At 57.9% G+C, this 115,343-nt stretch carries 74 protein-coding genes, 2 tRNA genes, 1 other RNA gene and 1 pseudogene (2 of these 78 running past the window's edge); 48 read left to right on the top strand and 30 right to left on the bottom strand.

Going from position 1 to position 115,343, the window contains the following annotated elements:
* A protein-coding gene (locus HFP54_RS15210; protein WP_168565970.1) for a sigma-54-dependent transcriptional regulator crosses the window boundary here: on the bottom strand, positions 1–1,351 show its 5' portion. It extends 8 nt beyond the left edge of the window; only the first 1,351 of its 1,359 coding nucleotides appear in the window; it begins with the start codon at positions 1,349–1,351; the stop codon falls past the left edge of the window.
* A 5-nt stretch (positions 1,352–1,356) separates the two neighbouring features.
* A complete protein-coding gene (locus HFP54_RS15205; protein WP_168565776.1) occupies positions 1,357–2,724 on the bottom strand; it encodes a two-component system sensor histidine kinase NtrB in 1,368 nt (455 codons plus the stop codon).
* Between the two features lie 590 nt (positions 2,725–3,314).
* Between HFP54_RS15205 and HFP54_RS15200 the strand changes: the two genes are divergently transcribed.
* The 14 genes from HFP54_RS15200 to HFP54_RS15130 all read left to right on the top strand — a co-directional run bounded on the left by HFP54_RS15200 (position 3,315) and on the right by HFP54_RS15130 (position 30,495).
* Positions 3,315–6,431 (top strand): DUF2309 domain-containing protein, encoded by a 3,117-nt coding sequence (locus HFP54_RS15200; protein ID WP_168565775.1) that lies wholly within the window; start codon positions 3,315–3,317, stop codon positions 6,429–6,431.
* Positions 6,428–7,819 (top strand): proton-conducting transporter transmembrane domain-containing protein, encoded by a 1,392-nt coding sequence (locus HFP54_RS15195; protein WP_168565774.1) that lies wholly within the window; start codon positions 6,428–6,430, stop codon positions 7,817–7,819. The genes HFP54_RS15200 and HFP54_RS15195 overlap by 4 nt, the downstream gene beginning before the upstream one ends.
* Complete coding sequence (locus tag HFP54_RS15190; protein WP_168565773.1) at positions 7,819–9,348, top strand: proton-conducting transporter transmembrane domain-containing protein; 1,530 nt, start codon at positions 7,819–7,821, stop codon at positions 9,346–9,348. Before HFP54_RS15195 ends, HFP54_RS15190 begins: the two co-directional genes overlap by 1 nt.
* Positions 9,345–11,360, top strand: coding sequence for a SulP family inorganic anion transporter (locus tag HFP54_RS15185; protein WP_168565772.1), 2,016 nt, complete (start codon positions 9,345–9,347; stop codon positions 11,358–11,360). The genes HFP54_RS15190 and HFP54_RS15185 overlap by 4 nt, the downstream gene beginning before the upstream one ends.
* Before the next feature lie 79 nt (positions 11,361–11,439).
* Positions 11,440–12,234, top strand: coding sequence for a leucine-rich repeat domain-containing protein (locus HFP54_RS15180; RefSeq protein ID WP_168565771.1), 795 nt, complete (start codon positions 11,440–11,442; stop codon positions 12,232–12,234).
* Positions 12,235–12,700: 466 nt separating this feature from the next.
* Complete coding sequence (locus HFP54_RS15170) at positions 12,701–15,805, top strand: GH116 family glycosyl hydrolase (protein WP_235951847.1); 3,105 nt, start codon at positions 12,701–12,703, stop codon at positions 15,803–15,805.
* A gap of 154 nt (positions 15,806–15,959) precedes the next feature.
* Positions 15,960–18,140: a glycoside hydrolase family 172 protein gene (locus HFP54_RS15165; RefSeq protein ID WP_235951845.1), complete on the top strand. Its 2,181-nt coding sequence runs from the start codon at positions 15,960–15,962 to the stop codon at positions 18,138–18,140.
* 47 nt (positions 18,141–18,187) lie between these two features.
* Positions 18,188–19,648 (top strand): sulfatase-like hydrolase/transferase, encoded by a 1,461-nt coding sequence (locus tag HFP54_RS15160; protein WP_168565770.1) that lies wholly within the window; start codon positions 18,188–18,190, stop codon positions 19,646–19,648.
* A gap of 83 nt (positions 19,649–19,731) precedes the next feature.
* Positions 19,732–22,617 (top strand): GH116 family glycosyl-hydrolase, encoded by a 2,886-nt coding sequence (locus HFP54_RS15155; RefSeq protein ID WP_168565769.1) that lies wholly within the window; start codon positions 19,732–19,734, stop codon positions 22,615–22,617.
* A 109-nt stretch (positions 22,618–22,726) separates the two neighbouring features.
* Positions 22,727–24,853, top strand: a complete 2,127-nt coding sequence (locus HFP54_RS15150; RefSeq protein WP_315853904.1) for a sulfatase family protein — start codon at positions 22,727–22,729, stop codon at positions 24,851–24,853.
* Between the two features lie 66 nt (positions 24,854–24,919).
* Positions 24,920–26,449 carry a sulfatase family protein gene (locus HFP54_RS15145; protein ID WP_235951843.1) on the top strand — a complete coding sequence of 510 codons (1,530 nt, stop codon included), beginning with the start codon at positions 24,920–24,922 and terminating at the stop codon, positions 26,447–26,449.
* Positions 26,450–26,451: 2 nt separating this feature from the next.
* On the top strand, positions 26,452–27,864 hold the full coding sequence (locus HFP54_RS15140; protein WP_168565767.1) for a sulfatase family protein: 1,413 nt from the start codon (positions 26,452–26,454) through the stop codon (positions 27,862–27,864).
* Positions 27,865–28,223: 359 nt separating this feature from the next.
* A complete protein-coding gene (locus HFP54_RS15135; RefSeq protein ID WP_235951841.1) occupies positions 28,224–29,261 on the top strand; it encodes a DUF2891 domain-containing protein in 1,038 nt (345 codons plus the stop codon).
* The gene (locus tag HFP54_RS15130) at positions 29,248–30,495 is read left to right on the top strand and encodes an Nramp family divalent metal transporter (protein WP_315853903.1); all 1,248 of its coding nucleotides are present in this window, start codon (positions 29,248–29,250) and stop codon (positions 30,493–30,495) included. Before HFP54_RS15135 ends, HFP54_RS15130 begins: the two co-directional genes overlap by 14 nt.
* 586 nt (positions 30,496–31,081) lie before the next feature.
* Here the strand turns inward: HFP54_RS15130 and HFP54_RS15125 are convergent.
* The 3 genes from HFP54_RS15125 to HFP54_RS15110 form a co-directional block, all read right to left on the bottom strand.
* Positions 31,082–31,155, bottom strand: a tRNA-Met gene (locus HFP54_RS15125).
* 157 nt (positions 31,156–31,312) lie between these two features.
* Positions 31,313–31,744 (bottom strand): hypothetical protein, encoded by a 432-nt coding sequence (locus HFP54_RS15120; protein WP_168565765.1) that lies wholly within the window; start codon positions 31,742–31,744, stop codon positions 31,313–31,315.
* A 581-nt stretch (positions 31,745–32,325) separates the two neighbouring features.
* Positions 32,326–33,540 (bottom strand): AI-2E family transporter, encoded by a 1,215-nt coding sequence (locus tag HFP54_RS15110; protein ID WP_168565763.1) that lies wholly within the window; start codon positions 33,538–33,540, stop codon positions 32,326–32,328.
* Positions 33,541–33,992: 452 nt separating this feature from the next.
* Here HFP54_RS15110 and HFP54_RS15105 point away from each other — a divergent pair, with 452 nt between their 5' ends.
* Positions 33,993–34,160 (top strand): hypothetical protein, encoded by a 168-nt coding sequence (locus HFP54_RS15105; RefSeq protein ID WP_168565762.1) that lies wholly within the window; start codon positions 33,993–33,995, stop codon positions 34,158–34,160.
* A 204-nt stretch (positions 34,161–34,364) separates the two neighbouring features.
* On the opposite strand, the gene HFP54_RS15100 is transcribed toward HFP54_RS15105, so the two are convergent.
* Both HFP54_RS15100 and HFP54_RS15095 read right to left on the bottom strand, forming a co-directional pair.
* Complete coding sequence (locus tag HFP54_RS15100; protein ID WP_168565761.1) at positions 34,365–34,850, bottom strand: pyridoxamine 5'-phosphate oxidase family protein; 486 nt, start codon at positions 34,848–34,850, stop codon at positions 34,365–34,367.
* A gap of 79 nt (positions 34,851–34,929) precedes the next feature.
* Complete coding sequence (locus HFP54_RS15095) at positions 34,930–35,190, bottom strand: GlsB/YeaQ/YmgE family stress response membrane protein (RefSeq protein ID WP_168565760.1); 261 nt, start codon at positions 35,188–35,190, stop codon at positions 34,930–34,932.
* Between the two features lie 271 nt (positions 35,191–35,461).
* Between HFP54_RS15095 and HFP54_RS15090 the strand changes: the two genes are divergently transcribed.
* Positions 35,462–36,847: a phospholipase D-like domain-containing protein gene (locus HFP54_RS15090; RefSeq protein WP_146413205.1), complete on the top strand. Its 1,386-nt coding sequence runs from the start codon at positions 35,462–35,464 to the stop codon at positions 36,845–36,847.
* Between the two features lie 156 nt (positions 36,848–37,003).
* On the opposite strand, the gene HFP54_RS15085 is transcribed toward HFP54_RS15090, so the two are convergent.
* Together HFP54_RS15085 and HFP54_RS15080 are read right to left on the bottom strand one after the other, a co-directional pair.
* Positions 37,004–37,495, bottom strand: a complete 492-nt coding sequence (locus HFP54_RS15085; protein WP_146413204.1) for a Dps family protein — start codon at positions 37,493–37,495, stop codon at positions 37,004–37,006.
* Positions 37,496–37,575: 80 nt separating this feature from the next.
* Positions 37,576–38,388: an SDR family oxidoreductase gene (locus HFP54_RS15080; protein ID WP_168565759.1), complete on the bottom strand. Its 813-nt coding sequence runs from the start codon at positions 38,386–38,388 to the stop codon at positions 37,576–37,578.
* Positions 38,389–38,609: 221 nt separating this feature from the next.
* Here HFP54_RS15080 and HFP54_RS15075 point away from each other — a divergent pair, with 221 nt between their 5' ends.
* Positions 38,610–38,810, top strand: coding sequence for a zinc ribbon domain-containing protein (locus HFP54_RS15075; RefSeq protein WP_146413202.1), 201 nt, complete (start codon positions 38,610–38,612; stop codon positions 38,808–38,810).
* Between the two features lie 129 nt (positions 38,811–38,939).
* Positions 38,940–39,476, top strand: coding sequence for a DUF1269 domain-containing protein (locus HFP54_RS15070; RefSeq protein ID WP_168565758.1), 537 nt, complete (start codon positions 38,940–38,942; stop codon positions 39,474–39,476).
* 105 nt (positions 39,477–39,581) lie between these two features.
* Here the strand turns inward: HFP54_RS15070 and HFP54_RS15065 are convergent, their stop codons facing one another.
* The gene (locus HFP54_RS15065; protein ID WP_168565757.1) at positions 39,582–39,944 is read right to left on the bottom strand and encodes a hypothetical protein; all 363 of its coding nucleotides are present in this window, start codon (positions 39,942–39,944) and stop codon (positions 39,582–39,584) included.
* Between the two features lie 257 nt (positions 39,945–40,201).
* Here HFP54_RS15065 and HFP54_RS15060 point away from each other — a divergent pair, with 257 nt between their 5' ends.
* The 4 genes from HFP54_RS15060 to HFP54_RS15045 all read left to right on the top strand — a co-directional run bounded on the left by HFP54_RS15060 (position 40,202) and on the right by HFP54_RS15045 (position 43,603).
* Positions 40,202–41,260: a sodium:calcium antiporter gene (locus tag HFP54_RS15060; protein ID WP_168565756.1), complete on the top strand. Its 1,059-nt coding sequence runs from the start codon at positions 40,202–40,204 to the stop codon at positions 41,258–41,260.
* Between the two features lie 286 nt (positions 41,261–41,546).
* Complete coding sequence (locus tag HFP54_RS15055; RefSeq protein WP_168565755.1) at positions 41,547–42,614, top strand: NAD-dependent epimerase/dehydratase family protein; 1,068 nt, start codon at positions 41,547–41,549, stop codon at positions 42,612–42,614.
* A gap of 2 nt (positions 42,615–42,616) precedes the next feature.
* The gene (locus HFP54_RS15050; RefSeq protein ID WP_168565754.1) at positions 42,617–43,249 is read left to right on the top strand and encodes a vitamin K epoxide reductase family protein; all 633 of its coding nucleotides are present in this window, start codon (positions 42,617–42,619) and stop codon (positions 43,247–43,249) included.
* Positions 43,250–43,252: 3 nt separating this feature from the next.
* On the top strand, positions 43,253–43,603 hold the full coding sequence (locus HFP54_RS15045; protein ID WP_168565753.1) for an SPW repeat protein: 351 nt from the start codon (positions 43,253–43,255) through the stop codon (positions 43,601–43,603).
* Between the two features lie 15 nt (positions 43,604–43,618).
* Here the strand turns inward: HFP54_RS15045 and HFP54_RS15040 are convergent, their stop codons facing one another.
* Together HFP54_RS15040 and HFP54_RS25660 are read right to left on the bottom strand one after the other, a co-directional pair.
* A complete protein-coding gene (locus HFP54_RS15040; protein WP_315853914.1) occupies positions 43,619–44,527 on the bottom strand; it encodes an SHD1 domain-containing protein in 909 nt (302 codons plus the stop codon).
* 135 nt (positions 44,528–44,662) lie between these two features.
* The gene (locus tag HFP54_RS25660; protein WP_235951839.1) at positions 44,663–46,219 is read right to left on the bottom strand and encodes an AI-2E family transporter; all 1,557 of its coding nucleotides are present in this window, start codon (positions 46,217–46,219) and stop codon (positions 44,663–44,665) included.
* Between the two features lie 664 nt (positions 46,220–46,883).
* Here HFP54_RS25660 and HFP54_RS15025 point away from each other — a divergent pair.
* Positions 46,884–48,470, top strand: a complete 1,587-nt coding sequence (locus tag HFP54_RS15025; RefSeq protein WP_168565751.1) for a hypothetical protein — start codon at positions 46,884–46,886, stop codon at positions 48,468–48,470.
* Between the two features lie 87 nt (positions 48,471–48,557).
* Here HFP54_RS15025 and HFP54_RS15020 read toward each other — a convergent pair whose 3' ends face one another.
* Together HFP54_RS15020 and HFP54_RS15015 are read right to left on the bottom strand one after the other, a co-directional pair.
* The gene (locus tag HFP54_RS15020) at positions 48,558–48,806 is read right to left on the bottom strand and encodes a hypothetical protein (RefSeq protein WP_146413193.1); all 249 of its coding nucleotides are present in this window, start codon (positions 48,804–48,806) and stop codon (positions 48,558–48,560) included.
* 72 nt (positions 48,807–48,878) lie between these two features.
* Entirely contained in the window at positions 48,879–50,039 is a 1,161-nt protein-coding gene (locus HFP54_RS15015; protein WP_168565750.1) for an FAD:protein FMN transferase, read from the bottom strand.
* A gap of 187 nt (positions 50,040–50,226) precedes the next feature.
* Here HFP54_RS15015 and HFP54_RS15010 point away from each other — a divergent pair.
* Both HFP54_RS15010 and HFP54_RS15005 read left to right on the top strand, forming a co-directional pair.
* Positions 50,227–50,315: transfer RNA gene (locus HFP54_RS15010), tRNA-Ser, on the top strand.
* 363 nt (positions 50,316–50,678) lie between these two features.
* A complete protein-coding gene (locus HFP54_RS15005) occupies positions 50,679–52,649 on the top strand; it encodes an esterase/lipase family protein (RefSeq protein ID WP_168565749.1) in 1,971 nt (656 codons plus the stop codon).
* Here the strand turns inward: HFP54_RS15005 and HFP54_RS15000 are convergent.
* Positions 52,541–54,514 carry an endo-1,4-beta-xylanase gene (locus HFP54_RS15000; RefSeq protein WP_168565748.1) on the bottom strand — a complete coding sequence of 658 codons (1,974 nt, stop codon included), beginning with the start codon at positions 54,512–54,514 and terminating at the stop codon, positions 52,541–52,543. The two genes, HFP54_RS15005 and HFP54_RS15000, sit on opposite strands and share 109 nt — an antisense overlap.
* A 387-nt stretch (positions 54,515–54,901) precedes the next feature.
* Here HFP54_RS15000 and HFP54_RS14995 point away from each other — a divergent pair, with 387 nt between their 5' ends.
* The 3 genes from HFP54_RS14995 (at position 54,902) to HFP54_RS14985 (ending at position 68,078) form a co-directional block, all read left to right on the top strand.
* Positions 54,902–63,871, top strand: a complete 8,970-nt coding sequence (locus HFP54_RS14995; RefSeq protein WP_168565747.1) for a cadherin domain-containing protein — start codon at positions 54,902–54,904, stop codon at positions 63,869–63,871.
* A gap of 124 nt (positions 63,872–63,995) precedes the next feature.
* Positions 63,996–66,683 (top strand): hybrid sensor histidine kinase/response regulator, encoded by a 2,688-nt coding sequence (locus HFP54_RS14990; RefSeq protein WP_168565746.1) that lies wholly within the window; start codon positions 63,996–63,998, stop codon positions 66,681–66,683.
* 177 nt (positions 66,684–66,860) lie between these two features.
* Positions 66,861–68,078: an HD domain-containing phosphohydrolase gene (locus tag HFP54_RS14985; protein WP_146413187.1), complete on the top strand. Its 1,218-nt coding sequence runs from the start codon at positions 66,861–66,863 to the stop codon at positions 68,076–68,078.
* Positions 68,079–68,160: 82 nt separating this feature from the next.
* Here HFP54_RS14985 and nusB read toward each other — a convergent pair.
* The 6 genes and pseudogenes from nusB to HFP54_RS14955 form a co-directional block, all read right to left on the bottom strand.
* Positions 68,161–68,559, bottom strand: a pseudogene (gene nusB / locus HFP54_RS14980) (transcription antitermination factor NusB); the annotation flags it as partial.
* A 162-nt stretch (positions 68,560–68,721) separates the two neighbouring features.
* Positions 68,722–69,201, bottom strand: coding sequence for a 6,7-dimethyl-8-ribityllumazine synthase (ribH, locus tag HFP54_RS14975; RefSeq protein WP_146413185.1), 480 nt, complete (start codon positions 69,199–69,201; stop codon positions 68,722–68,724).
* Between the two features lies 1 nt (position 69,202).
* On the bottom strand, positions 69,203–70,723 hold the full coding sequence (rho, locus tag HFP54_RS14970) for a transcription termination factor Rho (RefSeq protein ID WP_146413184.1): 1,521 nt from the start codon (positions 70,721–70,723) through the stop codon (positions 69,203–69,205).
* 301 nt (positions 70,724–71,024) lie between these two features.
* Entirely contained in the window at positions 71,025–71,708 is a 684-nt protein-coding gene (gene coaE / locus HFP54_RS14965; protein WP_168565744.1) for a dephospho-CoA kinase, read from the bottom strand.
* Positions 71,709–71,710: 2 nt separating this feature from the next.
* Positions 71,711–72,445, bottom strand: a complete 735-nt coding sequence (locus HFP54_RS14960; RefSeq protein WP_168565743.1) for a zinc ribbon domain-containing protein — start codon at positions 72,443–72,445, stop codon at positions 71,711–71,713.
* A gap of 108 nt (positions 72,446–72,553) precedes the next feature.
* On the bottom strand, positions 72,554–73,666 hold the full coding sequence (locus tag HFP54_RS14955; RefSeq protein ID WP_168565742.1) for a 3-oxoacyl-ACP synthase III: 1,113 nt from the start codon (positions 73,664–73,666) through the stop codon (positions 72,554–72,556).
* A gap of 313 nt (positions 73,667–73,979) precedes the next feature.
* On the opposite strand from HFP54_RS14955, the gene HFP54_RS14950 reads away from it, so the two are divergent.
* The 4 genes from HFP54_RS14950 to dnaX all read left to right on the top strand — a co-directional run bounded on the left by HFP54_RS14950 (position 73,980) and on the right by dnaX (position 79,694).
* The gene (locus HFP54_RS14950; protein ID WP_146413180.1) at positions 73,980–74,729 is read left to right on the top strand and encodes a gamma-glutamyl-gamma-aminobutyrate hydrolase family protein; all 750 of its coding nucleotides are present in this window, start codon (positions 73,980–73,982) and stop codon (positions 74,727–74,729) included.
* Between the two features lie 993 nt (positions 74,730–75,722).
* On the top strand, positions 75,723–77,450 hold the full coding sequence (locus tag HFP54_RS14945; protein ID WP_168565741.1) for a hypothetical protein: 1,728 nt from the start codon (positions 75,723–75,725) through the stop codon (positions 77,448–77,450).
* A 222-nt stretch (positions 77,451–77,672) separates the two neighbouring features.
* Positions 77,673–77,767, top strand: an RNA gene (gene ffs / locus HFP54_RS14940) — signal recognition particle sRNA small type.
* Between the two features lie 55 nt (positions 77,768–77,822).
* A complete protein-coding gene (gene dnaX / locus HFP54_RS14935; RefSeq protein ID WP_168565740.1) occupies positions 77,823–79,694 on the top strand; it encodes a DNA polymerase III subunit gamma/tau in 1,872 nt (623 codons plus the stop codon).
* Between the two features lie 153 nt (positions 79,695–79,847).
* Here dnaX and HFP54_RS14930 read toward each other — a convergent pair whose 3' ends face one another.
* Both HFP54_RS14930 and HFP54_RS14925 read right to left on the bottom strand, forming a co-directional pair.
* Positions 79,848–81,902 (bottom strand): redoxin family protein, encoded by a 2,055-nt coding sequence (locus tag HFP54_RS14930; RefSeq protein ID WP_168565739.1) that lies wholly within the window; start codon positions 81,900–81,902, stop codon positions 79,848–79,850.
* A 208-nt stretch (positions 81,903–82,110) separates the two neighbouring features.
* Positions 82,111–83,832, bottom strand: coding sequence for an ABC1 kinase family protein (locus HFP54_RS14925; RefSeq protein ID WP_168565738.1), 1,722 nt, complete (start codon positions 83,830–83,832; stop codon positions 82,111–82,113).
* Positions 83,833–83,883: 51 nt separating this feature from the next.
* On the opposite strand from HFP54_RS14925, the gene HFP54_RS14920 reads away from it, so the two are divergent.
* Both HFP54_RS14920 and HFP54_RS14915 read left to right on the top strand, forming a co-directional pair.
* Positions 83,884–85,506, top strand: coding sequence for an ABC transporter permease (locus HFP54_RS14920; protein ID WP_168565737.1), 1,623 nt, complete (start codon positions 83,884–83,886; stop codon positions 85,504–85,506).
* Positions 85,507–85,595: 89 nt separating this feature from the next.
* Positions 85,596–86,702 carry a DUF1570 domain-containing protein gene (locus HFP54_RS14915; RefSeq protein ID WP_168565736.1) on the top strand — a complete coding sequence of 369 codons (1,107 nt, stop codon included), beginning with the start codon at positions 85,596–85,598 and terminating at the stop codon, positions 86,700–86,702.
* Positions 86,703–86,731: 29 nt separating this feature from the next.
* On the opposite strand, the gene HFP54_RS14910 is transcribed toward HFP54_RS14915, so the two are convergent.
* Both HFP54_RS14910 and HFP54_RS14905 read right to left on the bottom strand, forming a co-directional pair.
* Positions 86,732–89,290: a PAS domain-containing hybrid sensor histidine kinase/response regulator gene (locus HFP54_RS14910; protein ID WP_168565735.1), complete on the bottom strand. Its 2,559-nt coding sequence runs from the start codon at positions 89,288–89,290 to the stop codon at positions 86,732–86,734.
* A gap of 228 nt (positions 89,291–89,518) precedes the next feature.
* Positions 89,519–90,667, bottom strand: a complete 1,149-nt coding sequence (locus tag HFP54_RS14905) for a M42 family metallopeptidase (protein ID WP_168565734.1) — start codon at positions 90,665–90,667, stop codon at positions 89,519–89,521.
* Between the two features lie 910 nt (positions 90,668–91,577).
* On the opposite strand from HFP54_RS14905, the gene HFP54_RS14900 reads away from it, so the two are divergent.
* The 6 genes from HFP54_RS14900 (at position 91,578) to HFP54_RS14875 (ending at position 99,003) form a co-directional block, all read left to right on the top strand.
* Entirely contained in the window at positions 91,578–92,150 is a 573-nt protein-coding gene (locus tag HFP54_RS14900; RefSeq protein ID WP_145299405.1) for a helix-turn-helix domain-containing protein, read from the top strand.
* 203 nt (positions 92,151–92,353) lie between these two features.
* Positions 92,354–92,893: a cyclic pyranopterin monophosphate synthase MoaC gene (moaC, locus tag HFP54_RS14895; RefSeq protein WP_168565733.1), complete on the top strand. Its 540-nt coding sequence runs from the start codon at positions 92,354–92,356 to the stop codon at positions 92,891–92,893.
* A gap of 107 nt (positions 92,894–93,000) precedes the next feature.
* Positions 93,001–94,926 carry a S1C family serine protease gene (locus HFP54_RS14890; protein ID WP_315853902.1) on the top strand — a complete coding sequence of 642 codons (1,926 nt, stop codon included), beginning with the start codon at positions 93,001–93,003 and terminating at the stop codon, positions 94,924–94,926.
* Entirely contained in the window at positions 94,923–96,026 is a 1,104-nt protein-coding gene (locus HFP54_RS14885; RefSeq protein ID WP_315853901.1) for a S1C family serine protease, read from the top strand. The genes HFP54_RS14890 and HFP54_RS14885 overlap by 4 nt, the downstream gene beginning before the upstream one ends.
* A 19-nt stretch (positions 96,027–96,045) precedes the next feature.
* Positions 96,046–98,094 carry a trypsin-like peptidase domain-containing protein gene (locus tag HFP54_RS14880; RefSeq protein WP_168565731.1) on the top strand — a complete coding sequence of 683 codons (2,049 nt, stop codon included), beginning with the start codon at positions 96,046–96,048 and terminating at the stop codon, positions 98,092–98,094.
* 210 nt (positions 98,095–98,304) lie between these two features.
* Positions 98,305–99,003, top strand: coding sequence for a hypothetical protein (locus tag HFP54_RS14875; RefSeq protein WP_197136740.1), 699 nt, complete (start codon positions 98,305–98,307; stop codon positions 99,001–99,003).
* A gap of 42 nt (positions 99,004–99,045) precedes the next feature.
* Here the strand turns inward: HFP54_RS14875 and HFP54_RS14870 are convergent, their stop codons facing one another.
* From HFP54_RS14870 to HFP54_RS14855, 4 genes are all read right to left on the bottom strand, one after another.
* Positions 99,046–100,545 carry a serine/threonine-protein kinase gene (locus tag HFP54_RS14870; RefSeq protein ID WP_146413168.1) on the bottom strand — a complete coding sequence of 500 codons (1,500 nt, stop codon included), beginning with the start codon at positions 100,543–100,545 and terminating at the stop codon, positions 99,046–99,048.
* Positions 100,546–100,778: 233 nt separating this feature from the next.
* Positions 100,779–103,049, bottom strand: coding sequence for a PAS domain-containing sensor histidine kinase (locus HFP54_RS14865; protein ID WP_168565730.1), 2,271 nt, complete (start codon positions 103,047–103,049; stop codon positions 100,779–100,781).
* A 131-nt stretch (positions 103,050–103,180) separates the two neighbouring features.
* Positions 103,181–103,600 (bottom strand): response regulator, encoded by a 420-nt coding sequence (locus tag HFP54_RS14860; RefSeq protein WP_168565729.1) that lies wholly within the window; start codon positions 103,598–103,600, stop codon positions 103,181–103,183.
* A 112-nt stretch (positions 103,601–103,712) separates the two neighbouring features.
* Positions 103,713–104,336, bottom strand: a complete 624-nt coding sequence (locus HFP54_RS14855; protein WP_168565728.1) for a metallophosphoesterase family protein — start codon at positions 104,334–104,336, stop codon at positions 103,713–103,715.
* A gap of 225 nt (positions 104,337–104,561) precedes the next feature.
* Here HFP54_RS14855 and HFP54_RS14850 point away from each other — a divergent pair, with 225 nt between their 5' ends.
* From HFP54_RS14850 to HFP54_RS14815, 8 genes are all read left to right on the top strand, one after another.
* Positions 104,562–105,887, top strand: coding sequence for an adenylosuccinate synthase (locus tag HFP54_RS14850; protein ID WP_146413164.1), 1,326 nt, complete (start codon positions 104,562–104,564; stop codon positions 105,885–105,887).
* Between the two features lie 89 nt (positions 105,888–105,976).
* Complete coding sequence (gene uppS, locus HFP54_RS14845; RefSeq protein ID WP_235951920.1) at positions 105,977–106,681, top strand: polyprenyl diphosphate synthase; 705 nt, start codon at positions 105,977–105,979, stop codon at positions 106,679–106,681.
* A gap of 2 nt (positions 106,682–106,683) precedes the next feature.
* Complete coding sequence (locus tag HFP54_RS14840) at positions 106,684–107,622, top strand: phosphatidate cytidylyltransferase (RefSeq protein WP_146413162.1); 939 nt, start codon at positions 106,684–106,686, stop codon at positions 107,620–107,622.
* Between the two features lie 142 nt (positions 107,623–107,764).
* Positions 107,765–108,859 carry a PhoH family protein gene (locus HFP54_RS14835; RefSeq protein ID WP_146413161.1) on the top strand — a complete coding sequence of 365 codons (1,095 nt, stop codon included), beginning with the start codon at positions 107,765–107,767 and terminating at the stop codon, positions 108,857–108,859.
* A gap of 70 nt (positions 108,860–108,929) precedes the next feature.
* Positions 108,930–111,338: an HD family phosphohydrolase gene (locus tag HFP54_RS14830; protein WP_146413160.1), complete on the top strand. Its 2,409-nt coding sequence runs from the start codon at positions 108,930–108,932 to the stop codon at positions 111,336–111,338.
* 60 nt (positions 111,339–111,398) lie between these two features.
* The gene (ybeY, locus tag HFP54_RS14825) at positions 111,399–111,995 is read left to right on the top strand and encodes an rRNA maturation RNase YbeY (protein ID WP_146413159.1); all 597 of its coding nucleotides are present in this window, start codon (positions 111,399–111,401) and stop codon (positions 111,993–111,995) included.
* The gene (locus HFP54_RS26210) at positions 111,992–113,296 is read left to right on the top strand and encodes a hemolysin family protein (RefSeq protein WP_315853900.1); all 1,305 of its coding nucleotides are present in this window, start codon (positions 111,992–111,994) and stop codon (positions 113,294–113,296) included. The genes ybeY and HFP54_RS26210 overlap by 4 nt, the downstream gene beginning before the upstream one ends.
* A 296-nt stretch (positions 113,297–113,592) precedes the next feature.
* Positions 113,593–114,909, top strand: a complete 1,317-nt coding sequence (locus tag HFP54_RS14815) for a citrate synthase (RefSeq protein WP_145299444.1) — start codon at positions 113,593–113,595, stop codon at positions 114,907–114,909.
* 49 nt (positions 114,910–114,958) lie between these two features.
* Here HFP54_RS14815 and HFP54_RS14810 read toward each other — a convergent pair whose 3' ends face one another.
* Positions 114,959–115,343, bottom strand: partial view of a fumarylacetoacetate hydrolase family protein gene (locus tag HFP54_RS14810; RefSeq protein ID WP_168565727.1) — the 3' end only. Its footprint extends 434 nt past the window's final position; the window shows 385 of its 819 coding nt (coding positions 435–819); the start codon falls outside the window, past its right edge — the gene reads right to left on this strand; it ends in the stop codon at positions 114,959–114,961.

The raw sequence follows: 115,343 nt of genomic DNA, 5'->3' as shown, positions 1-115,343 counted from the left end.
GCCCGTAGCGGTTCATCTTGTAGTGAAGCGTTCGCACGCTGACCCCAAGCGACTTTGCCGTTCTTTCGCGATGAAAATCATTTGCCGAAAGCGCGGATTGGATCGCCGATTTCTCAGCCGCCTCGGTCACTTCGGCCAACGTGGCCTCTTGGGATGGTCCCGATGTCGACGATCCTTGCAGATCCGACGGCAGATGACGAGTTTCGATCGTGTCATCGCCGACGGTCACAACCAATCGTTCGATCACATTACGCAGCTGCCGAACATTGCCCGGCCAACTGGATCCGACCAGTTGCGTCATTGCCGCATCGTGAATCGTTTTGGCGGGACGATGATGGCGGATGCAAAAGTGTTCCAGGAAGTGGTCGACCAACAAGGGAATGTCCTCACGACGCTGACGTAGCGGCGGGACTTCGATCGGAACAATGTTCAGACGATAAAACAAGTCTTCACGAAATTCGCCATCATCGACCATCTGTTGAATATCACGATTGGTTGCTGAAAGGATCCGAGCATCCGATTCCAACACTTCTTCGCCACCGACGCGTACAAAGTGTCCGGTTTCCAGAACACGCAACAAATCGACTTGGCTTTTCGACGGGATCTCGGTGATTTCATCTAGGAACAACGTGCCACCGTTGGCCTGTTCGAAACACCCGGGTTTCTGACGCGACGCGCCTGTGAAGGATCCCTGTTCATGCCCGAACAATTCGCTTTCCAATAATGTCTCTGGCAAAGCCCCCAAGTTGACGGCAATGAATCGTCCGCCGGCCCGGTTGCTAAGATCGTGAACGGCCCGAGCGATCAACTCCTTACCGGTGCCGCTTTCACCACGAATCAAGACGGTTGCATCGGTGTCGGCCACCTGCCGAATCTGTGTCAGCACGTCTTGCAGAGCTCGACAGTTTCCTACGATCCCCGACACCTCACCCGCCTCGGCCAATCGGTCGCGCAATTCCCGGTTCTCGGATTGCAACCGGTGGTGTTCGCGTGCCTTGGCGATCTGTTGGCGGATCAGGTTCAGATCGACCGGCTTGGTAATGAAATCGAATGCCCCACGCCGCATCGCATCGACCGCAGTTTCCACCGTTCCATGGGCGGTGATCACGATGGCCGTCGTGCCAGGCTTTCGTTGCTGGACCAACGAGATCAGTTCCAGCCCGTCACGATCGCCCGGCAGTCGGATATCGGCAATGACCAGTTGGAAATCGCCGGCATCGAACTTATCCAGCGCCTCGTTGACCGTCCCCGCGGTTTCGATATGGGTGGCTTCCTTTTCCAATCCTCGCGCCAAGCCCGATCGGATGTTCGGTTCGTCGTCGACAATCAATACCTGAAACTCCTCGTCCATGACGCTCACTCACTGGTTTCGAATTCAGAACCGATCGGCAATGTGATTTCAAAGGTGGTTCCCCCTGTGCCGGAATGGAAATGCAGGCTGCCTTCATGCTGTCGAATGATCTTGTCGCAAAACGCCAAGCCCAAACCGTTGCCCGAGCCCTTGGTTGTGAAGTACGCATCGAAAATCTTGTCGCTTAGTTCGGCAGGAATGCCCGATCCCGAGTCGACCACACTGATTTTGACCGTCTCTTCGATCACTTCGGCTTCGACACAAAGACTGCCACCACCGGCCATTGCTTCCAACGCGTTCACCAACAAGTTCAGCAGCACTTGTTCCAAACGGACCGGGTCCGCCATCACTTCGGGCAAAACGTCCCGTGGACATCGCACCTGCACGGCCACACTTTGTTTTTTGGCCGTCGGACGAATCAAGTCGACTTGGCGGTGGATCAAGTGGTCCAGATTCACCGGTTGTAGATTCAACCGGTCGATGGATGCGAAATCGCGAAATACTTCCAACACACCACCGATGCGAACCACTTCGCTGCGGATTACACGCAGCATTTGCCGCACATCATCCGTTTCGTCTTTCCCATCCAATTGTTCTTCCAACAGTTGGACATGCAACGATAACGCCGCCAATGGATTTTTGATCTCGTGATGCAAGCCAGCGGCCAGTGAGCCCAACCCCATGTATCTTTCCATTCGTCGCACCCGTTCCTCGATCATGATGCGATCGGTCACGTCGCGCAACTGGATCACATAACCGATTTCTTGATCATCGATATCGCACAATGTTTGACAGAACCCCTGAAGCACCAAATCGCTATCACGGATCATCGTTTCAAAATCGTCCGACTGTTTGCCGCCTTCTCGGTCCTTTTGTCCTTGTCGAAACTCGTCCAACGGTACCCATGGCGCCAAGTCATGCAAGGACCGTCCGACCGGTTCACTGGGAGGGTCCAGCAATTCCAATCCACGACGATTCATACTGGTGACTCGGCCGTCACGGTCCGTCGTGATCACCGCCTGATCAATGCTGCTTAGAATGTCGCCGGCCAGCGCTTTAAGGTCACGCAGACTTCGCAGCGACGAACGATACGCCCGTGACAGCAACACCACGGCGATCCCGGTCACGACAAGGTTCAACACGACCAAGATGGTCAATCGAAATTGCCAGCGTAGTTCCCCGGCCAAAACTTGCGCCGATTCGCGGCCGTCGCGTGGCAATTGGCCGATCAAGTCTTCGACAATTTGCTGTTCACGCAGAAAGTCCACCATCACCCAAATGGTGATCGCCAGCGCAGCGGCACTGCCCAGCAGCAGACCAATCACGGCCAGCCGGTACGTTTTCTCGTTCTCTTCGGATCGTGCGCGAAACATCGGGTGGATTTGTATCGTTACCGCGGCCCATTGGGTCTCAACGTCCGCGGCGCAGTAACGGGGAAACATTCAATCGATGGCCATCACAGCGTCGCTGTCCAGCGTCCGCTGTGCCTGCCGTTGATCACGGACGATAAGGCGAACCCGGGACGACGGCCAGACCGAGCAAGCCGGCGATGGCGGTGGCCGCCAACCAATCGAGGCCGACAAACGTCCGGGTCCCTTCGACGCTAACGCACCCCATCCGTGCGAACGCCGCACCAGTCGGTGAAATCAGCCGACTTCGCCGCTTTGGCTGGCATCATCGTGCAAGCCGGTGCAGACGACCTGCAAAGTCTTGCACAGCCCCGGTGTTGTAGTCAGCCGTGCTAGCCAGCTTCATTGCGCTGTTCGCAACCATCTTCGATGACCTTGCAGATGCATTTTCCCGGTGAACCAGGGAAGTCCATCGCACATTGCCGCCGTTCAATCTGCGGCGTGATCCGCCGATGGCACGACGGTTGCGTTTGGGCGGGGCCATCGGTCCGCGACGTCGTAGGGTCGCCGGTATGGATCGCCATTCCTTTAGATGTCTGTCGTTGCCAATGAACATGCCCGCTTTGGAAATGGACGCCGCGATTGGTCGTTCCACACCATCGCATGATCCGTTGACATCACTACGTCACCAGATCGAACACGCCGCCCATTTGCTGCCATCGCAAGGCCCGATCACGGTCTTCGTTCACCATAATACGCTGCACGCCTTTGAGGACGTCGATTTCGACAGCGGTGTCCAAGCCGGCGGTCGCACCTTTGGATGCCACGCGTATCTGCCCGAAGACCGATATCGAAAGATGTTGGAAGAAGGACGGATCCGCGTCGAAGACCTTGAAGCGGTCTTGCACGAAGACCTGGAAGACGAAGCGGACCGATTGGTTTCGGTATTCTGCACCCGATATGCGTTGCGTTTGTCGATGATGAAATTTTCGCTGCGCACCGGGTCCACCCATGAATTGCGATGGGTCGTCGCGGAAACTGATGCACTACGATGCTTTCGTGATGAAGTGCCCGCCACGGTCCGTCAAGAAATGTTGGCCGACACTCGCGCGGCCGTCCAGCGTCGCCGGCAACAACCATCGCCCATCGGCGACACCATGGACGAGGTTTTGAAGCAGTTCAAGTCTGCCAAGGGACAATCGTGGAGCGACCGGCGCTGGGAAGCATTCGTTCTGAACTACCTTTGGCGTGTCTGCTGCGAAGGCGTTCGCATCGCCGGTCCCTCCGCGGTAACAACGGACGCGAGCCCCGGGCCAAGTGACCCACCGCTGCGACACCGCGACATTCTGTTGCAAGCCGGTGCCGGCGATGCCGATGTTCCGGTCCACGAAACGTTGATTCGATTCTGCGCCGCATTCTTGGACCAAGGCTTTGCTGCATGGAATCTGCCGTATCGCAACCAAGGATTTTACCGCTCGTTCTTGGCCCGGCACATCGACGGACCTGCACCGACGCGTTGGCTGCGATCGGTTCGAAATGAATGTCAGCGGCTGTCCGATCACCAAGTGACGCCCCTGCAATCGATCCGCGAATCCTTGCAGTTGCTTGGGGTCGATGAGAGCGAACAGGAACGATTCATCACACAAACCCAGTTGGCGTTGCGTGGTTGGACGGGCATGATTTGGCAGATGGAAACCAACGCGGAATGGGCCCCGCATCCCGCACCATCCGGCAGCCTGGTGGAATTTCTGGCCGTCCGTTTGATGCTCGATCGCATCGCACTTGAACAGGTTGTCAACGAATTTTCTGATCAGCAGGTCCCGCTACACAAACTGCGCCAGACCTTTCAACGTCACGATACGATCGGACCGAACAACCATTTCGAACAGCGTGCCTACACCGTCTTTCAACTGGCCCAAATCTTGGGTTGGCGTCCCCGCAATCTTGAAAACCTGGCACCACAGCAGTGGAGTGCGTTGCTGAGAGAAATCGAGTCCTTTCCTGCATTGGAGCGACGTCGGATCTATCATCGCGCCTTTGAACGCAAGTATCGCAATGAAACACTGGATGCTGTGATCGCCCACGGTCGGCGGCCCAAACGCCGGCCCCAACAGCGCCCGGCTTTTCAAATTGTTTGTTGCCTGGACGAACGCGAAGAATCATTTCGGCGTCACCTGGAAGAGATTCAACCAGATTGCGAAACCTTCGGAATCGCTGGCTTCTTTGGTGTTGCCATGTACTACCGCGGTGCAGCGGACGCGCACTACACGCCGCTGTGCCCGGTGAACGTCAAACCCGATCACTTTGTCGTCGAAACACCGGTCTATTCGGCGGTCGAAGGCGAACGTCGTCGCGCCGGTGCACGTCGCACCTTGGGCCACGCCACCCATCAAGCGCATTTGGGATCACGTTCCTTCCTGGGCGGCGCATTAACGGGCATCTTCGGATCCATCGCAGCCGTCCCGTTGGTCGCTCGGATCATGTTCCCCAGAACCACGGCCCAAATCCGGCGGTGGTTCGGGTCCATCGTTCGCACGCAATCGACCGAGTTATGCTTGGAAAGACTGAAACCAGACCCCGGATCGGACAACGGGAATATCGGATATTGCGTCGATGAAATGTGCAACATCGTCGAAGGTGGCCTGAGAGCCCTCGGGCTTGCCAACCCTGACTTGTTGTCCGAGTTAGTGGTCATCTGTGGCCACGGATCGGCCAGCCTGAACAACCCACACGAAGCCGCACATGATTGCGGCGCATGCGGCGGCGGTCGTGGCGGCCCCAACGCCCGCGCGTTCGCCCAAATGGCCAACGATCCACGCGTCCGATCGCAATTGGCCGATCGCGGATTGACGATTCCTGACTCGACCTTCTTCCTCGGTGGATACCACAACACGTGTGATGACACGATGTCTTGGTATGACTTGGACCGCGTGCCTTTGCGGCACCGTCAGCGATTCGAGGCGGCCAAGGCGGATATCGACGAAGCGCGAAAACGCAGTGCCCACGAACGATGCCGGCGTTTCGAATCGGCCGGTGATTCGGTCGACTTTGACGAAGCCCTGCGACACGTCGAAGGACGGGCTGAAGACCTCTCCCAAACACGGCCGGAATACGGCCATGCCACCAATGCCCTGTGTTTCGTCGGCCGACGTGAATGGAGTCGCGGATTGTTTTTGGATCGCCGCGCGTTCCTGACATCCTATGACCCGACGCAAGACGACGATCGCAGTTCCATTCTGGAACAGATGCTGCAAGCGGTCATTCCGGTGTGTGCCGGGATCAACTTGGAATACTACTTTTCCTATGTCGATCCCATCGGATACGGATGCGGGACCAAGCTTCCGCACAACATCACATCCCTGCTGGGTGTGATGGACGGTGCCGAAAGCGACCTGCGTCCGGGCTTGCCTTGGCAGATGGTTGAAATCCATGAACCGGTCCGGTTGTTGTTCGTGATCGAATCCACGCCGCAGGCGATGAAACGCATCATCGACGACAACGATGCAATTGCCCGACTGGTCAAAGGCGGATGGGTGCAACTGGCGGTCTTCGATCCGGAATCCGGACGCGTCCATCGCTGGGTCAAGGATGATTTTCTGATGTACGCGCCGCATGAACGAGAAATTCCGGCGGTCAATTCGTCGCCGGATTGGTACGCCGGACATCGCGAACACTTGGGATTCGCATCCATCCTGTCGGCCAACACCCCGCAACAAGGAGACCCGGCATGACGTTGGATCAATGCTATTTCGCGCTCGGCCTGGTCGTGGTGATCAGCCCCGCGGTGCTGTTGGCGGTCTTGGCGGTGACGTCACTGCTGGATCAAAAGATTAGCGAGCGAACCTCCGCACGCTTGACCGAAACTTCGGTCGTCGTTGGATTGGTCGCGATTATTGCGATCTTAGGATTGATGTTGGTGACCGATCGGCGATTTGTCCCCATTGAATTGGGCAATTGGGTCGTCATTCCCCAACAACACTTCCACTTTCATTTGAAATTCGTTTTCGATCGGCTTTCGGTACCCTTCACAATTCTGTCCTTCGTTCTTTGCGGAACGGTCAGTGCATTTGCCAGCCGGTATCTGCACCGTGAACCGGGTTACAACCGATTCTTTGTCCTGTTCAGCGTCTTTCTGTTGGGCATGATTGTGTCATCGCTGGCCGGCACGATTGAAACACTGTTTTTTGGATGGGAACTGGTGGGCCTGTCATCGGCGTTGCTGGTGGCGTATTTTCACGAACGCACCAACCCGGTTCGAAATGGCCAACGCGTTTGGAGCATTTATCGCGTTTCTGACGCGGCATTCTTGATCGCCGCCTTGACGCTGCACCACTTGACCGGGGCCGGCGATTTCGACGCCCTGATGGGGACGGGCGTTTGGCCCGAAGGCCACGTTGCGATCACGCAGTCGCATGCGTTATTCGTCGGTGCATTGTTATTGCTGGCGGCGATGGGCAAATCCGCTTTGGTACCGTTTTCCGGCTGGCTTCCTCGGGCGATGGAAGGCCCCACACCGTCCAGTGCGATCTTTTACGGCGCATTGTCGGTGCACTTGGGTGCGTACCTTTTGCTTCGCGTCGGCCCGCTATTAGATGCGTCCCCACTTTTGCGTGCCGCTGTTATTTCGGTGGGCCTGATCTCCGCCGTCTTTGGCACCCTGACCGCACGCGTGCAGACCGATATCAAGAGCGCCCTAGCGTTCGCCTCGCTGACCCAGGTCGGGATCATCGTGGTCGAAATTGGTTGTGGGCTGCGTTACCTGGCATTGATCCACATTATCGGACATGCCTGCCTGCGGACGCTGCAATTGCTGCGTGCCCCCACACTGCTGCACGACTACCACACGCTGGAAAACGCCATCGGTGGTCACCTTCAACGCAACGGAACGATTTGGGCACGTTGGCTGCCAACGCGATTCCGAGCACGGTTGTATTCCACCGCGATTGAACGCGGTTTCCTGGACGCATTGTTGGATGACTACATCGTGCGTCCTTTCACCCGCCTGTTTCGATGGTGTGACAACATGGAAAGACGCTGGACCAATCTTCTATCCGGCGGTCAATCACGTGAATCCGATGACGTCCGTCCGCACGTCGAATCGTTGGAGGAATTCGTTTGATGCAGGAATTGCATTTGCCATGGATGGAGCTTTCCATCTTGATTCCGATCATCGCATCGGTGGTTGTCACACGACTGGAAAACTCCGCGACCGCCCGGATCGTCAGTTTGGTTGCATGCGGCCTGACGTTGGCGTGTGCCACCGGGGAATGGATCGATTTTTCACGGTTGCAAACCTTCGAAGCCCACGACCACTGGGATGTCATCGGCTGGATCTTTCATCACGATGTCTTTGTCATCGATGAACTGAACGCGCCGTTGTTGCCGCTGGCAGCACTGTTGTGTTTGTTGACCGCGTTATCAACATTGCGTACCAAAGCCAACCGCTTTTCCTTCAACGCGATGTTAGTCTCCGAAGCCGTTTTGATCGCAACGCTCAGTTGCCGAAACGCCTGGGTCATCATCGGGTTGTTGTTGGCTGCGACGATTCCCGTTTGGATGGAATTGCGAAGTCGTCAACGTTGCACGCGAGTGTTCACCATTCACATGACCGTATTCGCGGCCCTGTTGGTGGTCGGCCAAGTGCTGGTCGAATTCGGCGCGGTGTTTGTTGGCGGCGCTCTTCTGACGGTTGCCGCGTTGCTGCGAACCGGCATCGTTCCGCTGCATTGCTGGATGACCGATCTGTTTGAAAAGGCGACCTTTGGCACCGCACTACTGTTTGTCGCTCCCATGACCGGCGCGTACGCGGTGATGCGGTTGGTTCTACCGATCGCACCGGACTGGGCCTTGCAAAGTATCGCGGTCGTGTCTTTGATCACCGCCGTCTATGCCGGATGCATGGCGCTGGTCCAGCATGAAGCCCGACGATTCTTTTGTTACCTATTGCTAAGCCAATCTTCGTTGGTCTTGATCGGCCTGGAACTGGCCACACCCATCGGTTTGACCGGTGCGTTGTGCGTCTGGATTTCCGTCGGACTGTCCCTGGGCGGTTTCGGATTGACCTTGCGAAGCGTCGAAGCCCGAGTGGGCCGCATCTCTATGTTGGAATTCCATGGTCTGTACGAACACATGCCCACCCTTGCGGCACTGTTTCTTTTGACGGGGCTGGCTTCGATCGGATTCCCGGGCACCATCGGATTCATCGGGATCGAACTGTTGGTCGAAAGCGCGGTCGATGTGTATCCGTGGATCGGAATGGCGGTGGTGGTCGCAGCGGCACTGAACGGCATTGCAATCTTACAAGCCTATTTCCGCATCTTCACTGGCCATCGTCATCTGGCCACGTTCTCACTGCGTGCCCGCCGATCCGAAAAGATTGCCGTTTTGATGCTGTCGACCTTGATCATCTTTGGCGGACTGTATCCCCAGTGGAGCGTCGCATCACGCTATCACGCTGCAATTGAACTGATCCGTCACCGCAAGGCCGCCTCCAGCCCCGATTCCGACTTTCACACCACCGACGGTCCAGGCACATCTCACGCGTTGATCGCCCCGCCCGTCTCTCTCCCCACGTCATCCACCGAAAAGCCTCAGATTCAAGCGATCGCTGTGTCCACGGCGCAGGATCCAATCGGAGACCGAAAATGAGTGATAACGCAGTCCCCGCCGCCATCACAAAACAAAACGAAACGCCTCGCGGAAACGCGTCAGGGTTTGTGCAGTACTTCAAGCACGATTTTCTGTCCGGCTTGTTGGTCTTTCTGATCGCGTTGCCGCTGTGCTTAGGTATCTCGCTGGCTTGTGGCTATCCGCCCATCGCCGGGATCTTCACCGCCATCATCGGTTCCATTCTGACGACCTTTATCAGCAATAGTGAACTGACCATCAAAGGTCCCGCGGCTGGTTTGATCGTGATTGCGATCGGCTGTATCGAAGATTTCGGTGGCGATGGGATGACCGGGGGATGGACCGACGCTGACTTCACCGCCTATCAAGCCGCCCTTGCCGTCGGCGTGGCCGCCGCCGTCATCCAAATCCTGTTCGGACTGTTCCGTGGCGGAATCTTGGGCGAATTTTTCCCCATTTCTGCGGTGCACGGGATGTTGGCGGCGATCGGCGTCATCATCATCATCAAACAGTTCCCCGTGGCGTTGGGTGTCTCCGCCGGCGGTGAACCCCTGGAAATGCTACGCGAGATTCCGCACTACATTGCCGAAGCCAACCCGGCGATCGCTGCCATCGGGATGACCAGCATTCTGATCATGTTCTTATGGCCATTGGCAGGCCAAAAGGTCGGGCTGCTAAAGAAGATTCCCTCGCCAATGATCGTTCTGTTGGTCACCGTTCCCATGGGACTGATGTTCGACCTACTGCACGAGCACTCTTATACGCTGCAAGGACATCAGTACCAGTTGGGTGAACAATACCTGGTCAAGATGCCCGAACGCGTCTTTGGCATGTTTGACGACGTGACCACACCCGACTTCACGGCACTTGCACAGGGTAAAGCGTGGAAATGGGTGATGATGTTTTTCATCATCGGCAGCCTGGAATCGCTGCTCAGCGCCAAAGCGATCGACTTGTTGGATCCTTGGAAACGCAAAACCAACATGAACCGTGACCTTGTCGCCGTTGGGATCGGAAACTTGTGTGCGTCGATGGTCGGCGGACTTCCGATGATCTCCGAAATCGTGCGGTCCAAAGCGAACATCGACAACGGTGCTCGCACGCGATTTGCCGATATGTGGCATGGGATCTTTCTGCTCGCCTGTGTCGCAATGATCCCCATGGTGCTGCACGAGATTCCTCTCGCAGCCCTTGCGGGCATGCTGGTTTACACCGGATACCGACTGGCACATCCGGCCGAGTTTGTGCACGTCTGGCGAATCGGAAAAGAACAGCTCGCGATCTTTGTCACCACGCTGATCGTCGTCTTGGCGACCGATTTGCTGATCGGCGTCGCTGCTGGAATCCTGTTGAAACTGATCATCCACGTTGCCAATGGCGTTCCACTGAAAAGTCTGTTCAAGCCGTTCATTGAGGTCCAGGAAATCGATGACAACACCAGCCTGATCGTGGCCAAAGAGTCCGCCGTCTTCAGTAACTGGATTCCGTTCCGTCGCCAAATCGAACAGATCGGGCTGATTCAAAAACGAAATCTGATCATTGACGTGTCCGACACCAAGCTGGTCGACCACAGCGTGATGGAAAAGCTCGAAGAGATGGAACGCGATTTCCAACAGGAAGGCCTGCAATTCCATATCCGTGGTTTGTCGCAGATGAAGCCGCTAGCAGCCAGCCCGCAATCGGCACGTAAAGGTGGCCTTTCCACAATGCGAAGGGTGACCGTGGTCGCCGACCATGATCTGGAGTCGCGACTGGTCGATCGTTTCGTCGAATTGGGTGCCACCGGTTACACGTCAACACCTTGCAGCGGAGCCGGACGCCATCGGCTGCGATGTGGGGACCGGCCGTCAGAATCACAGGTCCGCATCGAAGTGGTTGTGACTCCGGAAACTGGTGACGACGTCCTTCGGTATCTGCGAACCGATGTGTTCCCCAACCACAGCGTTGCTGTTTGGTGCGAAGACGTCGATGTGGTTCGTCGCGACCATTTTGATTCCTCCATCACCGCTGCTGTGTGCGCCACGCCTGTTTAAAAGGCACGTTTTCACCACCACTGATTCCTTGATTCGTATCGCCAACGCTGTACCGCCTTCGTTCGGTTCCGGAGACACCATGAAACCTTTGCGTCTGATTTGCTTTTCATCCCTGGTGACAGCGGCGATGGCTTGGTTTCCAAAAATTCCTGCGGACGACACCATCGGCCGGTCCAACAACCGCCAGTCGATTAGCCAGCAGTTGATTGACCTGGGGGCTGGCAACGTACGCCAGATCAACGGCCAACTTTCCTACGTGCACTTGAAGGGTTCGCGATTCACCGACGATGCTGCCGATTTGCTTGCCGGCCAACGTTCCCTGGTTTTTCTTTCACTGGCACAGACACCGATCACCGACGCAACCCTGCGGATCGTCTGTGACCTCGGCCAACTGAAATGGCTGTTTCTAGACCACACGAAAATCACCGACCAAGCCGCCGTGGGGTTGGGGAAGCTCTCGAATCTCCGCACCTTGTCACTTGCGGGATGCGAGTTGACCGACAAAACGTTTAGCCATGTTTCTTGGCCTCGCCTGCACACGCTGGATCTGTCGGAATCCCGCATCAGCGACACCACCGTCGGACGTCTCTCTGGACACCAAACGATTCAGAATTTGAACTTAAGCCAGACCGGGGTAACCGATCGTTGCATGAACGACCTTGTCACCATGCCGAAAATCACCCGTTTGAATCTAGCCGGGACCAAGATCACCGACGCAGGATTCGCTAAGCTGAAATCGCTCGGCAACCTTCGTGAATTGGACGTGACGGGAACACAGGTGACCGCGTCGGCAATCCTGGGTTTCAGTGCCCAGCATCCCGAATGCCTCATTCATGGACCAAAGCTGGCAATCGACAGCCTTGCGCATCATTAGCAAATTTGGTGACCAAGCCGGGACGCCCCGACAGGCGTTGTCCATTGGTCGCCCCATCTTGGGCGTCGCAAAACGTTAACAGCGTGTCGTCCCGAAGTCTCGACACCGCTGTCGGCACGAGGGACATTCAAGGCACGCCCCACATCAAAGCGAAGCACGTCATCGGCGTGACCATTGGTCCTTTCCCCCGACCAATGTCATCGGATTGGTCGTTTTCTCGTTTTTCTGGCTCGCGAACGAGCATCCGTTGATGTCCGACCCTCCGCCGTCCGGTGGACCGGATAACGCTGTCTGTGGCGGTGTCGGATTCCTTGGTGCCAACGCCCGAAGACGAAGAAAGGCGATTCACGCGATGACCAAAAATCTTCAGCACTCGTCGGACAACACAACGCACTGTGGCTGCGCATCTTCCGCGGACTGCGGTCCGACACCCTTACCCCGCCGTCGCCTGATCCAAGCCGCCGGCTTGAACGCCGCACTCTTGCTTTCCGGGCGTTCGAAAGTCATGGCGGGACCCTTCGATGGGAATGATTTTGATCCGATCATTCCCGCGGATAAGAAGCTCAGCAAGGAATGGATCGCCAGCCTGTACGACCGCGGCAATCCGTTATCCGCATCCGGCGAAAATCTTCGGTTCATCGGAATGCCGATCAACGGCATCTGCACCGGACAAGTCTACTTGGGCGGCGACGGGAGGTTGTGGTACTGGAATTTGGACGGCCATCGCGACCGTAAACAGATTGGCGCCGGGCCACGCTTTACCGAACCGGACACGTTCCAATCGCCGATGGACCAAGGGTTTGCCATCGAAGTTCGCTCCGACAATTCAGCGACAACGTTCACGTTGGATTCCAATGGTTTCGAAGACGTGGTCTTCACCAACCGCTATCCGATGGCCAACGTCACCTATGCCGACAACGCATGTCCGATCAAAGTCGAATTGGACGCGTACACGCCATACATTCCGTTGAATCGCGATGATTCCAGCTTTCCCGTCATCGTGATGCGGTACTCGCTAAGCAATCTGTCCGGAACAGATCAAGAAGTCTCCATCGCCGGCTGGATCGAAAACCTCTCGAACTTTCGCAGCGGAAAAGGACGTCAAGGACGCCGGTTCAGTCGGTTCACTGAGCGAGACGGTTTGTCAGCAGTCGAATGCTGGGCCGGTTCCATTTCAGATGATGGAGCCGAAGAACAAGCTGACGTCTTCGCTGATTTTGAAGGCGGCGACTATGGCGATTGGAAAGTCGAAGGAGACGCCTTTGGTGACCGCCCGGCAACCGGTCCGCGCACCATTCAAAAATTGTCCGGCTTTGACGGAAAGGGCTTGGTGAATTCGTGGACCGGATCAGACAAACCGCAAGGAAAACTGACGTCACCCAATTTCACGATTCAAAAACCGTTTATCAATTTCTTGATCGGCGGCGGCAACAACACCAAGTCTTTGGGAATGCACCTGTGGGTCGACGGACAAAAGGTGCGATCGGCTTCGGGCAATCGATCCGATGCGATGACATGGGCCAGTTGGGACGTGGAAGAATGGGCGGGCAAGACCGCACATCTGGAAATCGTCGATGCGGCATCCGGCGGATGGGGACACATCGACATCGACCAGATCGTCTTTTCGACCAAACCGGCAAGCGGGAACTCCGAGACGCCCTTGGAACGTGCGACCGACTTTGGATCGATCGCACTAGGATTGCTGGGCAACGAACCGGCAGAATTTGTGGACATTCAACGCTCCGCCACCGGCTCGAACGATCTGTTCACTCGGACGAATTCCAAGGTCTCCGATGGCGACACCTTCCAACGCCCGCTGCGTGAACGAGCGTTTGCGTCGCTGGGAAGGACCACGAAGCTTGCCCCCGGCGAACATGCCGTCGTCACCTTCACGGTTTCATGGCGTTTCCCCAATGCGAGGTATGTCACCAAGTTTGGCCGGAGCCCTGGTGAACCTGACATCAACGAGTACTCCACGCGTTGGCCGACACCAGTCGATTCGGCTGCCAGCGTCGCCGTGCGACAGGCGGAATTGACCGACACCTCCCAGACTTGGACGGACACTTGGTACGACTCCACACTGCCCTATTGGTTCTTGGAGCGAACCCTGATCCCACTGAACTGCATGCAGACGCAGGTCGCCGAGCGTCTGGCTTTGCAAGATGGCATGTACAACTTGGACGAAGGGGTCAATTGCTGTCCGGGCAACTGCACCCACGTTTGGCAATACGCGCAAGGATTGGCTCGCATCTTCCCGGTCATTGAACGCGAATGCCGTGAAAAAGTGGAGTACGGAAAAGGATTCCGTGCCAGCGACGGTGCCATCAATTTCCGGCACAGCATCGGAGAGTTTCGTGACGCCATCGATGGCCAGTGCGGCACCATTCTGCGTGTCTTGCGCGAAAGCCAAATGACAACCGACGACCGGTTTTTGGAAAGCATTTGGGACCGCACACGCCAATCCATGGAACATGTGATCCGCAAATGGGACAAGGACGAAACCGGATTGCTGGCAGGCGCCCAACACAACACGTTGGATGAACCCTGGTTCGGCCAAGTCCATTGGTTGATCAATCTGTACCACGCTTCCTTGAAGGCATCCGCGGTCATGGCGCGGCAAATGAACCAGCCCGCCGTCGCCGATCGTTATGAACGAATCGTGGCAAAGGGTGCGCCGGCGATGGTCGACATGCTGTGGAATGAGGACTTCGGGTACTTCGTTCACAATCCGGGCCCCGGCGAAGATGAGAAGCATGGATCGGTCAACGGTTGCCACATCGACCAGGTGCTGGGCGAATTTTGGCTCAGGAACGTTGGCCTTGATCCCGTGCTGCCGCAAGACAAAACGCGTCGCGCCCTGGAATCATTGTGGACGTACAACTTTTCGCCCAACGTCGGCGATTACCGCAAAGTCATGACCGCTGGTCGATGGTACGCCGTCGAAGGCAACGCGGGATTGATCATGTGCTCGTTTCCCTACGGAAAGATCGAAGCCAAAAGCGGCAAGAAAAACTATGCGGGCTACCTCAACGAGTGCATGACGGGCTTCGAATGGCAGGTCGCCGCCCACATGATATGGGAAGGCATGTTGGAAAAGGGTTTAGCCATCGGAAAGGCCATCTACGACCGGTATCAACCCCAAGACCGCAATCCGTACAACGAAATCGAGTGCAGCGACCACTATGCCCGCGCCATGTCCAGTTACAGCGCGTTCATGGCGGTTTGTGGTTACCAATATGATGGACCGTCAGGCCGACTGGCTTTCGGACCGAAAATGCAACATGAAGATTTTCGTGCCGCATTCACCACGGCTGAAGGCTGGGGCCAGTTCACGCAAACCGTCAAAGACGTTCGGCAGGAAAATTCCATCGAACTGCGTTACGGCAAACTCCAGTTGCAACAGCTGACACTCGATCTTGCCCCCGGAACCAAATCGGGCCAGGCAACCGCGACTTTGGACGGGCGAACAATCCCCGCGGTGTTCAAGACCGACGGTAACCGTCTGGTCGCAACGTTTCCCGGCGGCTTGAACATCGACAATGGACAGACTTTGCGAGTGAAACATGCGTAGCTTTTCGACAATGGCTCATCACATGGACGCACCGCGATTCCACAGCCTCCGCCGGCCGAAGACATGGCGATCTCGCCGGTCGCCCTACGGTCCTGCGTTGACGGTGACTTCGCCCGACGATCGTGGCGTCAACCGCAGTGTTTTTTGGACAGCGATGATTTTGTTTTTTGCTGGTGCCATCGTTTCGGAATGCTCCTCGGTATGTGATGCAGCGGACGATTCAATTTCTCAACAGGTTGATCCGCATAGCCCCAAGCAGACGTCAAGCAAACATCGGTCTGCTGATTCGGTCGTCACCATCGAAACCCTGCTCAAGGACATGGTCGATCGCGATGGGATTGCACGGTTCCCGGTCAAGAATTTTCGGCTTCGACAACACAGCAGTTACAACCGAGAATCCATAACACCCGACGATCCCGAGGGCTGGTTCGCCAACGGCGATTTCAACCGTCCTCCCAACGGCAAGAATTTCATTCGCACCGAAGTGATCAATGGCAACAAGGAATGGGTGCTGATGGATCACGATGGCCCCGGTGCGATCGTGCGGACATGGATGCCTTGGCAGAATCAGAAAAACGGTGGCACCGATCTGATCATGCGGATCTATCTGGATGGCGCCGACGAACCAACACTCGAAGGCAACATGCTGGGCATGTTTGACGGCAGTGGAATGTTCCCCTACCCCTTCGCTCATCCGTCGTTGCGTTCGGCCGTGAATTTTTTCCCGATACCGTACGCTAAATCATGCAAAGTCACGGTGTCGGAGATGCCATTCTTCTTCCAATTCACTTTTCGTGAATACGACGAAGACACGCCCGTCAAAACATTCACGATCGACGATTTCCGGGCCGCCGGAAACATCACCCAACACGTCGGTCAATCTTTATTGAATCCGGCGACCACCGGCGCAACGGAACGTCAGCGTTTTCATACGCGATTGGGTGGCGGCGAACAGATGAAGTACGACCTGCCGTCCGGCGCCGCCGCCGTGCGCGAACTTTCCGTCAAACTGGCCGACTTTGGCGACCCCATGGTCACACGCGATGTTGTTCTGAAAATGGATTTCGACGGCAAACAGACCATCTGGTGCCCGATCGGTGAATTCTTTGGTTCGGGCATCGGCTTGAACGCGTTCGATGGTTGGTACCGTACTGTCGCCGAAGATGGAACGATGACGTGTCGTTGGGTGATGCCATATCAAACCAATGGCACAGTTTCCCTGGTCAATCTAGGCAGCAAAGATGTGGTCGCCGATCTGGAGATCAAGACAGGACCGTGGACTTGGGATCAACGATCGATGTATTTCCACGCAAATTGGCGTGGCCAGTATCCGGTGCCCACCCTTCCGCGTTCGGATTGGAACTATATCACGTTGAAGGGTCGCGGCGTTTACGTCGGTGACACACTGACGGTCATGAACCCGGTCGAACGATGGTGGGGCGAAGGCGACGAAAAGATCTTCGTCGATGGCGAATCCTTTCCGTCGATCTTCGGAACCGGGACCGAAGACTATTACGGATATTCGTGGGGTGGACGCAGTACCGATTTTTACGAGCATCCGTTTCATGCCCAACCGTTCTGTCACCAGTACAACAAACAGAACCGTAAGACCAACGCGGACGAAAGAAACACGCTGGGCTATAGTACGGAGACTCGCACACGCGTTCTGGACACGATGCCGTTTTCCGATTTGCTAAAGTTGGATATGGAAGTCTGGTCTTGGTCGGACTGTGACATGGGCTATGCAGCGGGCACGTATTGGTATGGCTTTGCCGACACGACCTGCAATCGCAAACCGACTCCACAAGACGCAACCCAACGCTGGGTGGTTCCGTCAGTTTCCAATGCATCCGCATCACGCCAAACGCCACCGCCGACGTCACATTTTGACCATGCGATCGAATGTGAAACTTTAAAAGCAGTGGCAAACCGCAGCGGTGTGAAGGTGATTCGCAATCAAAACCTGGGACGTTACGGACAGGATCGATGGAGCGGTGGCCGTCACCTTTTCGTCCGCGATACATCAATCGGTGACTATGTCGATTTGCAGGTCCCCACCTCTGGCACAAATCCCGTCACGATCACCGTCCATGCCACGACCAGTTTCGACTATGGGATTTTGGAATTCACCGTCGACGGAAAACCCACCGGGATTTCTTTAGACACCTATTCCGCCGATGTGGGCGTCACCGGACCTGTCACGTTGGGAACGTTCACCCCGCACGATGATCACGTCACCATTCGTATCAAAGTGACGGGATCCAATCCGGATTCCAAGGATCCCGGCACCTTCTTTGGTCTTGATTGCCTCGTCATCGAATCCAATACACCGTAGGAGCAGACGATTTGATCCCGGCCCTAAAACGTTTTCGCTTGCAACGAATGAAATCTTCCCTCGCTCTTGTCGCACTGACGTTGTGGTCGATCTTGGTGATCCGCGGGGCAACAGCGGACGAACCGTCGCCCAACATCTTGCTGATCTATGTGGACGACCTGGGCTACAACGACCTGGAGTGCTACGACGCGCAAGATCCGGGAATCAAAACGCCGAACATCAACCGTTTGGCGGCTGACGGGATTCGTTTCACCAATTATCTTTCCGCTTGCAGCGTTTGTTCGCCAAGTCGTGCTGCCGTCTTGACCGGACGATATCCGCAAAGAAACGGTTTGCCGGTATGCCCCAATGACCGCCCGGAGTATCCCGATTGGTACCAGCATGTGGGCTTGCCACAAAGCGAAATCACCATTGCCGAATTGCTGAAACCGATCGGCTACGCGACCGCTGCGTTTGGGAAATGGCATTTGGGCGACGCGGATGAATTTGCGCCGCGACAGCAGGGCTTCGATCGCTACGTCGGTCGAAAACATAATTTCCATGTGGGCAAAGCCGGCACCTGGTTTGAAAACGAAACCCCGCAAGATGAAATCATGTTTCGCGACGCCCACCAGCGGCTGACCGACGCGACGATCGACTTCATGCAGCGCCAACATGCAGCCGAGAAACCGTTCTTTGTTTACCTGGCACACTACCTGGTTCATGGGCCTTGGTCGCCGAACCAAGAATTCTGCACCGAACAGGAATGGGCGTCAGTTCAGAAGCTGAAGGGCCGCATGAACCCAAAGGCATTGCCCGCCATGGTGCGTGAACTGGACCATCACGTCGGATGCGTGCTTGACCAATTGGCGTCATTGGGCATCGAAGATGACACGCTTGTCATCTTCGCGTCGGACAATGGCCCCTGGCTGCCCGCCGGATCGGCCTACCCATTGTCCGGATGGAAGTACACCACGATGGAAGGCGGACACCGTGTCCCGGCGATCATTCGTTGGCCCAAGACGATCCCCGCCGGACAGGTCTGCGATGCAATGGTAAGTGCTTTGGACGTCATGCCCACCATCGCGGCGGCGACCGGAACCACGTTACCGCGTGATCGCACCTATGACGGATACAGTCTGTTGCCACTGTTGACGGGCCAGACCGACCAAAGCCCCAGAGAAGAATTCCTCTACTACAACGGTTTGACGTTGGAGGCCGTTCGACGCGGACCTTGGAAACTTCATTTGCCACGCACCGCAGACCAGCGTGTCTATTGGGCTCGTCATCCAAGAAAGACCTATTTGAATTTGGACCATCCGGTGCTGAATCATCTGCCCGATGATCTGTCGGAAACCAAGGACGTGGCAGCAAGGTATCCGGACCAGACTAGCAGGCTACAGTCACTGGCTGACGAAGCCCGACAAGAACTTGGGGACTGGAATCGCGACGGTACGGACCGCGCCGACTTTGCCTATCCCGGCGACCTGAACGAGGGAATCAAAAGGTCCCGAAAACAAGCGTTCTGACCGCAGCCCGACGCAGACATCACCTTCGCATAATTGCCCCAACTTTACCGCTATCTGACTCCATTTCCTTTCGCGGCAATCGCATGAACACCGAAGCAAACCCTCACGAAACCAGCCGCTGCGACGACCTTGAATCCGGTTGCTCGTCGGCGTGCGGATGTGGACCGTCAATCGAACGTCGAAGCTTCTTAACGACGCTCGGTGCCGGCGCAGCGGTGCTTTCGGCCGGACACAACACGATGGCCGGTCCATTCACCGAAGCGGATGTTTCCGATGATCGTCATGCATCCGGTCACCTGATTCCCGCCGATAAAAAGCTAACGCCACAGTGGCTGGCTTCATTGACCCGGCGCGACCAGCCGGAGGTCTACACCGGATCACAACTGAAGTACATCGGTATGCCAGTCGGTGGTATCGGGTGTGGACAGATCTACTTGGGTGGTGATGGACGTTTGTGGCTGTGGGACATCTTCAAATGCAACTACACCCGCGAACGCGGCCACGGTCAACGGATCGCTGCCTTCACCTTGGGTGGCCATTACGCGCATCCGGTTCCCGCCGGCGAAACGTACACCAATCGCAATGGTGCGGATGTCTCGCAAGGCTTCTTGATCCGCGCGACCGCTGATGGCAACAGCGAAACTCGCACGCTGGATCAAATCGGCTTTCCCGACGTGAACTTTCGCGGGGAATACCCGATCGGCAAGGTCGGCTACAGCGACCGCGGTTTTCCCGCCAGGATCGATTTGGAAGCGTTCAGCCCCTTCATTCCGCTGAACTCTACGGACTCTGCGTTGCCCGCGACCGTGATGAGCTTCACAGTCACCAACACATCCCAAACACCGATCACCATCGACTTGGGCGGTTGGATGCAGAACGCGACCTGTCCCTACACCACCGAAACCGGCCTGGGTCAGCGGACCAATCGGTGTATGCAGACTGATGGGTGCGTCGAGATTCTAAGTTCGATCAGCGGTGCGGGCGTCGAAACCAAGCACGGCTTCGGATCGATGGCCCTGACAGTTCTGCACGACCGGAAAACAGACGACAGTGTTTCGATCAGCGCTGCGACATCCCTGACCGATCCTGACAGCCCCGATGGATTGTGGGAACAGATCAACGGGCTACAAGTGGATGCCGTCGAAAAGCCATTGGACGAATTGCTGGTCGGCGGACTGGCAACGACGTTTGATCTAGCACCACAGGAATCGCGAACGATCGACTTTGCCATCACTTGGTTCTTCCCCGACTACAACGAAAAGGGCCGTGGTCGAGCGCAGATGCTGGGGATTCGTGATTTCGGAACGTTACGCCGGCATTACGCCGCATGGTTTGATTCGGCCGACGGCGTTGCCAACTACTTGACCGAAAACAAATCGCGTTTGTTGGGTAACACACGATTGTGGAACCAAACTTGGTACGACAGCACACTGCCGCACTGGTTGTTGGATCGCAGTTTCATTCCGATCGACTGCATCGCCACCCAGACATTTCATTGGTTCGACAACGGTCGACCCTACGGTTGGGAAGGCGTCGATTGTTGCCCCGGCACGTGCACCCACGTTTGGCACTACGCACAAGCTTTGGCGCGAATCTTTCCCGACATCGAACGTGCGTTTCGGGAAAAGGTCGACTATCGGGAAGGCATCGGATTCCATTCCGACACTGGCATCATTGGACATCGTGCTGAAAACCATCACACCCCCGCAATCGATGGCCAAGCCGGAACGATTCTGCGTGCTTACCGCGAGCACCAGATCGCACCCGATAACAAATTCCTGAAACGAATCTGGCCGAACGTCAAGAAGTCGATCCAATACCTGATTGCCCAAGATGGTGACGACAACGGACTGTTGGAAGGAAAACAGCCTCATACCCTGGACGCATCCTGGTATGGTCCAATCGCTTGGCTAAGTGGCATGTATTTGGCCGCGCTGGCTGCCGGTCAGGCGATGGCTGCGGAAATGGGCGACGATGTTTTCGCCAACCAATGTCAGACGATCATCGACCGTGGATCCAAAACAATCGTCGATGAACTGTTTGACGGTGAATACTTCATTCATAAACCGGACCCGAACGTCACGGCACTGAACTCCAACAAAGGCTGTCATATCGACCAAGTCTTGGGGCAAGCTTGGATCGGACAAGTGGACCTGGACCGAGTGATCCCCAAACAAGAAACGGTTTCGGCACTGAACAGTCTTTGGAAATACAATTTCGCACCTAATGCGGGACAGTATTCACTGGATCATATCCAGATCGAAAAAGCGTTCCGTTGGTACGCAATGCCGGGCGAAGCCGGCTTGCTGATGTGCACTTGGCCCAAAGGCGGTGCGACCCAGGCCATTCCCGGCAACGGTTTGCGGACAAAAGACAACCCGGAGGTGTACACCGGACCGGGTGGCTACTTCAACGAATGCATGAACGGATTCGAATACCAGGTCGCGGCCCACATGATCTATGAGGGCGAACCCGATAGCCAGCTCGTTCAGCAAGGCCTCGCCATCACCAAGTCGGTACACGAACGATATGCCGCCGACAAACGCAATCCCTACAACGAAATCGAATGCAGCGATCACTACGCGCGATCGATGGCAAGCTACGGTGTTTTCCTAGCGGCGTGTGGTTTTCATTACCATGGGCCCAAAGGTCACCTGGGTTTCGCACCTCGCGTTTCGCCCGATCACTTCAAAGCCGCATTCACGACGGCCGAGGGTTGGGGCACGTTCACCCAGAAAACTGACCAGCAAACATTGTCCGCGTCGGTTGCGTTACGTTACGGAACGCTGCATTTGAATCAGCTGTCGTTACAGGCCGTTGCCGGTGTGTCGGCCACCAGTGCGACCGCGCGGCTGCAAGACCAAGACGTTCCCGTGGTTTTGGAGACCGATGGATCGCAGCACGTCCTTCGTTTCCCCGCCGGCTTGGACATCAATGCCGGACAATCGCTGGACGTTGAACTGTTCTAACATTCCTTACTTTTTGTGCCAGTCCTTCCCATCGCTTACCACGCCCACCGCGTTCGCCTCCTCCCTCGTGGCGACAACTGCCCCGATTCCATCTTTCGAGGTTCCCACCGTGCCAATCCATCTTCGGTTCATCGTTCTGCTTCTGCCCTACTTCGTTGGGACTTTGGCTGTTCCCAACAGTGATGCCGCAGAGGCCCCACCCAATGTGATTTTGATCTTTGCCGATGATCTGGGGTACGGTGACCTGGGTTGCTACGGCGCGACGAAAGTCCAGACACCGAACATCGACAAACTGGCGGCCGAAGGTCGACGTTTCACCGATGCCCATTCGGTATCCGCCGTTTGTACGCCGTCGCGATATGCGCTATTGACGGGCCAATACCCGGTTCGTGCCAACAACGGCCAGGGTGTGTGGGGCCCTGCACCGATCACTTCGCCGTTGATTGTCGACACCGAAAAGACCACGATCGCCGATGTCTTCAAGACCAGCGGATACAAAACCGCGGTCTTGGGAAAATGGCATTTGGGTTTCAAATCGGGGACCAACGACTGGCAGCCACCCCTGCGTCCGGGTCCCCAGGACTTGGGCTTCGATTACTACTTTGGCATGCCGGTCGTCAACAGCGCGCCGCCCTATGTCTATGTCGAAAACGATCGCATCGTTGGCAGTGATCCCGACGACCCGCTGGTTTATGTCGGACGCAATGCGAAGAACGCCACACCGATCACGCCCATTCCACCGGAAGCCGCCCAGCGCAGTGCCAACGCTTTCACCGGAGCCATCGAAGCACACAAGCAGTTCAACGACTATGAACTGGGCACCAAGTTTGCCGAAAAATCGGTTCAATGGATCGAGCAGAACAAGGACCATCCGTTCTTTTTGTATCTGGCAACCACCAATATCCATCACCCTTTCACTCCGGCAGAGCGATTTCAGGGTACCAGCCAATGCGGCTTGTACGGCGATTCCATTCACGAACTGGACTGGATGGTCGGCCGGGTTTTGCAGTGTCTGGATGACAACCAGTTGACCGACAACACCCTGGTGATCTTCACCAGTGACAACGGCGGCATGTTCAACTTTGGTGGTCAGGCCGCCTTTGAAGCAGGGCACCGTCAGAACGGCGAATTGCTTGGCTTCAAATTCGGCGTCTGGGAAGGTGGCCACCGTGTTCCGATGATCATTCGTTGGCCTGGCAAAGTGAAAGCCGGCACGACGTCGGACCAATTGATCGGCCATGTCGACATGCTGGCGACCTTCGCAGCACTGACGGGCCAATCACTGACCAAAGAACAACAGGCCGACAGCTTGAACATGCTGTCGGCATGGATCGATCAACCTGCCGAACCGATTCGCGAACAATTGGTCCTGGCACCCCACAAAGGCACCCACCTGTCGCTTCGAAAAGGCAAATGGAAATACATTCCCGCCAAAGGCAGCGGTGGATTTGGGGGCCGAAAACCCAGCGACCACACGTTCGCCGGTCCGCCGGCGGTCACCTTTGTGGGTTCGGTCAACAGCGATATCGAAGACGGAAAGATCCGCAAGGATGCGCCTCCCGCACAGCTATACGATCTGGAATTTGATGTTCGGGAAACCCAAAACCTGTATCAGGATTATCCGCAAGTCGTCAAAGAAATGAGCGAGATCCTGAAGGACTACGCTCCTGCCAAACCGACGCCGTCGCGACAAGGCAGGCAAAAGCCAAAGGGATCGCCAGCGAAAAAGATTCCCGCCACTCCCAGTGATCGCAGTGCGTCGTTCGATTTTGAGTCTGGCACGCTGCAGCCTTGGCGAATCGTCGACGGTCGCTTTGGCCACATCATCGGAAGTCGTGCGAAATTCTTCCACAACGGTCATGACTACAACAAGCAGGGTCAGTATTACCTTTCGACACTGGAAACGTCTGCCGGTGCCGAAAAGGGCGACGACAAGCAAACCGGCGTGATCATGTCACCATTGTTTGTCCCCCAAGGCGACACCATGACCTTTCGTGTCGGTGGCGGCGGGGGCCCAAAGACTTACGTCGCACTGTGCACCGCCGATGGCGAAGAAGTCAGCCGGGCTCATGGCATCAACGATCAAACCATGCAAAACGCGACCTTCGATCTGCGGCCTTTTGTTGGCAAACAGATGTTCTTGAAGATTGTCGACCATTCGAAGACCGGATGGGGGCACGTGACCGCTGACAACTTTCAAATGGATGCTCAGATCTTGAACCAGTATCCCGAATAAAGGGGCCAATTCATGATCGCTTCATCGCATCACACAAACCGCACCTCACCGAGATCCACGCATTCCATGACTTCCGCATTTCGCATGCATCTTGCACCTTGGGCCGCGCGCATCGGCGTGCTGGCGTGTCTTTTATGCTGCGTCATCGCCGTCCGCGCCGACGAAACGCCCCAGCCCAATTTCGTGGTCATCTTCACCGATGACCAGGGATATCAGGATGTCGGCTGTTTTGGGTCGCCCGACATACGCACGCCACGTTTGGATGCGATGGCGTCGCAGGGGATGAAGTTCACCAGTTTTTATGCACAACCGATCTGTGGACCATCACGAGCCGCGTTGATGACCGGTTGTTATCCAATGCGAGTCGCCGAACGAGGAAACACCAAGCAAGTTCACCCGATTCTGCATCAGGATGAAATCACCGTGGCCGAAGTCTTGAAAACACAAGGCTATGCCACCGCATGCTTTGGAAAATGGGACTTGGCCAAGCATTCGCAAACGGATTTCTTTTTGGATCTGTTTCCGACACGTCAGGGGTTCGACTATTTCTACGGCACCCCCACCAGCAACGATCGCATTGCCAATCTGTACCGCAACGAAACTCTGATCGACCCCAAAACCGACATGTCAACGGTGACGCGGCGTTACACCGATCAAGCGATCGAATTCATGAAGCGTCACCAGGACGAGCCGTTTTTCGTCTATTTGCCTCACACCATGCCACACACTCGCCTTGCGGCATCGGAAGATTTCAAAGGATCCAGTCCGCGTGGTTTGTATGGAGATGTGATCGAAGAGATCGATTTCAATGTGGGGCGAATCCTTGATGCGGTTGAATCGCTGAAACTTCATGATCGCACCTACGTGTTGTTCACCAGCGACAACGGCCCTTGGCTGAACAAAAACAAGAACTTTGCCGATGGGCATTTACCAAAAGATCATGGTGGTTCGGCCGGACCACTTCGCAGCGGAAAGGTGTCCGTCTTCGAAGGCGGCGTTCGCGTTCCCGCCATCCTGTGGGGACCGGGTCGCGTGCCTGCCGGAACCACGTGCGAATCGATTGCAACAACGATGGATGTGCTACCGACCTTTGCCGCATTGGCCGGCGCTGAGGTTCCCTCGGACCGAGTGATCGACGGCCAAGACATTCGCCATCTATTCCACGGTGACTTTGCCTCGGCCGATCCCGACCGAGCGTACTTTTACTACTTGCGTGTTCATTTGCAGGCGGTCCGCCAAGGCAAATGGAAACTTCACTTGCCGCGGGAAAAGGAACCGATCGGCGCCGCCCCGTTCGGTCGCAACATGCACATCGCTCCGGCGGATCGCGTGGGCTTTGCACAGCCCTTCCTGGTCGACCTGGAAAACGATCTTGGCGAAACCACCGATGTTTCCGACCAGAATCCCCAAGTCGTCCGGCGGCTGGTCGCCCTGGCCGAAGACATGCGAAAGGACTTGGGTGACTTCGACCGTGTCGGGGAAAACATGCGATTCTTTGATCTAACGGGTCCTCGTCCAACACGACCTCCGGTTCCCGCCCCGCGCAAACCCGCGGCAAAACAATCGAAGCATTTATCCACTGACAAGGCAAAATAGCCATGAGTCGAATCAAGACGACCTCTTTGGGATCGATCACGCTGCTCCTGCTGTGTTTGCAAGGTGTTCCAGTCGAATCCAGACAGCCCAACTTTGTTGTGATCTTTACCGACGATCAGGGCTACGGTGACCTCAGCTGTTTCGGCGGCGACCACATCGACACGCCAAACATCGACCGAATGGCGGCCGAGGGGATGAAGCTGACCGGCTTCTACGTTGCCGCCCCCGTTTGCACACCGTCACGCGCGGCATTGATGACCGGGTGTTACCCCAAGCGAATCGACATGGCGACCGGATCGAATTTCGGTGTCTTGCTTGCGGGCGATCGAAAAGGATTGCATCCCCGCGAGATCACGATCGCCGAAGTATTGCAGACCGCCGGATACAGCACGGGGATCTTTGGCAAGTGGCACCTGGGTGACCAACCGGAATTCTTGCCCACCAAGCAAGGCTTTGACGAATACTTTGGAATCCCTTACAGCCACGACATCCATCCGTTCCACCCTCGACAAAGCCATTACAAGTTTCCACCGCTGCCGCTGCTGGAAAACGACACGGTGGTGGAAATGGAACCCGACGCCGACTTCCTGACAAAGCGTGTGACCGAAGCCGCGGTCTCGTTCATCGAACGACATCAAGATGCACCGTTCTTTCTGTACGTCCCTCACCCGATTCCCCACGCACCGCTGCACGCATCACCCCCGTTCATGAAAGGCGTCGCCCAGGAAACGCTCGACGCAATTAACGCAGAAGACGGCAACATCGACTATCGCACGCGAGACAAGATTTACCGTCAAGCGATCGCAGAGATCGATTGGTCCGTCGGACAGATCCTTAGCACGTTGAACGCCAACGGATTGGACGAAAACACGTTCGTCCTGTTCACCTCCGACAACGGACCGCCGAAAAACTCGTTGTTCGCCAGTGCGGGCCCGCTACGCGGCAACAAGGGAACCACGTTCGAAGGCGGAATGCGAGAGCCCACGGTGGTTCGGTGGCCTGGCAAGATCCCGGCAGGCCAGACCAACGACGAACTGATGACGACGATGGATTTGCTGCCCACCTTTGCGAAGCTTGCCGGAGCATCCGTTCCCAGCGATCGCGTGATCGATGGCAAAGACATTTGGCCCACGCTGATCGGCAAGTCTGCAACACCGCACGAGTGTTTCTTTTACCACCGCGGCAACACGCTTGCGGCGGTTCGGTGCGGCAATTGGAAACTGCACATCAATCGTGGCAAGCCCGCACAGTTGTACGATTTGTCAACCGACATCGGCGAAACGAAGAACGTGATCGAATCGCACCCCGACGTTGTCGCTCGTCTGCAACAGCATCTTGCCACCTTCGCCCGCGACATCGCCGAAAACAGTCGTCCCGCCGCGTTCGTCGACGACCCCAGACCGCTGTCGAAGTAGGCTTCAATCAACGAAGGCATCGAAAGGTCAAATCTTCGTCGCAAACACGATTCCACCCGAGATCGGTTGCCGTCAAGAACGACGCCGCCGATCGAAAGGTCCTTCTTTCAATTCGTCGATACCGGTAATGGTTTCGGTTGCGAGTTCCGCTTCAAAGTGGCGACTTCGCATTGCCAAAGTCTTCTCCGTTGGTTGAAATCATCGATTCCTGTTGAATTCTATCGATGAGCCCGTGAATGGATTGGAAGCAGATGATCAGACGGCAACCGCGTCGAAACTCAATTTCCTATGCCATTTTGTCGCTAGCGATCATGGCAATAGCGGTCTCCACCACTTCGGTGCAATCCATCGAGCCGACGATGTCTGACTTGGATGCATCGGTCGCAAACGAATGGGGAAAGCTTGTCTTGAAGGGAGTCGATACCGAATTTCCGAACAAGCTTTCGTTGGTCTATTCGAGCGAAGAACAGATCAAGACACCACGACAACATTTCCCCGCCTTCTACGGTTGCTTCGATTGGCACAGCAGCGTCCACGGACATTGGTTACTCGTTCGGCTTTTGAAGGATCATCCCTCGATCGAATCAGCACCACGAATACGGCAGGTTCTCGGTCGACACCTCTCTGCGGCCAACCTGAAGAAGGAAGCAGACTTCTTTACCAAGGACGAGCAGAAGACGTTCGAACGAATGTACGGTTGGGCGTGGTTCCTGCGTCTGGTCATGGAAGTCGACACTTGGGACGACCCCGATGCGGAACAATGGCGTGAAAACCTTCGTCCTTTGGAAATCGTCTTGGTCGATCGGATCAAAGATTACCTGCCGCTTCTGACCTATCCCATTCGAATCGGGCAACACACCGACACCGGGTTCGCCCTTGGACAGATCCTGGACTACGCCCGCCAGATGAACCACGCAGAACTGGAATCGCTGGTCGTAAATCGAACCAAGTCATTCTACGAAGACGATGTGGATTACCCCGTAAACTATGAACCTTCGGGGCACGATTTCTTTTCATCGTGTTGGAACGAGGCGGACTTGATGCGGCGTGTCTTGCCGCAGCGAAAGTTTGTTGCGTGGCTGGACCGATTCGTTCCGGAATTGTCCGAACAGCTTACTGACGGCACGATCACGCCAGTCGGCGTCAGCGACGTCACGGATCCAAAAATCGTTCACTTGGCCGGTCTGAATTTGAACCGCGCATGGTGCATGCAATCGGTCGCAGCGGCACTTCCCGCAGACCACCCACTTCGCGATCCAATTAGCAAAAGCGCCCAAATGCATCGGAGCGCCGGGTTGGCATACATCAACAGCGGACACTACGAGGGTGATCACTGGCTTGCAACCTTTGGGCTCTACGCGGTCAAGCGAGTCGGGGTCTCCAGTGTCGGCGATTGATCGTGCCGAATCATCCAGCGAAGGTGGCCGCGGTTTTCGCATCGGTCCCGGGCTACTGATCACCGCTGCATTCATCGGGCCGGGGACCGTGGTTACCGCCAGCAAGGCGGGAGCGGAGCGAGGCCTTGGATTGCTGTGGGCGATCGTCTTTGCGTGCTTCGGGACAATCGTTTTGCAGTCGCTTGCGGCCAGACTTGGAATCATTGGTCGAAAAGGACTGGGTGAGTCGATCCGCGATACGCTGGCCCAGTCACCACTTTTAAAGCCCGCGATTGCTCTGGTGATTTCCGCGATTGGAATTGGCAATACGGCCTACCAAACCGGCAACCTGACCGGTGCTGCAATCGGAGTCCACGCGTGCGTCGGCGGAAGTCCAGAGACATGGCTTGCGATCATCGTCATTTGCACCTGCGTGATTCTTCTGGTGGGGCGATATCGTGTTCTGCATGCCGTTCTGGTCGGCCTGGTCGCGATCCTGAGCGTTTCGTTCCTTTGTACCGCCGCGTTATCGCTTCCCTCGGTCAGTGGCAACGCCTGGGCAACGGCGATTCCCCGCCTGAGTTCCCAGGATTTAACGCTCACCCTTGCGCTCATTGGAACCACGATTGTTCCCTACAACCTATTTTTGCACGCCAGTAGTGCGGCAGAGACTTGGAAGAATCGGCCGATATCCGAATCTGTGATTCAGTCCGATTGGGACACCACGGGTTCGGTTTGCCTTGGCGGACTGATCACGGCATCGATTCTGGTCACCGCCAGTACGGCGTTTTTCGATACGCAGGCTCAATTGAAATCCGTCGACGACATCTCGCTTCAGCTGAAACCGACTCTGGGCGAAGCCAGTGCTATCGCGTTTGCAATCGGTCTGTTCGCCGCGGGCCTGACGAGTTCGATCACCGCTCCGATGGCCACCGCCTATGCGGTATGCGGTTGCCTAGGTTGGTCAGTCGATCCATCGTCGACCCGGTTCCGAAGCATTGCGATTGGCGTCGTTGCAATCGGAGGTTCCGTCGCGTTGGGGTTCGGCAAAAGCCCGTCAGCAACAATCGTCTTCGCACAGTTAACCAACGGTCTTTTGCTGCCAATCGTCGCCTTGTTTCTGCTAGTTGCCACATCTCCCAGACGAGACAGCCGAACGACGTCACTGGACAGACTGAGGGTGCATTCCGCGCGTCTGGTCGTCGTCGCGGTAGCTCTCCTTGGTTTGTGGAGAATCGCCGTTCTGTTTCATTGATTGCGGCTTGGAAACATTGACGCTCACGTTTTTGTGATTTCCGATGAGACAAGGAAACCGGCGAAGTCACCGGTGCAAACGACGTCTTCGGCTACTTTAGACACATGCGAGACGCGTTGCCCAAAACCTCGTTCATCGGCTTCACCGTGGGACCGGCGGCTAGCGCCTTGCCGCTCACAAAATTGTATTCGTGAGCGGCACGGCGCTAGCCGCCGGTTCGATGCGATTAGTACGATGTTGATATGCCAGACGAGTTCAATGAACCGATAACGCTCATCACATGGACCACGTATGGTTCATGGTTGCCGGGTGATTCTCGCGGTTGAATGAAGTGGAAGAAGGGCGGGCAACAGCCGCAGCACGTTCTGGAGGATTGGTGCAAAGGGCGCGTGAAAGGAGCTCAAGATCGGATGGATCGCGGCAAGTAGGGGCGACGAACCGGCGGCTAGCGCCTTGCCGCTCAAGACTTTGGGCCACGGGATTCGAATCGTGGTGGAGGCGCCAACAGGGGCGGCGCAAAAAGAGAGCCAAACGCAGTGGTTATCCGTGTTTGGCTTTGATCGTCTTGGGCCGTCAGACGCAAGAGTAGCGGCAGAGGGACTCGAACCCCCGACACGCGGATTATGATTCCGCTGCTCTAACCAGCTGAGCTATGCCGCCGTGGTGGCTGATTCGGCGGAGCTTTGAATCGCCGCCGGCCGAACGTGACGTGCAGCGCTGCCCGTCGCCAGGCTGGCCGCGTCAAGCCGGGGATTCTAGCGTCACACCGGCCTGGTCGCCAAGGCCACAATGCCACAAAACTGGCCGGCCAAATTCGCTACTGCAGGACCAGCACGCCGGGGTCGATTCGCAGGATCATCACGCTGCGGTGCCCGTCTTGCACGTGCGTCGGATGGATCGCTCGTGTCTCCGCGGCCCCCAGCAACACCCAACGACCGACCGGCACTCGAGTGGTCGTGTCCAACTGGAACGGTGACGGGGTTTGGGTCTGCAGTTTGGCGGCAATTTGCAATTCCCCGACATCGGTGGTGTTCAACAGCGTCAGCGACACATTCAGCGATCCGTAGCGTCCCGTGCCGCTGACCATTGCCCGCTGGCCAACCGACGTCGTCAACACGTTGGACGCGCCGATCACCAACCGTCCGAAGCCGGCCGAGGCCAAACCGTCGGCCGCTGGACCGTCATAGACCGCGCGGTTTGCGTCGTCGGATTCGATCAACCACAACACCTGCACACGCGCTTCCTTCATCGGGATTTGACCACCCCGATCCTGGACGCCCATTCCCGAAGGGTTCGTCCCTGCACGCCGGTCCGCGGCAACACTGGCGGGTGTGACGTTTGCCGGCTGAATGCTTGCCCGAGAGACGCTGGCCGGTGCTTGGCCGAAGCGGGGTGACGACGGGCCGGATGGCGGAGAGTCGGCGCGGGTGTCACTCGGTTGGGACTGACCGAGACGCGGAGGCTGTGCAACGACCACCGTCCAGCACAATGCCGTCAGTGCAATCCCTGTCAAAGCTGGAAACATCACACGCCGCATCGTGGTATCCCTATTTTGGTGGCTTGTCATGACTGATTGTCTTGATCGGCCGATTGTATTGATGGTTCGTTCGCGACCGTCGCAATATTTCATCGTGCCGCAACGGATGTTGTCCCCCAATGGATCCTGCGATGGCATCGCGGAATCGGAATCCTGGTGCACCACACCCACCGCGAAAACGATTGACAATCAATGACGTCCGTCCATCACCATGATAGTTGTTTTCGGACGCTCGCTTGGGCGTTGGACGCACCGTCAGCCCGGCGGGTTCCCCGACACGGCGAAGCTTTCTTCTACGCGGCCGACGATGCCGAGTCGACTGGAGTGAATCGCTGCCGCACCAACTGCAGCAATGCATAGAAGAACGCGGCGATCATCGGCCCCAAAAAGATGCCCCAAAGACCCAGAAACTGAACGGCACCGATGACCGAAACCAGTGCGACCAGTGGATGCAACGACGCCTCGGTACCGATCCATTTTGCTTTGATGATGTTGTCGACCGAGCCGACCACGATGAACCCGTAGATCAACAACCCCGCACAAGCCGCGTACTGACCGTCGAAGGCCAGGTAGATGGAGATCGCCGTCACCACCGAACCAGCACCCAAGAACGGAACGAACGAGAAGAACATCGTCAACGCGGCCATCAGAAAGACGTTTGGAACCCCGGCCACCGTATAGCCGATGCCCGCCAACACGGCTTGGGCCAGTCCCGCAACGACGCTGCCCATGACGACGCCGCGACAGACACGTCCGAAACGATCGATCAATTTGTCTTCGTCGCGACGGCCCAGCGGCGAAAGTCGATGCAATTCTGCCATGATCGAATCGCCATCAGCAAAGAAATAGTACAAAGCCATCATGGCCACGAAGATGCTGATCCCCAAATGAATCAAGTTGGCGATCAAACCAGCCGTCTTTTCGTACAGCCCCGATGCCATCCCCTGCATCCCCTTGCCCGCGAATTCGCGTAGCCGAACCTTTTCTTCGTCACCAATACGCCCATAGGCTTGCATGCCTTCACGGACGATCCAGAGTTGTTCCCATCGGTCCATTCGCCTGGCCCAATCCGAATCCTCGGGATCTTCGACGACCTCCATCAACGACTCGCTGATGTCGAACAGTTGGGTCCCGGCCACAGCCAACGCGGCGGCGATGGGCAGACAGATCAGGAAAAAGATGATCGACGCGGCTATCCCCGCGGCAACCCGGCGGTGTCCCCCGACCTTGTTTTGAATCCAGTCGTGAAAAGGATGGAATAAAACCGCAAGAATCGCGGCAGAGACCAATGCCATCAGGAACGGCTGCACGATGCGATAGAACATCACGCCGACCAGCAAGCACAACGCGATCAGCGCGTAACCGGAAAGGTTCAGCCGACCGGTGCCTTCGCCGGGTTTCGATTCTTGTCCCGTGTCGTCTTCGCCGGGCGACCGTGGGGAAGCTTGATTGCTCGATCCGATTTGCGCGGCGTTGCCGTCTGCGGACTTGTCGTTGGACTGATTCATCGACGCTTCGTCTTCGCTTTGCAAAGGTTTCGATGGTTATGCGACGTTTGATTTGGACGCGTCGAACCACCCTTGATCGGATCATCCGTTGAAGGTTTCCGCCGTATAAGCGGATCTGCCATTGGCTTTCATATCAGTCGACCGCTGTGGTCACCAGATGACGGCGAACGGCGGACCGTTCGTCGTGATTCGTGTCGATAGCAATCGCCACTTGTCAGCGGGTTGTTGTCAGCGGCTTGATGGGGAACCCCTTCGACGTTCGCCCCAATGATCGACGTGGCACCGCGTTGGACGATCATCCAACAACTGACGGGTTCTTTTGCGTCGGCCTGGAAGCATCGGCGGCAGGTTTTCGCAACGCGGCGGCTGTGGCACGCCAGTTGCGATTGTGTAAAGAGTGATGGCCGCGATGATCTTGGTCATCGAAGCAACCAAACTTGGAATGAAGAGAAATGGCAGACAAAAGCGCGTTTGAAAACACGAAAGAGGCGATCACAGACAACAAGCATTCAGTCGGCGAGGCCGCACCAGGAACCCCCTTCGCACTGGTCGCACTGAGCTACTTGGTGATCCTTGCTGGTGTCGTCGGAATCGCCGCCCTGGTTTACTGGACGTTTTGATTTCAAATCTCAACAGATCCAACCATCTTCGCCTCCCCGTGCAACATGATTCGTTTGCGCGGGATTTTTTTATGCCTGTTCAGTCCCGAAACTGCATAAGAAGCCGAAACTGCGTAAGAAAAGAAACGGCGCATGAAATACAGCTTGTCATAGCCAGATGACAACGACAAGCCGATTGAGATGTTCGCAATCAGGTGCAAGTGCCTACTTCATGTCCACGGTTGCATTGATGGATTCATCGGTTTCCGGTGTATCGCCTTGTAGATAGGCCTTGCCTGCTTTGATCAGATAGCGAACGCCCGACAAACCCGAGTTGTCCCAATATTCACCAATTTCCGGATCGACACGCAGCAGCGTCAACGAAGGATCCGACGGACCACCCGGGAACCAGACTTTCCAGGCTTCTTTCCACAAATCTTCGATTTTGGATCGATCATCGACGACATGGCATTGCCCGCTGACGGTGGCAAAGCGGCGGTCCGATTGGAAAGTAACGGCAACGTCACTGTCCAGCATCAGATCGGCGATCTTTCCTGAACTGCGATCGGTTACAAACCACAGATGACCGTCCTCGGTGGCTTCGGCAACCGCCATGGGACGCCCGTGTAGTTTGGTGTCATCGGTCTTGGTGACCAACATGGCATTGTCGAACGCTTGGATGATATTGACCAATTTTTCTTCAGTATTCATTCTCAAAATTCCTCTTTCTATCACGTTGATCCGCGACGGATGCGTGGGTGGCGGTTCAGTAGAGCGCGTGCCCTGTCGATCAGCCGGTGGCCCTGCTGGGCGAACGAACCGCGATCAACAAAACCACGACGGCACCTAGGATCGACCCGATCCATCCGGATGCCTGCAGCGGAGACCCGCCAAACAACAGCCAGCCGCCGAAACCACCGACGAACGATCCGACGATGCCCAAAAGCATGGTTCGCAGCATTCCGATGTCTTGACGACCGGGAACGACCAACCGTGCGATGGCACCGATGATCAAACCAAAAAGGATCCAACCCAAAATGGGCACCAACATGGCTAGAAAGCTCCTGTCCGAAGGTTGTGTTTGATTCGCCAACCCACATGTCTTGGGAAATTTCCAAAACACGCGGGTTCGCCTGACACTGGCATAGCAATCGCAATCACCGTGCCGAAAGCTTGGCCGCCGGCAAAGATTTATGACCGGAACTTGTTGGACGTGAAGATTCACCGCCGGCAAATTCGTGTCGACAAACGGTCGCTACACTAACGTCGCGTTCGCATCGCAGTTTTCGCTTTGCCCCTTTTTGAACACCTCAATCGCAAACATGATCTGGATCGTCGCCTACCTAAGCAGTGTCCTCGGCGCTTTGTTGACGCTGGTCGCGATGACGATCATCCGCAACGACACCCGCCACAACGTCGGGCGTTTGGGCTGGATGGGGCTGATTCTTTTGACGCCACCCATTGGTCTGCTGTTGTTCTTGTGGCTGGGGGGTCGAAAGATCTCCGCCGAGCATGCGTCCCGACGCTTGGTCGATTTGCCCAAGGATGATGAAGAGGTTCCTGATCACGGCGACGGATTCGAATCGCTGCTACAGTCGCGCGGGCTGCGTCCCCCGACGATCGGGAACGAGTTCGAGATCTTGACGGAAGTCCACAAAGTCTACGACGCCTATCTGGACATGATCGATCAGGCACAGGAAGCGATCTACGTCATGACTTTTATCATGGACGAACGTGAATCGTCTGAGGAAATCGTGGAACGATTGTGCCGCAAAGCCCGGGACGGGGTGCAAGTCCGATTGTTGTGTGACGGTTTCGGATCGTTCCAGATGTCCGACGACCAGCTGGAAGCAATTCGGGAAGCCGGCGGGAAAGCGCGACGTTTTAAACCGCTATCGAAGCTCAGCCGTTTGGCTTACTTGAACTATCGAAATCACCGCAAGTTGATGGTGGTCGATGGAAAGATGGCCATCCTGGGCGGCGCGAATTTGGTGCAGGAAGAAATCGCGGAGGATCCACCGAAAGATGCTTGGGTCGACCTGAGCGTACGTATCGAGGGCCCGGCAGCGGCACAGTTGCAGGCGGTTTTTTGCAGCGATTGGAACTTTGTGACCGACGAAACGCTGCCGCCCAGCAAAATCGAAACTCCCGCCGAAGGTGCCGACTGTGAATCATCCCGCTTGACCGTCGTTCCGATCGGCCCCGATGGGCCGGAAGAAATCCTGGAAGACTTTTGGCAGTACTCCATTCACCAAGCGGAACATCGGGTGTGGATTTGCACACCGTACTTGGTCCCGTCCCCCAGCGCGATGCGTTCGCTAGAACTGGCGTGTCGTCGTGGATTGGATGTCCGGTTGCTGGTCCCAAGCCGCAGCGATCTGTGGCCGGTCGATTACGCCCGATACGACTATATGAAAGACCTGATTGAGGTCGGTGCGAAACTGTATCGCTATACCGATGGCATGGTGCACGCCAAAGTCGGGTTGGTCGACGACGAGGTGGCCTTGGTTGGTTCGGCCAACTTCGACATTCGCTCGTTCTTTTTAAATTACGAACTGTCCGTCGCCGTTCACGATCGGGAAACGATCGAGAAACTGAAAGCGTGGTACGAAAACCTTCTGGAGAAGAGCGAATGCGGCGTCATCGACGATTCGCTGTTCCGTCGGATGATGTCCGTGCTGGTGCGGTTGTTCGCTTCCGAACTGTAATCACCAAAGTCGTCCCGAAGGCCTGCTGCGGAAGGTTCGTTCATTCGGGCCGTGGACCCAGTGGATCGTAAACGAATCGGTCGGCGCATAAAAAACGGCCAGTCCGAAGGACCGACCGCTGTGGTATCCGAGGTTTCGGCAGAATGCCGAAGCGAATCAAACGTCCGCTTGCTGGGCCTGAACCATCCAAAGGTGTTTTTCAAGCGGCGCGGAGATGGAGATCAGCATGTCTTCGCTGATCGGATCCAAGTCGCCCACCGTTTCGATGCCGGTGCGAAGGCCTTCGATCGCCGTCTTCAGTGCATCGGCGACGTTGTCGACTGTTTGCTTCACGGAGACAAACCCGGCATCGTACTGTGCCAAATCGCTGTCGGAAGCGACGGTGCCGGCACGTCCGTCCGGTGCAACGCCCAGGGTGCTGAGTCGTTCGGCCACTTCGTCGCTACCGTCACGCACGGTTTCGATGATTTCGTCAAGTTGCAAGTGGACGCTGCGGAAGTTGGGGCCGACCACGTTCCAGTGAGCTTGCTTCAGCAACAGTGCCAAGTCGACCAAGTTTGTCAGGTTCGACTGCAGGACTTCAGCAGTCTTTTCGTTATCGCTGTCGGCCAAGATGTTGCGTTTAAAAACGGTTGTCGTCGTGGACATTCGATTTCCTTTGTTTGAAACAAAAATGGAGAGAGAGTGGGACTAATAAGTCAGGACAAATTCGGTCGCCGTTTTCCGCGTCATCCCTGTTGAAGATATGACTTTCGGAAGCCGCTAGCCGCCAGCGGCGCGGCGACTTTCAGACCGCCATCAACGACCCAACTGGCACCGGTAACAAACCCGGCGTCGTCGGATGCCAGGAACCGTACCGCGGCGGCAATCTCTTTGGGTGCGCCGGCACGTCGGACGGGGATCGCGGGTCGATCGACGTCGTCGAAATCGTCCGCATCCATGCCGTTGATCGGAGTCGCGACTTCACCCGGAGCGATCGCATTGACCGTGATGTTTCGTGGCGACAGGTCCAACGCCAAACATTTCACCAAGCCGCCAAGTGCGTGCTTGGTCATCGTGTAAAGCGTGTCTTGTGGATTGGCAATCGTTTCATGAACGCTGGTGACCACGATCACGCGACCTGGTGTCGGACGTGCCTGCGAAAGATCCCCATCGGGCACCATGTGCTGCACGCCACGCTGGATCAGCATGGCGGCGCCGATCGCGTTGACATCGAAGATCTTTCGTGCCGTTTCCAGGTCCAAGTCTGGTACTGTCTGTCGAACCATCATGCCGGCATTGCTGACCAGCACATCCAGACCGCCCAACTGATCGACCGCCTGGTCGACCACCGGACCGGCGGTTTCGGGCGATGACAGATCAAGTTGGTGGATAAAGCACCGGCCGCCCGCCTCTTCCACCGCGTCCGCCGTTTCTTGGGCTTTGTCGCAACTGGATCGATACGTGATCGCAACATCGTGACCGTACTCGGCCAATTCGATCGCGATCGCCCGTCCAATGCCGGTGCTTCCGCCGGTCACGATGGCTGTTCGACGATTCATTCAGTGAATTTCCGTATGAGTTGCTTATCAGTCCAATGAATCGCAGCGGTCTTCGGTCACGGTGTGGCCATCAACGCAGGGATTCACCTGAAAGATCCCCGGATGCAGATATCGCGCCAAAGTGTTTTCGGCCTTCATCGGCATGGCCCTTGCATCGCTAACAACAATGAAACGTTCCAACAAAGGAAAACACTCAAGTCTCGATCAACACGGTGAGAGCCATGAAATCTAAGTCAGCACCATTGAATCGCGTGCGATGCCCGAACTGTCAGCAGTCCGTCGATGACCGCGCAGTCGCCTGTCCCAATTGCGGTAACAAGATCTACGTCGAACATCCCGGTGACATCACGCCGACCAAACATCCACCGCTGCGATATCCCAGTGAGTCTGACAAGACGTCCGACCGCCATCCGCGTCGCTAATCGCCTGTATCGCCGATTGCAATCCACTTCGTGGGGCAACGTATCCGGTTCAATCTTGTCCGTCGTGGACTTCGCAGAACCCGATCGCCGACCACTTTGTTACTTTCTTCCCATCCAAGGATGTTCTTCATGTCCAGCATCACACCCCGCCAACATTCGGCTGTCGACAAAAATTGCCTGATCGCAGAGTTTCGCCGCGACGAAGCGTTTCGCAACGGCCTGTTGGCGTTGCAGAAAGCCCGCTTCAATGAACAACAAATCTCGACCGTCGTTCGATCCGACGAGTTCGATACAGCTAACACTCCGGAAACGGGACAGAGAACTGCCAACAAGGTCGACAGTGAAAAGCTGACCTCCGCGACCACGATGACCGGCGGCTTGGTCGGGGGCGCAATCGGCGCTGCAAGTCTGGTCGGCCCATTTTTGGTCGCCGGGCCGATCGCCGGGATGGCCGTTGGTGCAGTCGGCGGTGGCTTGATCGCCGCACTGACCAACACCGGAGTTCAAACCGAGAACGCGAAAACGTATCAACAACGCGTGGAGGAAGGGTCGCGATTGATCATCATGGAAGACGAACCATTGAAGCTGCGTGAAGCGGAACGCATTTTAAAAACCGTCGACCCTGTGACGCTGGAAGTCTTCCTTCGCGAGGAAGATGCAGCGTAGCATCGTTGCGTCCGCGGTGGCCGATGCCGTGCAGCATGCGAGGGGCGGCAACCTGCGACTGCGACGCAAAGCAACTTGCTTTGCGTCGCCAGATGCCGAAGCAGATCAGGCGTCTGTCGCGGAACTGATATTGGCCGCTTTGGCTTGGTTGTCCGATGGAGGGTTGTCGCTGTTCCATTTGGCCAAGCGATCGAACCGGTCCTGAAGATTCTTAGTCAGCCCCGACAGCTCGCCACCACGATGCATCGCCGACTCGCGACAGCCATCTTTAGCGCGTGATTCAATTTCCGCTTGGATGCTGCCGTCTTTGCGAGCGTAGCCGTTCTGAATCAACGACTTCAACAAGGCTTCGGACCGATCGGCCATGTGGGATTGATCGCCTTGCAGGCACTGGCAACAAAGTTCTGCCAGCTCATCGAACAATTCATCAATCTGCGGGTTGGATTCACTGGGTTTGGGATCTGCCATGGTGGACTCCGTTGTATCAAGTTGCGGTGGAATTGAACGGCCGCCGATGAATGGCCGCCGATGACTTAATCAAGACGCAATCGACATGCCGTGACGCTGTTTATCCGCAGGATTGTTCGTCAATCGCGGAGACACGGGCGACTCCGCTAACCTGACGCGTTTTGTCCAGCGCAGTCCTTTTCTCTGGTTCTTTCCCCTGGCGGTTCTCGACACGTCCACACCACAAGACGGCGCGGCGGTTGCAGCCGACCAAGGGCATGCTTGAATTTCAACAGTTTTCGATCCCCATCAATGTGGTCATCTTTTCCGTTGCAGCATGCGTCGTTTGGTTGGCGGGCACGAAACTAAGCCGCTACGTTGACTTGTTTGCCGAACGCACGGGTGTCGGCCAAGCCTTCGCCGGCGCAATGCTGTTGGGCGGCGCGACCAGCTTGCCGGAACTTGCAACAACCGTCACTGCCAGTTGGTCGGGCGCCGCCACGCTTGCAGGATCCAACTTGTTGGGCGGTATCGTCATGCAGATCGCTGTCTTGGCGTTCATTGATGCCTTTGTGTTGCGTGGCAAACCGCTGACGCTGTTTTCACCGCGATCCTCTCTGCTGCTGGTCGGCATCATGTTGATCGCGATGATCGCACTTGCCTGTGCCGCGATCGCCAGCGGAGACCGGTACGTGTGGCAGGGCATTGGGATTTGGCCGCCCGTGCTGTTTGTCGCCTATGTGGCGTCGATGGCCGTGATCTATCGCTATGAAGGCAGCCCCCGCTGGGAACCACGCGGCGAAGTGGCCCAGCCGCCTGAGTCGGCCAAAGACCTGAAGGACAGCTTTCACGACGCATTCAAGAACGTCAGCACAAAATCAATCATAGGATTGTTTTGCTTAAGCGGCCTGGCGGTATTGGTCGGTGGGTATTTCGTCGCGCGAAGCGGCGAAGCGTTGGCGAACCAGACGGGAATCAGCCAAGGTTTCATCGGCGCCACTTTGGTTGCCGTGGCCACCAGTCTGCCTGAATTAAGCACGACCTATTCCGCAGTCCGCTTCGGTGCCTACAGCATGGCGGCGGCCAACATTCTGGGCACCAATAGTTTGGAAGTCGCGTTATTTTTGCCGGCCGAGTTGGCGTATCGCGACGGAGGCATCATGAATGCGGTCGCACCATCGTCGGCCTTCCTGGCCGCGTTGGGCATTTTGGTCACTTGTCTGTACCTGTGGGGCGTCCTGGAGCGGCGAGACAAAACATTCCTGGGCATGGGAATCGATTCCTTCGCCGTCCTGGTCGTCTATGCCATCGGCATGACCATCTATTCCACGCTGTAATCCCCGCGAATGCCGCATCTCATGTCACTGCGTTGATCGTGCAAGCGACGCGAACGAAGTCATCACTTTATTGCCGTCCCCATACCGACCATCGCTCCGGAGCGATTCTTTGTGGCACAGCGATTGCGACCCTCACGATTCGAACAACAGCAATTTTAACAAACCGCACTTATGTTCAGGCGATAACCGAAAACGGGCCGACCGCTGGCCGGAAGACGGCCGACAGCGCTAATCCATTTTCGGAATGTCAAGCGGTGAAAGAAGTTCATCGAGGAGCGACCAAACAATGCAAGAACAACATCAACAGGATCGCCCGGCGGTGATCGTCACGGGCAGCTCCGGGCTGTTAGGCGGTCCCGTCTGTCGACGTTTGGCTGAAGAGGGTTACGAAGTGTTCGGGTTTGACCGCGTCGGTCTTCCCGAGCCCCCGAAACACTTGCGGCACGTTCATGACATCGAATGCGACGTGACCAGCTACGCCAATGTTCAGGGCGCGCTTCGCAAGGTACACGAACGAACCGGTGGCCGTTTGGCAAGCGTGGTTCACATGGCGGCGTACTACGATTTCAGCGGCGCCGATAGCGATCTTTATCGTGAAGTGACCATCAATGGTACTGATCGGCTATTGAACGGGTTGAGCGATTTCCGCTTGGAACAGTTCATCTTCACTAGCACCATGCTGGTTCATCAGCCCTGTGCCGTGGGTGAACGCATCGGCGAAGATAGCCCGCTGCAAGCGAAGTGGGCTTATCCCGAAAGCAAGATTGCCACCGAACGGTTGATTCGCGAAGGGCATCCCGGTGTGTCTTCGGTGTTTCTACGGATCGCGGGCGTCTACACCGACTACGGTCGACAGCCGACGCTGGTCCAACAGATCAAACGGATCGCCGAGAAAGACTTTCAAGGACACTTTTATCCAGGCGACGGAGAGAATGGACAATCCGCGGTGCACGTCGACGACGCGGTCGAAGCGATTGTCCGAACCGTCAATCGCCGCGACCGCATTGAGCCCAAAACAGCGATTCTGATCGGTGAACCCGATCCGCCCAGTTACGGCGAACTGCAAGACCGTATCGGCCAGCAGTTGCACGGCGAAGATTGGGCAACGGTCCAGATTCCCAAGGCGGTCGCCAAAGTCGGCGCCGCGGTCAATGACACCGTCAGCGGTGGTGAATCGTTCATCAAGCCCTACATGGTCGAGATGGCTGATGACCACTACGCCTTGGACATCTCTCGGGCGGAAGAACTGTTGGGCTGGAAACCCAAGCATGACTTGCGCGAAACCTTGACCGGGATCGTTCAAATGGCCCAACAGAATCCGGAACACTTCCGCAAACAGAATGGGTTGGACTGACGATGGACATTGCGATCGACCGAACGCCCGCCCGATTGGATGCCGTCGTCCCGCCGTATCCCCACAATCCATCGTCGTGGATTCAAAGGTTGCCGATCTGTTTGCTGGCTTTTGTGGCCGCTGGGATCTCGACCCACTTGGCGATGTTTCAGTGGGGCTTGATCGATTCCACCTGGGATCCGGTCTTCGGCGACGGCAGCAACCGAGTCTTGAAATCAGACGCGGCCAAATGGATGTACCGCATGCTGGGCATTCACGATGCGGCGCTGGGTGTCATCGCGTATCTGGGTGACGCAATTCTGGGGCTTGCGGGTTCCACACGACGTTGGCAATATCGCCCGTGGTTAGTGATCCTGTTCGGGATCGATGTCATTCCACTGGGCATCGTCAGCGTCATCTTGGTGCTGTGCCAAGCGTTCATCGTTGGTCAATGGTGCTTTCTGTGTTTGGTGACCGCGGCGATTTCGTTGATCTTGGTTTACTGGGCCTGGGACGAGGTGCGTTCGTCGGTCGTCTACCTGTCTTTGGTTTGGAAAGACGATCGCAGTTGGCAACAATTGTGGCGGGCGTTTTGGGGTTATCACGACGAAGCGTTTGACCGCGCCGCCGCAAAGATTCTGGCACAGGAGAATTGAGCCATGTGGGGACGCGTTGTCGAAATCATGACCGCCGTTTGGCTGGCCATCAGCCCTTGGATTTTCGGCGTCAGCGACCAGCCCCAGTTGGTCTGGTCGGACATGCTGATCGCGCTGGCGATCGCCACCTGTTCGGGACTGTCCTATTGGCGTCCCACGCGAGGGGCGCACTTGGTGATCTTATTGATCTCCGTTGGGTTGATCGCTTGGGGCCGACTGTCGGGCACACCGCCGATTGCCGCGCACCAGAACCACATCGTCATCGGATTGTTTTTGTTGATGATCGCGTTGATCCCCAATGAAGCATCCCGCCCGCCGGAACCTTGGCGATTCGAAACCACCGCCAAGGTTTGATGTGCAAATCAGGACTTAGCGAGAGACCTTTCGCACCGAACCGATCGTGTAGGCTGGAAATCGCATTTGCGCCTGCTGCTGGGCGACCAAACTGTCGCGACCGTACACGGTGATCCACCGCGGCGGGTAAGGGTTGCCCGGTTTGGGGTAAAGCGTGACTTCCCACAGGCTGGTTACACCGGCACGAATGGCGTTCATGTTCAAGTTTGCGATTGCGATTTGCTGGTCGAACTGTTGACGCTGGTATGCGGATGCGGCCGACGATTGCAAACGAAACGTTTCATCGTCTTTGGCTTCGTAGTCATCTTTTTCGTGCGCGGCCAACCATTGTTGCCAACCGCCTTGCAACAAGTCGTAGCTGGCGTCATCAAACAAAAAGAACGGAACGACGTATTCGTTTTCGTCCGCCAGTTCCATCAGAACACCTTCGATGGTCACCTTCTTCGGTTCACCGCCCAGGGTTCGCACCCAGGCGAACATTTCTTGTTCGGTGACATCGTCTTTCTGCTGGATTTGGGCAACCACTTTGCGGGTGATCACCTGGTACACCGGCGGCAAGTTTTTGTAAGCGCGATCATTGATATACAACTTCCCCCGACGGCGTTGAATCGACACTTCGACGCGGGCATAGTCAACGACCAGGCCCTTCACTTTCGCGCCGCTGGTTAGCGTCCAAACCTGTTGTTTATCCAGGTTTGCTTGCGATGCCTCCAACGCGTCTTCGTCTTTCAAGTATTCGCGATCGGCATCGGACAGGTCTTCCAACTTGTACATGCCCAGTTCGCCGTCGGCACGCTGCAGCACGACATGTTCGTCGTTGAACGCGAATAGATCCGCGTCGATGGTGTAAACGCCGGTCTTGTCGGTCCAAGTTCTGGCATGGGCCGGCGTAGCAAGACAGGCAGCGGCGGCCAACAGAATCACAGGTGACAATGCGCGAAGAATGCGGTCAGAAAATCCGAGGGCGATCATGGTCGAATCAGCAGTTGCGAGGGAAAAGAAGACATTCGGTTTTCGGATCGGAAAAGGGTCGATGGCTACAGTTTAGCCCGCCGGGGATCACCCCGTCGTCGCCGGAACGTTCGTCGCCGATGGGCCGAACGGATCTCCATCGTCGTCGTCGCTGGATCGTCCGGCCATCAACCGAGCGACGGGGCGGGTCATTTCGAATCGTTCCAGCAAGATTTTCATTGCCGCGGTCATCGGCGTGGCCAAAAACATGCCCACGATCCCCCACATCATGCCCCAAAACATCAGGGCCAACAGGATCGTCACCGGATGTAGGTCAGACGAATCGCCCATCACCTTGGGCTCGACAACATTACCGCTGATCAATTGAATGGTCCCGGTCGCCACGATCACGGCGACCATCCACCAAACGTTGCCGCTGGGATCCAAAATGATCAACGGCACTGGCAAGACACTGGCAACGATCGGACCGATGTTGGGAATGAAGTTCAACAAGAAAGCCAAGACCCCAAACGACAATGCCATGGGAACCCCGAACAAGTGCAACGTCAGGCCAAACAGAAACCCGGTGCCGATCGAAATCAAAGTCTTCAGCGACAAGTATCCGCGGACTTGCTGATCGACTTCCTCCATGGTGCGATTCTTCTTGAACGTTGGTGAGCCCAACAGGATAAAGAAGACATAGATCAGCACGACGACGCTGGTGGACACCAGGCTAATCAAGGCCTGGGAAATCATGGCGATACCGTCACGAACGAAAGCGTCCACGATACGTGTCGCCTGTTTGGTTCGTTCGTCGTCGTAGTCGATCGGCGGCAGATCAGCGGAGGTTTCAGCCGCCAAAGCTTCGCGCCAACTGGGGACATGCGATGAAGACACCGAAGGATCCGCAACCGACGGCATCGTGACCAACGAACGCGTTGCAATCTCTTCGCCGCGATCGGTCGCCGATTCGTTGGAAACCAAACCGTTGGTATCGGAAGGACCAGAATTGTCATGATTCGAATCAACGGCGTCTTGTTTGGCCGGATCCGCCAATTCTTGAGCTGATGTCGTGAGATCGAAATCCGATGACGCGGCCCCCTTGCGGTCCTGGGTTGGTTCGGCCGCTGGGCTCGATGTCGACCGTCCGGCAGGGTTGCCCGAGCCGAGAGGATTTGCTTCGTTGTCAGTCAGTGGGTCGCCAGCCGGGGGCGGCGGATCGGCGGGCGAGGGAAGTCGATCGTTGGCGGGCGGTGGCGGTGGCGGTTTCAAAAGGGAAACGTCACTGGAGAACAAGTCAAACGGCAGCACCGATTCGGCTTTCATCACCAACTGTCGAACTCGCTGACGATAGTCCGATGAATTGGCGGACAAGTCGACCATCGAAACCCAAATGGTCACGCCGAAAAGCGTCATCACAGCCAAGCCCAGCAGAAACGCGATACCAGCGGCCACCAATCGCGAGACGCCGAATCGCTTTTCCAAGAAGTCCAAAATCGGCGCCACACCACTGACGATAAAGAACGCGACCACCAGTGGCACCAGGACGGGGCGGAGCCAGAAAACCAAATAGATGCCCGCGACGCTGGCCAGAATCATCAGGCAGATGGTTTGAATCCGAGTCTCGGAGATCTCGTATTCGGGCAGTGAATCAGAGGGAATCATTCGAGCGTTCAATGGGATGGCGGAACGGATCGAGGTTGGCGAAGCAAGGCGTTTGCTGAACCAGACGCCTGCAAAGCAATGCGTCCGCGAAACAAAACGTTTACGAAACAGTTTGGCGATTGCTGCAAGCGCCAGGCGTATCAGCGGGTCGTCCAACGAAGGTCCACGCCCGCTGTGCGTGTGTCAGTTTCAACCCTGGAACGGAGTTGCGGAACCGGCGATCAAACGGTCTTTCTGCTTGGTCAAAGCGTCCCGACGTTTCGGGTGGATCGATCGCAAAGTCGGATCAGTCCCCCCAGTGGAAGCGACTGGGGCCACGTTTCGGACCCAAACAGGCCGTGAAAACGGACCTTCGGGACGCAAAATTCGGCTTCACAACCGGTCACAGCGTCGGATTTTGTTTGACGGACCAGGGGTTTGGCGGAGATAATCGGTTTTTGCGGTGCGACGGGAACATCGCCCGCAATACCTTTTCTGACACTCGTCTGGTCCCCCCAATCGCTTCATCGCATTCACTGATCGGTCCGACACGCGGACGTGGTCGTCATCCGGCGACCGTTGGCGGAACGCCCGCATCGACCCAGCGGATGAAGGGATGGCAAGACGAACGAACGTACGGACACCACGCCAAAGATCTGCTTTACCAGCAATCGGAAAAACGCACATGAATGATCGAGTGATCGCGAAAGCCGAATCGATGCGGAAACTTCGACGCCGCCAGATGATTTCGATGTTCGTGTTTTTGTTGACGGCACTGATTGCATCGCTGGCCGCGACCGCGTTCGGTCAGGCGACGTATCGACAACTGCCGATCCAGGACGCTTTGAAGTCCGAGGCGGCCGTCAAGCAAATGAAAACGGCTTTGAAAGCCTTTTCCAACAGCAGCGAAGGCCAATCGTCGCCTCATGCCCGTGCCGCGATGGCGTACGTCAGTAACTACGTGCCCCGCCGGATCACCCAAGCCGACGCGACACCGGAAATCACGGAACTGATCGACGACGTGGTTTCCGCGATCGACGCGGCCCAACGTCGTGGCAATACACAGGTCGCGAACCTGATGATTTCCAAATTTGCCCCGATGATGTCGGGTGTGGCCGGCGGCAATTTCCAGCCCGCCGCTCGGATCGCCGCAACCATGGCGATCGGTCGCTTGAATTCGGATCCCGGCGATTTCCGCGAAATTCCGCCGACGCCGTACATGAACGGGTTCGGCGTATTGAAGAAACTGTTCGAAACGGAAACCAATCCGGACGGCGTTCGCGCCGCCGCACTGCACGGGCTATTGCGTTACACTCGGCTGACTTTCCATCGGTTGCCCGACAACGTGAAAAACCAACTGGCGCCGCCGCTGCAAACGCTGTTGCAGGCACCGGTTCCCGCCGGACGCAGCCCGGAAGCCCACGCGTTCATGCAACGCTATGCGGTCGACATTTTGGAATTGCTGCGTCCGGACGACGAGAACTTGGCGACCGCATTGGTCACCATCAGCCAAGATCGAAATCGCCCCGACTTGATCGCGTTGCATTCGGCCGCCACGTTCGGCCGCCACGCCGGCGCGGCCAAGGCCAAAGTCGCCGCGCCGCTGAAGACGCTGGACATCTGGACGGCGATCGCATTCGAAGCCTTTGGCGAAGAAGTCAAGCGGCTGGAACAGTTCAACCAGCCTCGCGAAATCGCGATGCAGCAGCCTGAGAAACCCGACGACCTGCTGGTACCCGCCGAGGAACGCGTCATGGACGCGTCGATGGAAGATGGCTACGGCGACATGGAGATGGACGACGGCAGTTATGAAATGGGTGCCGAAGGCAGCGACGAAGGCTATGGCGACATGGGGATGGACGAAGGATACGGCAGCTACGGGATGGCTCCGGTCGTCCAAGAATACGAACCACAGCCAGCCGAAGTGGTGGCGACGCGTCGACGATTGAACGATGTGTTGCAACAAATCCATCTGGGCGTGACCGGATCGGCCAAGCCCGGCATGCCGTCCAAGCCGGGTGGCTTGCTGGCCGTCGCCGATGACGCGTCCAAAGGCAAAATCACCACTTGGGTGACCGAGATGGAGACTTTGCTGACGGACTTGAATGACAAGTCGTTGGAAGAAACCAGGGACTTCTTGGAGAAGCTGACCGAATTGACCGAGCAGCTGGAAAAGATGGCCGGTGACGCCGCGAAGAAACCTGTCGCGGCACCGGATCAAGACGGCATGGTGGCCAATCCGGCCGCCGTCGATCAATTGGCCGGACGCTAACCCAAGCCTATCCGCCGGGCGCAGTGTCATTCATCACTGCGCTGTGAAACATTGCTTTCCTATCGGCCATCGGATCGGCCGTGGATGTCAGGACGCCTTTGCCCCGTCCATGTCTTTCAGGCTTTTGCCCAAACGCTTGCGTCCGGCTGCCGTCGTGCCGCCGGTGTTGCGTTTACGTTTCGGCTTGGTGGTCGAAGTGTCGGAACCCAAAAGTGCCACCATGTTGGGGTGGAAATCATCGGATTGCTCGGGCGTACCGATGGCTTCGATGGCGTCGTTGACACCGTGCAGGACGGAGTTTCGAACGCCGTCGCGAATCCAATCGAAAAAGTTCATGTGAAACTGCTCTATCTGTGTCCGAAAACGGTATGTGCTAAACGCGGGCGCGCTTCCGCCGACGCGAGCCCTTCAATCCGCTTGTAATGACTGCGGATCGATCAGGTCCAGATCGATATCAAACAGTTCAATCGGCCCGGAAAGATCGACTAAAACTTGGTCCTGTCGCTGTCCCGGACGGCAAAACACGGCCCCGAATTTGCCCCGGTGATGCCTCGGTCGCACCGTCGGCAAGGTCGCCACGTTTTCATCCTGCATTTGTTCGCCAGCCGCCTCCGCGTTTGCGCTACTTTGCGCCGCGGACATTCCGTCGTGTGTGCCGGAACTGGGCAACGGATCAATGCTGCTGGTCGTTGACGACGCCCACTGATGGTTCAACGCGATCGATCGACGGGCCCCTTCGACGAACAACGCGGTGCCGATGGCGTCCGCGTTGATTGCCGTGTCGCAGATGACGGTCAAGGACGACAGATCGCTGCCCGGATATCCGGTTCGCGGGTCGATGACATGCCCGTAGCGAACGCCGCGATGGTGAAAAAACTGTTGGCCGCTTCCGCTGGTCCCCAGTGCGGCATCCAGCAATCGGATCCCGCCGATTCGTCGGTTGGGTTTGGTCGGGTGGGCGATGCCCAGTTGCCAGCCCACCGCATCGGTGTCGCCATTGCCGGCCGCAAAGACGCTGCTTTGACCGCCGTGCAAAAGAAAATCATTGATACCGTTTTCGCGCAAGCGACCCGCCACACGGTCAATCGCGTCGCCTTTGCCGATGCCGCCCAAGTTGATCTGCATCCCCGGCTTTTGAAGTGTGACCGTCCGTCGGTCGGGGTCCAAGTCGATCGCGTCGTATCCCACGCACTTGAGTGCTGCGTCGATCTCCGCCGACGTCGGTTTCTTTCCGCTCCGCTGCATGAACCCCCACGCTTTGACCAGCGGGCCGGCCGTCACGTCAAACGCACCGGACGTTTGACGACTGATTTCGATCGCACGGCTTAGGACGTCAAACGTGTCCGCCGATACCTTCACCGCCTGCCCCACACCGGCCCGATTGATTTGGCTGATTTCGCTGTCCGCGCGATAGACCGACAGGCGACTTTCGATCTCGTCCAGCGATTCCAGTGCGGCGACGGCCACCTCCACTTTCGCCGCGTGCCAGGGCGGCAGCACGACGACGAAGGAACATGCCATCGCGCGGTGCGAAACATGCGTCAAAAAGGGCTCGTCGGTTCCGTTCATGTCGCCAGTTTAGGTACGAATCTAGGATCCCACAAAACGGGGCCGACTTGGGTTGCGTTCCAAGACGGTTTCCAGCACAATTCGAGCTTTCCGGCCTGGCGGGTTCTCTCGCCAAACGCTGCGGATGCTTCTGCGGCCGATCATCGGGATCAGGTTTGACCGCCTGGAACTGACCGGAATATCACCAGGAGCGGTGGCTGAGTGGTCGAAAGCGCCGGTTTGCTAAATCGGTGAACCCGGAAACGGGTTCCGCAGGTTCGAATCCTGTCCGCTCCGCTTACGTCGGTCGAATCGCCGGCGATCAAGAATCCAGCCCACACATCCAGATTTGGCGATGCCGAACTCGATGCGTGGGCTTTTTCTTTTGGCGTGGGCCGGTCAAATCATTGCGAGCTGGGCCGAGCAAGGTCCGCGCAATCGGTTCATTCGATCGAACCGAACTTCTTTCACCCATCGCTTCATTTTGTCGGTCACCGGTGCCGACATTGGCTGATGTGCGCCGCAATCGCGACCCGCGTGGGTCCAAACCAGCGACGACACACCCGCGAGCCAATAAGTTGCGTCCCCAAGGAATCGGTGATCGCACGGCCCGTGGGCGATAGCGATGGATCGCGGCGAATCTATACCCGGATCCATCTCGTGTACCAGCCAACCGCCCGACGCAAAGACGTGCCGACGATCGTCGGTCTATCGTCGCTGCTGTTGGTCTTGTCCGGTTGCTGTGGGTCATTCAGCGCGACATGGATCCCGGTCAAAGTGATGCCGGCATCAACCGATGCAACGGTTTGCTTGGTCCCGTGGAACCGAGCGTCGACAGATTCCGAATGTGATCAAGCGGGCAGCCTGGATGCGATCCGCAAGACCTACGATCGGGCGGTTCAGATGGAATCGGACTGCCAGCCGCATTGCGTCGACTTGTACTTCCAAGTCGCCACCGCGACGTTGCCGTTTGATGGGCCGTTACCCCAAGGAACGTTTAACGTTTGCGGCGGTCACGCCAACTACGGATGTTCGACCACGGCGTTTGGCCGCGACCTTCATAAATCCGCTCTCAGCCGTCTTGTCCACAGCGGGCAACGTTTTGGACGTTTCGATCCCGGCAAACAGTTGACCGTGCACACCGGATCGCAAGTGGTGCATCTTCCGCTGCATCGCGATGGCTTTTTGTGGCGGCCCGGCGATTTCCGTTACTTGCGGTTGGTCGGTGATTACCGGACCGACGCGATCGATCCGTTGTATCGCACTGCTGGTCGCGGCGTCCCATTGGTGGTCGAAACCGCGCGAGGCGATGATGATCCCCTGGTGATGCCCAACGTTCCCTTCGCGGCAACGCTTTGCATGACCCGATCCAACGAAGACCAATCGTCCGTTCGATTGACGCTTCACGATCCATTGCGATCTTCACAACGCCCCGGACGATACCGATGCAATGATGCGCAACCAGAATCGAACGCGATTGATTCAACGGACATCGCCACCGATATTTCCGCGCCGCTGGCCTATCGGTTGAGCCAACGCAGCGGAACCAGTCTTGGCAATGTCACCTCGCTTAGCGATTCAACCGGGCCGTGCCGCTTGGCTGCGATTGAGCCGTACCAGCCTGGAAAGATCCCGGTCGTCTTCATTCATGGTTTGGGATCCAGCCCAGCGACCTGGGTGCAAATGGTCAACGCGCTGCGTTCGCATCCCGACTTGATATCACGTTTCCAGTATTGGGAATTTGAATATCCGCGAGGCTTGCCGTATCCAACCGCGGCAAGAAAGCTGCGATCTGAACTGATCCGTGTTCGACACGCCATCGATCCCGACTTTACCGACGATGCATTGTCCAATTGCGTCGGCGTGGGGCACAGCTTGGGTGGATTGATTGCCAAAGTCATCTCCACGACGCCCGACATTGATCAGGACCCTGCTTGTCGCATCCGTCGTATCGTTCATATCGGGACGCCGCATCGTGGTGCGGTGCCGTCCAACCGGGCCCTTTCGATCTTGGTCGATGGTGTGCGTGCGCTGCGTGGAAACATTCCCCAGGACCACGTGCCCGGATGCCCACATCGGTCAAACAACATCGACCTGACGATTGTGGGGAACCCGTACTTGGTCGACCTGAATGGCACACCGCCGAACAAAGGCATCGTCACCCATTCGATCATTGGCGATCGTTTCGGGAATTGTGTGGGTGAACCGTGTGACGGCATCGTGACCGTCGACAGCGCACGAGATTTCTACGCAGTGTCTGAACGGATGATCCACACACGTCACTCCATGTTGAATAAGCACGCCGAAGCCATCGAAGAAGTCATCCGCATCTTGCGGCTTCACCGTTTGGAATTGCAATCGTGTCCGGCTCCGGTGCTGTTGCATGCACCGTTGATCGCCCCCGCCAGTCTGTCGATCGTTTCCGACAACGAGAAGATGGAAACCTCTTGTCCAGTCAGTCTGAATCGTTGGAATGGCGTGTCCAGAAGCCATCGAAATCTGGCTGATTCAACATCAGGCGATCAGGGCACCATCAAATCGACAGTCGCACCTTTTTTGTCCAGCACCACCGATGTGACGCCGGATGCCGTGGACGAAGTGACCGAATCAACGTCGCCCACCGACAACTGATAATCCCCCATGAACCCACGGACCGTTGCCGAACCATCAGCCTGGGTCACCACCATGGTGTCGGTCCACCACTGGTTGCGAACCAAGTCGACAAACACGTCGCCGGCCGGTTTGCGTGACCAGTCGCTACGCCAAAGCGCCGCGTTGGGTTTCCAATGCTGATTTTCCCAAAAGCCCCACATCACGATCGCGTCGATGTTCGGATGGCTGAACGATGCGATCATGACATCGCGCAAGTAATCCGCTTGCAAGGCTTCATCGGTTCCCGTGTCGACATCCAGTTCGGTCAACTGTAGATGGGGACAAAGTTTGGCGTAGCGGTCCAATAGGGCCAAGATATCGGGAGGCGATGTCAACGATGCAGAATCAAAGTGTCCCATGAATCCGACCACATCGGGGGCTTGGCCGTGCTGGTTCAGATTTTCGATGACCGCTCGATAGGCATCACGGCGGCTGCCGCCGGGCAGAATCTGGCCTTCATTGATCGCGTGCCGCAGCGACGGAGCCAAGCGTCGTGCTTCCCGCATGATGTCGACATCGATCTGCATGTCGCCATACAGCTGATGATAGGTTTGGCCGAACCCGACAACATGATTGATCGTGTCCCATTCGTCGACGAACGATTCGGTGGCCGGCAGAATGTCCTGCATGTGTTTCCACAGCCATTGCTTGTGTGCGTCCACGTCGTCGACAAAGTCTCGCTGGATCGGCGGGCTGTTCATCGATCCCCATCCGATGTAGTGGCCGCGTATTGAGATTCGATTCTCTTGCAGCCATGGAACGGTGGAGTTCAAAAGGACTTGTTGTCGGCGATACAGATCCGACTTTCGATCCCCAGGATCTTTACCCCATTGCCAGACGTGTGGGCGCAAGGCGCCTTCGAACGTGACCCGTGTGAGATACCTTTGGACGATTTCGCGATAACGCCGCGCGTCTTCGATGGTCGTCGGTCGACCGCGAGAATCGCCGCGGATGTAGCGTTGAAAGGGAAAGTCCGACGCGTCGCCGCCCAACAACATCGAATTGACGGCCGAGCCAAAGGGAAACGAATGACGCTGTTGCCGGATCCGAACCTTTTGTCCGGCCACCGGATTTCCGTCAGTGTCGATGACGCGAATGGTCATGTCGGCTTTGCGTATCCGGTCGATTCGTTGTAACGCCTGCGTTCGCCATTGGGCGTCATCGTCACGTCCAGGGTAGGTGAACTTGGACGTGGGCAGATCACGTACAGGGATCGTGGAACCGTAGTTGATCAGCCTGACCGCGGCGAACTGCAACGTCTGAGGCATCGATGCGACGTGAATGACGACTTTGGTCTGGTCGACATCGTGATCGACCGGTGCGACAAACGGGTAAGCGAAACGCTGCCACTGGGGTCCCGCGTTGAAGGGATACCTGGTTCGATCGTCTTCGCCGTGGGGTTGGACAAACAAGCCGGCGTAGCCCGTGCTGCTTTCGTTGTCGGACGCCACACAGCGAGCATCGAACATCAGCAGAACTCGATCTCCCTTGGCGATCTTTCGTTGCAAGGGGATCGAAACCTGTGCATCCCAGGCTTGGGGACTGGAACGCGGCACGACGACTTCGAAAACACGGACATCGTCACGTCTCCCCGCTTCTGCCGTCGCCGGGGATAGCCAGCGGGCGGACGCTTCGGGCAGACGGCCGTGGCTGAGGGTGGTCAGTGCCGGATCATCGAAAGCCAGGCAGTCTTCGCCGTCCGCCGGCGCGGTGACTTGCCGATCCAACATCGTTTCAACGCTCGTTTCGGCACCCGCCATGTCACGGATCCACATCGTCATCAACAGGCAATAGACGATCACGATCCAGAACGGGATGCGGATTCGATGATGGTGGCGGGACATGACCAAGGCCTTGCATTCGATGGCGGGTTGGGAGGGTGGAAAGACCACGATGGGGCGGACGGCAGTGACGGCCAATTCCGCCGGCCGATTTTGACAACCGGACGAATCGTTACCAACATCGCGATCCGAACAACGATCCGTCCAAAACCCTGTCGGATCCGACAGGGTTCACGATGCTACCGAATCGTGTTGTGCGTATTTTGGTTGATCCGTTTGCTCAAATCGACCGGAACAATCGTCGCAGATGGCGCATGATCCCAACCATGTTCCGTGCGGGCGAAACCAGGCCAAGGTCCGACAACAGCGGACCCGCATCTGTGTCGTAGCGTTTCCAGTGATGCCGCCACCCGCGCGGCGAGTGTTCACTTGAACCTTCGCGAAATCGCTATGAACCGCACTCCCGACACGACCGGAATATGGCAGACGATTGTCAGCCACGGAGAATCCGTGTCTCGACGCGGCCGGCGGTACCTACAGCGGACCCAGTGCCGGTTGGGCTTGTGGTGGGATCGCAATCGCGCCGAACCCGGCTTGCCGCTGGTTCGATCCAGCAGACCACAGATTCACCGACCGGTCCTTGCCCCGATGACCGCGCTGGAGCCGCGGATCCTGTACTCCGCCACCCCACTTCCCGTCATGCCCGATGCGGGTGTCGACCCGACGGAAATGGTCGTCGAAGTCGCCGAAGTCCAGTCAACGACCGACGGATCGGCAAGCGGCATCGACAACACTTCATCCGAATCGATCCATGACCTGGCCCAATCGTCGGGCGAGCAGATCGTGTTCGTCGATTCCAGCGTTTCCGATTATCAAACGCTAATCGGCGATTTGGCCCCGGAAACGCAAGTGTTCGTTCTGGATGGCGATTCCGATGGCGTCGACCAGATCACTCGTATTTTGGACGGTCTGCAAGACGTTGGTTCGATTCACATCGTTTCACACGGTGAAGACGGCACGTTACGTCTGGGCAACGCCGTGCTTTCGGCCGACCGGTTGGACGCTTATGCGGGCACGTTGTCGTCCTGGGAAGATTCGCTGACGTCCGACGCCGACATTCTGTTGTACGGATGTGATTTGGCTTCCAACGCCGACGGACGCACGCTGATCGAATCGATGGCCACGCTGACCGGTGCCGACGTCGCCGCCAGTGATGACGACACCGGACACCAAGACTTCTCGGGCGACTGGGAACTGGAATACTCGACCGGCCGAATCGAAACGGACGTCTTTGCCAGCCAATCCGTTCAAGACGATTGGAAAGGAAAGCTGGCGACGATCACCGTCGACACGTTTGACGATGTGGTCGCGTCGGACGGTTTGACGTCGCTGCGTGAAGCCGTCCAGCAAGCCAATGCCGACGGCGGCAGCAATCAAATTGTCTTGGGCGGTGGTACCTACACGCTGGATGATTTTGCCAACGGCACTTTGACGATCACCAGCGACATCACGTTCATCGGCGTGTCGGCGACGGATACCCTGATCGACGCCGACGGTCTGGGCACGCGACCGTTCACGATTCAATCTGGATCGGACGTTCTTTTCCGAAGCCTGTCGATCACCGGCGGGGTTGCAGATCAGGGCGGGGCGGTCATGTCGCTGTCGGGGTCCTCCCTGACCATGCGAGACGTCGAACTTTATCAAAACCAAGCGTCCCAGTTCGGCGGTGCGATTCACTCCGCCGGCTCGCTGCAGTTGCAACGTGTGACGATTGCCGAAAACTCCGCGGGCGAAAAAGGCGGTGCGATCTATATCAACGGTGGAACTGGGGATCTGTCCAACGTGACGATCAGCGGAAACGCGGCTCACCAATCCGCCGGCGCGATTCTGAACTACGGCGGCAATGTCACGCTGACCAACAGCACGGTCGCCGACAACAGCACCGGCATCGACAACGAAAACGCCGCAGTCACCCAGTTGAAGAACACCATTCTGGACAACGCGGGACAAAACGCCGCCGACACGTTGACCAGCCTTGGATACAACATCGACAGCGACGGATCAGCCGGCCTGTCGGGCACCGGGGACCAAAACAACGTTGACCCAAAACTGGGTGCCCTGGATCACTATGGTGGCGGCGTTCGGACGCATTCGCTGCACAGCACCAGCACGGCCATCGACAACGGCAACTCCGCGGGAGCGGTCACACTGGACGGTCGGCGTTTTGCAAGAGACACCGATATCGACATCGGTGCCTTCGAGTATCAAGCCCAAATCCACGTCAACCAAACCACATCGGGCAACCAAACGACTGATGGCGAAGACAAAGGAGTCGCGCAAGCCGTCGATATCGCGGCGGATGGATCGTTTGTGGTTGTCTGGTCATCTGAAGGACAAGACTCATCAGGCTACGGCGTCTACGCCAGACGCTTTAATGCCAACGGGATCGCGCTGACCGACGAAATCTTGGTCAATCAAACGACCGCAGATTTTCAAGGCTGGGCGATGGTGGCCAGCGAAGCCGACGGTGACTTTGTCGTGACTTGGACAAGTTCCAATCAAGACGGAACGGATCGCAGCGTCTACGCCCGACGCTTCAATGCCGACGGCACAGCAAAGGATGGTGAATTCCGAGTCAACACTCACAACTCCGATTCCCAATTAGCATCTTCCGTCGACGTCGATGCGGGGAACGACTTTGTCATCACCTGGTATGGAAGCGGACCGGAGGGCTACGGCATTTACGCCCGTCGATATGCCTCCGATGGCAATGCATTGGATGCTCAAGAATTCCGTGTGACCACCGGAGCCATTGTTGTTTCTCCTGACCCGATGGTCAGCACCAACAGCAGCGGGCAATTCGCCATCATTGCCGAAACCACCGGAAATATTTACGTCAATCGATACAACGAAGACGGCAGTCGAATCGGCAGCGAAATCGGCGTTGAGACCAACATCCTGAGTGTTGCGGACCAAGCGGTGATCGCGTTGCACGACGACGGTTCCTTTGTGGTCGGCTGGCATCAAAACAATGACATCTATGCGCGACGCTACAACGCATCGGGCAATCTGATTGGATCCCAATTCACGGTCAATTCCACAACCGCCGGTCCACAATCCGAAGTTTCCCTATCGATGGACGATTCAGGTAACTTCATGTTTACCTGGACCGGCGAAGGAACGGGCGACACCGATGGCGTGTTCGCACAGCGTTACGATGCCTCGGGCAACGCGTTGGGCGGCGAAACGCTGATCAACTACACGACCACTGGAAATCAAAGCCGGGCATCGGTCGCCATGCTGAGCCCGACGCAATACGTCGTCGTCTGGTCGGGCGATGGTCCCGGTGACACCGACGGCGTTTATGCGCGTATGATCGGTCCCGCCTCAGGCGAAAACACCACGCCCAATCCGGATGCCGGTGGTGCCTATACCATCGATGAAGGTGAATCGCTGACCCTGGACGCATCATCGTCGTCCGATCCCGACGGATCCATCACCCAGTATCAGTGGGACCTAAACCTGGACGGCGTGTATGGCGACGTGGTCACCGACAGTCCCACCATCAGCTGGGCGGACCTGTCGACCTTGTGGGGGATCGACGATGGAGTGGTCGCCGGAACCGATTACGTCATCGGATTGCGTGTGACCGACGACAGCGGCGACTATCGAACCGACTTTGCGACCGTCACCGTGACCGACGTCGCACCGGAGATTCACGCGACGGGGACCACCACCGTGGAAGCCGGCGAAACCTATACCCTGTATTTCTACGCATCCGACGACGGCGATGACACCATCACAAGCTGGACGATCAACTGGGGCGACGGTCATATCGACACGGTCGCCGGAACCGAATCGACCGTTTCACACGCCTATCATCAAAACGGTGGCTTCCACAACATCCTGATCAGCGCCACCGACGAAGACGGAAATTGGCACGCCGCGGGCAGTTGGGTGACCAGCAGTGCGGCCAACCCGAATGACGCGGTCTATGAAATCGACACGACCACGGGTCTGGTCGTCGGGGGACCGATCGGCGGAACTCAGCTTTCCAGCCCGGGTGCGATCGCCGTCGGCCCCGATGGGCTTTTGTATGTGGGATCCTTTGGATCGCAAACGGTGCTGCGGTTTGACCCCGAAACCGGCAGCATGGTCGACACCTTCGTCAACGATAACAATCTGAACCAGGTCGCGGGAATCGCTTGGGGTCCCGACGGAAACCTTTACGTCGCCAGCCACGGAACCGGTGAAATTCATCGCTATGACGGTGAAACGGGTGCACGCATCGATGCGTCCAACGCGCCATTCATCAGCGGATTGTCGGGACCGATCGGACTAGTCTTTCACAACGACGGCAATCTGTACGTTTCCAATTACAACAACAACACCATCCATCGCTACGACGCCACAACAGGTACTCCTGTTGGCGGAGCCAACTTTGTTTCGCCGGGCACGCTGGACGGCCCGGAATTCATGGCGTTCGGCAACGACGACTATCTTTACGTCGCCTCCTACAACGACGACAGCGTTTATCGGTTTGACGAAAGCGGCAATTTGGTCGACGCGGGCGCGTATATCAGCGGTGGCGGCTTGGACGGCCCGGTTGGAATTTCGTTCGGTCCCGATGGATTGCTGTACGTCACGGGCGAAAATTCAAGCGACATTCGTCGATACGACACCAGCGGCCCCTCCGCCGTTTTTGTTGATGTCTATACCGACAACGCATCCGCATCCGACTTCCGCACGCTGGTGTTCACGCCATCGCACCAGGTCCAGGTCACCGAATCGGGCGCCAGCGGCAAACTTTGGTTCAGCAGCACCGGCAACGGCAGCACGACGACACTGCCCAGCTGGACCAGGGGATCGGTCGTCGAATTCGGCGGCAGCGGGCTGTCTTTTGATCCGACCGGTGATCCCGCCGATACCACCGCGGGTGAGTTTTCCGAGGTCTTTGACATCGACTCGTTTGCCAGTGGTGAAGACGTCGACGGTCTGCACTATGTCGAAAAAGCCATCACCATCGGCGGCGACAGCTATCCCGCGTTTGACTTGCAAGCCGGTGACGTGCTGTTTAGCACCAAGGGCAGCCCGACACTGACCAGCACGAATTCCATCACCGTTGGCAAAGAGGACGTCGTCGTCTTCCGCCCGGATTCGCCCGGTGACTACAGCAGCGGTACGTTCACGATCCTTTTGGAAGACCCCATGGGTCGCGATTTGCGGGGCATCAGTCTGGTCGAAAATGACATGGAATTCGCCGACGGCCAAACGCTGGCGGCCGGCACGTTCGTCTTTGTCACCAGCGGTGGCAGCCAAGACAGCAACGTGTACTACTACCAAGTCGACGACGTGGGCGAGGCAACGACCGCCGGCACGTCCGGCTTGCTGATCAATGGGGCGGACATCAACATCAGCGACAAGCTGTACGGCGTCGAAATCATCGAAAAGACCACGACAATCGGCGGACATACGTTCCAAGAAGGCCAAATCTTGTTGGCTTTGGATTCCGCCGGTAGCGTTGGTTCCAATTCAGTCGATATCGAGACGACCGACATCTTCGTCTTGGACGTGACGCAAACGGCACTGGCTGGAACCACGCAAGCCACCGCGACGAAACTGCTGGACGGCAGCGACGTCGAACTTGGCGACAGCAACGAATCCATCGATGCGATCGCGCTGCTTCGCGTGGCCAATCGCCCCACCGATATCCAAATCAGCAACGACAACATCGACGAGAACGTCAACACCAGTGGCGGCCACGTCGTGGGAACGCTGTCCGCCGTCGACCCCAGCCTGACGGACACCCACACATTCGACGTTGTCGGCGGAAGCGACGAGTCCAAGTTCTCGGTTTCGGGATCCAATCTTATCCTTGAAGACGGAATTTTGGATTACGAATCCCAAACGCAATACAACGTCGTTGTGAAGGTCACCGACAGCGACGGCAATGAATTGCTGAAAAGTCTCACGATCGACGTCAACAACCTGAACGACGTCGTGCCGGTCGTCGATGCGAACCAATCTTTCAGCGTCTCGGAAACCGCGAATGTTGGAACTTCACTCGGTTTCATCACGGCGACCGACCCCGATGGCACGCTTCAAAACTGGATCATGTCCTCGGGTAATGATCACGGTCTGTTCGGCCTGAATTCCAGTACGGGCGAACTGACGGTCGTCAACAACGTCAACTTGGATCATGAGTTCCAGGCCACCTATACCCTGACCATCATGGTCCAAGACGGCCAAAACACATCATCGTCCCAGACCGTGACGGTCAACGTCTTGGATGCCAACGACACGGTCCCCGTCATCAATCCTGGGCAAACGTTCGCGGTTTCCGAATCGGCACCCAATGGTACTGCGGTCGGAAACGCCACGGCCACTGATCCGGATGGAACGTTGCAAGGCTGGACGATCACCGCCGGCAACGGCGATGGCATCTTTGCGATCAACGCCGGTAGCGGCCAAATCACGATCGCCGACAACTCCAACCTGGATCATGAGTCCGCTTCCAGCCACACGTTGACGCTGCAAGTCAGCGACGGAGCCAACACGTCCGCGACGCAAACCGTGACGATCAATGTCATCGACGTGAACGATGTCGTGCCGGAGATTGATGCCGGACAGACCTTCAACGTGGCTGAAAACGTCGCCGATAATCATGTCGTGGGCACCGCCACGGCGACCGACAGCGACGGAACTTTGCAAGGCTGGACGATCACCGACGGCAACGGCGATGGCATCTTTGCGATCAACGCCAGTAGCGGCCAAATCACGATCGCCGACAACACCAACCTGGATCATGAATCGACCGACAGCTACACGTTGACACTGCAAGTCAGCGACGGGGCCAACACGTCCGCGACGCAGACGATCACGATCAATGTCACCGACGTCAACGATGTCGTTCCGGTCATTGATGCCGGTCAGAACTTCACCGTGGCCGAAAACGTTGTCGACAACCACGTCGTGGGCACCGCCACGGCAACCGATTCCGATGGAACACTGCAGGGCTGGACAATCACCGCCGGAAACGGCGACGGCATCTTTGCGATCAACGCCAGTAGCGGCCAAATCACGATTGCCGACAACACCAACCTGGATCATGAATCGACCGACAGCTACACGTTAACGCTGCAGGTCAGCGACGGAGCCAACACGTCCGCGACGCAGACGATCACGATCAATGTCACCGACGTCAACGATGTCGTTCCGGTCATTAATGCAGGTCAGACCTTCACCGTGGCCGAGAACGTCGCCGACAATCATGTCGTGGGCACCGCCACGGCAACCGACAGCGATGGAACCCTGCAGGGCTGGACGATCACCGCAGGCAACGGCGATGGCATCTTTGCGATCAATGCCAGTAGCGGCCAAATCACGATTGCCGACAACACCAACCTGGATCATGAATCGACCGACAGCTACACGTTGACGCTGCAAGTCAGCGACGGAGCCAACACGTCGGCGACACAGACGATCACGATCAATGTCACCGACGTCAACGATGTCGTCCCCGTCATCGATGCCGGTCAGACTTTCACCGTGGCCGAAAACGTCGCCGACAATCATGTCGTGGGAACGGCCACGGCCACCGACAGCGACGGAACGCTGCAAGGCTGGACGATCACCGCCGGCAACGGCGATGGCATCTTCGCGATCAACGCCAGTAGCGGCCAAATCACGATCGCCGACAACAGCAACCTGGATCATGAATCGACCGACATCTACACGTTGACGCTGCAGGTCAGCGACGGAGCCAACACCTCCGCGACGCAAACCGTGACGATCAATGTCACCGACGTCAACGATGTCGTGCCGGTGATCGATGCCGGCCAGACCTTCACCGTGGCCGAAAACGTCGCCGATAATCATGTCGTGGGAACCGCCACGGCGACCGATTCCGATGGAACCCTGCAAGGCTGGACGATCACCGCCGGCAACGGCGACGGCATCTTTGCGATCAACGCCAGTAGCGGCCAGATCACGATCGCCGACAACTCCAACCTGGATCATGAATCGACCGACAGCTACACGCTAACGCTGCAGGTCAGCGACGGAACCAACACGTCCGCGACGCAAACCGTGACGATCAATGTCAGCGACGTGAATGAAGCCGCAACGGGAACGCCCGGCATCACGGGATCGGCGATGACTGGCCAGACTTTGTCCGTCGACATGTCATCCGTTTCGGACCCCGAAGGCATTCAGTCGGAAGCCTTTCAGTGGTACGCCGACGGCGTCTCGCTGATCGGTCAAACCGGTTCGACGATCACACTGGACGCCACGCACGTCGGCAAGGCGATCAGCGTCTCGGTCGTGGTCACCGACAACACCGGGAACACCGAATCCGCTCTGTCCAGCAATCCAACGACGCCCGTCGGCCTGACCAACGCTGCGCCAACCGACATCGTTATCAGTGGATCCCAGATCCAAGAAGGTGTTGACGGCGATGTCGTGGGTGCGATCTCGGTGGTCGACCCCGATGTGATCGACACACATGTCTGGTCGGTCGACGACGGTCGCTTTGAAATTGCCGCAGGCCAGCTTCGTCTGAAGGCGGGCCAATCAATCGACTACGACGTTGAAAGCACGCTTTTCTTGACCGTATCGGTGACCGACCGGGGAGGTTCCGGAGCCACCTACACCGAAACGATTCGCGTGGATGTCCAGGAATCGTTGATCATCCTGCCACCGGCTTTGACGCTGACGAGCGAACCGGACCCGGATCCCGAACCGGCCGATGCATCGGAGGACCCGGGCGAATCCAATGAATCCGCCGATGCGGAAGAAACCGCCGAAGAAAAAGCTGACGAGGCCGAGACAGCCGAAGCCGAATCTTCCGACAGCGAGTCGTCCGATTCCGACTCGGTGTCATCCCAGGCGATGATCCGTCAAGACGACGGGGCTACAGCCAACCAGAGCGGCGACGGCAACGCGAACGGTGCCGTTGTCGATGTTCTGCAATTGCAGTTCACCGATGCCCAAACCAGTGGCGACGTCCAGCGAACCAACGTACGCGGTGACGGCGATTCTCGCGGATCCAGTTCCGACAATCCGAACGGCGATGGCGATGAAAACTCGTCGATCGATTTCGCGCTTGCATCAACACTGGGCGGCGAAACGGAAATGCGGCAATGGAAAGCGATGGACCAGTTACGTGACGACCTGCTGGGCGACGTCCAGTACGAATCCATCGTGGTCGGCTTTGCCGTATCGACGGCCGTCGCTGTCAGCATCGGACAAGCGGTCTGGGTGGTCAACGCGGGCTATCTGGCCAGTTCGGCTTTGTTCGTGTTGCCAGCGTGGCGAACGTTGGACCCGCTGCCCGTCCTGGACACGATGGACGGAAAGTTTGATGACGACGATGAATCGCTGGACAGCATCTTGGACGACCCCGCCGATGCGGGCGAATGAAACACGGGAAAACAACAAGCACGGGATGATCGCAACCGCACGTTGTGATCGGGAATTTTGAAACGGTCTTTGACTCATGTTACCCAAGCTATCGACACGGGCGCGGTTATCGTTTGGCCTTTCCATGATCGTGGTCAGCGTGATGCTGATGGCGTTGGCCATTGGAATCCTGCCCGATCATCAGATGACCGTCATGAAGGGTCGTTGCGCCCTAAGCGAATCACTGGCTCTGCAAACGCGTCCCCTGATTTTGCAACGCGAATTGCAACAGATGCAGCGATTGCTGGAAGCCATCACCAACCGCAATGACGACGTCTTGTCTGCGGGGCTTCGCCGTAGTGACGGCGAACTGGTGGTCAGCGTCGGCGAACACCACCAACTGTGGAACCGCAATCTGACGCAAAACGACGATCGCCAAGTCTATGTGCCGCTGCATACCGGCCAGGACGAACAATGGGGCCAATTGGAATTGACGTTCCAGCCCGTCCGCCAAGCGGGCATCGCCGCGTTGGTATCCCATCCGCATTATCAATTGGTTGCGGTCGTCGGTGTGCTGTCGTGTCTGTTGTTCAACGGATACCTGTGGCTGATGCTGCGGCAAGTGGATGCGAAGAACGTGGCGCCCGAGCGGGTTCGCGAAGCATATTCGAAGATGGCCGACGGCGTCCTGTTGGTGAACAAAGACCAGCGGATCATTCTGGCCAACGAATCGTTCGCGGGTTCGGTGGGCCGATCGGTGGACGAACTGATCGGCAAACGACTGAACCAGTTGCCGTGGTTCTTGGTGCACGAAAACGAAGACAGCCTGGACTTGGAAGCGGAACTGGATGAACAACAGTTGCCTTGGGTGCGTGCGATTGACGGCGAAGAAATCAACCAAAGCATCGTGCTGGGTTGTCGGATCCGCGACCACATCCAATCGATCTTCACCGTCGGATGCAGCGTGTTTCGCGACGAAGGCGATCAACTGCGCGGGATGCTGATCAGCTTTTCCAACGTGACCGAATTGGAACAGACCAAGCGTGAACTGAATCTGGCGAAAGAACACGCCGAATCGGCCAACCAGGCGAAAAGTTCCTTTCTGGCCAACATGAGCCACGAGATTCGTACACCGATGAACGCGGTGTTGGGTTTCACCGATATCCTGCGTCGCGGCATCGAAAGCGAACCGACCAAGCAGCAGAAATACCTGAACACGATTCACGCCAGTGGGTCACACCTGTTGTCGCTGATCAACGACATCTTGGATTTGTCCAAGGTCGAAGCCGGTCGCATGGAAGTCGAATCGATCGAGTGCCATCCGCACACGATTGTCGGCGATGTTTTGCAGGTCTTGTCGGCGCCCGCAAAGAAGAAAAACTTGAAACTGGACTTCGAATGTCTGGGACCGATCCCGGCGACGATTCACAGCGACCCGTCACGGATTCGCCAAGTCTTGTTGAACTTGACGGGCAACGCGATCAAGTTCACCAGCGAAGGTGGCGTGACTATCCAAGTGCAATTGGATGAAACCGGACCGCATCCGCTGTACGAGTTCCGTGTGAAAGACACCGGCATCGGGCTTTCCGATTCGGCGATGCAAAAGATCTTCGATCCCTTCAGCCAAGCCGATTCGTCGACGACGCGCAAGTTCGGCGGGACCGGTTTGGGATTGTCGATCAGCAAGCGATTCAGCGAAGCACTGGGCGGTGACATTCGCGTCGAAAGCGAAATCGGCGTGGGCAGCACGTTCATCGTGCGTGTCGCGGTCGGTGATATCCAAGGCGTCGATCGCATCGAACCGACGTTGGACGACTTGGACATGCACCACGACCGTGCCGATGCTGGAATCGAACATCTGCCGGCGCTGAACCTATTGGTCGTCGACGATGGCGAAGAAAACCGTGATTTGATCTCGGTCATCTTGGAACAAGCGGGGGTCGATTTCGTCACGGCCGTCAACGGCCAAGAAGCGGTCGATCTGGCCAGCCAACAATCGTTCGATGCAATCCTGATGGACATGCAAATGCCCGTCATGGATGGATACACCGCGGCCGGTACGCTGCGGAAAGCGGGCATGACGTTGCCCATCGTTGCGTTGACCGCCCATGCGATGCAGGGCGATGCGGACAAGTGTTTCGAAGCCGGGTGTTCGCACTTCTTGACCAAGCCGATCGACATCGACCGACTGTTGGGCTTGCTCAGCGAAATTGCCGCCGAACTGGGCATCACCCGACGCAAGGAAATTGTCACACCCGCCGAACCCGCGGTTGCTCAGGGAACACCCTTGGCGACCGATTCGGATTCGCAGATCCAATCCAAGGCCGCCGACCACAGCGACATCATGGCCTCCACCGGCCCGATCGAAACCACGTTGCCGATGGCCAATCCCAAGTTCCAAGGCATCGTTCGCAAATTCACCGATCGTTTGAACGCGTCGGTCGATGCGATCGAACAAGCGTGCCGCGATCAGGATGCCGAATCCTTGCGATCGCTTGCTCACGGCCTGAAGGGAACCAGCGCCAACTGTGGTTTTATGCCGGTGTCCAAGGTCGTCGCGCAAGTGGAACAGTGTGCCAAGGATAGCGATATCGAATCCGCCGAATCGCTGATCCGCGACCTGAAGACATTGGCGTCACGTGTCGTCGGCCCCGACGCACCGGCGCCGGAAGGATCCTCCGTCAAAGCGACACCCGCGCGGAAAACCCCGACGCGATCTCGTCGGGCAATGACGGAAGAAGAAATGATGTCGCTGGACTTATCACTGGACGTCACCCCGCGGAAAAACCCGGCCACGGACCCCGCGGAAGCCGCCGAAACGCCCCCCCGCTAAAGACCTTAAACACCGCACAAACCGACACACCTTTTGCACGAAACCGAAAACAACGCCGTCCAAAATCGGACACACCTTGTTCTGACCTAGGGTTTAATCGGGGAGCCGGGCTACCCACAGCAATGCTCAAGACGAGCACCCAGGGCAGTCAAACGAACACTGATAGTAAAAGAACGAATGAGCACGTCGACCATTACCGAATCGAACTTGGCTGCCGCAATGATGCCGGCTGCCGTTTCGAACGGTTCGATCGAAATGCCGCACGTCGACGATCTGTTGATCGAACACGCGCCGCGAGACGCCTGCGTGATGATCGTCGATGACGAAGAGATCAACGTCGACGTGGTGCAGACGTATCTGGAAGACGAAGGGTTCACCAATTTCGTCACCACGACCGATTCGCGTGACGTGATCAACCAGGCGCACACTCATTCGCCCGACCTGGTGTTGTTGGACATCAACATGCCCCACGTCAACGGCCTGCAGATCCTGCGGTCGATGCGAATGGATCCCAAGCTGAAACGCATTCCCACGGTCGTGTTGACGGCGGAAACGGCCGGCGACACGAAACTGATGGCACTGCGATTGGGCGCGACGGACTTCTTGGCCAAGCCGGTCGACCCCAGTGAATTGATCCTGCGAATCGAAAACGTCTTAGCGGCCAAAGTCTATTCGGACTTCCTGCAAGACTATTCCAACAGCTTGGAACACCAAGTCCGCGAACGCACGGCGGATTTGGAACGATCACGATTGGAAGCGATCCAGTGTCTGGCCCGTGCCGCCGAATACCGCGACGACATGACCGGCCGTCACGTGATGCGGGTGGGGCGTTACAGTGCGATCATTGCAAAGGCCTTGGGCTTTACCGAAGACCAGCTTCGTGATTTGGAACTGGCCGCTCAGCTTCACGACTTGGGCAAGATCGGGATCTCCGACACCATCCTGAACAAGCCCGGCAAGCTGACCGACGAAGAATACGACGTGATCAAGACGCACTGCCAAATCGGTGTTCAGATCATCAAACCGATCGAGCACGATGGGTCCAGCGAAGCCGCCACCATCCAGCACGCGATGTCCGGCGGAACCACATCACCGGTTCTGGACTTGGCGTCAGTGATCGCTGCGACGCACCATGAAAAATGGAACGGACGTGGGTACCCCTACGGATTGCGCGGCGAAGACATCCCGATCGAAGGCCGCATCGTGGCGGTGGCCGACGTGTTCGACGCGTTGACCAGCAAACGCAGCTATAAAGACGCCCTGACGCCGGTGGAAAGCATCAAGATCTTGGAAGAAGGACGCGGTGAACACTTTGATCCCGCCGTCTTGGATGCGTTTCTTGCCAGCGGCAAGCTGATCATGGAAGCTTGGCGGAATCTGAGAGACCAGGATTAGCCGACGGTCCCTGGTCGGCGTGACCATCAACCGCCTGGGCCCCGCCGGTCTCCGGTGCAACGGCCGGTTTGACTTGGCCGATGTGTTCTTTGTACAGCCGGTCCAAGACGCCGTTGACGAACCGTGGACTGTTGCGGTCCCCGTAACGTTTGGCCAACAAGATCGCCTCGCTGACGGCGACCTGACCCGGTGTCCCGCCGAACAGGATTTCGTACGCCCCCAAACGCAACACGTTGCGGTCGGTTGCCGGCATCCGCGGCAATGTCCAATGGGTCGACAACCGCGACAATTGGCGATCAATCTGGTCGCGGTGCTTCAGCGTTCCAGACAACAACCGATCGGCAAAGTCGGTCAACGCCTTTCGGCCCTGCAACCGTGACTTGATGAACGCACGAGCGGCCTCGGGCGTTCGCGTGCCGCCCAGGTCGTGTTCGTACAACAACTGCAGAACGATTTCACGACATCGACGGCGGGTGGACATGAAAGGTGGATTGGTTCAGCGGGTAAGACGTCGAAGGAAGTGGGGCACGTTCACCGATCGGTGTGGCGACCTGTTTGCTTGCCAAAGGCTTGGCCGATTCATTCGGTAACGGCGGGCCGCACACCGTATCGGTTTGCAGCCACTTGTCCAAGCGGCGAGCGACTAAACGGCGGCGGTTTTTACTTTTTCAGCCAAACGCAACATTTCGATCACCGCGCCGGCGGCTTCTTCGCCCTTGTTGCCGACGGTTCCGCCGCTGCGATTGATCGCTTGTTCCAGCGAACGGCACGTCAGCAAACCGAATCCGATCGGCTTTCCAGTCCGAAGCCCCAGATCCATCAGCGCGTCGCTGACCGCGCGGTTGATGTGTTGGTCGTGGGTGGTTTCGCCTTCGATCACCGCCCCCAGGGCGACGACGCCCAATACCGATTCATCATCGGCCGCGTTGGCGGACGCCAGCGGCAATTCCCAAGCGCCCGGAACCCGCACGACACGAATCGTGTTCTTGTCCAAACCGGCCGCCTGCAGCGTTTCGACGGCACCGGTCACCAAGGCATCACAGATCGATGCGTTGTAGCGGCTGGCGACGATCACGATCGTCCCGTCGGGCAAGTTGCCGTCACCGCCGTGAATCTCCGTCATCTCAGTCGACATTCTTCAGTCCCATCAAAAATTCGGCGTTGTTTTGGGTTTTCCGCAATTGGCTGATCAACTGTTTCATCGCATCGGCGGGCGATAGATCGGCCAAGTGCGATCGCAGGGCGGATATCCGTCGGTATTCGTTTTCGTCCAACAACATTTCTTCGCGTCGCGTCCCGCTGCGGGCGATGTCGATGGCCGGCCAAACGCGACGGTCGACCAGCGCGCGATCCAAAACGATTTCCAGGTTCCCGGTGCCTTTGAATTCTTCAAAGATCACATCGTCCAAACGACTGCCGGTATCCACCAGGGCGGTCGCCAGAATGGTCAGCGAGCCACCTTCTTCGACCTTACGCGCCGAACCGAAAAACGCTTTTGGCTTTTGCAGCGCACCGGCATCCAATCCACCGGTCAACAGCTTGCCGGTCGTTTCGCCTTCGCTGTTGTGTGCCCGCGCCAGTCGTGTGATGGAATCCAAAAAGATCACCACGTCGACACCGGTTTCCACCATCCGTTTGGCTTTTTCAATCACCATTTGCGCCACTTGGATGTGACGTTGTGGTGGTTCATCGAACGTGCTGCTGATGACTTCACACTGGCTGCCACGGACCTCACGTTCCATGTCGGTGACTTCTTCCGGGCGTTCGTCGATCAACAAGACGAACACATAAGCCGACGGATAATTGGCCAGCACCGATCGAGCCATTTGTTGCATCAACACGGTCTTACCGGCCCGCGGGGGACTGACGATCAGCCCTCGTTGCCCAAAGCCGATCGGCGTCAGCATGTCGACCACGCGAGTACTGAGGTCTTCCGCGGCGGTTTCCATGATGATCCGAGAATTCGGATGCAACGGCGTCAAATCATCGAACGACGTGTGCTGGTTGCGACGCATCGGATCGTGACGATTGATCGCTTCGATGCGAAGCAACGCAAAGTATCGCTCGTTCTCCTTCGGCGGACGAATTTGGCCGGCAACGTGGCTGCCGGTCTGCAATCCGAAGCGACGGATCTGGCTTGGCGAAACGTAGATGTCGTCGGGACAAGAAACGTAGTGGTATTCGGCGCTGCGCAAAAAGCCGAATCCGTCGGGCAAGATTTCCAATGTGCCTTCGCCGAACATCAGCCCGCCGGCCTTCATTCGTTCCTTCAGGATGCGAAAGATCAAATCCTGCTTGGACAAGCCGTCGATGTCTTTCAAACCGTCGTCCGACGCCATGCCGACCAGCACATCCATGTCCAGTCGCTGCAGTTCGGCGATGTTGGTGCGGGGGTGCGGTTCATTGGCATCGGGGATGCCGACACGTTTGCCCGTCTTGGTGGCTTCGCTGACGATTTCTTCCGGCAACGACAACGGATCTTTTTCCGCATCCAGTTCGCGGATGCGACGATCGATTTGTTTGTCCGGGTGTCGGGCGCGGTCGCGTCGATGATTGCGGCCGTCGCGCGCACGATCTGATCCGCCATGGTGGTGATTGCCAGATCCATGACGGCCACCCAGCGGGGAATTCCGATTCGATGACATGATGAATGGCGCTAGGCCACGCCAAAGCAAAAAGGAGGGCAGGGAAAGTAGAAAAGTAGGTTCGGCAAAGCGAAAAGGCCGGCGTCGATCGATGACGACGCGGTGTGGGGGTAAGACCATTTAGGTTAACGCAAGTCCGAGGCGGACGGACCGGCAGTTTGCAATTATTCGTCATTGCAAACGTTTGCTTGCCACACTCGCGACGGTAAGGGAATCCATTCCGTCGGCGGCTCCCCACAGCGTTGCCATGAAGTTCCCCAGCCGATCCAGCGAAATGCCCCACCGTATGCCCGATCCGCCTTTACGGCCGGACGAAATGGCACCGTGCGGACGCCGGATCGAACCAACGGCTGACTTCGATCGGCCAAGTCACATCACTGGACGGACGACCGGACCACTGGACCAGACGGCGGGCCACTCGATTTCGCAGATCGTCCAGCGTGCCGTCGTTGTGGATCAGCCAGTTGCTGCGGCGAGCCTTCTGCTGGATCGACAACTGTTTGTCCTGGCGATGCCGCAATTCATCGGGGGTCCATCCACGTTTTTCTGCCCACTGGCACCGGCGTGACCAGGGCGCGTCGACACACCAGATGGCATCGCACACGACGTCCCAGTCGGATTCGAACATCAGCGGGACTTCCAACACACACATCGTTGTCTGGTCAACGGCAAGGTCGACCAACTGCTGGCGGATCCGCTGACGCGTGGCCGGATGAACGATCGATTCCAGTCGACGCAGCCTGTCGACGCTGGCCGGGTCGTCACCGAAAACTTGCCCGGCAAGCTTGGCACGATCGATCGGACCGGTCGATGCGATGACGTCGTCACCGAACGCTTGTCGCAATGCGGCACGTTGCGGCGGCGCGTCCAAGACTTCCTTGGCAACCAAGTCGGCATTGATCCACGGCGCGCCACATTGCTGGACGGCTTCGCCCACAGCCGATTTGCCACTGGCCGGATTGCCGACCAACCCCAAGATGATCATCGCTAGCGGACCCGCAGGTCTTCGGGCATGTAAAGGATCGCATTGCAGTTGGGACAATGCGTCAATTGCGAAAGCTGTAGCCGGTTGATCGTTTGTGTGGTCAACGTTTGGTAGCAACCGCCACATGAATCCGTTGCCAAAGGTGCCAAAGCTTCGTCGCCTCGGCTGGCCGTCAAACGCAGGTAGTCGGATTTCACACTGGCGGGCAACTCGGCTTCGGCGGTCGCCAATTGTTCGTTGACCTTGGCCAGGTTTTCGTTTAGGCGTTCCTGTTTTTCATGAATCTCCGCGACGCGTTGACTGCATTGCTTTTCTTGCTGTTCCAACTCGGCTTCGGCGGCCGACAACTTTTCGCCCAGCACATCGATCTGTTCCAACGTTTCCAAGATCTCATCACTTTGGACACTGTTGGCTTGGACGTCCGCGGCGATCTGATCCTTCAGCAGATTGAATTCTTTGTTGCTGCCGGCGGTGTTCAACTTGGCCTGCAATTGTTCCACGTGCGCTTCGCGGCTTTGCAATTGCAGCTGTTTTTCATCGGCGTTCAAGCGAGCCTTTTTCAGTTCTTCCTTCGCGGCATCGACGGCGGCTTTTGCCGTGGTCACCAACGCTTCGGCGGCTTTGATTTGCCGCGGGACACGCCCGATCGCGCCGTTCAAATCGGTACGCTGTTCCTGGATGCGGTGCAGCGTACGCAACAGCGTATGGGGGACTTCGATCGGCTTGGATTGGGACATGTTGGTCTTAGCGGGTGAAACAAATGGGCGACGAAAAGGGAACGACGCCGGCACGTTTCATGGATGAATGAAGGGGAACTCGATACACTCGTGGTCGGGCTGATTGCGTCACTCGGCGGCAACGACCGGGCGCTGGTCGGCGGACGACGCATCCAAGTTACCGGCAACAGGCGTTTCCCCCCAGTCGGCAGCGATCATCACACTGTTGATTCCCGAACCGATCCCGCACATGGCCACGCGATGACCGTCACGGATGTCGCCGTTGACCACCGCGGAAGCAAGCGTCAACGGCAAAGCCACCGAACCGGTGTTTCCCAAAAAGGGGAACGTGACCGAATCGTTGTCGGGCGACAATCCCATCGCCTCCAGCATCAACAACCGGTGCTTGGATCCCACTTGGTGACACACCGTACGGTCGATCTGTTCGGCCGACCAAGTGCTGTCCTGCAACAAGTCTTTCAGCGCCGCGGCGCCCGTCGCGATCCCTTCGACCATCAACCGCTGGGAATCGGTTTCCATCAGCGGTTGCATACCGGCGCCGGCCGTATCGTGATCGCTGCGACACAGATCATTGAATTCCGTGTGCGCCCGCGCGATGGCGGACGTCAATCGTGTCTGGGACCGCGAATGGTTGCGATGCGTCAGCAACCAAGCACAACTGCCCGATCCGATCGTCAGCGAAGCAAACGCGGGCTTGATGCGATTGCGGTTCAGTGACGTATCGGCGTTCAGCGTTGCAATGGTCGATTCCAACAACGGACGGCTGTTTTCGGTCCCCACCACGATCCCCGACTCGATCGCACCGGATTGAATCAGCGACGCGATCTGGACGGCCCCGTTGATCAACCCCAGGCAGGCATTGGAGACGTCATAGACCCAGCACTGTGGCGGCAGCCCCAGTTCGTGATGCACGCGGGACGCGGTGGCGGGTTCCAAAAAGTCGCGACAAACGCTGGCGTGGATCAGGCATCCCACACGGCCACGGTCCCAGTCCGCAGCGGTCAGGGCGGCGTCGGCCGACCGAATACTGGGGCCGCTGGGCACGGTTCCGGCGGGCCAGACGCGGCGTCGGGCGATCCCGCTCATCAATTCCAAGCGACCTTCGGGAAGCCGCAAACGCTGATAAAGCGGGGATAATTGTCGTTCAATATCCTCGCTTGACCAAATTTCATCGGGAATCGTCGCACCGATCGCTTCCAAGCACACGTCGTCGAATCGCATCGATCGTTCCTAAGTCCTTGTGTGTCAGTCGATTAGGGGAATCACCCTAATGGGTAAGCCCGACCCAACGGGGCCACCCGAGGCTGCGACCCCACCGACTTTGCTATCAAAAAACCGCTTTGCTATCACCACAGCTAGTGCTAGCACCGGCAAAATCCGGGAATCTGTAGGTTCTTCACGAAAAACTGGACTTCGCTATCTAGTTTCACGCCCACGAGTCGCCGGCAAGGCAAAACACGCTCGTGGCCAGGGAACGCGGGACGATCCTGCGACGGCCTCCCAAAATCACTGAATCTGAAAGAGGACCCTTCGGATGTCGTGCAAACCGTTGATTGGAATCAATGCGGATTTCCGTGCTGCCGCTCGCAGCGTACCGGCCTACGCCTATCTGGCATCGGGCTACTTCCAATCAATCTTGAAAGCCGGCGGCGTACCGGTGGTGGTGCCGCCCCTGGACGATCTGGATAGTGTGCACGCTTTGCTGCAAGGCGTCCATGGCTTTGTGTTCATCGGTGGCGGCGACTTGGACCCCCGCAACGACGGTTTCATGCTGCATCCCAGCGTCCGGCCGCTGGACCCGGCTCGCGAAGCCAGCGACCGCATGTTGATGAACGAAGTCGCCGAACGCCGTATGCCCGTGTTGGGAATTGGTACCGGCATGCAACTGCTGAACATCCAACAGGGCGGCAACCTTTTCTTGGACATCAAGGAAGACCTGCCCAATGCCGTCCCGCACTTTGACGCCCAAGACGCCAACCACCGCCACACCTTGGACGTCGTCAGCGATTCGCTGGTGGGACGCGTTTATGGCGACGGTGAAATCCGCGTCAGCAGCCGACACCACATGGCAATCGACGAAGTCGCCCCAGGATTCCGAGTCACCGCACGTTGCCCCGACGGCGTGATCGAAGCCATCGAAAGCGAAATGATGGACTGGTTCGCCATCGGAACCCAGTTCCACCCCGAGTGCTCCGCCGCGTCCGCCTTGGACATTCGCATCTTCGAAGAATTCGTCGATGGCGTGAAAGAATCAATGGACCAACGCTTGCGTTTGGTCGCCTAACGGAGAAAGACGTGTGGCGGTTGCCCCCCTTGAACCGCCGCAACGACGATGCATCGCTTCGCTTTGCGACGCCCGCCGACGCAGCGAACGCGGATTTTTTTGCGGCCGCCTGACCATCAGAACCGGCCGTGGACCGACACCGTTTTTCGCAAACATCAAGGATGGTGGACCTGTTCGTCTCTCACACCATCGGTTGAACCCGGATGCACGGAATCGCAGCGGATCGAGTTCAGGAATGACGCCGGCCCCCGCGGCCGACGCCAAGATCCACGGAAACAACCGACGACCTTTTCGGCAGGATGCTGAAAGAACGCCCGACGGATCGCGGCAGGTCAAAACGATGGGACAACAGGTGCGGATGAAACCAAAGGATTTGGTCTCACGACAAGGCCAAGCGTGCGTTGAGTTGGTGCACGCTTGGCCTTTCGGTCTGTAGGGACACGGGGGATCGCGGCGGAGAAAGCCACCGTTTCGTTGCGGCCGCCCGCTGGCATTCGGTGCCACTCGCCCCTGGCATCGGGTGCCACTTGCCCCCGTCATTTTGTGCAATTGGTAGCCGGCATAGCTGATTTCGTGCCAAACCGCCTGCATAGATCTGTCGGTAGGGGCCCAAAGCGGTATAAGATACGGGCGCTGCAGGGTTTGCCCGCAAACGCGGACGACCGATGGCTCGGACCAACAAACACCCACGGCGTCCGCCCGACGGCCACGCCCCCCGGTCCCCCAAAATCAATGTCACAGTCGCCGGCGACGCCCGGCAACCTAACACAGCAGCAACCCAACACAGCAGCCGATGCAGAAATCGATGGATCGAAAACGAATTGCGGAATCGATTCTGGTTGGTCTTTCCGACGCGACCGATGCCTCGGACGCCCCAACGCCCATCGGCTCGACCCCCTGAAACACTTTTCCGTCAACCCAAACCGTCGCCCCTTCGACGGACGCCGATCCCGCCCCTCCGCGACGGCGTGAATTGACCCGACAAAAAAATCAATGAAATCCGATCACTGGAACTTCCTGGCCAATTTGCTGGGAACCCCTGGCGCGGCGGAGCCGCCCAAAGAAGAAGCCAAAAAGCAAGAAGACGACCAACCGTCGGACGTCGCCAATGAAGCGGAACCACCCGCCGACCAAGCCGACGTTAACGAAGACGACGTGGTGCAGTCGACCGACGAACAAGACGACGCGGACGCGCCCGGTGGCGACCCCGTCGCTCAATCGCCGGCAGACCCTTCGCCGGCCGACGAATCCGACGTCGATGTGGATCCGGAAACCATTCTGGACGCACTGACCGCACCAGAACCTCCGGCCGTCTTGCCCGGATTCGGCAGCAGCACGCGTGACGAAGCCCAGCAACGCACCGATGATCTGTTTTCCCAGTCGATGAAAGAATCGCCACGTCGCGACGATCGACGGGACAGCGCCGGTCGGCTGAAACGTGATGCTAGTCCCATCGACGAAGACGACAACCCGCTTGCCAGACAAGTCGATGATGCCGAAGCGTCCGCCAAGACGGTTGCCGAAGACACCGACGCGGACGACTCGTCCGGCGACGAAGCTTGGTCAGGCTTGGCGGAAGAACTGGGGATCGAAGTCCCGCCCGAAGCCGACGCTCCGGTTCAATCGCAAGACGACAGCGACGACGAGCCACGTGGCCGGTCCCGCCGAAGCGAAAGGTCCAGCCGCGGCAAATCATCCAAACCTCCGCAAAAACGCAAGTCCGGCGGCAATGCCTTTGGAATGGGGCTGATCGACGCAGACGATTTCGATGATGACGACGATGATTCGTCCGACGACATCGAAGCGGTCGTCGATGTGGACGCTGAATCGGCTGTCACGGACAGCAGCGAAGACGACTCCGATGACGCACCGCGTGGACGTCGATCCACACGACGACGCGGACGCCGCGACCGGGACGAAGATTCGGATGATTCGCGTGACGAACCGCAAGTCCGACGACGATCGGGCTCCGGTGACGACGCAAACGATGAATCCGACGATGACCGATCACCCCGTCGACGCCGGGGCCGTCGTGGTCAACGCCAGCGGATCAGCGAAGAAGACGCCCAGCGGATGGAACGCGGCGAAAACGTCGAATCCGCCGCGGTCGATGACGACGAAGAAACCAGCCGATCGTCGCGTCGCAAGAATCGCCCGTCGCGACGCCGCGAAAAAGAAGACGACGATGATGAATCGTTCGCCTTCGGATTGGTCGACGATGACGACGATTCGGAAACCGAAGCTCGCATTTCATCCGGTGATGACGAAGACGATCGCCCACGCGGACGTTCACGACGCCGGGGGCGCCGCGGCGGTCGCGGACGTTCACAACGCGACACGGACAACAACGAAATCGACGTCCGCGCCGATCGTGATTCCGATGACGACGATCTGCCAGCCAATGCGTTCGACGACGATCACGAAGACGACGCGGAAGTCGAAGAAATTCGCCAACGCCGGTCGCGACGCGGACGTCGACGCCGCGACAACGACGATGATCGTTCGGAACGCTCGAAAGATTCCCGGCGGTCCCGCGACGATGATTCGTCCGACGATGACGAATCGGCACCACGTCGCCGCAACGTGCCGACTTGGCTGGACACGGTCAACTTGCTGGTCGATTCCAACATCGAAAACCACAAACGTCCCTCGCGTGGCGGTGGGGGTCGTGGTGGCAACGGCGGCAAGTCGGGAAACCAACGCGGTCGACGACGAAGCTGATCGCTTCGATGGAATGATCGGACGCCGCGCGTGCCTTGCAACATCGGTCGCCGGCGGCCAAGATACCGTTTGACGGTTGAGTGACGCGGCGCAGGCAACACGCTTGCCCGCCATCACGGCAACCGTCCCGTCAGCCCGCCGACAAAGACAATGGATCGGCGGCCGGCGGAACGTCGTCCGATGAGCCCTCCGGATGACCGATGCATGGAACGACTGATCGATGGTGGCGGCCTTTGCGATTGTGAATCGTGAACCTGGTCAGGCCTTAACTGGAGCAGCCATAAGCGGTGTAGCTTTGTGTGAAGGTCGCCTCCACCGGTCAGTCGTTCAACTTCTTCCCGTTGTTGTCCGGATCCCCTCGACGCGCCACGCATGTCCGATTCATCCGAACAGCATCCACCGTCCGCCGCATCGCAAGACGGATACGTCGTCGTCGCGCGGCGTTATCGCCCCAAGTCGTTCGACGAACTGGTGGGCCAAGATCACGTCGGTCGGGCTTTGGTCAATGCGATCGAAACTGGCCGCGTCGGACACGCGTACTTGTTCACCGGCGCCCGTGGGGTGGGCAAAACCAGCACCGCGCGGATCTTTGCAAAAGCGTTGAACGATCCCGGCGGCCCCACCGGAAACCCCGACCAGGAAACCGATGTCGCCCAGGCCATCGATGCGGGCGAAGACGTCGATGTGATCGAAATTGACGGTGCCAGCAACCGTGGAATCGATGAGATTCGCAGTCTGCGTGCCAACGTCGGCGTCCGGCCCAGCCGATCGCGATACAAGATTTACATCATCGACGAAGTCCACATGCTGACCCAAGCGGCCTTCAATGCGTTGTTGAAGACGCTGGAAGAACCGCCCGAGCATGTGAAGTTCATTTTTTGCACGACGGATCCGGAAAAGATTCCGATCACGGTACTCAGCCGGTGCCAGCGATTCGATTTCGCACCGGTCGAAGTCAGCAAAATTGTCGCGCGGTTGAAAGAAATCTGTGCCGCCGAAGGGACCGAGGCGGATGACACCGCTTTGGAATTGATCGCCCGACGTGCGGCCGGTTCCATGCGTGACAGCCAGTCATTGTTGGAGCAGTTGCTGTCGTTCAGCGGCGATCAATTGACCGCCGAAACCGTCCACCAAATGCTGGGCACCGCGGACGACGAACGCTTGCACGCGCTGGCTACCGCGATGGCCGCTCGTGACGCAGCATCGGCGCTATCACAGCTGGACGCTGCCGTCGATGAGGGGGTCGATGCGGGACGGTTGGCCGAACAGTTGTTGGGTTACTTCCGTGATCTGATGGCCGTCACGGTGGGCTGCGAAGCATCCATGCTGCGTCACACGTCGGCAGGACTGTACGACGAACTGACGGAATTGGGCAAACGCTGGGGATTGCAAACGGTTTTGGCCGTCGTCGGGCTGATCGACGACACACTGGTCCGAATCCGACACAGCGTTTACGCGCGAGTGTTGTTGGAATCAACGTTGATACAAATTTGTCACCTTCCGGATCTGCAATCGATCGCTGATTTGGCCGAAGCCGCCAAGACGCTTCCCGAAGGCGCACGTCTTTCGACAACACGATCGATTGAACCGGAGGCATCGGGTTCATCCGCAGCCGAATCAAAAAAAAAAGCCCCCGCGGTAAGTCCTGATTCCACTTCAACGGATACGGGTCCAACGCCGTCTCCCGCCGCCAACGCGGCACGGATTGACGATGCCCATGTCGCATCGTCACCGGTCAGCGGCAGCGACGGTGAATCGTTGGGTCGAACGGAATCCAACACAGCCGTTGCCGCTGCTTCTGCCGTCGCCACGGCTAGCCCACCGGTACCGGCCGGAAGCCTGAGCGGCAAAGAGTTGTGGGCGAGGGCGCTGCAGGACATGGACCCGATGACGTCAACGCTGGCGACGTCGGTCGAAGACGTCAGCATTGATGATTCGGGCCAGGTCGTGATGACGTTTCCCGCAAAGGCGGGTCTGGCAATGGGACGGTGCGACAAACCCGTGCACCGGCAAGAAATCATCGAATCGCTACGCCGCCTGACCGGACGCGATCATCAGATCATCATCAAAGCTTCGACCAAAGCCGTCGCCGAAGACAAACCAGTGGCGAAGGCACCACAAAAGTCGCGGGTGCAGTGGATGCGCGAAGTGGAAGCCAATCCATTGGTGCAATCCTGTAAAGAAGTCTTTAGCGCCGAGGTCACCAAGATCGACCTGCCCCGCAACGATGCGCCCCGTCGATAGCGGACGGTCTTTGTCGCCCGTTCCAAGCCAGCTTCCACCGAGTGGAGTTCCCGCGTGTTTGCTTGCAGGCGCCTGTGAAGGGAACGGCGCTCGGGCTTGGTTCTTCGCTACTGTCGCGCAGCGAAAGACGGTGATGGGATCAATTCGCGAAGGTCATCTGCCCAACAACGGCAAAATGATTTCGGCGGCATCCAGAACCTCGTCGCTGGTCAGCAAATCATCACCGTCGGCGTCGATGCGGCCGAACAACAAAGGTCTCGGAAACTCTTGCCGAGTGATCGTCCCGCTATTGTCGCCATCGACTTTGCGAAATGCGGCGATCAATCGCTTCGAATTGACATCAATTGGGTCGTCAGCGGCAGAGTCACCGACAATCTCATCGCTTTCAAAATACTCCACGTATCCCAACATCATTTCGTCGTCTGTTTGCGGTCCCCAGCGGACCGTCATTCCGGGATCGGGGTTGGCCGGGTTGTTTTCGCTGTTGTCGTACCACGCGGTCAGGTCGATACGGCTACCCGCGGTCACTGCCAAGGGTTGGTTGAATCGATATTCCAACTGCCAATTGAAGTCATAGTTGGGGACGTCCAACAGACGATGCGGCGAACCACCCGGCGTCGTCAGGTCGTATCGAAACGCCTTGCCGCGCAAATGCATGTGCGGCATCACCGCTAACAAATGGACGTCGGCGGGAACCACCAAAGACGCCGTTTCTTCGTGGTTGTCGGCCCCCGGCGGGATTTTGATTCGGTGATTGGCGATTCCCACGTTCTTCACCACTCGACGCGGCGGTTGGTCAGCAAATCGAATCCCCAAGCGGGTCTGGTCGCTGGTTTCGGTCCCGTTGGGCGTGTAATGCAGTTGGAAAACCAGATCCGAACCGGCGGGCAATCGTTTCGCCATGCCTTCGGGATACCGTTGGAACGTGTTGCCCGGCACATACGCCGCCAAGAATCCGGATTCTTCGTCGATGTCCACGTTGCGGTCACGTGAATCCTTTAAGAACACCAACACGTGATGCACCACGGACGGATCGGTGGGACGAATTTCAACGGCCTGTACCCAGCGGCCTTCCTTCAAGTTCAAACGCACCAACGTGTGTTTGTACGGCATCTGTCCGGTTGCTTTGACTTGGATCTGTTTCGGAATCTGAACCTCCAAATCGGGCTTTCCAATGTGCCACTGTGTCGATGGAACGTCGGCGTGACGAAGTGGGGCGTCGGCGATGTCACCTTCGGCGGCGCCTGATTCGATCCAGGCAAGCAGATCGCGTCGATCATCTTCCGCCAGCGAACGATCGTTGGCAAAGGTCACCGGAACATGATTGGTTTCTTGTTTCGGATCCGCGGCGAACCACGGCGGCATGACCCCGCGTCGGACCACGCTGGCGATCATCCCCGCATAGTCGATGACGCTGGAATAGGTATCCAAGGCAAATGGAGCCGAACCGCCGTCACGATGGCACTGGGCACAGTTGTCCGCGATGATCCGTGAAATTCGGTTGTGATAGGTCAGCGTCCCCGCCGATGCATCGGCAGGCGGATCCGTCTGAAAATACAAATCACACCCCGGTGATGTGGTCGCCGACACCGACGGACGCCGGTCATCAAGCACGGCATCCAGTGCGTCGGTCAGAAAGTGTTTGCGTGGTTCGTCCAGCGAATAACCGAAACCGTATTGGTCGTCGACGGCGCCGCGATACACCAGTGTCCGAGCCGCATCGATCACGAACACTTCGGTCGTCGTGTGTGCGTCCAACGCATGAGCAATGTGTTCATCATCGTCACGGACGTAAACGTCACCCATGCCATGAGTCTCCATCGCATCGCGAAGCCGAGCGATCTTTTCCGACTGGTTCGGATTCACAAAGACAAAACGCACGCCACGGCCAGCGTATCGACGCTGAATCTTCGCCAGCGTCGGCGCGTACTTTTTGCACAGCGGACAACCGATTCCTGTCATCGCGAAAACCACTGCATCGCATGATTCATTCGCCGAGCTTTCCGGGCCACCGAACCAGTCGCTCAGTTGATACGTGTGGCCGTCGATGTCGGTGAAAGCCAAATCGGCGACCCGTCGTCCCACGCCGACGTCGCCCGGTTTGATCGGTTGCGGTCCCTGGCGGACTTCCGTTGGCGTCGCGGCACCGGCGGGGATGCCAGTCCACAGCGAAACAATAACGCACCCGGTCACAATCCATGACTTCATCGCGTGCAACCCTTTCCGAATTTCCAGCTGGTGATGATCAATTCCACGTCCGTCAGTGGGACGAACCGAAGATAATCGATAGCGTGCCCGGTATGTCGGCTTCCGGGCAAGACCAACCTGACCGGACGGGCACCGAAAACCCTGATCATTAGGGGGCTCCCCCCCAGCGCAGCAAAGCCGACCGATCGCTTGAAAACCCAGCCGACGCTCAGTCGTCGCCTTTTCGGTTCAGATGACCGCTGCGGTTGATCGCCATCAACAATCGCAGCATCACGACGATGCTGCCGACCACGCCGGTCAGTCCCATCACACTGACGCGGGTGAAGCCCAGAAACGGGTTTTCGGGAAACAGAACCGGATTGACCTCGAAAGCCAACATCAACGAAGAACCCAAGAAGACGGCGCTGGTCATCAACCCCAGCACCAATCGGTTGACGGTCGGGCCGAGGTGCGAATGCATCAACGTCATTCGTAGTTCACCACGTCGGGCCTGGGTCAGCAATTGCAGAATCTGATCGGGCGCCAGTTGCGCAAAATTCTCGGATTCCAAATAAATCCGTCGTGCCTGACGGATTCGCCTGGTGGGGCTGATCCGCCGCAACATGGTTTTGTGCGCAAATTGCTTGACGACCTGCAACGAATCGAATCGCGCGCCCATTTCACGCAGCGTGCCTTCCAGCGACACCATCATCTTCAACAACAACGCCGACTGGTTGGGCAGCTTGATGGAATGGCGATGCAAGATTCGGCTGATGTCATTCAGTGCGCCGGTCATGTCAAACCCGCCCAAGCTTTGTTGCCCGTACGTGCCGACGAAATCCGACAAATCAATTGCCAATGCGGATTCATCCAGCGTGGGTGGCGGATCACCGACGCGCCGGATCAATCGTGTCAGCTGGTTTTGATCGCCATGGGAAACCGCAATCAACATCTCCTCGATGGTTTCTCTTAGCGTTTCGTCGATCCGCCCGACCATTCCGAAATCCAAGATGCCCAACCGTCCATCGGCCAGCAACAGCAGGTTGCCGCTGTGGGGGTCGGCATGGAACAAGCCTTCTTCGAACACCATCGACAGATAGACTTTGGCCATGGTTTCACACAACGCGGACGTCGGCGATGGTTCATCACAACTCGGGTCGGTGATGCCATCGGGCGCGGCGTGAATCTTGCTGATCGGAGTGCCGACCAATTCCTGCATCACCAAGACGCGGCGTGTGCACAGATGTTCGACCGGTTGTGGCACGACGACTTCGTCATCAAAACGCGAAAGCGATTTGGTGAAGTGTTGCAGGTTTTGTTTCTCGCGACCAAAGTCCAGTTCGCGAATCAGAATCGGCGCCAATTGGCGGACCAAGTCGCTGGGTCCCCACGCGGCCAAGGCCTCCACGCGGTCGGCCAGCATGGCCAATCCGGTCAGAACCTCGATGTCTTGTCGAATGGTTTTTTCGATGTCCGCGCGTTGAACCTTCAGGACGACTTTGCGACCGTCGGCCAAGACGGCTCGGTGGACTTGGCCGATCGATGCGGTGGCCAACGGGGTTTCGTGGATCGTTTGGAAATGCGTCTGATATTCGTCGCCCAATTCGGTCCGCAGCGTGTTTTGGACGCTTTCGAAATCCTCGGCCGCTACGTTGCTTCGCAGCCGTTTCAGTTCTTCGCCCAGTTCGGGACCGACCAAATCGGGGCGACCGGCCAAGATCTGGCCCAGTTTGATGAATGCCGGTCCCAGTTCGGTCAGCGCCATGCGGACGCGTTCTTCACGACTGTATTCGGCAAGCGAGACGCCGCGTCGATCCTTAAAGGCGTCACGGAAAGGCACCCGTTGATAACGGCTTAGCCAATCGGCCAGTCCATACCGCTGCAGCACAACGAGAATCTCTCGCCACCGTCGCAGATTTCGGTAAAGTTGGGGGATCGCCGTGATGCGCATGTTGTTGCCGGGTCAGCTATCGATACATTCGCCGCTGGCCGGGCTTTCATTGTGACTGGTCCACGAATTTTCGCGATCGATTTGGTGGTCTTTTCCGTTTTGTGGACCAGAAGTTTCCTGCTGACGTGCGAGCTTGCCGTTTCTGCGGTCGCGATCGCGCTGCTGATCGGTGTCCCGGTGGGCTGGGCGGCCTGGTTGAATGCGATCAAGCGGTTGTCCGGGTCAGGCCGGTCGTACCGCATGGGAGCGTCGGGAATCGTGACGTCCTTGTTCCTTGGCGTGGCTGTGGCGTCGCTGATCATGCCCTTGGTGCTGCATGCGGCCGCCTGGGAATCCGCGGCCGGCAAATTCGGATGGTGGACGCTGACGCAAACCGGCAGCCGTCGCTTTGGTCAATTCAGCGGTCTGATCGCATGCTCGATCGTTCATGGTATCCACGGATCAGCGGCCGTCGCGCTGGCCACCTGGATCGGTTTGCGACGCATCCCCGGGGTCTTGTTGGAATCGTCGCGATTGGACACGGGCCCGTTGAAACGAGCGTTCCTATTGTTGCTGCCGATGGCGGCCCCCTGGATCGCCACTGCCGCGCTGGGCGTTGGGATGCTAGCGGCAACGGAAATGACGGTGGCGGATTTGTACGGCTTTCGCACGCTGGCCGACGAATTTTATCTGTTCCATGCCGCGGAACCGTCGGCGATGGCCGTCATGATGGTCTGTTTCATTCCGATGCTACTTGCAATTTTCGGCGGATGGATGTTTCGCATCGCTTCACATCGTTCGGGGCGTCCGGTGCATCCACACCGCGATGATTCGGCATCGCAAACTTTCGCCAGCCCGAACGCCCCCGGCGGAAGTCTGACACGATTGCTTTCGCTTGCCATTTTGGTCGCGTTCATGCTGGTCGTCTTGGTCATCCCGGTGGGAAGCCTGATCGTGAAAGCAGGACACGATGTGACCGTGGTCGCTGACCAACGTCAGGTCGCGTGGAGTCTGTCCAGCTGTATCCAAAGACTAGCGTCTGCACCGGAGACGTTTCGTCGCGAGTACGTACAGACGGCGATGATCGCTGGATTATCGGCGACCGTATCCACCATCATCGGCGGCATCGCGGCCCTGGGCACGGCGACTCGCCCAACGCGGCGTCGTTGCATGGACGGGATCAGTCTGGCGGCCTTCGCGATTCCCGGCCCCATCGTCGGCTTGGGAGTGATCGGCGTCTTTCAGTGGCCGATTGCCGGACTGGGTGCGTTGTACCAGCAAACCTTGGTACCGACGCAGATCGCCCTGTGTTTCAAAGCCGTTCCGGTGGCCTATTTCTGCATCCGTGTGGCCTTGGCGGGCAGGTCCACGACGATTCGGTCTCAAGCCGACTTGGACGCCGGGCCGATCGAACGCGTGTTTCGAATTTGGATTCCGATGTTCGCACCGGTGCTTGCTGCCGCCTGGATCACGTCCGCAGTGGTGGCCTCCGGCGATGTTCCGGTCCTGTTGCCTGTTGTCCCCCCCGGCGTGACGACCGTTACCACCCGTCTGTTCGGACTGCTTCACAGTGGTGCCCGGTATCAAGAAGCCGCATTGGCGTTTTGGTACGTGGCCGCGACAACGACACTGGCGATCACGGCAACTTGGATCGCGCGTCGTCGCCGCACCGGCGGCTGGGACGTGATAGGCTAGACCTGGACGCCGGGGGCAACCAACAAGGACGGACGTTTCCGTTCGATTCATCGGCCCAATCGTTACCCACCGGGATTTGCAACCACACGATGATTCCGCAAACCACGATTCAGCGCACCACCGCAACACGATGTTTGGTCGTTGGCATCCTGGTCGGGTTGCTTGCCGCACCGACGCCGGGTGTGGAAACGCTTGTCATCAAGGGTGACGGCACCGATGCGTCGACAGAGACGATTCGCGGTGAAATCTTGGTCGAAGCACGTGACGGTGGCGTCATGTTGCAAAGCGACGACGGCCAGATCTATATCCAGCAACCCGAATCAATTGTGGAGCGTGAGGGGAACGATCTGGAGTTGAAACCGATCGATGCAGCGGAGATGGCGGGTCGGTTGATGGACGAATTTCCGCAAGGATTTCGCGTTTTCCGAACCACGCACTACGTCATCGCACACCGTACCAGCGAAGGCTATGTGCGCCGCGTCGGTGGGCTTTTCGAACAACTTTATCGCGGTTTCTATACGTACTGGGAAAATCAGGGTTTGGATCTCGATCCGCCACGGTTTCCTTTGGTCGCTCTGGTGTTTCCTGACCGAGCATCGTTTCTGAAGTACGCCGAAGCCGACATCGGCGAAATAGCGCGAAACCTGATCGGTTATTATCACTTGCAAAGCAATCGAATGGTGACGTTCAACGTTCCTAATTTGGAACGCAACATTGCCACGATCATCCACGAAGCGACGCATCAACTGGCGTACAACAGCGGTTTGCAAACACGCTTTGCCGACAACCCGATGTGGGTTAGCGAAGGGTTGGCAACGTTTTTCGAGGCGCCCGATTTTCGCAACCCGCGTGGTTGGCGAACCATCGGTCGGGTGAACGAAGTGAATCTGGCACGTTGGCGTCGTTACCTGCCGCGACGGCCGGAGGAGTCACTCACGACGTTGTTGGCCGATGACAAGCGTTTTCGCGGAGGCGGGTCCAGCGAATCTGCTTACGCCGAAAGCTGGGCGTTGACGTATTTCTTGTTGAAAACACGTCGTGAACAGTACGCCAAGTTCATGCAACGGCTTAGCGAAGGCAAACCACTGGTCGCCCGCAGCCCCCAGGAACGTTTGGCATTGATCGAAGAAGTCTTCGAAACAACGATCCGCGAACTGGACGAAGACTTGGTCGGCTACATGCGACGTGTGCGATAGCTTTTCGGCGTCCTGTCGCGACGGTTCGGCTATGACTTTACAAAGGCTTTGAGCGCCGGTTCGACTTCGCTGAACGCATCGAACAACTCGGCGATCTTCGGCGCGATGTCGTCGTCCGCATCCTTGGCCGCGTGTTCCACAACGGTCGCGGCACGATTCAAACGCGTTGCAAAGAACAGGTTGGCCGAGCTTTTGATCGTGTGGGCCGACCGTCGCAGCGTTTTCAAATCGTCCGCCTGGAACGCTTTGTCGATGTCACGCAACAGCTTGGTGGTTTCGTCATAAAAAACGGCCGCGACACGCCGGACCGAAGGTTCCCCGCCGGGAATCCGCTCGGACGCGCGGGCAAAATCGATCGGCGGTTGCCCGCCAGCGACTGGGTCCATTACGTCCTTGTCAGTTGCATCATGGCCGCTCGCGTCATGGCCGGCTGCATTATCGACCCTCGCGACAGATTCCGCGGGCGGACCGGCCGCGACCGCATCCGGCGAATCGACGGATGATTCACCGCACAGTTGCTGCATCGTTGATTCCAGCTGCGCGGGGTCGATGGGTTTGGCGACGTGAGCGTCCATGCCGGCATCCAGGCACGCACGGGCATCGTCTTCCATTGCCGCGGCGGTCAAAGCGATGATCGGGACATGGCGTCCGGATCCCCGTGTGGATTCTTGTTGACGAATGATTCGTGTCGCGTCCAAGCCGTCCATTTCCGGCATGTGCATGTCCATCAAAATCACGTCAAACGATGACTTGGACCAGCACTGGACGGCTTCGTTTCCGTCACAGGCCAAAGTGGGCTGGTGTCCGGCCATTTTCAGCAAGCCGATCGCGACTTGTTGATTGGCCACACCGTCTTCGGCGACCAAGACTTTCAACGACCGACCGGCGGGGCGTTTGACGGGTTTCGCTTTTTCGCGCCGGACGTCCAAGTCCATCACCTGCAAGATGTTTTCCAGCAGTTCCGATTGCATGACCGGCTTGGTCAAGAATCGATCGATGCCGATTTCGCGACACCGGCGCGCGTTGTCGCTGCGTGCGGCCGACGACAACATGATGAATTTGGTCCCGGCAACATCCCAGCCGGTTCGCACACGACGTGCGACTTCGAACCCATCCATCCCGGGCATCATGCAATCCAACAGCACCAGCGGGTACATCGCGTCTTGTTCGATTGCGTTCTTGACTTTTTCGATGGCTTCATCGCCATCGGCAGCGACGTCACAGCGAACGTTCCAAGACGACAGGATTTCGTCCAGAATCCGACGGTTGGTCCCGTTGTCGTCAACGACCAGGACTTTGAAGCCGGCCAGTTTCGAAAGCGGTTCGGGGCCCAGATCGGTAAGCTCGCCGGGAATCTCAAACGGTGTCGCTTCGGCCCGGCCTTCGGATTCCCTTTCTTCGAAGGGGATAAAGCACGTGAAGGTGGTGCCTTCCCCGGGGGTGCTTTCCAGCGTGATATGCCCGCCCATCAATTCCACCAGTTGTCGGCAGATCGCCAGTCCCAGACCGGTCCCACCGTAGCGGCGCGTTGTCGATGCATCGGCCTGGGTGAACGCCTTCATCACCTCCTGTTGCTGTTCGATGGGGATACCGATTCCGGTATCGCGGACGAGAACGCGCAGCCACGTGTGATCGGGGTGGTCATGTGCAGCGGCCAATCCGTCATGTTCTTGATGTGGCTGTACGTCGACGACGATTTCGCCCGCGTCGGTGAACTTCACCGCGTTTCCGACCAGGTTCGTTAACACTTGCCGCAATCGTCCGGGGTCACCACACATCGCGTCGGGGACTTCCGGTGCAATCCGACAGGCCAATTCCAGACCTTTGTCGGCGGCTTTGATGGCCAGCGTTTGACAACAGCGACCGATGACCTCGCGGACCGAGAAATCGATGGCTTCCAATTCCAGCTTGCGGGCTTCGATCTTGCTGAAATCCAAAATGTCGTTCAGCAACGACAACAGGGACGTCGCCGATTGACGCAACAGTTCGACGTACTCGCGTTGTTCGTCGACCAAGGGGGTCTGGCCCAGCAATTCCGCCATACCGATGATCGCATTCATCGGCGTGCGAATCTCGTGGCTCATGTTGGCCAGAAATTCGCTCTTGGCGCGGTTCGCCGCATCGGCCGCCTTCAACGCTTGCTTCAGCGAATCTTGCGACAATTTCAATTCGGTGATGTCGCGCGAGATCCCAAAGGTGCCGATGACCGAACCGCCTCGTGACCGCAACGGCATCTTCGTCGTCAGGCACCATGTGTCGTCGCGATCGGGCCAAGTTTCCCGTTCGACAATTTCGACCATCGGCTGGCCGGTGCGAATGATGTTCAGTTCATCGCTGCGTGCCGATTGGGCATGTTCGGCGCTGAAGATCTCTGCGTCGGTGTGACCTTTGACCGCTTCGACTGATTCGACGCCGAATTTGCGAGCCATCGCGTCGCTGATCCGCAGGAACCGGCTTTGGAGATCCTTGAAATAGACCGCGTCGGGAATGTTTTCCAGCAACGCATCCAAAAGGTCTTCGTTGCGAATCGAATCGTCGCCGTTTTGTTCCAAACGGATCATCCCGTCGTTGCTTGACGAATCGCTCATGCGTCGCTGGTGCGGAAGGAACGAACTGACCGGTGGGACAGGCCGACCGGTCGGCCAGGCTGACCGATGGGTCAGGAAGATTCCGGTTCTGTGTCTTTCCCACCAGCCTATCACGGCGGCCGACGACTCGGACAAGCAAAAGCCTTTGCCAGGGGCGAAAACCATCCAAAAACCGTCGACGATGCGGCGGATCATTCGGGTTGCCCCGACACCGACGGGCTTTGTCCATCACCCGGGAATGAAGTCGTCGTCGGGCTCCAGCGCCAACGCGAAACACTTCAACAGTTCGGCGACGTGATCGATATCCGACAGGGAAACGACTTCCACGGCGGAGTGCATGTAGCGGTTGGGTACGCCGACCAAGCCGGTGGCGACGCCGCCGCCGTGAATCTGCAGCACGTTGGAATCGTTCGGCGCGGCGCGGCCCAGTGCGGCCAGTTGGTAGGGCAGGTCGTTGGACTGGCACAAATCGATCAAACGTTGGGCAACTTTCGCGTTGATGTTGGGTCCGCGGAAAATCACCGGTCCACCGCCGACGCGGACATCTCCCTGGGTGTTTTTATCGATGCCGGGGCAATCGGTCGCATGAGTCACGTCGACTGCGATCGCCACGTCGGGGTTGATGTGCCCGGCGGCTGTCTTCGCACCACGCAATCCGATCTCCTCTTGGACCGTCGACACGCTGTTCAGCTCGCAATTTAGACCGTCGCGATCGGCGGCCACGCGGCGCAGTGCATCGATGACCGTCCACATGCCCGTTTTGTTGTCCATGCCGGGACCGGTGACTTGGTCCCCCAACAGACGACGCATCCCCAGTTCCAGCGTGACGGGGTCGCCGATCCGGATCGCGTTTCGAACCGTGTCGCCATCGATCATCGAATCATCGTCACCGGGCCGTCCTTTGACGGCACCGACGTCCAGCCACATCTGATTCAGTTGAACGACTTGTTTCCGTTCTTCGGGCGTCAACAAGTGGATGGCTTTGCGGCTGATCACCGCCGACACGGGACCGGCCTGGGTCCAAATCGTCATTGCTTGGCCGATCAATTGTTGCGGATCCCAGCCGCCGATGGTTTGGCCGTAAACAAAACCGTCGTCATCGATGTGGCTGACCAGCATCCCGATCTGGTCACAATGTCCGGCATACATCAGTCGGGGACCGCACGACGAATCCGAATCGCCGGTCGACTTGGACGACGTCGCGGGTTGGTCGGCCGGGCACAATGTCGCGATCAAATTTCCGTGGACGTCGATCGACGTCGCGTCGGCGTGAGGTTCGATGTATCGGCGAACCAGTCGCTGCAGCGGTTCCTCGTATCCCGAGGGGCTGGGGGTTTGCAAGGCTTGCTCGAAGAAGTCCAGCGCGGTCGGTTCCATGACAACCAGTCCAAAAAATCGAAGGGGCAAGAAAAAGCGACGGCGCGGTAAACAAAAATTTCCAAACCGTTGGATCCGTCTGACCCACCGGTCCGGTCGCACCGTAATGAACGGAAATGCCGTGTTTTCGCCAATCTTAACGTGTTTCCGCTTCGCAGCGATGGCGCCGCTACGACCTCCTGCCCGGTGCGTAGGGACGATAGTGCCTGTTCGACCTGAAACGCGTTAAAGAATTGCACCGTCTCGGCTCGACATTACTCCCGTGAAGAAGTGTTTTTAACTGAACGCCTTTTTCCGGCCGCCTTTGTTTCTCGGGAACTTCGTCCGAGACGCCGCATGGGAACCGGGACGGGCAGGTGGCAGTCAAACGCTTCGGATCACCCAGGGGGGAATCTGGGAACGCATTCGTGACACGCGGCCTCGTCCGTTGGCCATGACCTTTTGCCGGGTTGTGGACGGGGACAGAAAACGAGTGACGAACGCAGAACACCGACGCGACGTGCGTCGGCGTGAAACGTTTCAGACGCGACCGCGCGACTTTCACCCAAAGTCGTCGACCGCCGAGGGATCGAGATCACGTCGACACCGAGCACCCGCACCACGGTTTTCTGTCACAGCTTCTGCCCCGCAAACGGCCACGTCCCATGACGCGGTCGAATTGACTTGTGACAACCAAAAACCGCGAGGATCCCGTTCGGGGAGCGTCTTGCAGGACGCGAGCCGGCAGGCCCAGACCCAGCGTGATGAATCATTCAACTTTACCGTCGCCAAACCCACCGGTTGTGCGGTGCGATCGATCAGGACCGATCGTCGTTGGATGTGAAATTGCGAGACAGGGCCACAGGACAATGGTTACCGACGCACCATTGTCCCAAGGGAATATTCAACGAGGCGTTATGGAGTACCTAGTATGAAGGTCTTCACAACTGGACAGGTCGCCAAGATCTGTAAAGTAGCACCACGGACCGTATCGAAGTGGTTCGATTCGGGACGTTTGAAAGGTTACCGCATTCCTGGATCCCAGGACCGCCGTATCCCGCGTGAGTATCTGATCAAGTTCCTCAAGGAGCACGGCATGCCGCTGGGCGACTTGGAGGACGAAGCGATGGCCAAGTGCCTGATCGTCGCTCAAGATCAGGTTCTGATCGAAAACTTGAAGCGTGAACTGCCCCCGGAAAAATCGTTCAAAGTGGCCGTGGCCGCCAGCGGTTTCGAAGCGGGAATTCAAGCCGAAAGCTTCAGCCCGGACTGTATCATCGTCGACTTTTCGATCGGCAAGATCGAAGCCGTGCAGATTTGCCAAAACCTGCGCAAGAACATCGACTTTACTGATATCGTCCTGATCGCTCTGCTGCCCGATGACGGTCAGCCGATGAGCTTCGATCGCAGCAGCATCAACGAAACGTTCAAGAAGCCGTTCGACGCCCACTTGTTGGCCGAACGTCTGCGAACGCTGGTCGGTGCTCGTAAAGAGCTCGTCTGAGCCCAACCCTTTCGCCGGGACACGGCTGCCTGAAACGAACCGTCGCATGACTTCGACCCGCTTCGGTTCGCTAAGATCCTGAATGCCTCGTCGACTACAAAGACGCCACTCGACTGCCGCGGTCGAGTGGCGTTTTTTTATGCGCCGCCCGTCTACCTGTTACCCATCCCCCCGTTACCCGTCCACCTGTCACCTACGATCCAATGTCCCACTTTTCACCCGACGGCGACCCGCGGATGGTCGACGTTTCCGCCAAACCGCCGACCGTCCGCACGGCAACAGCCCGTGGCGTGATCACGATGTCGGCCGCAACGGCCGATCGCATTCGCAACGCGGATACCGCCAAAGGCGATGTGATCACGGTCGCCCAATTGGCGGCGATCCAATCCGCCAAACGAACGCCGGATTTAATCCCGCTGTGCCACAGCATCGCCGTGGAATCGGTCGACGTGACGTTCCAGTGGGCCGGTCGCGAATCCAACACCCAGGAATCGCCCCCCGATAAATCAACCGGTTCCGATGGCCCGGTCCAATTGCTGTGCGATGCCACGGTCAAGACGTCGGGAAAGACGGGCGTGGAAATGGAAGCCCTGACGGCGGTGTCGGTCGGGTGTCTGACGGTCTATGACATGGCCAAATCGATCGAGCGAGGGATGACGATCGGGCCGATTTGGCTGATCCACAAATCGGGCGGAAAGTCGGGCGACTATCAGGCACCGCCGCGTGACACCCGGCCGCGATGACGCCGGCCTTCTGTTCGCCATGATCCCGCGGCAGTGCGATTCTGATCCGCCTTGATCGTGGTCACGCATGACAGGACGGTTCCCAGACGCCACAATAAGAAGCGGACGTGCCCACCGTCACGCCGTTTCCGATCCAACCCGGGCGTCGAATGTTCCAGCGTATCCTGTTCCTGTGCCTTTTCGGTTCGCTTGGTTTTGTCATGGGCGGTTTGGCCCCGCCCGATGCGTCAGCCGAATTGCCCGAACCGGTGCGACAGGCCGAAGCGGACCGGATCGCCGCAATCGCCAAAGCGATGCCTTCGGCCGTCAGCGTCTTTGTCCCCGGCGGTGCGGGCGGTGGCAGCGGCGTTCTGATTTCGCCGGACGGTTTCGCCCTGACCAACTTTCACGTGACCAGCCCGGCCGGTGAATACATGCGGTGCGGCCTGAGCGACGGCAACATTTATGACGCCGTGATCGTCGGGATCGACCCGGTGGGCGATTTGGCGATGATCCAGTTGCTGGGACGTAATGACTTTCCCGTCGCCGAGATCGGCGACAGTTTGGCCGCGCGACCGGGCGATTGGTGCATGGCCATCGGCAACCCGTTCTTGTTGGCCACGGATCTGCAACCCACCGTGACCTGGGGAATCCTTAGCGGCGTCGGACGTTATCAGTATCCCAGCGGAACGTTGCTGGAATACGGCGACTGTTTGCAGACCGATGCGTCGATCAACCCGGGCAACTCTGGCGGCCCGCTGTACGACGTTTCCGGCCGACTGTTGGGCATCATCGGACGATGCAGTTTTGAAAAACGCAGTCGCGTCAACGTCGGCGTCGGCTATGCGATCTCCATCCGCCAAGCACAGAACTTTTTGGGATACCTGCACAGTGGCCGCATCGTCGACCACGCCACGCTTGGCGCAACCGTTTCGACCGATCCGGACGCCGGCGTGGTGGTGACGAACATCTTGGAAAGCAGCGACGCGTATCGGCGTGGCCTGCGGTACGGTTCGGAAATCCTGGAAGTCGACGGTCGGCCCGTGGTCACCGCAAACGAACTGCAAAACGTCTTGGCCACCATCCCGGCGCACTGGCGAATCAAGATCGCTTTTGAACAAGACGGCGAGACCGTGGAAACACTGGTCCGCCTTTCCAGCGTGCATCAACAAGACGAATTGCTGGAAAAGATGCAGGCCGCTTTACCACCACCGCCACCCAGACCGGCACCGGAAAAAGCACCGGACGATGACGATGCGGAACCATCGGGCGGCGAACCATCCGATGCACCGGAGGAACCGAAACAGCGTGACCCACACGGTCATCCCCACGGTTCTGCCGACGCGGGTTCGGATATTCCGCCAGTGGCAAAGCAAAGAATTCAGCGTCGCCGCGGATTCGCCAATGGCTATTACAATCAATTGGAAACGGATCGCGTCGTGAACCAGTTGAACCGTCAATCACCAACCGGCCAAGTCCAAGCGGACGACGTTTGGGTGATCACCGGCCAGACCGATCAACCACGGCCGCAAGACGTCCAAATTCGAATCGCCGCCGATCGCACCGCGTTGATCGTGGGCGACGATTCGGCGGAACTGACCACGGCATCGGACCGCTATGACGCGATCGATTCGGGTGACTATTCGGCACTGCTTGTTGCCCTGGATTCATGGCGGCGCATCCTAGCCGATGGCCCCGCGCGCTTTGGCGAAACCTACTTCATGGGCACCATGCCGTTGGCGGGCGAACGTCCGCTGCGTGATTGTTTGCTGGGGATGCGAAGCGATACCGAAACGCGTTGGCTGTCGCATCCCGAAACGGGCACCCTGGAAGTGGTGGAGGTCTTCGCCGACCGTGACACCGATCCGGCGGAACTGTGGCTGCAATACGGCGATTCCCAAAGCGAAAACGTGCCGGCTGTTTTGGACCTGCGTTTCGGCACCGACAGTGTTCTGCGAATCAAAGTCGACAGCTGGACCAGTGTGCCGGCCCCCAACGCCGACGCGCAGTCGCCGGCCGCCAATGCATCAGATCAACAGGAGGATGCATCGTGATCACGTGGAAGCACAACGATCGGAAAAGCATCGGCACATCCGCGGCGACACTCGGTACGCGGGCGATGACATGCGTCGCCTTAGCGTTGGGGCTGGTGTTCGCTTGGTCGGCCGGCCCATCAAACGCTCAGCCGCCGACGATGCACGACTTGGCCCGCGAAGCACAAAAACGAGTTGTCAAGATTTATGGGGCTGGCGGAAAACGCGGACTGGAAGCCTATCAAAGCGGGTTCCTGGTATCGCCGTTCGGACATGTCGCCACGGCGTGGAGCTACGTTCTGGACGTCGAACCCATCGTCGTGACCGATGACGGCCGACGCTTTGATTCCAAGATCGTCGGATTCCAACCGGCGTTGGAATTGGCGGTGCTGAAAATCGATGTCGACGGCTTGGAATACTTTCCCTTGCCCGGCAAAGGCGATGATCCCGCCGACTCGACCACCTGGATCGAACCGGCGATCGGTGATCCCGTTCTGGCGGTCAGCAACCTGTTCGGCGTGGCGACGGGAAACGAACCCGCCAGCGTGATGCAGGGAACCATCGCGGCCGTCGCGCGTCTGGATGCGGGCCGCGGCAATTTCAAAACACCCTATCGCGGCAAAGTGTTCGTGTTGGATTTGATCGCCAACAATCCGGGGGCGGCCGGTGGCGCGTTGGTGGCTCCGGACGGACGCTTGGTCGCGATGTTAGGCAAAGAACTGCGTGACTCCGAAACCGGTGTTTGGTTGAATTATGCGATACCGATCTCCGTGATCAAAACGGCTGTCGATGACATCGTCGCCGGTCGCGAATCTGTGGTGCCCGATGAATCGGATCCGATTTTGGATCGTGATCGATCCCACAATCTGGAAACACTTGGTCTGGTTTTGGTGCCGGATGTCTTAGAGAAAACGCCCGCCTTCGTCGACGAGGTCATCGCCAAGTCGCCCGGCGCCAAATCCGAGCTTCGTCCCGACGACTTGCTACTGATGATCAACGGTCGTCGCATCGATGGCCAAGCCAGCCTGAAAGACCAGTTGCGCCGAATCGACCGACGCGACAAAGTCCAATTGACGATCCAGCGTGGCACACAAATCATTCCCGTCACGATCCAGCCTTGATGAAACGACGCCTTTGCACATGCGATTGATCTTACGGAATTCATTGCCCGCTGGCGTTCACTCGGCCATTTCGGCGCCCCTTCTTGCCGTCGTCGTCTTGATGTTGGCGGATGGAAACACCACGGACGCCCAAGGCACATCGCCCGCCGCGCAGCGTTTGCAGTTTCAAACCGCGATGGCGTCCAGCGTCCGCGACGCCTGCGATCCGCTTTGGCAATCCGTTGTGACCGTCCAGCCGATCGGCACGGCCGATTCCGCCGGCAACGAAGTCCGCGCCGATGCCCCCACCACGGGAATCATTGTCGATGGCGACGGTTACATTTTGACCTCCAACTTGGTGACCAAAGCGAACGCCGCCAGTCTGTTGATTCGACTGGACGACGGGTCGCGTCACGCGGCCGAAGTCGTTGCGACCGACCACCATCGAAACTTGGTGTTGTTGAAGATCGATACCGACCAGCCTTTGATCCCGGCCGATCTGTCGTCGCCGCCGACGATGCAAGTCGGACAAACGACCATCGCGATGGGACGTTATGGCAGCGATGGATCCCCACTGGTCAGCACCGGAATTTTGAGCGCACTTTCGCGATTGGAAGGCATCGCAATCCAGACCGACGCCCGTGTCAGCCCATCGTTCTACGGCGGCCCGCTGATCGATCTGACCGGACGCATTCTGGGGATCGTCATTCCCGCGGTTGCCGTCGGCGGCGCCGAAGAAGAAACCAGTTGGTACGACGCCGGAATTGCGTTCGCGATTCCAGCCCGCGTGATCACCGAAAAACTGAAACGCCTGAAGTCCGGTGAAGACATCCGCAAGGGTTTGCTGGGCTTGGTCCCCAAAACCAAAGATCCCTATGACAGTGACACCGCATTGGCTTCGGTACGCTTGCGTTCGCCTGCCGAACAAGCCGGGCTGATCGCCGGCGACGTGGTCACGAAAGTGGCCGGCCGCGATGTTCAACGTTTTCAACAGATCAAAGAAGCTTTGGGACCCTATGACGCCGGCGACACGATCGACGTTTCGGTACGACGCGATGATCAGGTCGTCGACGTCCAGATTCAGTTGGCCGACAGCATCCCGCCGCTGCAACCACAACGACTCGGCATCATCGCAAGCTCACCGGCCGACCAGTCAGGATCCGACCAGGACGATGCACAATCGCAGGGTGTCATTGTCGACGATGTGATCCCCAATTCCCCGGCCGCGAAGACCTTCCAAGTCGGTGACCGTATCGTCGCCGCCGGAAAGATCGATGACATCGACATTGAAACGCTGCGACGTTTGGTGGTGACGGCTTCGCCCGATCAACCGACGACTTTCAAGGTGATGCGTCAGCCCGATGCCGATCAATCCGACGCGGCGCCGCTGGAACTTTCCGTTCAAACGAATTCGGTCGCCGGCCCAATCACTGGCAAAACTCCGACGTCTTGGGCCAGCGATTGGAAGGACGCCGATTGGTCCACCGAACCGTTGAAGTTGCCCGACGTCCCCAATGCAGCGGTTGTTCTGGCACCGTCGGTCGGGGAATCGGCAACGGGCCGCCCGTTGGGTTTGTTCGTTGCATTGCAACAACCGGGTGACCCGCCTCCGGAAAAGGCCATTGAAACTTGGAACGAAGCGGCCAAGCAATCGGGCGTGGTGGTCTGTGTAGTCGCCGCGGAATCGGACCAAGGTTGGAAACCGAAAGAAATCGACTTGATCGATCGGATCGCCGCCGCAGTGATCAAACGGACTGGCGTCGCATCGACGGCGGTCGCCATCGGATCCGTCTCCGGTGCAATCGGTGGTGACGCGGGGCCGGCCGACGCGATGGCGTTGGCCGCTGGACTGTCGCTGGTCCACCGATTCGGCGGGATCGCACTATCGGACAAGACGCGTCCTCCGGCCATTCGCGTGAAGGAAAACGATCCGGAAACGGCGGTGCATGTCCTGTTGCCCATCAGTGATGACGATTCGCTGCCCACCTGGGGTACGGCCCTGCGACGTGCCGGATACGCAATCATCAACGCTAAACCACTGGACCGGGCCGGACTTTTGCGTTGGGTGCGGCAGTTGCAAGCGATCTGATCATCCGGGTTGCAGACGCTGGTTGGCCCCAGCGGGCAAAGGCTGGTTGTGGCGAAAATCAGCACGCATTCGACAGTGGATCCGTCTTGGGTCGGCCGTGAAACCCGACGGGAATCTGTACCGATTGGGCGGTTTTTCTGGATTGCGACGGTCGTGTGGCCGATCTGGATTGTGTCACGATCCACCCCAGCCACGGACAGGGCCACCGCCATGACTGTCGTTTCAAACCAATACCGCTTTGCGATCCGATCGCGAATCACCCTGATCGCCGGGGCTCTGGCTCTGTTCAGCTTGACCGGCATCACCGGCTGCGTCGGCCCGATGGGATGTGGGCCGATGGGTTGTGATTCAGGCGGATGCGATGCCGGCGGGCCGATCATCTTGGGACACGCCAACACGGGCTGTCAAAGCTGCAGCGACTGTGGCGAATTGTACGTCGACCCGTGGATCAACCATCCCGCCGATGCCTGTGATCCGTGCGACGTGTGTGGCAACTACAACGGCCAATCGTGCGGTAAATGCCGCAGCGTTTTCGGCGGCATCGCGCACCTTTGGGGATACCGTTGCGATGGCGGATGCGACGGCGGATGTGACAGTTGCCAAGTGCCGATGGGACACGGCGCACTGTACGCCGGAAGCAGTTGCGGTTGCGAAACGGCGTGTGACTGTGGCGTCGAACCAGCTTGTGGCATGGAACCCGCTTGTGGCGTCGAATCCTGCGGCGGTTGTGCGTCTTGCGGTGGTGGACACATCGCCGACGGCGCCGTCATCAGCGATGGCAGTGTGATTGTTGAACACGGCAGCACCCAGCGTCACTTGGCCAAACCGTACCGGCCGGCCCGCACACGCCAGATCTTTCGCAGTCGTGCGGCAGAAGTCACCAGCGTTCCGCACGCATCAAGCTACTGATCGCTTTCGACCGGATCCGTTCGGTCGGCACAGCATCCGCCGCTAGTAACCCATCTCGCGACGCGGCACCGATGCCAACAGTTTGACCAACGCCGCACGCAATTCACGGACCTTCAGTGGCAATGCCAACAGCTTGCGATTGGGTCCGCGACGGGCTTGGCGAATGATTTGTTCCTGACGACGATCGGCCAACAAGATCGACGGGATCTCACAGGTGTGTTCGTCGGTCGCGAATCGGTTGTACGCTTCAACAGCCAGCGATCCCAATTCCGCGGCGCCAAAAATCACACAGTCCGCGGGCTTGTCTTCGCCTTCGACGAAACGTCCCAACGCCCGGTTGGGGTCGCTGATCACCAGGACGCGATAGCCCTTGGATTTCAAGCGTTCGCGAACCGCGTTCTGCAGTGCGATCTTGGATTCCACCAACATCACGACGTAACCTTCGCCCTCGTTGGACGGGCCCGTTTCATCGTCGTCGGGTGTATCACTGGCCACGCTGTATTCATCCACGCGGCGTCGATCCCCGGCGGCCAATTGTTCCATCGCCCGCTTGGCCTCTTCCATCAACTGTCGGGCCGACTGGATCCGCTTGTCCGGTCGGAAAGTCATCGCACGCTGAACCAGATGATTGACCACCCCAGGAATGTCGGGAACCAATTCATGCAGCGGAGTGATTTCCTGGAAACGCGAAACGTTCAACCGAGCCAACCGGTCACGAGTTTCCGTCAACGCCGGCCGGCCGGCCAGCATGTGGTACAGCATGTTTCCGGCGAAAAAGATATCGCTGCGTGGATCGTCTTTTCGGACTCCTGTTCCACGTTCCAATGCCGCATAGTCGATCGCCCGCGCGTTGGGGCAATCCGCGATTTCCTCGGGATTGTTGCGGTCGCTGAGCGCGGCCAAACCAAAGTCGACCAGCTTGGCCTTGCCGTCGGCGGTCGTCAGCACGTTGGACAACTTCAAGTCACGGTGGGAAATCCCCAGAGACGCCGCATAGTCCAATCCGCTGCTGATTTCGTACATCAATCGCAACGCCAATTCGGGCGGCAGCTTGCCCCGAATCCGGACCAGATCCCGAAGCGTTTGTCCTTCGACGAATTCCATCACCAAGAACGGATTCCGCTTGTCGGGCACGACGTCAAAAATGCGAACGATGTTGGGATGCCGCAGCTTCAATCCCATGTTGCCTTCGCGTAAGAACTGTTCCAGTTCTTTGACTTCGTCGCGAAAGCGTTTTCGCAGCACTTTGACCGCGAAAACCTGGTCGTCTTTCTGAGCGCGATACACCCGAGCGAAGGTACCAGCACCGATCAGATACAGGACCTTGTAATCACCGAAAAAGTATCCCGAGCGATCGCCCCGCATGATCTTTTCGGTCTGCAACGTGGTCACCAGTCCACGTTTTTGCAGCGCGGAAACGGCGTCGTCCAGCGTCAATTCACCCACACCCAGGTCGCTGATCGCCTGATTGACCTCACGGCGTTCGGCCAGCCCATGGTCGATCACTCGCATGGCGAAATCTTCGGCGGTCAAATCGCTCATGATGAAATATGTCGGTTCCGGCCGGTGGCGTGTGGGATCTGTCGGGAAACACCTTTCGCACTTCCCTCATTGATTGCAAACCCATCATACACACGGTCCGCCGCGAATCGATCGGCCAGAGTTCCGGACGCCCTGTGATTCGGTGCCGACCCGCATCTGGAAAGCCGGACAATTGGTCCATTCCGTTCGATCGTCAAAAACCGTCGGTCGATCGTTGACCGACAATCGCACAGCTAGACGCGGTATTTCACCGGCCAAGTGAAACCGAATGCTGCCCCGCCGTCTTGGGGCGATTCCACCCACGCACGGCCGCCGGCTTGTTCGACCAATCGACGCACCAGAGCCAACCCCAAACCGGTTCCCGATTGTCGATCACGCGGGGTGATCGACTGGAAAAGCTGGAACACTTTTTCGTGATACTCTGCGGGGACACCTTTGCCCCAGTCGCGGACACGGAAGCAATAAAACTCCCCGTCCCGCTGGCAATCAAACGCGATTCGGTCGTTCTGCGATCCGGCATGCTGGACCGCATTGGTGAACAAATTTCGAATGACTTGTTCCAACGGGGCTCGCGCGGTCTGGAACGTCGGCAAGTCATCCGGAATTTCCAAACGGATGTGTTGCGGCGGGGAAATGAATTCGAACAGTTCGTTAACTGTTTTCGCCAAATCGACATCTTGCACCGCCACCGATTCGCGTCCGATCCGTGCGTATTGCAACAAATCGTCCAGCAACCGGTTCATTCGATCGGCCTGGGTCGTCAGCAACCGCATGTGGTCATCGATGTCGGGGTCGGCCCGATCGTCCAAGTCTTCTTGCAGCCAGCCGACGATGTTCCGAATCCCCCGCAGCGGAGCCTTCAAATCATGGGAAGCGATGTAGGCAAAACGGTCCAAGTCCTGGTTGCTGCGTTCCAGTTCCAGCTTCATCTCTTGCTGTTCGGTGATGTCGATATGAAAACCCACCGCCGGCTGGGCAACGCCATCGTCATCACGAATGCAGATCCCACGCGAAATCACCCAGCGGTAATCGCCATCGACGTGAAGCAATCGAAACACTGCTTCGTAGATCGGCAAATCACCTCGCACATGATCGTCGAACGCCTTTAACGTGGCTTCCCTGTCATCGGGATGCAGCCGATCCAAAAACCCTTGCACGTCGGTGATCGGTTCCGTGATACCCATTTGCCGCATGGCCTGGGGCGAAAGCTCGACGCGTCCCGTATTGGGATCGGTTTCCCAGAAACCGACGTTGCCCACTTCGACGGCCAGTTTCAATCTGGTTTCGGTATTGGCTTGTTCGGTCACGTCCGAAACGCTGGCCAACGTCATCACCTGATTGTCGACCGACACGTTGGTCAGCCAAACGTCGACGACAAACTTGGAACCATCTTTACGCACCGCAGGCAAATGCCGGATGTCTCCGCGCCGGCGGCCCTGGGGGACGGACGAGAACGAGTCCCGATGTCGACGATGCGCACCGCGTGCGGACAGCGGCACCAACTGTTCGATCGCATGATTGATCAGCTCGCCATCCTGATAGCCGAACATCGTTTGGCATCGGTCATTCGCCAAGCGAATCGTGCCATCATTGTCGACCAACAACATTCCGATCGGGCTGCTGTCGAACATGGTGCGAAACAACGCTTCGCTTTTTGCCATTGCCCGCTGCGTCGAAACCAATTCGGTGACATCGCTTCCGACGACCAAAATGCGTGCCTGCGAATCGGCATCACACTGCAACTTGTATTTGTCGATCAACATGTTGCGAAACGAACCGTCACGATGGACCAGTTTCTCCGGTACCGCCCGAACCATGTCGCCCTGCATGATCGTCGCATCGGTTTCTTCGAACCGCTTGGCTTCGGATGGGTAAACATCGCGGGTCAGTTTTCCGACGATCTGTTCCGGTGGCAGCCCCGTTCCCTCCGCGGCGGCACGATTGACGCGTTCGATTCGCGACTGTTCGTCTTTGACCCAAATGCAGGTGGGGATCGTATCCAGAATCGTTTGCGTGTCGTGGTTCTGGCGGATCAATTGTCGTTCGAATTCGACTTGACGATCGATGTCCGACAGCACGCCCAAGTAACACGTGCGGCCTAGCTGATCGGGACGAACCATCTTTCCCGATTCACGGGTGAAGCGGTATGAACCGTCGTCACGAAGCAATCGATATTCGATCAACACCGTCGCAGACGTCTGATTCATCGCATGTTTGATTTCGTCAACGACACGTTGAAGATCATCGGGATGTATCAGACCGACCCAAGATTGCCAAAGATCGTCGGCGGGAATGGGATGGCCCAGCGATGCGAACGTCCGCTTGGAAAAGAAAACGTCGGTCAAACGGCCGGACGCATCCGCGTCCTCGCGACAAGCATCAAGATCTTGCCCGGCACCCGATGGATCCGAAATCGGACACACATAAAAGCCCGCTGTTGCCAGATCTAACGCCTGGTAAAGCAGGTCAGGGGCAGCGTTCAAGTATTCGCGAAGCGATTGCATCGGGTTTCATGCCCCAAACCGTACCGGGACCGCGAACATGGCGGCGCCATCCAGGAATGATCCGACCACATTTGCCGGCGCCAATCAACCGGCGTCGATCCAACCGGCGACGGTCAAAGGTCATTCGGTCGCTAGGGCAACAACATGATGCGACGGTAAAGAGCGATCAGTTCGTGCAGATTCTGACAACTGTCGCCCAGATCTTGCTTCAAGATGTATCCGGCGATGTGTTGCTCGTATGCGGCCCGCCGATCGACCGGATGATCCGATGTGCTAAGCATGAACACGACCGTGGCGGCGAGCGCCGGGTCGCCACGCAGTTCCCGCAAAAATTCCGCGCCGCTCATCACCGGCATGTTGACGTCGATGAAGATCAACAGCGGTGGTTCGATCGATTTGTCCGGATGAGTGCCACGCAATATTCGCAGCGCTTCTTCACCATGCGCGGCGACGACCAACGGGCAATCGTTTCCGTATTTGCGCATGCCACGGCGAAACGACATGACGTCGATCTCGTCGTCTTCGACCAACAGAATGCTGAGCTTATTCATTCGCCATCGGTGTTCATCAGGCTTGCCATTTCGCAAATATCCGGCGTCGCGTGTCCCGCCGCATCACCGAACGAATTCGCAGCACCGCCGCCGGAAAACCCGATCAAAAAAATCATGATTCGACGTCAATTTGCATCGTGATGCCACCGGGTCCCGCGTTCAGGACGGTGGACGGTCCGACTGTTTCGCGACGCGTCCAACTGCTGTGGATGTGCCCACAAACGACCAGCTTCGGTTGGTTCCGCTGGACGCAGTCCAAGATCGATGCGCTGCCGCGGACTTTGCCGGCCGAATCATGGTCGACGATCCCCAGAGGCGGCGAATGCACGACCAAGACGTCCACCTTGCCACAGCCGCCCAGCATTTCGGCGGCCTGGTCTTCGTCAAAGTCGTAGCTCCAGTCGCCAAACGGTGTCACGGGAATGCCGCCGCCGACGCCCCAGAACGACACGCCATCAATTTCGCAACCGTTGCCGTGCAGCACTCGGGCGGATTTCCAGTTTGCCGCCGCCGCGGCCAATTCGTCGACCGTTTCCCCGTTGCCGGGGACCAGAACCGCGGGACGGTCGATGGCGGCCAGAATGTCCAGTGTGTCAGCCAATCCCTCGTGGCGGTTGGCGAAATCCCCGGCGCCCACCACGAAATCGACGCCATCGGCCATTCGCACCAGTTGCCGGGCGGCGTCCTGGTTACGGTGCAGATCGCTAAAGCACAGAATTTTCAGGTTCGCTGTCATGATGGGTGCATGATCGCCGCACATCGGCTTCTGTTCCAGGGGCGTGATTTGATGCCGCCCCGGCGATGTTTCGCATCTTCCGCGGCGGGTGGATCCTTGCCAGGGAACAATGATCCGCCTAGGCTTTTCGGTTTTTGCCATTCGCCGCGGCCGGGCCCCGAAACAGGGTGCGGGACGCGGCCGAAAAACCCAAAACCGAAATTTGTTGGTCCGGAGGCCGGGTGCGTGTCGGGAACTTGTGTGATCGGGTTGCAGTGGGGCGATGAAGCCAAAGGAAAATTGGTGGATCTGCTGGCCCCGAGGTTCGACCTGGTCGTCCGCTACCAGGGCGGTGCCAACGCCGGACATACCGTGGTGGCGGGCGATGAAACGTACAAGCTGCACCATATCCCCAGCGGGATTTTGCATGCCGGCGTCCAGAATCTGATCACTCCCGGGGTGGTCATCAATCCGGCAACCATGCTGGATGAAATCGACGCTCTGGCGGCTCGCGGCGTGGATTGCCGCAAGAACCTGCGAATCAGCGAGCGTGCTCACCTGGTGATGCCCTGGCACCGCTTGGAAGACGCGACGATCAACGCGACTCAGGTTCGCGGTGAATCGATCGGCACGACCAATCGCGGGATCGGGCCCTGTTACCGCGACAAGGTCGGTCGGACCCATGCGATTCGCATGGCGGATTTGAATCAGGAATGCCGGGACGATCGCATCCGGACCGTCGCCCAGCAAAAAGTCGAAATGTTGAAAGGCTTGGGCGCGACCGAAGAAGACTTGGCCGAAATCGCGCCCGACAACGTGGTCGCGCTGGCCGCATCGTGGGCGAAGCGTTTGGACGGCATGATCGGCGACACGACCGATTTTCTGTTGGACGAAGCCGAAGCGAACCGGCGGATCCTGTTCGAAGGTGCCCAGGGTGCTTTGTTGGACATCGATCACGGGACGTATCCGTTCGTCACCAGCAGCAACAGCAGCGGTGTCGGCGTGTGTGCCGGTGCCGGTGTCCCGCCCAAGCACATCAATACCGTGATCGGCGTTTGCAAAGCGTACAGCACGCGTGTCGGCGGCGGGCCGTTTCCGACCGAACTGCATGATTCGATCGGCGACCGCATCCGCGAACTTGGCAACGAATTCGGCACGACCACCGGACGCCCGCGTCGTTGCGGATGGTTTGACGCCGTGGCGGTCCGCTACACCGCACGTTTAAGCGGGGTCACCCGTTTGGCGTTAATGATGATGGACGTTCTGGCTCACTTGGATGAACTGAAAGTCTGTGTGGCGTACGAACTGGACGGCAAACGGATCGACCGTGTGCCCAGTCACGCCGAAGAACTGCGTCGCTGTAAACCGATTTTGGAAACGATGCCGGGATGGAAAAGCCCCGTTGACGATGTCCGAAAGTTCGACGAATTTCCCGCCGGCGCATTGGATTACGTCCGCTGGATCGAAGAACTGGTCGGTGTTCCGGTCGGAATCTTGTCGGTCGGCCCGGACCGCGCCCAAACGATCTTTACCGACAGTTCGTCCGGGCTGGCGTTGGCATCGGCGGACTGATCGAACCGGACACCGCCGTGAACCAGTCAACGACCACTGCATCAACGAACCCGTCGCCGAGACCGGAATCGGCCCCGGCGGACAACGGGTTGCCCGCCCACGTCGCCATCATCATGGACGGCAACGGTCGTTGGGCGCAAGCGCGCGGTCTGCCTCGAATCGAAGGCCACCGTCGCGGCGTTTCGACCGTGCGTATGGTCAGTGAGACGTGCACGCAGTGGGGCATCGGAACGTTGACGCTGTATTGTCTGAGTAGTGAAAACTGGAAGCGGCCCCAAGCCGAGCTCGACTTTCTGATGCACTTGTTGCAGCAGTACTTGATCGAAGAACGACGCACGATCATGGATCAAGGGTTGCGGCTTCGTACGATCGGTCGTCGTGACCGGTTGCCCCAGCGGGTTCAGGACGAGATGCAGAAAACCTTGGACATGTCGGCCGACAACCCCGGTACCGAATTGGTCCTGGCGATCGATTACGGCGGTCGCGACGAGATCACACGCGCGGTCCGACAGATCAGCGACAAGATCGCCGCCGGCGAATTGAAGGCCGATGCCTTGTCCGAAACGGTGGTCGCCGAACACTTGGACACCGCCGGGATGCCGGAAGTCGACTTGTTGATTCGTACGGGCGGCGATATGCGAATCAGTAATTTCCTGTTGTGGCAAATCAGCTATGCGGAACTGTGGGTCACCGAAACCTGCTGGCCTGAATTTTCACGCGATGATTTCCAAGCGGCCGTGTCAGATTTTGCTTCGCGGCAACGGCGATTCGGCGGATTGAACGTCAACGAGTAAGCATGTCGACCAACAACTTGGCTGCGCGGCTGAAATCGTCCGCCGTCTTGATCGCCGCTTTGGTGACACTGGGCTATCTGGATCTGGCTTTCCCGCATCCCGATTTGCCGGGCGTTTGGCTGTTGCCCGCGTTGTTGTTTTTTTCGCTGGGCACGGCCTGGGACGTCACCCGGCTGTTGATCGTCAGCGGTCGACCGCTATCGACGCCGATTTGCCTGATCGCCACCGGAATGGTGACCCTGTCGACGTGTGTCCCTTTGCTTTGGCCCGCCTGTGGGATGGTGTATCCGGTCGATTGCAAGATCGGCCACAGCGGCTGGATCGCCGTCGCCGCGGTAACCGCGGTGTTCGTTGTCATGGCCAACGAAATGGCACGATACGATGGCCAACGACGCGGGTCGATCGAACGAACCATGGCCGGTGCGTTTGTCGCGCTGTACATCGGCATGCCGATGGCCATGTTGGTTCTGATCCGACAGATGCATGCGGACGAATCACCGACGTGGGGCCTTTCGGCGGTGCTGTCGATGGTGGCGATCACCAAATCGGCCGACGCCGGCGCCTACTTTGCCGGCAAGACGCTCGGACGACACAAACTGATCCCCCGGCTCAGTCCCGGAAAGACTTGGGAAGGTGCCGTCGGCGGAATGATCACCGCCACGATTGTCGCCGCTCTTTGTCTTCGATTCTTAATTCCGGCGATCGGCGAACCTGACGGTGGATCGGCCGGTCCCTGGTGGTCAGCCCTGGTGCTGGGCCCGGTCCTGATGATCGCGGGCTTGTTGGGCGATCTGGCCGAATCACTGATCAAACGTGACGCGGGTGCCAAAGACAGCGGCGATTGGCTTCCCGGTTTGGGGGGTGTCTGGGACGTGTCCGATTCGATTCTGGCTGCGTCGATGCCCGCCTATGTGTTGTTCGCCGCGGGTCTGGCCGGATAGATCGTAACGATCAGATCAGTCACGCCCCCCACAGTGACAGGGCCAGACCGTTCCGGTCGGGTGAAAAGCGTTGGCCCGATCGGCCAGCCGACGTATAGAATCATTAGCCACGGATGACCGTGTTTCCCCCTCAGGCCACTGAATGACCGAAGCCACTTTATCGATTGCACATCCCGAGGAGCTGTTGGCGCTGTTCGGACCCCGCGATCAACACCTTCGGAAACTGAAGCGTCTGTTTGACGTGTCGATCACGCACCGCAGCGGACGTATCAAAATTTCCGGCCCGGACGATGCCGTCGATGCTGCCACGCGAACGCTGGAACACTTGCGGCGTTTGTCTCGCCGCAAGGGAACCCTGAGCACGACCGACGTGGAATCGGCGGCCACCGAACATGGCGCGCAAATCGACCGGCAAACCGCCGGTGCCGAGACAACGTCGATCACGCCACCCGGAACACCGCGTCCGGATGGGCCGATCGATATTCCGCAAGCCGGTCGTCGGATCCAGCCGCGGACCCCGGGCCAGCAGCGCTACGTCGACGCGATCCGTCGGTTCGATTTGACGTTTGCCACCGGACCGGCGGGCTGTGGCAAGACCTACTTAGCGGTGGCCATGGCCGTCGAAGCCCTCAAGGCGGGCCAGGTGCGGAAAATCGTCTTGGTCCGCCCGGCGGTCGAAGCCGGCGAATCGCTGGGGTTCCTGCCCGGCGACCTTCGCGCCAAACTGAATCCCTACCTACGCCCGCTGATGGACGCGCTGGGTGAAATGGTCGACTTTGACCAATCGCGCAACCTGATGGAACAAGACGTGATCGAAATCATCCCGCTGGCTTACATGCGGGGACGTACCCTGAACGATGCCTTCATCATCTTGGACGAAGCCCAGAACACGACGATCGCCCAGATGAAAATGTTTCTGACTCGGATGGGTGAGCGCAGCAAGATGGTCGTCAGTGGCGATGCGACCCAGTTGGATTTGCCCCGCGGCGTGACCAGCGGACTACGTGATGCCCTGCGACGACTATCGCGGATCGGCGACATTGGTGTCGTTCGGTTGACGGGCGACGACATCGTGCGCCACCGGCTGGTTCAAAAAATCGTCGAAGCCTATGACGCCGATCGTGATTCGCAACAAAGCGGTGCTGCGGCATCGTCGGTCCCGGCACCAAGCGACGTCGTTGCCGACAGTGACACCAACCCGATCGCCGGTTCGGTGACCGACGGCCCCACGATTTGAACGCCCGGGCCGACCGCGGCCACAGCCCCCAACGGTTCACCCGAATTCGGATCCAGTCCATACCAATCGCATGAGCGCGACGAATCCTCCCCGCAGCGGCAAGGCACGGCAAAACACGCAACGTGCCGGCAAGGAACGCATCGAATCGCTTGGCCTGCCCAAACCGCGGTGGGTCCAGTGGTGGCAAGACGACGACAAGTCCGAACTGGCGGTTCGTGTCGGAATTGCGTTGTTAGGGGCCGTCGCGCTGTTGGTGCTTTGCCAAACCTGGCGACCGCCGTTCCCCTATCGCATCGGCATGATCCCCGATCGCGAACTGTTGACGCGGGTTCGTTTGGAAGTCCCCGACGAATCGAAAACCGAAGCGGCACGCGAAATGGCCCGGCGTGGTGTGTTGGCGATGTACGTCAATCGTCCGGAGCCGATCGACCAACTGAAAAGCGCCCTCCGCAACGAATTGTTCAAGATCATCAGTGCCGAATCCTTCGACACGATGCCGCCGGACATCCGTAAAGCGTTCGCGTCGTTTTATGAAGGCGACGAAGCCAGCGAAACCGGCGAGACTCCGGCGGAACGATTCAGCCTGTTCAAAAGTGTTTTGGCCCAAGACCCCGAACTGAAAAAGTTCGACGGTGCCATTTCGTCCGCGATTCTGCCGATGCGTCAACACGGCGTGCTGCGGGCCAACCAACACACGATCGAACAGGGCGACCAGCGGTTCATTCGTGTCTTTACGCCGGGGCAACAAGCCGACGCCACGCCGTGTGACATCAGCACCGTTCGTATCGCCGAAGCGGGCAAGGAATTTGAAACGCGGCTTCGCGATGAGTTTCGCCAACGCTATGACCAAGGCGAAAGCGAATCAGTGCAAACGGTTGCAAAGATGATCGTCCATTGGTTCGTTTCCCGTTTGCCCGAAAACGAAACGCTGGAATACGACGACGAAGAAACCGAAATGGCGCGGCAAAAGGCGGCCGCCGAAGTTCCGGTCAAAATGCGCGTCATGTTCACCGGCAAATCCAAATTGGCGTCGGCCGGCCAACCGCTGACCGCGGACGAACTGTCGTTACTGCGGTACGAATGGCAGGCGCTTTTGGACCAACTAAGCATCAGCGATCGCATCGCCAGGGTGGCCGCCTACGGCGGATTGATCATCGCGTTGTATCTGCTGTGCGGGGCGTACATCTACAGCGTGGATGATCGTCGGTTGCTGCAAAATCCACGGAAACTGGCCAAGCTGATCGCGTTGATGGTTGCCGTTATCAGTTGTGCGTATTGGTTTTCACAGCGGATCAGCATCCCACGCACCGAGTTGATTCCATTGGTCGTCGGGTCCATGATTGCGGCAGTGGTCTATGGTCGTGAACTGGCATTGCTGTTGATGGCATCCGCCTCGGTCAGCCTGACGTTGTTCTTGGGTTTGCCGATTTCTGACTTGGTGGTGATGGCCGCCACCTGCACGACGTGCACCTTGCTGGTGGGCCGGATTCGCACGCGGACTCACTTGCTGTACGTCGGCAGCATCAGCGCCCTGATCACCATGGCAACGGTCGTCGGCGTGGGCATCGTCACCGGACAAATGCTGTCCGATGGCACGCTGGGACAAGGACTGGAACCGATTTACCTGGGACCGCTGTTCGGCGAAGTCGTCTGGAATCTGTTGAAACAAGCGTTGATCGCCGGTTGCTGCATCGTCGTCCCCGCCGCCGCGCTGACACCGTTCCTGCCGCTGGTGGAAAAGGGATTCGGCGTCCTGACCGACCTCAGTTTGCTGGAACTGGGCGATGCAAGTGACCCGTTGCTGCGGCGATTGGCCCAACGTGCACCGGGAACGTACAACCACAGCATCAACGTCGCATCGATCGCCGAAGCCGCCGCGGATGAAATCGGTGCCAACGGATTGCTGGTCCGTGTGGGCGCTTACTTCCACGACATCGGCAAGATGTTCAAGCCGGAATACTTCATCGAAAACCAGTCCGGCGGGGTCAACCAGCACGATTCCTTGCAACCGGCGATGAGCACGCTGGTGATCATCGCGCACGTCAAAGACGGCGCGGATTTGGCCCGCAGCCACCATTTGCCCGAACCGATCATCGATTTCATCCTGCAACACCACGGCACCACCCTGGTGGAATACTTTTATCGTGAAGCGACGCGGCGCAGCGAAGAAGACCCCAACCGTGAAGCGGTCAGTGACAAGGATTTTCGCTATCCCGGCCCGAAACCCAAGACGCTGGAAGCGGCCGTCTTGATGCTGGCCGATACCGTCGAAAGCGCCAGCCGCACCTTGGTCGATCCGACCCCGGCGCGGATTCAAGGGCTGGTCGATTCGATCGCACAGAAGAAGGTCGCTGACGGCCAGTTTGATGAATGTGGGATGACTTTCCGCCAGCTGCACCGTGTCCGGCAAAGCCTGGTCAAATCATTGACCGCCATCTATCACGCACGCATCAAATACCCCGGCCAACAATCGGCCTAGTTCATCGTTTGGCCGAATGTAGACAAGGCCAGTTCATCCATCAGTTTCTTTATCATTTTCATGCAAGACGAATTGGACGGCGACGACGACGTTCCCATACCCGCGTCCGACGACCAGCCATTAGAGGTCGATGTTCGCATCGACGATGACGTTCCATCGGCGGTCTTGGAAGCATTTGGCGGCGACGCGTCGCACATCATCAATCGGTTCGAAATAGCGGCTCGCGCCGCGGCCCAGCATCGCGGATTCACCTTCGGCGAAATCGGGATTTTTGCAACGACCGACGCGGCCATCCGACAAATCAACCGTTTGCACCTGAGCCATGATTACGCGACCGACGTGATCAGTTTCTCCTACCAATGCGAACCACCCTTGGTCCAAGGGGAATTGACCGTCAGTCTGGAAATGGCACTGGCGCAAAGTCGACGGATCGGCCGGCCGCCGATCGACGAAGCCATTTTGTACGTGATCCATGGCGTGCTGCACGTGACCGGCATGGACGATCACGACGTCGATGATCGGCGGGCGATGCGGACGTGCGAACAGGCGGTTTTACGGCAACTGGGACTACCCGACGCCGAACGCTTTGATGCCGACCGCTTCGACGCGCTGGACGGCCTTGATCCGACGGACTCCGCACCCACGAGATCGACGTGAACGAATCGAACTGGTGGTGGTTGGCATCGATCGGCGGCTTCACGCTCAGCAGCATCGGCGGGCTAGGCGTGGAATTGCTGGACCGTTTCGCAGGCCGGTCTTTGGAAGCGTACAGCCGTCTGCGAAAAAATCGCGATCGCTTTGGAAACATTCTGGATCACCAAGACACTGCGATTCGTGGCAGTGGTTATCTGCGGATGATCGGAACGTCGGTCTTCTTGATCTGTGGAACGACGGCTCTGTTTTATCGCTTTGATGAACTGGCGGTCACCGCCGGACGTCATCGGACGCTGTTGGTTTGGGGGTTGGCCGCCGGCGGCATGATGATGCTGACGCACACCTGGTTGCCCGCATCACTGACACGTTTCGCGTCCACACCGGTGCTGTACCACACCTGGCCGTTCTGGCGAACGTTGTCGGTCTTGATGAGCCCGCTGTCGGCCCCCGGCGAATTGGTCGAATGGATGACGCGTCGCTTGACCGGACAAGAAGAAAGCGAAGACGAAGACGAAGAACAACTGGAAGACGAAATTCGAACGATTGTTGCCGCGGGCACCCGCGAAGGCTACTTCGGCCCGGGCGTCCGCGAAATGATCCACGGTGTGATGACGCTGCACGAAGACACCGTGGGTCACATCATGACGCCACGCGGCGACGTCGACGCGATCGATGCGTCGCTGCCGTGGCCGCAAGCATTGCACATCATTCGCACCGCCGGTCGCACCCGGTTTCCGGTCTATCGCGATAACTTGGACAGCGTGATCGGCATCTTGTATGTCAAAGACTTGTTGCCATTGCTGATCGAAGACCGTTTGCCCGATGAATCGATTGAAACGATTTGTCGCAAGCCATGGACCGTGCCCAAGGACCGCAGCGTCGAATCACTGCTACGTGAATTTCTGCACAGCCGCAGCCACATGGCGATCGTGCTGGATGAATTTCAGCAGACCGCCGGCGTCGTCACGATCGAAGACACCTTGGAAGAAATCGTCGGCGAAATCGTTGATGAATCCGACGAAGAAGAAGAATACGAAGTTCTGGTTGTCGACGATGACACCCTGGAAGTCGACGGGCGAGTCATGATCGACGACTTGAATGATTCGACCGGCTGGAAGTTACCCGAAAGCGAAGATTACGAAACGGTGGCCGGTTGGGTGCTTTACGCAACCGGGTCGATCCCGGTCGAAGGCGACCAATTGGTTTTGGGCGATCACGTGATCGAAGTGCTTCGGGCGTCCAATCGAAAAATTGAATCGATTCGGATCTGCCGCTCCCGGTTCCGGGACTCCAATGTCGGCTGACCTGCCGTGCCGCGGCATCGTCGGCGCATGATCATCCGTTAGGTCCAGAAAAGTCGGTCGATTCGGCGAAATTTCGGCCGCCAGTCAGCCCCCGAAGGGCCCTCCGCGGCGGTGCCGCTGATTGTCGCTGCGATGCCGCCCCGCTAGACTCTGTCAGAAAACATGGGATGAATCGGCGGTTCGCGATCAGGTGTCCACACGCCCGGCTTGCTGGGTCAAGCTGTACCGATCCGACGGCCCGGACCATCCACGCTTTGCCCGCCTAGACCTGTTGTACGAGCCACCTGGAATCGCCGATGTCACAGCCTGACAATTTGGAATTGCAAACGACAAACAAAGCAACGTTTCAAATCGACGATCGGCAGTACGAGATCCCGATTGTCGAAGGCAGTGAACAGGAAAAGGCGCTGGAAATTTCCAAGCTGCGTCGTGACACCGGATTGGTCACCCTGGACGAAGGCTTCGTCAACACCGCCAGCACTCGCAGTGCGATCACGTACCTGAACGGCGAAGAAGGCATCTTACGGTACCGCGGGTACCCGATCGAAAAACTGGCCGAGCAATGCGATTTCATCGAAACCGCGTTTCTGTTGATCTACGGCGAATTGCCCACGCGTGATCAAGCAGAAAAATTCCGCAGCGGGATTCGTGAACACACGATGATTCACGAAGACATGAAGCGGTTCTATGACGGCTTTCCCACGCATTCGCACCCGATGGCGATTCTCAGCTGTGTGGTCGGGTCGATGTCCGCGTTCTATCAAGATTCGATTGATCCCAACGATCCGTATCAGGTCGAAATTTCGATCTATCGGATGATGGCCAAGCTGCCGACGATCGCCGCGTACAGCTACAAGAAATCGCTCGGCCAACCGTTCATGTACCCGAACAACTCGCTGAACTATTGCGAGAACTTCTTGCACCTGATGTTCGCGACACCGACCCGCGAATATTTGGTCGACCCGGATTTTGCCGAAGCGTTGAACCTGTTGCTGATCGTGCACGCCGATCACGAACAAAACTGCAGCACGTCGACCGTCCGAATGGTCGGCAGCAGCAATGCCAACGTGTTCGCATCGATCTCATCGGGCATCAACGCACTGTGGGGACCGCTGCACGGCGGTGCCAACGAAGCCTGCGTTCGCATGCTGGAACGAATCGCCAACGACGGCGGCAACGTTCGCAAGTACGTCGACATGGCGAAGGACAAGAACAGCGATTTCCGGCTGATGGGATTCGGCCACCGCGTTTACAAGAACCGCGACCCGCGGGCAACAATCATCAAAGCCAGTTGTGACAAGTTGCTGGGCAAGCTGAATCTGGACGACCCGTTGTTCGAAGTCGCCCAACAGTTGGAAGAAGTCGCACTGAAGGACGAATACTTCATCGAAAAGAAGCTGTACCCGAACGTCGATTTCTATTCCGGCGTGATCTATCGCGCCCTTGGCATTCCCGTGCAGATGTTCACAGTCCTGTTCGCCTTGGGACGGCTGCCCGGTTGGCTGGCCCACTGGAAAGAAATGCACGACAACCCGGCGACACGAATCAATCGCCCGCGTCAGATCTATACGGGATCCCCAGAACGCCCTTTTGTCGCAATGAACCGTCGCTAAGGAGTGCGGCGACGGCCATCCTGCGTCTTTGGAGCTCCGGCGGCAAAACCTAGCCGTCTTGCCGGCAAGGATTGACCAGCGATCCGATCCCAGCAATCTGAACCTCACAAACGTCGCCGTCTTTCAAAAAGACAGGCGGCGTTTTTGCTGCGCCCACGCCGGGCGGCGTCCCGGTGAAAATCAGATCGCCCGGACGCAACGTCATGAACTTCGACAAGTGGCTGATCAATGCGGGGATGTCAAATATCAGTTGTTCCGTCGTGCTTTCCTGAACGGTTTCGCCGTTCAAGATCATCTTCACCGCGATGCGATGCGGGTCATCGATCTCATCGGCGGTCACAATGCACGGTCCGATCGGCCCAAACGTGTCAAAGGACTTGGCCACCAACCACTGTCCGCCCGGTCGCCCCTTTTGCCAATCACGTGACGACACG

It is taken from the genome of Crateriforma spongiae (assembly GCF_012290005.1).
Taxonomy (GTDB): Bacteria; Planctomycetota; Planctomycetia; order Pirellulales; family Pirellulaceae; genus Crateriforma; species Crateriforma spongiae.
Note: the sequence above shows the minus strand (reverse complement) of the source record. Positions and strands in the feature narration are given on the sequence as shown.

What these genes read in the sequence shown, in the direction of transcription:
- HFP54_RS15055 (WP_168565755.1), top strand. Translation starts at nt 41,547, where the DNA reads ATGCAAGAACAACATCAACAGGATCGCCCGGCGGTGATCGTCACGGGC.
- HFP54_RS15135 (WP_235951841.1), top strand. Translation starts at nt 28,224, where the DNA reads ATGTCTGACTTGGATGCATCGGTCGCAAACGAATGGGGAAAGCTTGTC.
- HFP54_RS15205 (WP_168565776.1), bottom strand. Translation starts at nt 2,724, where the DNA reads ATGTTTCGCGCACGATCCGAAGAGAACGAGAAAACGTACCGGCTGGCC.
- HFP54_RS15060 (WP_168565756.1), top strand. Translation starts at nt 40,202, where the DNA reads ATGCTTGAATTTCAACAGTTTTCGATCCCCATCAATGTGGTCATCTTT.
- ribH (WP_146413185.1), bottom strand. Translation starts at nt 69,201, where the DNA reads ATGACGGAGATTCACGGCGGTGACGGCAACTTGCCCGACGGGACGATC.
- HFP54_RS15190 (WP_168565773.1), top strand. Translation starts at nt 7,819, where the DNA reads ATGCAGGAATTGCATTTGCCATGGATGGAGCTTTCCATCTTGATTCCG.
- HFP54_RS15015 (WP_168565750.1), bottom strand. Translation starts at nt 50,039, where the DNA reads ATGAACGGAACCGACGAGCCCTTTTTGACGCATGTTTCGCACCGCGCG.
- HFP54_RS15075 (WP_146413202.1), top strand. Translation starts at nt 38,610, where the DNA reads ATGAAATCTAAGTCAGCACCATTGAATCGCGTGCGATGCCCGAACTGT.
- HFP54_RS14905 (WP_168565734.1), bottom strand. Translation starts at nt 90,667, where the DNA reads ATGGAACCGACCGCGCTGGACTTCTTCGAGCAAGCCTTGCAAACCCCC.
- HFP54_RS15140 (WP_168565767.1), top strand. Translation starts at nt 26,452, where the DNA reads ATGAGTCGAATCAAGACGACCTCTTTGGGATCGATCACGCTGCTCCTG.
- HFP54_RS14915 (WP_168565736.1), top strand. Translation starts at nt 85,596, where the DNA reads ATGATTCCGCAAACCACGATTCAGCGCACCACCGCAACACGATGTTTG.
- HFP54_RS15020 (WP_146413193.1), bottom strand. Translation starts at nt 48,806, where the DNA reads ATGAACTTTTTCGATTGGATTCGCGACGGCGTTCGAAACTCCGTCCTG.
- HFP54_RS14830 (WP_146413160.1), top strand. Translation starts at nt 108,930, where the DNA reads ATGAGCGCGACGAATCCTCCCCGCAGCGGCAAGGCACGGCAAAACACG.
- HFP54_RS14910 (WP_168565735.1), bottom strand. Translation starts at nt 89,290, where the DNA reads ATGAGCGATTCGTCAAGCAACGACGGGATGATCCGTTTGGAACAAAAC.
- HFP54_RS15180 (WP_168565771.1), top strand. Translation starts at nt 11,440, where the DNA reads ATGAAACCTTTGCGTCTGATTTGCTTTTCATCCCTGGTGACAGCGGCG.
- HFP54_RS15185 (WP_168565772.1), top strand. Translation starts at nt 9,345, where the DNA reads ATGAGTGATAACGCAGTCCCCGCCGCCATCACAAAACAAAACGAAACG.
- HFP54_RS14945 (WP_168565741.1), top strand. Translation starts at nt 75,723, where the DNA reads ATGAAATCCGATCACTGGAACTTCCTGGCCAATTTGCTGGGAACCCCT.
- HFP54_RS15155 (WP_168565769.1), top strand. Translation starts at nt 19,732, where the DNA reads ATGAACACCGAAGCAAACCCTCACGAAACCAGCCGCTGCGACGACCTT.
- dnaX (WP_168565740.1), top strand. Translation starts at nt 77,823, where the DNA reads ATGTCCGATTCATCCGAACAGCATCCACCGTCCGCCGCATCGCAAGAC.
- HFP54_RS15200 (WP_168565775.1), top strand. Translation starts at nt 3,315, where the DNA reads ATGCCCGCTTTGGAAATGGACGCCGCGATTGGTCGTTCCACACCATCG.
- HFP54_RS14860 (WP_168565729.1), bottom strand. Translation starts at nt 103,600, where the DNA reads ATGAATAAGCTCAGCATTCTGTTGGTCGAAGACGACGAGATCGACGTC.
- HFP54_RS14900 (WP_145299405.1), top strand. Translation starts at nt 91,578, where the DNA reads ATGAAGGTCTTCACAACTGGACAGGTCGCCAAGATCTGTAAAGTAGCA.
- HFP54_RS15145 (WP_235951843.1), top strand. Translation starts at nt 24,920, where the DNA reads ATGACTTCCGCATTTCGCATGCATCTTGCACCTTGGGCCGCGCGCATC.
- HFP54_RS14925 (WP_168565738.1), bottom strand. Translation starts at nt 83,832, where the DNA reads ATGCGCATCACGGCGATCCCCCAACTTTACCGAAATCTGCGACGGTGG.
- HFP54_RS15165 (WP_235951845.1), top strand. Translation starts at nt 15,960, where the DNA reads ATGATTTTGTTTTTTGCTGGTGCCATCGTTTCGGAATGCTCCTCGGTA.
- HFP54_RS14880 (WP_168565731.1), top strand. Translation starts at nt 96,046, where the DNA reads ATGCGATTGATCTTACGGAATTCATTGCCCGCTGGCGTTCACTCGGCC.
- moaC (WP_168565733.1), top strand. Translation starts at nt 92,354, where the DNA reads ATGTCCCACTTTTCACCCGACGGCGACCCGCGGATGGTCGACGTTTCC.
- HFP54_RS14855 (WP_168565728.1), bottom strand. Translation starts at nt 104,336, where the DNA reads ATGACAGCGAACCTGAAAATTCTGTGCTTTAGCGATCTGCACCGTAAC.
- HFP54_RS15000 (WP_168565748.1), bottom strand. Translation starts at nt 54,514, where the DNA reads ATGTCCCGCCACCATCATCGAATCCGCATCCCGTTCTGGATCGTGATC.
- HFP54_RS15050 (WP_168565754.1), top strand. Translation starts at nt 42,617, where the DNA reads ATGGACATTGCGATCGACCGAACGCCCGCCCGATTGGATGCCGTCGTC.
- HFP54_RS14990 (WP_168565746.1), top strand. Translation starts at nt 63,996, where the DNA reads ATGATCGTGGTCAGCGTGATGCTGATGGCGTTGGCCATTGGAATCCTG.
- HFP54_RS14985 (WP_146413187.1), top strand. Translation starts at nt 66,861, where the DNA reads ATGAGCACGTCGACCATTACCGAATCGAACTTGGCTGCCGCAATGATG.
- HFP54_RS15045 (WP_168565753.1), top strand. Translation starts at nt 43,253, where the DNA reads ATGTGGGGACGCGTTGTCGAAATCATGACCGCCGTTTGGCTGGCCATC.
- HFP54_RS25660 (WP_235951839.1), bottom strand. Translation starts at nt 46,219, where the DNA reads ATGATTCCCTCTGATTCACTGCCCGAATACGAGATCTCCGAGACTCGG.
- HFP54_RS15080 (WP_168565759.1), bottom strand. Translation starts at nt 38,388, where the DNA reads ATGAATCGTCGAACAGCCATCGTGACCGGCGGAAGCACCGGCATTGGA.
- coaE (WP_168565744.1), bottom strand. Translation starts at nt 71,708, where the DNA reads ATGATCATCTTGGGGTTGGTCGGCAATCCGGCCAGTGGCAAATCGGCT.
- ybeY (WP_146413159.1), top strand. Translation starts at nt 111,399, where the DNA reads ATGCAAGACGAATTGGACGGCGACGACGACGTTCCCATACCCGCGTCC.
- HFP54_RS15070 (WP_168565758.1), top strand. Translation starts at nt 38,940, where the DNA reads ATGTCCAGCATCACACCCCGCCAACATTCGGCTGTCGACAAAAATTGC.
- HFP54_RS15195 (WP_168565774.1), top strand. Translation starts at nt 6,428, where the DNA reads ATGACGTTGGATCAATGCTATTTCGCGCTCGGCCTGGTCGTGGTGATC.
- HFP54_RS15090 (WP_146413205.1), top strand. Translation starts at nt 35,462, where the DNA reads ATGATCTGGATCGTCGCCTACCTAAGCAGTGTCCTCGGCGCTTTGTTG.
- HFP54_RS14960 (WP_168565743.1), bottom strand. Translation starts at nt 72,445, where the DNA reads ATGTCCCAATCCAAGCCGATCGAAGTCCCCCATACGCTGTTGCGTACG.
- HFP54_RS15105 (WP_168565762.1), top strand. Translation starts at nt 33,993, where the DNA reads ATGGCAGACAAAAGCGCGTTTGAAAACACGAAAGAGGCGATCACAGAC.
- rho (WP_146413184.1), bottom strand. Translation starts at nt 70,723, where the DNA reads ATGTCATCGAATCGGAATTCCCCGCTGGGTGGCCGTCATGGATCTGGC.
- HFP54_RS14840 (WP_146413162.1), top strand. Translation starts at nt 106,684, where the DNA reads ATGTCGACCAACAACTTGGCTGCGCGGCTGAAATCGTCCGCCGTCTTG.
- HFP54_RS14930 (WP_168565739.1), bottom strand. Translation starts at nt 81,902, where the DNA reads ATGAAGTCATGGATTGTGACCGGGTGCGTTATTGTTTCGCTGTGGACT.
- HFP54_RS14950 (WP_146413180.1), top strand. Translation starts at nt 73,980, where the DNA reads ATGTCGTGCAAACCGTTGATTGGAATCAATGCGGATTTCCGTGCTGCC.
- HFP54_RS15085 (WP_146413204.1), bottom strand. Translation starts at nt 37,495, where the DNA reads ATGTCCACGACGACAACCGTTTTTAAACGCAACATCTTGGCCGACAGC.
- HFP54_RS15160 (WP_168565770.1), top strand. Translation starts at nt 18,188, where the DNA reads ATGAAATCTTCCCTCGCTCTTGTCGCACTGACGTTGTGGTCGATCTTG.
- HFP54_RS14865 (WP_168565730.1), bottom strand. Translation starts at nt 103,049, where the DNA reads ATGCAATCGCTTCGCGAATACTTGAACGCTGCCCCTGACCTGCTTTAC.
- HFP54_RS14815 (WP_145299444.1), top strand. Translation starts at nt 113,593, where the DNA reads ATGTCACAGCCTGACAATTTGGAATTGCAAACGACAAACAAAGCAACG.
- HFP54_RS14875 (WP_197136740.1), top strand. Translation starts at nt 98,305, where the DNA reads ATGACTGTCGTTTCAAACCAATACCGCTTTGCGATCCGATCGCGAATC.
- HFP54_RS15100 (WP_168565761.1), bottom strand. Translation starts at nt 34,850, where the DNA reads ATGAATACTGAAGAAAAATTGGTCAATATCATCCAAGCGTTCGACAAT.
- HFP54_RS15120 (WP_168565765.1), bottom strand. Translation starts at nt 31,744, where the DNA reads ATGAAGGAAGCGCGTGTGCAGGTGTTGTGGTTGATCGAATCCGACGAC.
- HFP54_RS15065 (WP_168565757.1), bottom strand. Translation starts at nt 39,944, where the DNA reads ATGGCAGATCCCAAACCCAGTGAATCCAACCCGCAGATTGATGAATTG.
- HFP54_RS14870 (WP_146413168.1), bottom strand. Translation starts at nt 100,545, where the DNA reads ATGAGCGATTTGACCGCCGAAGATTTCGCCATGCGAGTGATCGACCAT.
- HFP54_RS14995 (WP_168565747.1), top strand. Translation starts at nt 54,902, where the DNA reads ATGAACCGCACTCCCGACACGACCGGAATATGGCAGACGATTGTCAGC.
- HFP54_RS15095 (WP_168565760.1), bottom strand. Translation starts at nt 35,190, where the DNA reads ATGTTGGTGCCCATTTTGGGTTGGATCCTTTTTGGTTTGATCATCGGT.
- HFP54_RS15110 (WP_168565763.1), bottom strand. Translation starts at nt 33,540, where the DNA reads ATGAATCAGTCCAACGACAAGTCCGCAGACGGCAACGCCGCGCAAATC.
- HFP54_RS15025 (WP_168565751.1), top strand. Translation starts at nt 46,884, where the DNA reads ATGAATGATCGAGTGATCGCGAAAGCCGAATCGATGCGGAAACTTCGA.
- HFP54_RS14955 (WP_168565742.1), bottom strand. Translation starts at nt 73,666, where the DNA reads ATGCGATTCGACGACGTGTGCTTGGAAGCGATCGGTGCGACGATTCCC.
- HFP54_RS14835 (WP_146413161.1), top strand. Translation starts at nt 107,765, where the DNA reads ATGACCGAAGCCACTTTATCGATTGCACATCCCGAGGAGCTGTTGGCG.